This window comes from Gloeocapsopsis sp. IPPAS B-1203 (assembly GCF_002749975.1).
Taxonomy (GTDB): Bacteria; Cyanobacteriota; Cyanobacteriia; order Cyanobacteriales; family Chroococcidiopsidaceae; genus Gloeocapsopsis.
Genome location: NZ_PEIG01000006.1, coordinates 288357 through 398834 on the forward strand (window position 1 = coordinate 288357; position 110478 = coordinate 398834).

General features: G+C 41.7%; 109 protein-coding genes, 3 tRNA genes and 3 pseudogenes (1 of these 115 cut by a window edge). 57 read left to right on the forward strand and 58 right to left on the reverse strand.

Annotation, left to right across the window (positions count from 1 at the left end; all coding sequences use genetic code 11):
* Positions 1-814, reverse strand: partial view of an ATP-binding protein gene (locus CSQ79_RS13140; RefSeq protein ID WP_099701623.1) — the 5' portion only. 1454 nt of this gene lie to the left of the window's left edge; 814 of the gene's 2268 nt are visible here — the first part of the coding sequence; its start codon is at positions 812-814; the stop codon falls past the left edge of the window.
* Positions 815-1325: 511 nt separating this feature from the next.
* On the opposite strand from CSQ79_RS13140, the gene CSQ79_RS13145 reads away from it, so the two are divergent.
* Together CSQ79_RS13145 and CSQ79_RS13150 are read left to right on the forward strand one after the other, a co-directional pair.
* A complete protein-coding gene (locus tag CSQ79_RS13145; protein WP_099701624.1) occupies positions 1326-2771 on the forward strand; it encodes a cytochrome ubiquinol oxidase subunit I in 1446 nt (481 codons plus the stop codon).
* A 191-nt stretch (positions 2772-2962) separates the two neighbouring features.
* Positions 2963-3976 (forward strand): cytochrome d ubiquinol oxidase subunit II, encoded by a 1014-nt coding sequence (locus tag CSQ79_RS13150; protein WP_099701625.1) that lies wholly within the window; start codon positions 2963-2965, stop codon positions 3974-3976.
* Positions 3977-4207: 231 nt separating this feature from the next.
* Here the strand turns inward: CSQ79_RS13150 and CSQ79_RS13155 are convergent, their stop codons facing one another.
* Positions 4208-4639, reverse strand: coding sequence for a nucleoside deaminase (locus tag CSQ79_RS13155; protein ID WP_099701626.1), 432 nt, complete (start codon positions 4637-4639; stop codon positions 4208-4210).
* Between the two features lie 15 nt (positions 4640-4654).
* Between CSQ79_RS13155 and CSQ79_RS13160 the strand changes: the two genes are divergently transcribed.
* Positions 4655-5572 carry a nucleoside hydrolase gene (locus CSQ79_RS13160; protein ID WP_099701627.1) on the forward strand — a complete coding sequence of 306 codons (918 nt, stop codon included), beginning with the start codon at positions 4655-4657 and terminating at the stop codon, positions 5570-5572.
* 98 nt (positions 5573-5670) lie between these two features.
* Here CSQ79_RS13160 and CSQ79_RS13165 read toward each other — a convergent pair whose 3' ends face one another.
* Entirely contained in the window at positions 5671-6228 is a 558-nt protein-coding gene (locus tag CSQ79_RS13165) for an NUDIX hydrolase (RefSeq protein WP_099701628.1), read from the reverse strand.
* Between the two features lie 209 nt (positions 6229-6437).
* Between CSQ79_RS13165 and CSQ79_RS13170 the strand changes: the two genes are divergently transcribed.
* Positions 6438-7481 carry a dipeptide epimerase gene (locus CSQ79_RS13170; RefSeq protein WP_099701629.1) on the forward strand — a complete coding sequence of 348 codons (1044 nt, stop codon included), beginning with the start codon at positions 6438-6440 and terminating at the stop codon, positions 7479-7481.
* Positions 7471-8520 (forward strand): N-acetyltransferase DgcN family protein, encoded by a 1050-nt coding sequence (locus CSQ79_RS13175; protein WP_099701630.1) that lies wholly within the window; start codon positions 7471-7473, stop codon positions 8518-8520. Before CSQ79_RS13170 ends, CSQ79_RS13175 begins: the two co-directional genes overlap by 11 nt.
* 205 nt (positions 8521-8725) lie before the next feature.
* On the opposite strand, the gene CSQ79_RS27760 is transcribed toward CSQ79_RS13175, so the two are convergent.
* Both CSQ79_RS27760 and CSQ79_RS13180 read right to left on the reverse strand, forming a co-directional pair.
* Positions 8726-8890: a hypothetical protein gene (locus tag CSQ79_RS27760; RefSeq protein ID WP_289501101.1), complete on the reverse strand. Its 165-nt coding sequence runs from the start codon at positions 8888-8890 to the stop codon at positions 8726-8728.
* 181 nt (positions 8891-9071) lie between these two features.
* Entirely contained in the window at positions 9072-9788 is a 717-nt protein-coding gene (locus tag CSQ79_RS13180) for a Crp/Fnr family transcriptional regulator (RefSeq protein ID WP_099701631.1), read from the reverse strand.
* Positions 9789-10311: 523 nt separating this feature from the next.
* Between CSQ79_RS13180 and CSQ79_RS13185 the strand changes: the two genes are divergently transcribed.
* The 8 genes from CSQ79_RS13185 (at position 10312) to CSQ79_RS13215 (ending at position 16843) form a co-directional block, all read left to right on the forward strand.
* Positions 10312-11874 (forward strand): M48 family metallopeptidase, encoded by a 1563-nt coding sequence (locus CSQ79_RS13185; RefSeq protein ID WP_099701632.1) that lies wholly within the window; start codon positions 10312-10314, stop codon positions 11872-11874.
* A gap of 155 nt (positions 11875-12029) precedes the next feature.
* Positions 12030-12827: a COP23 domain-containing protein gene (locus tag CSQ79_RS13190; protein ID WP_099701633.1), complete on the forward strand. Its 798-nt coding sequence runs from the start codon at positions 12030-12032 to the stop codon at positions 12825-12827.
* Positions 12828-12876: 49 nt separating this feature from the next.
* Positions 12877-13374: a DUF427 domain-containing protein gene (locus CSQ79_RS13195; protein ID WP_099701634.1), complete on the forward strand. Its 498-nt coding sequence runs from the start codon at positions 12877-12879 to the stop codon at positions 13372-13374.
* Positions 13375-14026: 652 nt separating this feature from the next.
* Positions 14027-14503 (forward strand): DUF3598 family protein, encoded by a 477-nt coding sequence (locus CSQ79_RS13200; RefSeq protein ID WP_099701635.1) that lies wholly within the window; start codon positions 14027-14029, stop codon positions 14501-14503.
* A gap of 12 nt (positions 14504-14515) precedes the next feature.
* Positions 14516-14635 (forward strand): SDR family oxidoreductase, encoded by a 120-nt coding sequence (locus tag CSQ79_RS27060; protein WP_143755453.1) that lies wholly within the window; start codon positions 14516-14518, stop codon positions 14633-14635.
* Positions 14636-14717: 82 nt separating this feature from the next.
* A complete protein-coding gene (locus CSQ79_RS13205; RefSeq protein ID WP_099701636.1) occupies positions 14718-15113 on the forward strand; it encodes a nuclear transport factor 2 family protein in 396 nt (131 codons plus the stop codon).
* A gap of 125 nt (positions 15114-15238) precedes the next feature.
* Positions 15239-16069, forward strand: coding sequence for a 4-hydroxy-tetrahydrodipicolinate reductase (dapB, locus tag CSQ79_RS13210; protein ID WP_099701637.1), 831 nt, complete (start codon positions 15239-15241; stop codon positions 16067-16069).
* 57 nt (positions 16070-16126) lie between these two features.
* On the forward strand, positions 16127-16843 hold the full coding sequence (locus tag CSQ79_RS13215) for a DUF8619 family protein (RefSeq protein ID WP_099701638.1): 717 nt from the start codon (positions 16127-16129) through the stop codon (positions 16841-16843).
* A gap of 26 nt (positions 16844-16869) precedes the next feature.
* Here CSQ79_RS13215 and CSQ79_RS13220 read toward each other — a convergent pair whose 3' ends face one another.
* The 5 genes from CSQ79_RS13220 to CSQ79_RS13240 all read right to left on the reverse strand — a co-directional run bounded on the left by CSQ79_RS13220 (position 16870) and on the right by CSQ79_RS13240 (position 20126).
* Entirely contained in the window at positions 16870-17676 is an 807-nt protein-coding gene (locus CSQ79_RS13220) for a TPM domain-containing protein (protein ID WP_099701639.1), read from the reverse strand.
* 265 nt (positions 17677-17941) lie between these two features.
* On the reverse strand, positions 17942-18541 hold the full coding sequence (locus CSQ79_RS13225) for a rhomboid family intramembrane serine protease (RefSeq protein WP_099701640.1): 600 nt from the start codon (positions 18539-18541) through the stop codon (positions 17942-17944).
* Positions 18542-18683: 142 nt separating this feature from the next.
* On the reverse strand, positions 18684-19265 hold the full coding sequence (locus CSQ79_RS28905; protein WP_099701641.1) for a hypothetical protein: 582 nt from the start codon (positions 19263-19265) through the stop codon (positions 18684-18686).
* Between the two features lie 15 nt (positions 19266-19280).
* Positions 19281-19631, reverse strand: coding sequence for a YtxH domain-containing protein (locus CSQ79_RS13235; RefSeq protein ID WP_099701642.1), 351 nt, complete (start codon positions 19629-19631; stop codon positions 19281-19283).
* A 156-nt stretch (positions 19632-19787) separates the two neighbouring features.
* The gene (locus tag CSQ79_RS13240) at positions 19788-20126 is read right to left on the reverse strand and encodes a hypothetical protein (protein WP_099701643.1); all 339 of its coding nucleotides are present in this window, start codon (positions 20124-20126) and stop codon (positions 19788-19790) included.
* A gap of 176 nt (positions 20127-20302) precedes the next feature.
* On the opposite strand from CSQ79_RS13240, the gene CSQ79_RS13245 reads away from it, so the two are divergent.
* Positions 20303-21727: a hypothetical protein gene (locus CSQ79_RS13245; protein WP_099701644.1), complete on the forward strand. Its 1425-nt coding sequence runs from the start codon at positions 20303-20305 to the stop codon at positions 21725-21727.
* A 195-nt stretch (positions 21728-21922) separates the two neighbouring features.
* Here CSQ79_RS13245 and CSQ79_RS13250 read toward each other — a convergent pair whose 3' ends face one another.
* The 5 genes and pseudogenes from CSQ79_RS13250 to CSQ79_RS13270 all read right to left on the reverse strand — a co-directional run bounded on the left by CSQ79_RS13250 (position 21923) and on the right by CSQ79_RS13270 (position 26935).
* Positions 21923-22807 carry a manganese catalase gene (locus CSQ79_RS13250; protein ID WP_099701645.1) on the reverse strand — a complete coding sequence of 295 codons (885 nt, stop codon included), beginning with the start codon at positions 22805-22807 and terminating at the stop codon, positions 21923-21925.
* Between the two features lie 595 nt (positions 22808-23402).
* Complete coding sequence (locus tag CSQ79_RS13255; RefSeq protein ID WP_099701646.1) at positions 23403-23744, reverse strand: cupin domain-containing protein; 342 nt, start codon at positions 23742-23744, stop codon at positions 23403-23405.
* 34 nt (positions 23745-23778) lie between these two features.
* On the reverse strand, positions 23779-24948 hold the full coding sequence (locus CSQ79_RS13260) for a zinc-dependent alcohol dehydrogenase (RefSeq protein WP_099701647.1): 1170 nt from the start codon (positions 24946-24948) through the stop codon (positions 23779-23781).
* A 40-nt stretch (positions 24949-24988) separates the two neighbouring features.
* Positions 24989-25692 (reverse strand): annotated as a pseudogene (locus tag CSQ79_RS13265) (SRPBCC family protein).
* Positions 25693-25834: 142 nt separating this feature from the next.
* Positions 25835-26935, reverse strand: a complete 1101-nt coding sequence (locus CSQ79_RS13270; RefSeq protein WP_289501104.1) for a DJ-1/PfpI/YhbO family deglycase/protease — start codon at positions 26933-26935, stop codon at positions 25835-25837.
* 454 nt (positions 26936-27389) lie between these two features.
* On the opposite strand from CSQ79_RS13270, the gene CSQ79_RS13275 reads away from it, so the two are divergent.
* Complete coding sequence (locus CSQ79_RS13275; RefSeq protein ID WP_099701648.1) at positions 27390-27800, forward strand: DUF6335 family protein; 411 nt, start codon at positions 27390-27392, stop codon at positions 27798-27800.
* A 110-nt stretch (positions 27801-27910) separates the two neighbouring features.
* On the opposite strand, the gene CSQ79_RS13280 is transcribed toward CSQ79_RS13275, so the two are convergent.
* Positions 27911-28786 carry an SDR family NAD(P)-dependent oxidoreductase gene (locus CSQ79_RS13280; protein ID WP_099701649.1) on the reverse strand — a complete coding sequence of 292 codons (876 nt, stop codon included), beginning with the start codon at positions 28784-28786 and terminating at the stop codon, positions 27911-27913.
* Positions 28787-28988: 202 nt separating this feature from the next.
* Here CSQ79_RS13280 and CSQ79_RS13285 point away from each other — a divergent pair, with 202 nt between their 5' ends.
* The 5 genes from CSQ79_RS13285 to rdgB all read left to right on the forward strand — a co-directional run bounded on the left by CSQ79_RS13285 (position 28989) and on the right by rdgB (position 33843).
* On the forward strand, positions 28989-29474 hold the full coding sequence (locus tag CSQ79_RS13285) for an orange carotenoid protein N-terminal domain-containing protein (protein ID WP_099701650.1): 486 nt from the start codon (positions 28989-28991) through the stop codon (positions 29472-29474).
* A gap of 149 nt (positions 29475-29623) precedes the next feature.
* Entirely contained in the window at positions 29624-30127 is a 504-nt protein-coding gene (locus CSQ79_RS13290) for an orange carotenoid protein N-terminal domain-containing protein (protein WP_099701651.1), read from the forward strand.
* A gap of 293 nt (positions 30128-30420) precedes the next feature.
* Entirely contained in the window at positions 30421-31713 is a 1293-nt protein-coding gene (locus tag CSQ79_RS13295; protein ID WP_099701652.1) for a phospholipase D-like domain-containing protein, read from the forward strand.
* 97 nt (positions 31714-31810) lie between these two features.
* Complete coding sequence (locus tag CSQ79_RS13300; protein WP_099701653.1) at positions 31811-33247, forward strand: phosphoglucomutase/phosphomannomutase family protein; 1437 nt, start codon at positions 31811-31813, stop codon at positions 33245-33247.
* 11 nt (positions 33248-33258) lie between these two features.
* Positions 33259-33843, forward strand: coding sequence for an RdgB/HAM1 family non-canonical purine NTP pyrophosphatase (gene rdgB / locus CSQ79_RS13305; RefSeq protein WP_099701654.1), 585 nt, complete (start codon positions 33259-33261; stop codon positions 33841-33843).
* Positions 33844-33981: 138 nt separating this feature from the next.
* Here the strand turns inward: rdgB and CSQ79_RS13310 are convergent, their stop codons facing one another.
* From CSQ79_RS13310 to crtW, 4 genes are all read right to left on the reverse strand, one after another.
* Positions 33982-34320, reverse strand: coding sequence for a P-II family nitrogen regulator (locus CSQ79_RS13310; RefSeq protein WP_009632395.1), 339 nt, complete (start codon positions 34318-34320; stop codon positions 33982-33984).
* Between the two features lie 271 nt (positions 34321-34591).
* Positions 34592-35143 (reverse strand): hypothetical protein, encoded by a 552-nt coding sequence (locus CSQ79_RS13315; protein WP_099701655.1) that lies wholly within the window; start codon positions 35141-35143, stop codon positions 34592-34594.
* 124 nt (positions 35144-35267) lie between these two features.
* Entirely contained in the window at positions 35268-36080 is an 813-nt protein-coding gene (thiD, locus tag CSQ79_RS13320) for a bifunctional hydroxymethylpyrimidine kinase/phosphomethylpyrimidine kinase (protein ID WP_099701656.1), read from the reverse strand.
* 44 nt (positions 36081-36124) lie between these two features.
* Positions 36125-36898, reverse strand: a complete 774-nt coding sequence (gene crtW / locus CSQ79_RS13325; protein WP_099701657.1) for a beta-carotene ketolase CrtW — start codon at positions 36896-36898, stop codon at positions 36125-36127.
* Positions 36899-37690: 792 nt separating this feature from the next.
* On the opposite strand from crtW, the gene CSQ79_RS13330 reads away from it, so the two are divergent.
* Positions 37691-38506, forward strand: coding sequence for an SDR family NAD(P)-dependent oxidoreductase (locus tag CSQ79_RS13330; RefSeq protein WP_099701658.1), 816 nt, complete (start codon positions 37691-37693; stop codon positions 38504-38506).
* A 9-nt stretch (positions 38507-38515) separates the two neighbouring features.
* Here CSQ79_RS13330 and CSQ79_RS13335 read toward each other — a convergent pair whose 3' ends face one another.
* Together CSQ79_RS13335 and CSQ79_RS27775 are read right to left on the reverse strand one after the other, a co-directional pair.
* Positions 38516-38926, reverse strand: coding sequence for an ArsR/SmtB family transcription factor (locus CSQ79_RS13335; RefSeq protein ID WP_099701659.1), 411 nt, complete (start codon positions 38924-38926; stop codon positions 38516-38518).
* A gap of 30 nt (positions 38927-38956) precedes the next feature.
* Positions 38957-39100: a hypothetical protein gene (locus CSQ79_RS27775; protein WP_289501105.1), complete on the reverse strand. Its 144-nt coding sequence runs from the start codon at positions 39098-39100 to the stop codon at positions 38957-38959.
* A gap of 75 nt (positions 39101-39175) precedes the next feature.
* On the opposite strand from CSQ79_RS27775, the gene CSQ79_RS13340 reads away from it, so the two are divergent.
* Both CSQ79_RS13340 and CSQ79_RS13345 read left to right on the forward strand, forming a co-directional pair.
* A complete protein-coding gene (locus CSQ79_RS13340) occupies positions 39176-40042 on the forward strand; it encodes a metal ABC transporter permease (protein ID WP_099701660.1) in 867 nt (288 codons plus the stop codon).
* A 66-nt stretch (positions 40043-40108) separates the two neighbouring features.
* A tRNA-Phe gene (locus tag CSQ79_RS13345) sits at positions 40109-40181 on the forward strand.
* A 390-nt stretch (positions 40182-40571) separates the two neighbouring features.
* On the opposite strand, the gene CSQ79_RS13350 is transcribed toward CSQ79_RS13345, so the two are convergent.
* Positions 40572-40997, reverse strand: a complete 426-nt coding sequence (locus CSQ79_RS13350) for an acyl-CoA thioesterase (RefSeq protein WP_099701661.1) — start codon at positions 40995-40997, stop codon at positions 40572-40574.
* A gap of 180 nt (positions 40998-41177) precedes the next feature.
* On the opposite strand from CSQ79_RS13350, the gene CSQ79_RS13355 reads away from it, so the two are divergent.
* Positions 41178-41732 carry a DUF2062 domain-containing protein gene (locus CSQ79_RS13355; RefSeq protein ID WP_289501106.1) on the forward strand — a complete coding sequence of 185 codons (555 nt, stop codon included), beginning with the start codon at positions 41178-41180 and terminating at the stop codon, positions 41730-41732.
* A 282-nt stretch (positions 41733-42014) separates the two neighbouring features.
* Here CSQ79_RS13355 and CSQ79_RS13360 read toward each other — a convergent pair whose 3' ends face one another.
* Positions 42015-42659 (reverse strand): SGNH/GDSL hydrolase family protein, encoded by a 645-nt coding sequence (locus tag CSQ79_RS13360; RefSeq protein WP_099701663.1) that lies wholly within the window; start codon positions 42657-42659, stop codon positions 42015-42017.
* A 348-nt stretch (positions 42660-43007) separates the two neighbouring features.
* Here CSQ79_RS13360 and CSQ79_RS13365 point away from each other — a divergent pair, with 348 nt between their 5' ends.
* Complete coding sequence (locus tag CSQ79_RS13365) at positions 43008-43820, forward strand: hypothetical protein (RefSeq protein WP_099701664.1); 813 nt, start codon at positions 43008-43010, stop codon at positions 43818-43820.
* Positions 43821-43951: 131 nt separating this feature from the next.
* Here CSQ79_RS13365 and CSQ79_RS13370 read toward each other — a convergent pair whose 3' ends face one another.
* From CSQ79_RS13370 to CSQ79_RS13390, 5 genes and pseudogenes are all read right to left on the reverse strand, one after another.
* The gene (locus tag CSQ79_RS13370; protein WP_289501107.1) at positions 43952-45313 is read right to left on the reverse strand and encodes an ABC transporter substrate-binding protein; all 1362 of its coding nucleotides are present in this window, start codon (positions 45311-45313) and stop codon (positions 43952-43954) included.
* Positions 45314-45453: 140 nt separating this feature from the next.
* Positions 45454-45545: transfer RNA gene (locus tag CSQ79_RS13375), tRNA-Ser, on the reverse strand.
* 94 nt (positions 45546-45639) lie between these two features.
* A complete protein-coding gene (gene crtB, locus CSQ79_RS13380; protein ID WP_099701665.1) occupies positions 45640-46572 on the reverse strand; it encodes a 15-cis-phytoene synthase CrtB in 933 nt (310 codons plus the stop codon).
* The gene (gene pds / locus CSQ79_RS13385) at positions 46556-47992 is read right to left on the reverse strand and encodes a 15-cis-phytoene desaturase (RefSeq protein ID WP_099701666.1); all 1437 of its coding nucleotides are present in this window, start codon (positions 47990-47992) and stop codon (positions 46556-46558) included. Before pds ends, crtB begins: the two co-directional genes overlap by 17 nt.
* Before the next feature lie 244 nt (positions 47993-48236).
* Positions 48237-49156 (reverse strand): annotated as a pseudogene (locus tag CSQ79_RS13390) (Rpn family recombination-promoting nuclease/putative transposase).
* Between the two features lie 133 nt (positions 49157-49289).
* On the opposite strand from CSQ79_RS13390, the gene dnaK reads away from it, so the two are divergent.
* The 7 genes from dnaK (at position 49290) to CSQ79_RS13430 (ending at position 58083) form a co-directional block, all read left to right on the forward strand.
* Positions 49290-51305: a molecular chaperone DnaK gene (dnaK, locus tag CSQ79_RS13395; RefSeq protein WP_099701667.1), complete on the forward strand. Its 2016-nt coding sequence runs from the start codon at positions 49290-49292 to the stop codon at positions 51303-51305.
* Between the two features lie 94 nt (positions 51306-51399).
* Positions 51400-52383 carry a DnaJ C-terminal domain-containing protein gene (locus CSQ79_RS13400; RefSeq protein WP_099701668.1) on the forward strand — a complete coding sequence of 328 codons (984 nt, stop codon included), beginning with the start codon at positions 51400-51402 and terminating at the stop codon, positions 52381-52383.
* 404 nt (positions 52384-52787) lie between these two features.
* Positions 52788-53861: an iron ABC transporter substrate-binding protein gene (locus CSQ79_RS13405; protein ID WP_099701669.1), complete on the forward strand. Its 1074-nt coding sequence runs from the start codon at positions 52788-52790 to the stop codon at positions 53859-53861.
* 731 nt (positions 53862-54592) lie between these two features.
* Entirely contained in the window at positions 54593-55069 is a 477-nt protein-coding gene (sufU, locus tag CSQ79_RS13415; protein WP_099701740.1) for a Fe-S cluster assembly sulfur transfer protein SufU, read from the forward strand.
* Positions 55070-55140: 71 nt separating this feature from the next.
* Positions 55141-55659 (forward strand): Ycf51 family protein, encoded by a 519-nt coding sequence (locus tag CSQ79_RS13420; RefSeq protein ID WP_099701670.1) that lies wholly within the window; start codon positions 55141-55143, stop codon positions 55657-55659.
* A gap of 22 nt (positions 55660-55681) precedes the next feature.
* Positions 55682-56845 (forward strand): iron-containing alcohol dehydrogenase family protein, encoded by a 1164-nt coding sequence (locus tag CSQ79_RS13425; protein ID WP_099701671.1) that lies wholly within the window; start codon positions 55682-55684, stop codon positions 56843-56845.
* The gene (locus tag CSQ79_RS13430; RefSeq protein ID WP_289501109.1) at positions 56842-58083 is read left to right on the forward strand and encodes an aspartate aminotransferase; all 1242 of its coding nucleotides are present in this window, start codon (positions 56842-56844) and stop codon (positions 58081-58083) included. The genes CSQ79_RS13425 and CSQ79_RS13430 overlap by 4 nt, the downstream gene beginning before the upstream one ends.
* A 44-nt stretch (positions 58084-58127) precedes the next feature.
* Here CSQ79_RS13430 and CSQ79_RS13435 read toward each other — a convergent pair whose 3' ends face one another.
* A complete protein-coding gene (locus CSQ79_RS13435) occupies positions 58128-59060 on the reverse strand; it encodes a serine hydrolase (protein ID WP_099701672.1) in 933 nt (310 codons plus the stop codon).
* 86 nt (positions 59061-59146) lie between these two features.
* Between CSQ79_RS13435 and CSQ79_RS13440 the strand changes: the two genes are divergently transcribed.
* The 3 genes and pseudogenes from CSQ79_RS13440 (at position 59147) to CSQ79_RS13450 (ending at position 62242) form a co-directional block, all read left to right on the forward strand.
* Entirely contained in the window at positions 59147-59872 is a 726-nt protein-coding gene (locus CSQ79_RS13440) for a C40 family peptidase (RefSeq protein WP_099701673.1), read from the forward strand.
* A complete protein-coding gene (locus CSQ79_RS13445; RefSeq protein ID WP_099701674.1) occupies positions 59873-60883 on the forward strand; it encodes a glycosyltransferase family 2 protein in 1011 nt (336 codons plus the stop codon). It begins immediately after the preceding gene.
* A 136-nt stretch (positions 60884-61019) separates the two neighbouring features.
* Positions 61020-62242: pseudogene (locus tag CSQ79_RS13450) on the forward strand (MFS transporter).
* Positions 62243-62246: 4 nt separating this feature from the next.
* Here the strand turns inward: CSQ79_RS13450 and CSQ79_RS13455 are convergent.
* Positions 62247-62320 (reverse strand) — tRNA-Arg (locus tag CSQ79_RS13455).
* A 57-nt stretch (positions 62321-62377) separates the two neighbouring features.
* On the opposite strand from CSQ79_RS13455, the gene moaC reads away from it, so the two are divergent.
* Positions 62378-62875, forward strand: a complete 498-nt coding sequence (moaC, locus tag CSQ79_RS13460; RefSeq protein ID WP_099701675.1) for a cyclic pyranopterin monophosphate synthase MoaC — start codon at positions 62378-62380, stop codon at positions 62873-62875.
* Between the two features lie 77 nt (positions 62876-62952).
* On the opposite strand, the gene CSQ79_RS13465 is transcribed toward moaC, so the two are convergent.
* From CSQ79_RS13465 to CSQ79_RS13475, 3 genes are all read right to left on the reverse strand, one after another.
* Positions 62953-63699: a glucose 1-dehydrogenase gene (locus CSQ79_RS13465; protein WP_099701676.1), complete on the reverse strand. Its 747-nt coding sequence runs from the start codon at positions 63697-63699 to the stop codon at positions 62953-62955.
* Between the two features lie 101 nt (positions 63700-63800).
* On the reverse strand, positions 63801-64292 hold the full coding sequence (locus tag CSQ79_RS13470) for a DUF29 domain-containing protein (protein ID WP_099701677.1): 492 nt from the start codon (positions 64290-64292) through the stop codon (positions 63801-63803).
* A gap of 15 nt (positions 64293-64307) precedes the next feature.
* Complete coding sequence (locus CSQ79_RS13475) at positions 64308-65162, reverse strand: AraC family transcriptional regulator (protein WP_099701678.1); 855 nt, start codon at positions 65160-65162, stop codon at positions 64308-64310.
* Positions 65163-65467: 305 nt separating this feature from the next.
* Here CSQ79_RS13475 and CSQ79_RS13480 point away from each other — a divergent pair, with 305 nt between their 5' ends.
* From CSQ79_RS13480 to CSQ79_RS13490, 3 genes are all read left to right on the forward strand, one after another.
* A complete protein-coding gene (locus tag CSQ79_RS13480) occupies positions 65468-66160 on the forward strand; it encodes a hypothetical protein (protein ID WP_143755454.1) in 693 nt (230 codons plus the stop codon).
* Positions 66161-66274: 114 nt separating this feature from the next.
* A complete protein-coding gene (locus CSQ79_RS13485) occupies positions 66275-66538 on the forward strand; it encodes a 2TM domain-containing protein (RefSeq protein ID WP_099701680.1) in 264 nt (87 codons plus the stop codon).
* Between the two features lie 68 nt (positions 66539-66606).
* Entirely contained in the window at positions 66607-66915 is a 309-nt protein-coding gene (locus tag CSQ79_RS13490) for a DUF3181 family protein (RefSeq protein WP_099701681.1), read from the forward strand.
* A 2-nt stretch (positions 66916-66917) separates the two neighbouring features.
* Here CSQ79_RS13490 and murJ read toward each other — a convergent pair whose 3' ends face one another.
* From murJ to CSQ79_RS13510, 4 genes are all read right to left on the reverse strand, one after another.
* Positions 66918-68510, reverse strand: a complete 1593-nt coding sequence (gene murJ, locus CSQ79_RS13495; protein WP_099701682.1) for a murein biosynthesis integral membrane protein MurJ — start codon at positions 68508-68510, stop codon at positions 66918-66920.
* Positions 68511-68620: 110 nt separating this feature from the next.
* Positions 68621-68860, reverse strand: a complete 240-nt coding sequence (locus tag CSQ79_RS13500) for a type II toxin-antitoxin system HicA family toxin (RefSeq protein WP_099701683.1) — start codon at positions 68858-68860, stop codon at positions 68621-68623.
* Positions 68853-69119 carry a type II toxin-antitoxin system HicB family antitoxin gene (locus tag CSQ79_RS13505; RefSeq protein ID WP_099701684.1) on the reverse strand — a complete coding sequence of 89 codons (267 nt, stop codon included), beginning with the start codon at positions 69117-69119 and terminating at the stop codon, positions 68853-68855. Before CSQ79_RS13505 ends, CSQ79_RS13500 begins: the two co-directional genes overlap by 8 nt.
* Positions 69120-69206: 87 nt before the next feature.
* Positions 69207-69881 (reverse strand): LysE family transporter, encoded by a 675-nt coding sequence (locus CSQ79_RS13510; protein ID WP_099701685.1) that lies wholly within the window; start codon positions 69879-69881, stop codon positions 69207-69209.
* A 344-nt stretch (positions 69882-70225) separates the two neighbouring features.
* Here CSQ79_RS13510 and CSQ79_RS27780 point away from each other — a divergent pair, with 344 nt between their 5' ends.
* Genes CSQ79_RS27780 through CSQ79_RS13520 form a run of 3 tightly spaced genes read left to right on the forward strand, consistent with a single transcriptional unit; the run spans position 70226 to position 72978 of the window.
* Positions 70226-70399: a hypothetical protein gene (locus tag CSQ79_RS27780; protein WP_289501112.1), complete on the forward strand. Its 174-nt coding sequence runs from the start codon at positions 70226-70228 to the stop codon at positions 70397-70399.
* Positions 70396-72465, forward strand: a complete 2070-nt coding sequence (locus CSQ79_RS13515; protein ID WP_099701686.1) for an AAA family ATPase — start codon at positions 70396-70398, stop codon at positions 72463-72465. Before CSQ79_RS27780 ends, CSQ79_RS13515 begins: the two co-directional genes overlap by 4 nt.
* A gap of 42 nt (positions 72466-72507) precedes the next feature.
* A complete protein-coding gene (locus CSQ79_RS13520) occupies positions 72508-72978 on the forward strand; it encodes a DNA phosphorothioation-associated protein 4 (protein ID WP_099701687.1) in 471 nt (156 codons plus the stop codon).
* Between the two features lie 186 nt (positions 72979-73164).
* Here the strand turns inward: CSQ79_RS13520 and CSQ79_RS13525 are convergent, their stop codons facing one another.
* Positions 73165-74733, reverse strand: a complete 1569-nt coding sequence (locus tag CSQ79_RS13525) for a DGQHR domain-containing protein (protein ID WP_099701688.1) — start codon at positions 74731-74733, stop codon at positions 73165-73167.
* Between the two features lie 179 nt (positions 74734-74912).
* On the opposite strand from CSQ79_RS13525, the gene dndC reads away from it, so the two are divergent.
* Positions 74913-76487, forward strand: coding sequence for a DNA phosphorothioation system sulfurtransferase DndC (gene dndC, locus CSQ79_RS13530; RefSeq protein ID WP_099701689.1), 1575 nt, complete (start codon positions 74913-74915; stop codon positions 76485-76487).
* A gap of 84 nt (positions 76488-76571) precedes the next feature.
* Here dndC and CSQ79_RS27065 read toward each other — a convergent pair whose 3' ends face one another.
* Positions 76572-77054, reverse strand: a complete 483-nt coding sequence (locus tag CSQ79_RS27065; protein ID WP_289501113.1) for a superantigen-like protein SSL4 — start codon at positions 77052-77054, stop codon at positions 76572-76574.
* 291 nt (positions 77055-77345) lie between these two features.
* The gene (locus CSQ79_RS13540) at positions 77346-77897 is read right to left on the reverse strand and encodes a L,D-transpeptidase (RefSeq protein ID WP_099701690.1); all 552 of its coding nucleotides are present in this window, start codon (positions 77895-77897) and stop codon (positions 77346-77348) included.
* A 368-nt stretch (positions 77898-78265) separates the two neighbouring features.
* Between CSQ79_RS13540 and dndD the strand changes: the two genes are divergently transcribed.
* From dndD to CSQ79_RS13555, 3 genes are all read left to right on the forward strand, one after another.
* Positions 78266-80239, forward strand: coding sequence for a DNA sulfur modification protein DndD (gene dndD, locus CSQ79_RS13545; protein WP_099701691.1), 1974 nt, complete (start codon positions 78266-78268; stop codon positions 80237-80239).
* Positions 80240-80482: 243 nt separating this feature from the next.
* Complete coding sequence (dndE, locus tag CSQ79_RS13550) at positions 80483-80869, forward strand: DNA sulfur modification protein DndE (RefSeq protein WP_099701741.1); 387 nt, start codon at positions 80483-80485, stop codon at positions 80867-80869.
* Between the two features lie 87 nt (positions 80870-80956).
* Positions 80957-82459 (forward strand): DNA phosphorothioation-associated putative methyltransferase, encoded by a 1503-nt coding sequence (locus CSQ79_RS13555; RefSeq protein WP_099701692.1) that lies wholly within the window; start codon positions 80957-80959, stop codon positions 82457-82459.
* Positions 82460-82495: 36 nt separating this feature from the next.
* Here the strand turns inward: CSQ79_RS13555 and CSQ79_RS13560 are convergent, their stop codons facing one another.
* Positions 82496-83077: a Uma2 family endonuclease gene (locus CSQ79_RS13560; protein ID WP_099701693.1), complete on the reverse strand. Its 582-nt coding sequence runs from the start codon at positions 83075-83077 to the stop codon at positions 82496-82498.
* Positions 83078-83313: 236 nt separating this feature from the next.
* On the opposite strand from CSQ79_RS13560, the gene CSQ79_RS13565 reads away from it, so the two are divergent.
* The 4 genes from CSQ79_RS13565 to CSQ79_RS13580 all read left to right on the forward strand — a co-directional run bounded on the left by CSQ79_RS13565 (position 83314) and on the right by CSQ79_RS13580 (position 86394).
* A complete protein-coding gene (locus CSQ79_RS13565; protein WP_099701742.1) occupies positions 83314-84537 on the forward strand; it encodes an AmpG family muropeptide MFS transporter in 1224 nt (407 codons plus the stop codon).
* A gap of 111 nt (positions 84538-84648) precedes the next feature.
* A complete protein-coding gene (locus CSQ79_RS13570) occupies positions 84649-84867 on the forward strand; it encodes a DUF8624 family small hydrophobic protein (protein ID WP_099701694.1) in 219 nt (72 codons plus the stop codon).
* Positions 84860-85360, forward strand: coding sequence for a GNAT family N-acetyltransferase (locus CSQ79_RS13575; protein WP_099701695.1), 501 nt, complete (start codon positions 84860-84862; stop codon positions 85358-85360). The genes CSQ79_RS13570 and CSQ79_RS13575 overlap by 8 nt, the downstream gene beginning before the upstream one ends.
* Positions 85361-85632: 272 nt before the next feature.
* Positions 85633-86394, forward strand: a complete 762-nt coding sequence (locus CSQ79_RS13580; protein ID WP_099701696.1) for a HEAT repeat domain-containing protein — start codon at positions 85633-85635, stop codon at positions 86392-86394.
* Between the two features lie 33 nt (positions 86395-86427).
* Here CSQ79_RS13580 and CSQ79_RS13585 read toward each other — a convergent pair whose 3' ends face one another.
* From CSQ79_RS13585 to CSQ79_RS13595, 3 genes are all read right to left on the reverse strand, one after another.
* Positions 86428-86877 carry a nitrate reductase associated protein gene (locus tag CSQ79_RS13585; protein ID WP_099701743.1) on the reverse strand — a complete coding sequence of 150 codons (450 nt, stop codon included), beginning with the start codon at positions 86875-86877 and terminating at the stop codon, positions 86428-86430.
* A gap of 178 nt (positions 86878-87055) precedes the next feature.
* On the reverse strand, positions 87056-87523 hold the full coding sequence (locus CSQ79_RS13590; protein ID WP_099701697.1) for a phosphate-starvation-inducible PsiE family protein: 468 nt from the start codon (positions 87521-87523) through the stop codon (positions 87056-87058).
* 71 nt (positions 87524-87594) lie between these two features.
* Positions 87595-88926 (reverse strand): chloride channel protein, encoded by a 1332-nt coding sequence (locus CSQ79_RS13595; protein ID WP_099701698.1) that lies wholly within the window; start codon positions 88924-88926, stop codon positions 87595-87597.
* A gap of 303 nt (positions 88927-89229) precedes the next feature.
* Here CSQ79_RS13595 and CSQ79_RS13600 point away from each other — a divergent pair, with 303 nt between their 5' ends.
* Positions 89230-89772 (forward strand): hypothetical protein, encoded by a 543-nt coding sequence (locus tag CSQ79_RS13600; RefSeq protein WP_099701744.1) that lies wholly within the window; start codon positions 89230-89232, stop codon positions 89770-89772.
* Positions 89773-89776: 4 nt separating this feature from the next.
* Here the strand turns inward: CSQ79_RS13600 and CSQ79_RS13605 are convergent, their stop codons facing one another.
* Positions 89777-90298 (reverse strand): DUF29 family protein, encoded by a 522-nt coding sequence (locus CSQ79_RS13605; RefSeq protein ID WP_099701699.1) that lies wholly within the window; start codon positions 90296-90298, stop codon positions 89777-89779.
* A gap of 474 nt (positions 90299-90772) precedes the next feature.
* Between CSQ79_RS13605 and CSQ79_RS13610 the strand changes: the two genes are divergently transcribed.
* From CSQ79_RS13610 to CSQ79_RS13620, 3 genes are all read left to right on the forward strand, one after another.
* Complete coding sequence (locus CSQ79_RS13610; protein ID WP_289501115.1) at positions 90773-91141, forward strand: helix-turn-helix domain-containing protein; 369 nt, start codon at positions 90773-90775, stop codon at positions 91139-91141.
* A gap of 16 nt (positions 91142-91157) precedes the next feature.
* The gene (locus CSQ79_RS13615; protein WP_099701700.1) at positions 91158-91577 is read left to right on the forward strand and encodes a putative toxin-antitoxin system toxin component, PIN family; all 420 of its coding nucleotides are present in this window, start codon (positions 91158-91160) and stop codon (positions 91575-91577) included.
* A gap of 90 nt (positions 91578-91667) precedes the next feature.
* A complete protein-coding gene (locus tag CSQ79_RS13620) occupies positions 91668-92411 on the forward strand; it encodes an ABC transporter ATP-binding protein (RefSeq protein WP_099701701.1) in 744 nt (247 codons plus the stop codon).
* Here CSQ79_RS13620 and CSQ79_RS13625 read toward each other — a convergent pair.
* A complete protein-coding gene (locus CSQ79_RS13625) occupies positions 92408-92626 on the reverse strand; it encodes a hypothetical protein (protein WP_099701702.1) in 219 nt (72 codons plus the stop codon). The two genes, CSQ79_RS13620 and CSQ79_RS13625, sit on opposite strands and share 4 nt — an antisense overlap.
* 153 nt (positions 92627-92779) lie before the next feature.
* Between CSQ79_RS13625 and CSQ79_RS13630 the strand changes: the two genes are divergently transcribed.
* Entirely contained in the window at positions 92780-94117 is a 1338-nt protein-coding gene (locus CSQ79_RS13630; protein WP_099701703.1) for a deoxyguanosinetriphosphate triphosphohydrolase, read from the forward strand.
* Positions 94118-94224: 107 nt separating this feature from the next.
* On the opposite strand, the gene CSQ79_RS13635 is transcribed toward CSQ79_RS13630, so the two are convergent.
* Complete coding sequence (locus CSQ79_RS13635; protein WP_099701704.1) at positions 94225-95112, reverse strand: tetratricopeptide repeat protein; 888 nt, start codon at positions 95110-95112, stop codon at positions 94225-94227.
* A 160-nt stretch (positions 95113-95272) separates the two neighbouring features.
* Positions 95273-96469: a 1-deoxy-D-xylulose-5-phosphate reductoisomerase gene (dxr, locus tag CSQ79_RS13640; RefSeq protein ID WP_099701705.1), complete on the reverse strand. Its 1197-nt coding sequence runs from the start codon at positions 96467-96469 to the stop codon at positions 95273-95275.
* A gap of 566 nt (positions 96470-97035) precedes the next feature.
* On the opposite strand from dxr, the gene CSQ79_RS13650 reads away from it, so the two are divergent.
* Both CSQ79_RS13650 and CSQ79_RS13655 read left to right on the forward strand, forming a co-directional pair.
* Positions 97036-97269 carry a Nif11-like leader peptide family natural product precursor gene (locus CSQ79_RS13650; RefSeq protein ID WP_099701707.1) on the forward strand — a complete coding sequence of 78 codons (234 nt, stop codon included), beginning with the start codon at positions 97036-97038 and terminating at the stop codon, positions 97267-97269.
* A gap of 520 nt (positions 97270-97789) precedes the next feature.
* Positions 97790-99934 (forward strand): cytochrome-c peroxidase, encoded by a 2145-nt coding sequence (locus CSQ79_RS13655; RefSeq protein ID WP_289501117.1) that lies wholly within the window; start codon positions 97790-97792, stop codon positions 99932-99934.
* 69 nt (positions 99935-100003) lie between these two features.
* Here CSQ79_RS13655 and CSQ79_RS13660 read toward each other — a convergent pair whose 3' ends face one another.
* The 9 genes from CSQ79_RS13660 to der form a co-directional block, all read right to left on the reverse strand.
* The gene (locus CSQ79_RS13660) at positions 100004-102682 is read right to left on the reverse strand and encodes a DEAD/DEAH box helicase (protein ID WP_099701709.1); all 2679 of its coding nucleotides are present in this window, start codon (positions 102680-102682) and stop codon (positions 100004-100006) included.
* A gap of 82 nt (positions 102683-102764) precedes the next feature.
* Positions 102765-103574, reverse strand: a complete 810-nt coding sequence (proC, locus tag CSQ79_RS13665) for a pyrroline-5-carboxylate reductase (protein WP_099701710.1) — start codon at positions 103572-103574, stop codon at positions 102765-102767.
* A gap of 214 nt (positions 103575-103788) precedes the next feature.
* A complete protein-coding gene (locus CSQ79_RS13670) occupies positions 103789-104382 on the reverse strand; it encodes a cell division protein SepF (protein ID WP_099701711.1) in 594 nt (197 codons plus the stop codon).
* A gap of 387 nt (positions 104383-104769) precedes the next feature.
* Positions 104770-105471 carry a YggS family pyridoxal phosphate-dependent enzyme gene (locus CSQ79_RS13675; RefSeq protein WP_099701712.1) on the reverse strand — a complete coding sequence of 234 codons (702 nt, stop codon included), beginning with the start codon at positions 105469-105471 and terminating at the stop codon, positions 104770-104772.
* Positions 105468-105737 (reverse strand): transcriptional coactivator PipX, encoded by a 270-nt coding sequence (gene pipX / locus CSQ79_RS13680; protein WP_099701713.1) that lies wholly within the window; start codon positions 105735-105737, stop codon positions 105468-105470. The genes CSQ79_RS13675 and pipX overlap by 4 nt, the downstream gene beginning before the upstream one ends.
* 113 nt (positions 105738-105850) lie before the next feature.
* Positions 105851-106240 (reverse strand): holo-ACP synthase, encoded by a 390-nt coding sequence (gene acpS, locus CSQ79_RS13685; protein ID WP_099701714.1) that lies wholly within the window; start codon positions 106238-106240, stop codon positions 105851-105853.
* A gap of 180 nt (positions 106241-106420) precedes the next feature.
* Entirely contained in the window at positions 106421-107902 is a 1482-nt protein-coding gene (locus CSQ79_RS13690) for an anthranilate synthase component I (RefSeq protein WP_099701715.1), read from the reverse strand.
* Entirely contained in the window at positions 107903-108784 is an 882-nt protein-coding gene (locus CSQ79_RS13695; protein ID WP_099701716.1) for an energy-coupling factor transporter transmembrane component T family protein, read from the reverse strand.
* Between the two features lie 129 nt (positions 108785-108913).
* Positions 108914-110272 carry a ribosome biogenesis GTPase Der gene (gene der, locus CSQ79_RS13700; RefSeq protein WP_099701717.1) on the reverse strand — a complete coding sequence of 453 codons (1359 nt, stop codon included), beginning with the start codon at positions 110270-110272 and terminating at the stop codon, positions 108914-108916.
* Positions 110273-110478 lie beyond the last annotated feature (206 nt).

A 110478-nucleotide genomic window follows, 5' to 3' on the forward strand; every position in this document is an offset into this window, starting at 1 on the left:
AAGCAGTAACCCCCATGTTCTTCAAGTACTCTAAATGGCAAGGGGAAACACTTCTTAAGATTGCATAACTAAGATCGAGAGGTTTATTTGTAATAGAGTTATGCGAAGGAATTAATTGTTTAGGTTGAGCCTCAATATCAGGAATTAGTCGCAGGCGATTGAGTGTATAAAGTTTTTTAGCTTGCTCAGGAATATCAGACGCTGGATAATGTAAACCTAAATAAGCAGTTAACTCTTCTCGTTTTTGTTCAGCAACAACTTTACCAGCTTGTTTACCATCAAACTGATAAATCATAACTCGATCAAAACCTGTTAGTTTTTGGATTTCTTGGGTGATATTTTGACATAATTCAGATAGATTAGGTGCATTTTGCATTTTGGCGATCGCACCTTTGACAAAATGATAAAATCGAATAAAATCTCTTTCTTCTTGAGTTATTTTAGGCTCTAATTCAAGAATGAGTATGCCATCGCAGCGATGAAGTATTCCGTCGAAATCTTTAATCTTGGTACTCTTATTTAAAGAGAGTTTGATCGGGTTAACACTTTCAAAATCTTTGAGTAAACATCCTTCTATAAAAAGAATTTCTTGGGGAGTGAGTAATTCCTTTAAGCTTTTATGGAGTATCTCTTGTGGCTGAAAACCAAGTAGTTCAAATGTGTTATTGCTAACTTGAATAATTTCTAACTGAGGTTCTTTTAATGCAAAAAGGATACCGTGTGGCTGAATTGCTCCAGAAAGATGAAGAAATTCTTTATCATATGCCGTTAAATCGATTGGTTGGACTATGATATTGTCTTTACTTTGACTCATACGCTTTCCTTGAATCCAAAATGCGTTGCTTTAATTTAAAGCGCCTTGGTAACAGCGATAAATAACGGCTAATACCTTCACTATGCCTCAACTGAAAGCTGACACTTCAGATAGGTTTATGGTATTTGATACGCTTGACTTAAAATTTAACTATTTTTTAATCATTGCATCTGCTCGTATGATAATCATTTCAAAAAATTAAGTCTTTTATAAAATTAGTAATAATTTCAATATTACGACTAAAAGGTATCCCAAGCCACGCCAACACAAGTTATTTTCATCCTTTTACTAAAAAGGATGCTCTATGAGCGAATTCTCGAATGCGATCGCCTTAGAATTTGCACTGTCAAAAGACGACTTGCCAGACTTGTTATGAGCAATTAATTATGTATTTTTAAGGCTATTTGAGCATTTATTCCTATTAAAATAGCTTAAAATTTCCTTATAAAACTCAAGCAAAATTTGCATTCCGCGTGTAAGGTTTAAATTAGTTAATAGTCAGGAGCAAAGTATGGAATTGCTATCCAATACTGTAGCGCTGTCACGAATGCAATTTGCCCTCACGGCAATATTTCATATGCTATGGCCTGTACTGACAACAGGTATGGGAATATATTTAGTCATTGTTGAAGGCGTATGGCTAAAAACTCGTAATCCTGACTACTACCACCACGCCCGCTTTTGGGCAAAGTTTTATGTACTGAATTTTGGTATTGGTGTAGCCACTGGTATCCCAATGGAATTTCAGTTTGGTACAAATTGGGCACCTTTTTCCGAAGCTGTTGGTAACTTTTTTGGTAGTGTGATCGGATTTGAAGCTTCCTGGGCATTCATGCTAGAGGCAGCATTTTTAGGCATTATGCTATTCGGCTGGGAGCGCGTCAATCCCATTATTCACTTTACTTCAACAATTCTTGTTGCTGTCGGCGCTAATTTATCGACATTATGGATTTTGACTGCCAACTCTTGGATGCAAACGCCTGCAGGTGGAGAAATGGTAGATGGTAAATTTATTGTTCACGATTACTTTCAAGCTATTTTGAACCCCTTTATGGTGAATAGCGTGTTGCATATGTTCTTTGCGACGCTAGAAACTTCGCTGTTTGTCATTGGTGGAATTAGTGCTTGGTACATTTTCAACAACCGTCAAAGCGCATTCTTCTCCAAGTCATTGAAAATTGCCTTAGCAGCTGCGATCGCTGTTGCTCCCTTGCAAATTTACATTGGACACTTAAGCGGCGAACAAGTTTATCATTACCAACCCTCAAAACTGGCTGCAATGGAAGCCCAATGGCATACTACACCCGCAGGACAACCCGCAGATTGGAGTTTAATTGCGTTTCCCAACGACAAAGCTGAAAAAAATGACTGGGAAATTACTGTTCCCAATGCATTAGGCTACATTCTCGAATTCAAGAAAAACCTTTCTGAACCGGTACGCGGTTTAAGCGAGTGGAAACCCGAAGATCGTCCGCATTTAGTCGGTTTAATCTACTACGCCTTCCGTACCATGATTGCGATCGGCTTTTTCTTTGCTGGATTGATGCTATTTAGCACTTTGCAGTGGTTACGCGGTAAGCTATCACCAGAAAATATCAGCCAGCAAAAGTTATTAATGCTCGGTTGGATTTTTGCTGCACCTTTAGGGTACATTGCAGTAGAATCTGGTTGGATCGTCCGCTGTGTAGGTCGTCAACCTTGGACATTGTATGGACAAATTCGTACAGTTGACGCTGCTTCTCATCTGCCTGCAAGTAATGTCTTAGTCTCGCTCATCGCCTTTGCTAGTGTCTACACAATTCTATTTATTGCAGCAATGTACTTCGGTAGTCGTATAATTCGCCGAGGACCAAACTTAGAATTACCTATACCCAGCCTAGAGATTAGCAAACCTGCAATCAATACAACTCCTGGTGAATTTGTTCCTGATGAACGTCCGGTTGAAGCAGAACAATAACTAAGAGAGTTTTGAGTTTTGAGTTTTGAGTTTTGAATTGAGTAATTTTCTCATCTCTTTTGAAATCATAACTTATACCAAATCCAGTGGCTAGTGATTAGTGGTTAGTGAAAGATTGACTAGCAACTAGCAACTAGCAACTCATTACTAACATTCGCACACGAGATGAACACTTACATAAAGGTAATTTTATGGAAACACTAGAGTATTTTTTACCTCAGGTGTGGTTTGCAATTCTAGCTTTGTTTCTCTTCCTCTATGTGATGCTAGATGGATTTGATTTGGGAGTTGGAATTTTATCGCTAACCTCGTCAGATGAAGAACGTCGAGGATTGTTGATGACTAGCTTAAGTAACATTTGGGATGCTAATGAAACATGGTTAGTACTCATGGGCGGTGGATTATTTGGCGCATTTCCTCTCGCTTATGGAACAATTCTCAGCGCACTTTATATCCCAATTCTCACAATGGTATTCGGGTTTATTTTTCGCGGAGTAGCATTTGAATTTCGCGAGTTATCAAACCGTAAGTTCTTTTGGAATATCGCCTTTGGTGCGGGTAGTTTTACAGCAGCATTAGGACAAGGTTTTGCACTTGGTAGCGTATTAAAAGGCATCAAAGTTGACGAAACTGGACACTTTATTGGTAGTACTTGGGATTGGTTTAGTTGGCAATCAGTACTAGTTGCATTAACTTTGATTCAAGGATATGTTTTGATAGGTTCAACGTATCTTGTTTGGAAAACTGAAGGTGCATTGCAAGAAACCCACTACAAAACAGCAAAACTTGCTGCTTGGACAACATTAATTGGTGCAGTATTAATTACAATTACTACCCCCATATTCTATGTAAGTGCGAGAAGTCGTTTGTTCGATCGACCATTAGTTTATATTTTTGCTGTCATTCCTTTAATAGGAGTGTGGTTAATTTGGCAATTGCTACAAAGTTTGAATCGTAAAGAAGAGCGTGCGCCTTTTGTTTGGACAATTTTACTCTTTTTGCTCACATTTATTGGGCTAGCATTAGTTGTATTTCCCTACATTATTCCAACCCGAATTACTATTTATGAAGCTGCCGCAGATCCCAGTTCATTAGTCATCATGATTATCTTCATTGGTTTTCTAATTCCTGTGATGTTGTTCTACAACCTATATCAATACGTTGTATTTCGCGGCAAAGTGACAGGTGGATCGTATGGGGAATAGAATAGAGTGACTAGTGGCTAGTGATTAGTTTTGAGTTTTGGAAAGCAAAGAAAGGGGCTGGAGGCAATTATTTTAAGTTTTGTTAGCGTAGCGGTGCCTTAGCACGTTTTAAATTTTGAATTGTGAATTAGAAGAATTTTCTTAACTCATAACTCATATCTCAGCACTCATAACTATCACTCGCTCCGGACTTCGTCCCGCTGCGAAGAAATCGCTCCTCGCTCCTCACCCCTATTTTCCGATATCCTCATTCCATAACTCAGGGTTTTTTTGAATAAATTCTTGCATCAAATTTTTACACTCATCTAAATCTAGATCGATGACTTCTACGCCGTGAGACTCCATAAATTCTTTGGCACCAGAAAAGGTTACAGATTCCCCAGCAATAACTTTTTTAATACCAAATTGGACAACTGCACCGGCACATAGATAGCAAGGCATTAAGGTAGAATACAGCGTTGTACCCTGATAAGTGCCAATTCTGCCAGCATTACGCAAACAATCGATTTCTGCATGAGTCACAGGATCGGCGTCTTGAACGCGCTTATTGTGTCCTTTACCAAGAACTTCTCCATCTTTGACTAGTACAGAACCGATGGGGATACCACCTTCATCTCGCCCTTGTTTTGCTTGGGCGATCGCGGCCGTCATAAACTCGTCCATAAATTCTCCCTTACTATGACCAAACAACTTGTCCTCATGGATCACGATGGTGGTGTTGATGATTATCTCGCAACCATGCTACTTATGACGATGGATAGCATACAACCTTTAGGCATAGTCGTGACTCCCGCCGATTGTTACGCCCAACCTGCTGTAAGTGCTACGCGCAAAATTCTAGATTTGATGGGGCGTGAGATTCCTGTTGCAGAAAGTACCGTACGTGGTATTAATCCTTTTCCAAGACTTTACCGCCGCGATTCTTTCATCGTGGATCATCTGCCGATTCTCAATCAAAGTGAAATCCGTACGCCTTTGGTTTCTGAATCAGGACAAGAATTTATGATACGGGTGTTACTTGATGCGCCTGAGCCTGTGACACTCATGGTAACAGGTCCACTAACAACCCTTGCAGTTGCTTTAGATACCGCACCGGAAATTGAGACGAAAATTGCCAAAATCGTCTGGATGGGTGGGGCGCTGAATGTTCCAGGAAATGTTGAAAAAAGCTTTGAAGCTGGACAAGATGGATCTGCTGAGTGGAATGTATACTGGGACCCAATTTCAGCAGCGCGAGTCTGGAAAACTGCAATTGAAATTGTCATGTGTCCTTTAGATTTAACAAATACTGTCCCTGTTACTTCAGAAATTGTCTATCAAATGGGCAAACAGCGCCAGTACCCACTCTCTGATTTAGCGGGACAATGTTATGCCTTGGTGATTCCGCAAGATTACTATTTCTGGGATGTCTTAGCAACTGCATATCTAGCGCATCCAGAGTTTTATGAACTACGAGAATGGGAAACAGAAATTATGACAACTGGTGCGAGTCAAGGGCGCACGAAGATAACTGCTGGTGGGCGTAAAGTTTGGGCAATGGATCGAGTTGATAAATCTCGTTTTTATTCTTATATTTTGCAACAGTGGCGACGATAAATGAAGATAGGATTAAGATGATTGAACCATATTAGCGCAGCCTTCCCGTAGGATAGACACAAAAAGCACAAAAAGAAGAAGTATTGAAGTTTTATAAATTATAAAATAGATTGCTGTAAGTAGTTTAATCCTTTAAAAAGAGCAGATACGGTTCCGGCAACGTTGATTTCTCCTGCTGCAATTTTTTCTATTACTTTTGAGATGGGAAGGAGTATAATTTCTATATCTTCTGTAATATCTAATTGTTGTTGAACCACTTTTTTAACATCTTGAGCGACAAATAAATAAATTTTGTTTGAGTCTTTAACAGGATTATCATAGAGAACTCCTAGCGGTATTGCTGTTTGGGCTATGTATCCAGTTTCTTCTCTTAATTCTCGTAATGCAGCATCTTGCGGATCTTCAATCTCAAAATTAAATGTACCTGCAGGGAGTTCTAATAAAATCTCACCTGCCCCATGCCGATATTGCCGCACAAAAACAATTTCTTGATTACTGGTAACTGGTAAGATTAAAGCAACGTCAAGCCTAAGATTAACAAAATAATCATCAACTATCTTACCATTAGGCAATTTAACTTCATCTTGACGAACTTTACACCATTGATTATTAATTACCATTTGAGAGCTTAAAATTTTCCATTTCCTTAAATGCATACATCACTAAAGGTTAAAATAACATTCAAAACTTTAACACATACACTAATACTAAATAATAAATCCTCTCTTCCTCTTGACTCTGTGTTCCCTGTGTCTGGAGTGGTAGCCTGCGGCATGCCCTTCGGGTTCGCAGTCGCTTCAAGTCGGCACCGCCCAACGCGCTGCTCACCGCTCCGCGTCTACATTTAAAAAATAATCTCCCCGCCATGCGAATTGAAATCAAAACTTTTACAGTAAATAAACGCTTTCCACTAACAATTAGTCGCGGCACAACTGCCCAGACAACAAATGTGTGGGTCAAGTTAGAACAAGATGGTATTGTTAGTTGGGGAGAAGCATCGCCGTTTTCATTAGGGAATTATCGGCAATCTACAGCAATTCTGACAGCAGCATTGCAGCAAGTTGCACCAATGTTAGAAGTATACAGCCCTCTACAACGACAGCAAATTGAAGGTGTATTAAATACTCAACTACCTTCAGCAGCAAAAGCCGCAGTAGATGTGGCGTTACATGACTGGCTTGGCAAGTACGTGGGTTTACCACTGTGGCAAATCTGGGGATTAGATTGCTCGCGCATTGTTCCTACTTCTGTCACAATTGGTATTAATACCCCTGAAAATGCTAAAGCAAGAGTACGCGCTTGGCTACAATTTGCTGATGTGCGTGTCATTAAAGTGAAGTTGGGTAATCCCGCTGGAATTAATGCAGATCGCGAGATGTTTTTAGCAGTTCAAAAAGAAGCAACGACACAGGATATATTTGTTGATGCAAATGGTGGATGGAATTTAGAAGATGCGATTGAGATGTGCAAGTGGTTAGCTGAATTAGGTATTAAGTATGTTGAACAACCTTTGGCACAAGGAGAAGAAAATAAACTAGCAGAACTTAAGAAGCGATCGCCTCTCCCCATATTTGTTGACGAAAGCTGTCACACTAGTCGCGATATTCCTCAACTCGCACCATTAATTGATGGCATTAATATCAAACTAATGAAAGCTGGGGGTTTAACCGAAGCAATGCGTATGGTACATACTGCCCGCGCTTATGGGTTACAAGTAATGTTCGGTTGCTATTCTGATAGTACGCTAGCAAATACTGCCGCCGCGCAACTTTCCCCACTAGCAGATTATCTAGATTTAGATAGCCATATGAATTTAATCGACGATCCGTTCATAGGTGCAACGCTACAAGCAGGGCGAATTATTCCAAATAATAAACCAGGATTAGGAGTAGAATGCAGTGCAGCTTGAAGATCGTCAACGAATTGCAATTCTTCTGCATGAAGGAATTCGAGGTAATGGTAATGGCAAAACAGGGTTAGCACTGTTACGCTATAGCGAAGTCCCAGTTGTTGCCGTAATTGATAAAGACTGTGCAGGAGAATCCTTAGTTGCATTAACAGAAATACCTCTTGATGTTCCTATAGTTGCATCGGTAGCTGATGCATTAATTTATACACCAGATGTCCTGACGATTGGAATTGCACCTTCAGGAGGCGTGTTACCGCAAGCATGGTTGCAGGAAATTCAATGTGCAGTTGCTGCAGGATTATCGGTAGTTAATGGATTGCACACACCACTGGCAACAATACCAGAGTTGCGATCGCACCTACGCGAAGGACAATGGATCTGGGATGTACGCCAAGAACCAGCTAATTTAGGAATCGCAAGTGCTAAAGCGCGATCGCTATCATGTCGCCGTGTATTAACTGTTGGTACAGATATGGCTGTCGGGAAAATGTCTGCAAGTCTAGAACTCAACGCCGCAGCAAAAAAACAAGGATTGCGTTCTAAATTCCTCGCAACAGGACAAGCAGGAATTATGATCTCTGGTGATGGTATCCCTTTAGATGCGGTGCGTGTAGATTTCGCCGCCGGTGCTGTTGAACAACTCGTTTTACGCTACGGTGCAGATTACGATATTTTATTCATTGAAGGACAAGGTTCAATCTTACATCCTGGTTCGACTGCAACTTTACCTCTGATTCGCGGAACGCAACCAACGCATTTAATTTTAGTCCATCGTGCCGGACAAACTCATATTCGCAACCATTCACATGTCCCAATTCCACCATTATCTGAAGTCGTGAAACTCTACGAAAACCTTGCAACAGCAGGAGGTGCTTTTGCACCTGTTAAAGTTATCGGAATCGCCCTCAATACTGCGCATCTAGATGAATTAGCAGCAAAGCAAGCGATCTCCCAAATTCAAGCCGAAACAAATTTACCCTGCACAGATGCTGTCCGTTTTAATCCAAAAGCACTATTAAACGCAGTATACCAAAACTAAAACTTTTTATTGAATTATGCGTATAAGACAACTCGTGGTTGCTGCGAGAAAGCTTGTATTAATCTTATGTTTTTTCACTAAAAATACTTAGCTTTCTTATCACTTGCAGTAGATAAAACTTTTTATTCGTTACCTTTGAGACAACATACTGTAGAACAAGGCTATAAATCTATAGTATCAAGAAATACATAAAGATCCCGCATATTTAGAAAACAGCTTGATATTCCTTTTTCTTCATATTCTTGAGAATTTCAATCACCAACTGTCGTTGTTTTGGCGTCAACTTTCTCAAACTATCTCCCCACAGTTGTTCAATAGCTTTTTGGTGAGCATCATTATTGTTGTTCGCATTGTCTTTTGAGTTATTCATGTCAATATCTTCTTGTCTGGAAGATGAACTGCATAGATAGTGTTGATCTAGATATACAAAACCTAAAACAACTGACTTAATAAGAAAAACCTTACTTTAACTAAGAATAAACAAAGTAGTAAGAGTTTATCTGTACGGTTCCGAACATATAAAATAACTAGTGTGAAATAGCCTGAGTAAGCTAGTCATCCTTAGTGCCAAGTAAACGCTGAAATTCTGCTTTAATGACCTGATAACACTCACATGCCGTCAATTCCAGTGTTTCTCGATTTGTGATGTTGATTTTGCCACGACTGTAGCGAATCATTCCGGCTTTACTCAGAGTACTTGCAGCTACCGTAACACCACTGCGGCGCGTACCTAGCATTTGGGCAAGAAATTCTTGTGTCAAAGGTAATTCTTCTGACTCGACGCGATCGCTTACCGTCAATAGCCAGCGCGAAAGCCTTTCTTCTAGTGTGTGTAAACGATTACAAGCAGCAGATTGTCCAAGTTGAGTATAAATCGCCTGTGTATAACGCAGTAAGAGTTTTTGTAAAGCACCACCTCGATAAAACTCCTCTTTTAACACCTCAGCTTTTAGTTTCAGGACGTTACCTGGAATTTGCACCACTGTTTGGTGAACTGCTGTATCATCCCCCCAACATACAGGGATACCTGCTATCCCTTCTTTACCAATCACTCCTACTTCAATCGTCGATCCATCTTGCATGATAGAGACAACAGAAACCATAGCTGTTGTCGGAAAGTACACATCAAAAATGACTTCTCCAGTATTATGCAATACCCTTTGAAAGGGCAGTGAAAGATTTTCTAGATAGGGAGCAAGACGCTGATAATCTTCAGCAGGTAAAGCCGCAAGCAACTTGTTGCCTTGCCGATTCAAATTTTCGCTCATTTATCCTAAAAACTTCCTAAGTATAAAGTAGTGTTGTGTCACTAAAAACACTATAGATTGCTACCTGAAGACTAAGAATCTATCCTTTAACGCTAGGATAACTTTACTACTCGAAAACAATTTTACGAGTTTTTACTATGAAAGCAGAAAAACATCCGATCAGATTAAATCACTAAAACGCAATATCAAATCTTAAGTATTTCTTTGTTTTTTTTGAGAACGAAAAACCTTCAACCTTATTAAGGCTAGAAATATCCAGCTACTGCCATGTAATTGAATTTTTGAGTTATAAATATTGATCTTTAATCAATGACAAAATATTCAATTTGCAAATATTATTAATAAAATTAGGTCAGATGACACATGGCTAATAGTGAATAGTTAATTGTTGCTTCACTGACCATTAACCAATAACAGCCCTCAAATGACACTTCTTTTCACTCACTTACCTAACTCATCGCTATATCTAGAAAAAATTGCCTAAACTGAGAATAAATTCAACCAGCGATCGAGCCTTCCTATCATGAAACTTCCCTGGAACTCACTGTTGCTAAGCTTGAACTTGGTGATATTTTCTGCTGGAACATCAATTGTCCTTGCTGAACCTTCAGTTAGCGATCCTCCTAATGCGATCGTAGTACCCATAGAAGGAGAAACAGAAACGCAACCCGCATCTACACAAGAAATTGTTGATAAAATTAACAGCGCTTCAACTTTAAGTTCGGAAGAAATAGCGCGTCAACAAAAGTTGATTGAAGCCGATCGCTTGTATTTAGGAGGACAATTCGCAGCAGCTGAAAAAATCTATCGGGAAGTCAAAGCACCATTTCCCACAGTATCAACTGAAATTGTACAACGTCCGCCAGCAATTATCAATCCCGCTCAACTTCCACCCGCAGGTAAAGTTTATTGGCGAGAAGCAGAAGCAGCCTTCCAACATAAAGTTGCTAGTAGAATGATGGTACCACTGCGGTTGTTGGTGGAACAATATCCAGAATTTATTCCTGGTCATCTGCGACTCGCCCAAGCATTACAAAAATTTGACCATAACTCTGAAGCGATCGCCGTTTTAGAACGTGCTGTCACACTTTATCCCGAACAATCTGAATTAGTGAAAGCTAAAGTAGCATTACTTGCCGAATCCAAACAATGGATGGAAGCGTCCCTCGCAGCGCGTCAATTTGCTTTACTCAGAAGTTTAAACGCAGAACACGCTAACGAATTTACCCAACTTGCAGACACGCACCTCGAACGCTATCAAAAGCACTTGCGTAGCGAGTTGAGAGGAAATATGATTGCCAATGTCCTCACTGGTGCATTAGGTTACGCACTTACAGGTAATCTTTTTGGTCCTTTTTCGGCAGTGCAAACAACCGCAATGTTGCTTCGTGGCGAATCAGCTGTTGGTGAATCTGTCGCCAACCAAGCGCGGGAACAGCTAGAAATCGTGACTGATAAAACAGTTGTAGATTATGTTAATGAAATTGGACAAAGACTCGCGCAAGTTGCTGGTAGAAAAGATTTTCAATACGAATTTTATATAGTTTTAGATAAAGACTTAAACGCTTTTGCGCTACCAGGCGGTAAGGTATTTGTCAATGCTGGAGCAATTACAAGCACTAACTCTGAAGCAGAATTAGCAGGGTTGCTGGCGCATGAATTAGCCCACGCCGTTTTATCACATGGTTTTCAGTTAGTTGCTGGAGGGAACCTTGTTGCTAACGTGACGCGATTTTTCCCTTATGGTGGGACTGTCGCAAATCTTGTTGCACTCAACTACAGCCGCGAAATGGAACAGGAAGCCGACATGTTAGGTACACGACTTCTCGCTTCGACTGGCTATGCTGCCGATGGCTTACGCAACTTAATGGTAACACTAAAACAAGAAGAAACACGCACAGCTTTTAGTTGGTTATCTTCACATCCACCTACAAGCGATCGCATTGGCTATCTCGAATCAATTATTCAGCGCCACGGTTACAACCGCTACGCTTACGAGGGAGTTGCCAGACACACTCAGATCAAACAAAGAGTAGAAAAATTGCTACAACAGAAACAATCCGAACCTAAAAAGCATCAACGATAAGTAAATAGGGAATGGGGTAGTTGAGTAGTAGAGCATGAGGGAAAAATAGCAATTAAATCTCTTCATCTCTCCCACACTCCTACTCTACAACACTCCCACACTCCTACTCTCCCACTATTCATCCCTAATCCTTCTTTTACATCGAGGAGTCGTTTATGTCACCACAGTTGCAATTTGCTTGGCGAGGTATTGGTTTATCTGTCGGGGTAGCAACACTGTTACTTGGTAATAGCGTTATAGCTGCGCCACAATATAACTGGATTGCGCAGGTCAATCCTACCGTACCACCTGTTGTTGTTGATACAGAACCATTACCACCAGTGCCAGGAACAACACCACCTAATGGTTCCACAGTTCCCAGCGTCACAACTGCTACGCGGTTTACTTGTCAATTGAATAACGGTCAGTATACAGTCATGTATCAGCCCGAAAGCCAGCCAAGCCGCTTTTTCCCCTGGGCTACTCCAACAGCTTTAGGTGGTGGTTGGAGCGAACAACGACGTTGTGAAGAAATTAGTCGTCGCTTAGAAGCATATCGCCCAGATGGTTTACTAGAACTCACAACAGGCGTAGAAAATAATTATAATACTGTTTGCGTGATCACGCAGCGCAACAATTCATCTTGTCGCATTGTCTTTACCGTACCTCCAGGGCAAGACCCAATCTTAACTCGCGATCGCGTCTTTGAAAACCTCACAGTTGCTGATAGCGGTCAACAGACAACTGGAGTTTATACCTATACAAATCGTGGTAATGAACTCGATCGGCTATTTAACTTAGGACGTTCTGTTATTGGCGGTAACAATCGACGTTCTTCACGAAGCATTAACTTAAGACCTTTCCTCGATCGCGCTGACGGTGGTAACGGAACTCAACTCAGCGGTGGTGTTCCTGCACGTAATAATACACAATCGCAACCAGGTACTAGAAGACTTAACCCCAGCAACTTTTAGCTGCTAAAGTATAGCTAATTGCCAATAGAAGAATCGCCAAGAGCTAAATATGGTTAATCGCGATCGCATTCAACCAGAACCAGGACAAGAATCAGTGTGGGATTATCCTCGTCCGCCACGTTTAGAAGACGTTAATAAGCATATTCAGGTTGTTTTCAACGAAATTGCGATCGCTGATACCCATCATGCCAAACGAGTACTAGAAACAAGTCATCCACCTGTTTATTACATCCCGCCTAGTGATATCAAAATGGAGTACCTTATTCGTACTCCTCAATCGAGTTTTTGTGAGTGGAAAGGACTTGCAGGCTATTACACAGTTGCAGTAAGTGACAAACAAGTTCCAAATGCTGCTTGGTTTTACCCCGATCCTACTCCTACTTTTGCTGCAATTAAAGACTATGTCGCTTTCTATCCACATTTGATGGCTGCTTGTTACGTCAATGGTGAGAAAGTGCAACCACAACCAGGAAACTTCTACGGCGGTTGGATCACCAGTGATATTGTTGGTCCATTCAAAGGTAGTCCTGGAACCTGGGGATGGTAGTTCTTTGCTGTAAAAACTCAAGCAACCAATTAAGCTGAAGTGAAAAAATACCGCCTGAAAAACAGCAAGATCCGATCAATCAACACGGAAAAATAATGACCCTACAAAGCAAAATTGTTGAAGTTGAAGAAGCTAGAAAAGTGGTAGGGGAGTTTAGAAGCGTTGTTGAAGATTTTGAAGCGAGAGGATTAACCATAGAAGTTTAGAGCGAATAAATTTAAAAATTAGTTGAGCCGACAAGATGATGCTAATATCAGGAAAATCACACGAAAACAAGCAGATATACTGATATGTATTAATAAATATAGAGATTCTAGAATAGAGAATATACGTAATAAGTTAAAGCAAAATTTACTAAATTTAAAATATAGTGTTAGTAACATAGAAAAGGAAATTCAAACTTGAATAATGTATTGATTTTCCTCAGTAATATTAGTAGCGTAATTAATCATTTGGCTAACATTTTAAATTGATGTTACCAGGTTAGTATCAAAAATTATCATCAAGTTGGTGATAGTATTGTCTTAGTATAAACATGAGTATCTTAATACTTCTACAACACTTCCTCTGTTATCAAACTACAGAATCAACTACAAGCATTGCAGTGTAATAACGATTGTGATTGCAATTTAGCTACTTGTATAGGAATTGTATGAATACAACAGAACCAGGCGATCGCGAACACCTAGAGAATTTTAAAATATTCTCCAAGCACGTTGGTGTATGGGAAGGCATTTGGGTGCGCTTAGATGCAAACGCTAAAGAAATTGAGCAATTTACAGGTGTTGTGAAGAAAAAGATAGTTGATAATCAATGGGTGCAAACTAATACGTATCAGTTTGCTGATGGTAGAAGTGTCACTCAAAATTTTGTGGGTGTTGTAGCTGGCAAAGGTGCGATAAAAATCGAAAGTTCCGAACCTCCGTTTTGTAACTACACCACACTAGCTGAGGAATATGGCACCAACCTGATTATTTTTCGGATCTGGGATAAAGCAACTGGCGTGCTACTTGGCGTTGAAACGATTAATCTCATCGATGACAATACTTGTATCCGCACTAGTCAAGGATTTACTACTGAAGGAAAATTCAGGGGTGGGACGATGATTACTGAACGTAGAATTGGCTAATTAGCATCTGGAATGCTGCAACTTAATGATGTGGCTGCTTTGGTAGCTTTTCTTTGTTCTGAAGAAATTAGATGGATCGCGGATCAAAACATTTATGTTGATGGGGGACTGGGAATTTTATCGACTGAGTGAGAATTCCAAGTCAGAGTCAGCGATCGCATAACATTTGATATTTGCATAAGCAACCGTTGCAATTGTTTTAATGGAGAACAAGATGGCAGAAGGGTCAAACAATACCCTAAAAGTTGCCTATCAAGCATTTGAGTATTTTAGTCACGGATTGGCAACAGGGGAGTGGAATCAGCTGATCGATATGCTTAGCGATGACTTCACCTTTTGGTTTCCAGTAGGACCTTATCATGGCTTAAATGTGGGAAAAGAACGGGCGATCGCCTTCTTTCAATACGTCTCTGAGACATTCAGTAGTGGATTGTTTCTCACCTTAGACCGAGTGACTAGCAATCAGATGACAGTGGTTTTTGAGTTCCGAGATGAGGGACTCATGTGGGGGGAACCTTATAAAAATCGAGTCGCGGTTTCCTTCGATGTGCGTAGCGATCGCATTTGTGGCTACCGAGAGTATTTTGGTAGTGATGGTAAATCTAACTAAGGCAAGCTCGAAACCCTTGTGGTGGACATCTAACTAAGGCTAGGTGCATTGAAAGTTCACAATTGAAAATCCAACGCACAGCTTCGATTGATCTAAAATGCGGTTGATGAGTCCAAAGTGAGCGCATGGTAAACCAAGGTTTGATTCCAGTAGTTGTGAATGGTGCTGCTGGTAAAATGGGTCGTGAAGTCATTAAAGCAGTCTCTCAAGCAAGTGACATGACCTTACTGGGTGCAGTTGACCGCAACCCTGAATACAATGGCAAAGATGCGGGAGAAGTTGCAGGTTTAAGCGAACCGCTAGAAATCCCAATTACCGATCAATTAGAACCTACATTAGTCCTAGCAACTCAAGAAAGACAATTGGGTGTGATGGTAGATTTCACGCATCCGAGTACTGTTTATGACAACATTCGCGCAGCGATCGCCTATGGGATTCGCCCAGTTGTAGGAACGACAGGATTAAGCGTTGCCCAAATTCAAGACTTAGCCGAATTTGCAGATAAAGCGAGTACAGGTTGTTTACTGGTTCCCAATTTCTCAATTGGTATGGTACTACTCCAAGAAGCCGCCGTTAGAGCCTCGCAGTACTTTGACCATGTAGAAATCATCGAACTACATCACAATCAAAAAGCAGACGCCCCTAGTGGAACCGCAATTCAAACAGCTCAGATGCTTGCAGAAATGGGCAAAACATATAACCCTCCCACGGTAGAAGAAACTGAAAAGCTCCCTGGAGCAAGAGGCAGTGTTGCTGATGAAGGTATTAGAATTCATAGTGTCCGCCTTCCTGGACTCATTGCTCACCAAGAAGTGATTTTTGGCGCACCAGGACAAATCTATACTTTACGCCACGATACCAGCGATCGCGCTTGTTATATGCCTGGAGTCCTGCTTGCCATTCGTAAAGTCCTACAACTCAAATCCCTAGTCTATGGCTTAGAAAAGCTATTGTAATCATGGGGGAATAATGGACTTAGTCCCTCACCCCTCACCCCTCACCCCTCACTCCTCATGTTAGTTCCACTCACGCGCCAAAAATTTGAACAATTGATTCCCCGTATTGCGACTGGCGATCAGTACAAATATGCTTGGGGCAAGTTTCCTGATTTCTTAAAGCGACTGCTGATTTCGGTCGTCAGTGTCGTTGCGATTTGGATTGTGCGACTCATTATTGGTGAAGGATTTGGCATAATTCTCTTTCCGGTAGGCGCGATCGCCGGACTTTATTGGTTGTGGGGACCTGTTTTATGGGCAAGTTTGCGTAATGTAGAATACCGTAAATATCCTTACAGTGGTTTCTTACGCGGGCGAATATTAGATGTCTATATTACTGAGGAATTAATTGGTACTGAAGAAACTGTTAATAATAAAGGCGAATTGGTCATTGTCGAAAACCGCGAACGGCGGCTCAATATAGAAGTTGGTGATGAAACAGACTTTTTTACTGAAATTCAAGTACCGTTACGCCGCAACCACCAAGATGTTGTTCCCAACCAAATTGCTGAAATGATTGTGCTTTCTACTCGACCAGATTTAAGTAGCATTGCCAAAGTAACAGATATTTATATTCCAAGTCGTAATATCTGGGTAAGCGATTACCCTTACTTACAAAAAAACAACTTTATTGAAGTCAGTCGCCGTTTGCGTGAGAGTAGAGAACCGCGATCGCGTCAAGCCCCACGGAGAAGAACCCGTCCTTCCTATCCGCAAGATGTTGAGGAATGGTAAAGAAGCCCGTTGCTGATCTAAGTATTTTATGTTTCCGACGCCGAAGAACGATTGAGTACTGGTGATAAATAAGCTACCAAAGCACCAATTAGGAAACCTGCAATGTTACGCACTAAAGGAAGCCACTCGGAAGTCCGTGTCACAACAGGTCCAATCCCAAACGCAATAAATAGGATTCCCCATAGCGGCGAGAAAATTAAAGCCCATTGCCAAGCAAAAACTTGCCCAGGACGCCGAGGTTGAGCCGCAAAGCCACATATTACCCCACCAAGAACCGAGGTAATGAGTGTCAAAATCCATTGTTCGCGTGGTAATCCAGGAACAACGCGACAGCCACCTTGTCGTAAACAAGCTTCAACTGACTCGATAGATTGAATAATTGATTGATCTTCTCCCTCTTCGCGAACAAAATACAAATTACCAAAGCGGGTTTGCAACTCTACCCAAAATGTCCGAGGTAATAGCTGGTAAACGGCATCACCGACATTAAAGTTGAGAATATTTCCCCCACGAGAATCGGCAACAACTAAAATACTTTTTTCATCTAAATTCCAAAAATCTTTGACTGCTGCGCCTGGTGTCCGATCATACTGTGTGAGAACGCGGAGTTTCCAACCAGTTTCTGCTTCAAATTGTTCAAGTTCTTGCGCTAATCGCTCTTCTTGAACGCTCGTGAGCGATCGGGCTAAGTCTATAATTGGCGTTGGCTGATCGGGAAGTAACTCTGGATTGTTATACGCGAGTGCTACAGGAGAGGGTAATAACCAGGCTGCACCAGCTAAAAAAATTGTAAATACGCTTACCAGTAATCGTCGCCAAATAGAACACTGCATGGACAATTCTATATAAATCTCAAATTTGGACAAAAACCAAATGGTTTTATTGTAAAGAGTAAAAGATGATACTTCTTTACATTTTGTAACTTTACTCTAATTTAGCTGACAATTGCCCATAAACTCAATCCCCCATGAAGAGAATCTCGGGTTTGGCTCAGAAGTAGCTACTTTGTTAAGAAAGCAGAGGAAGCTTCAGGAGCAGAGGAGGAATAGTGTTTTCTATATAACTCAAAACTCAAAACTCAAAACTCAAAACTCAAAACTAATTACTAGCCCCTTCACCTGGTTGTAATCGCATTAAGAATAAAATCAGTGCTACACCGACTAAAGCTCCACCAAGATGGGCAATGTGGTCAACGCCATCTTGAATACCTGTTTGGCGTAACTCAAATATGACGCGCTCGATCACAAATTGACCGAGAATGAGAACTTCTAGAATTTTGCGCCAATGCCAGCGGAGTTTGATGAGAACGCTTACGGCAAATAAGCCAAAAACTGCTCCTGAAGCACCTAACGAGTAAACGGCTCCACCGTGGAAGAAAAAACTCATCAGACTGCCGCCTAATCCACAAATAATGTAGGAACTGACGATTCCCAAAATGCCTTCTTCTTCCTCAACAATCCTGCCAAAAATATAGAGAAAAAATAGATTGCCTGAGATATGTGCCCAGTTTGCATGACAGAACATTGAAGTGAAAAACTGATACCAAGCTGGAGAGGCGTGATTGAGATAGAGATTTTGGATAAAAGGAATACCTAGAACGCGATCAGCAATAAACACAACCAAGTTGATAATAATTAGCGTAAAAACACCGTTGTAGTTTTGTTTAGGGTTAGTTATTAGTGGCTGGTTTTTGAGCATTCTTTAAAATAGGGGTCAGGAAGTTCCAGTACCATCATTGTTGACATAATGCAATGTGCAGTTTAGGAAGTCTGGGAGTTTTGTATCCATTTTAAAGTTGGGGTTATTTTTGTACCTATCTCCTAATCCCTCATTCCTTCAATTATTCCTCTTCTGTTTCGACATCATCATTATTATCATGCCAATTTGAGGTATCGTAGCGTACCTGACTCGATTCTATATTTGTTGTGTAACTGCGATATTGCTCAAGGAATGCTGCATTGTTTTCTTCAGGTAATTCTTCTGGATAAGGAACATTACTGATGCGATCGCGCTGTCTGGAACGCTGTTCTGCTAAAAAGCGATCGCTACTCCGACGAGTACCGCGTGTAAAAGTTCTCCAAGCGACTTTCACCCCAGTGAAAACGCTGCGCGTACCAACTTCAACTTTCTGTGCCTGTTTCACAGCATTATCAATGCTTTGATCGACTTGCTTAGCGACATTACTCGCTCTTTGTACACCTTGGCTGACATCATCAGTTAAATCGCTAATCTCTAACCCTGTTAAGCGAATTGCTTCTAATGTAGGTGGTAAGTCTCGCCGTAGTGTATCAAACAATTTTTCTGCACTGCGAGCAGCCCGCGCCAACTCCTGTAATGCTGGCAAGGCTGCCACCAATACTGCGGTCAAACTCACAGCCACTAAAAGAATCGATAGTCCAAGCCAAAATAAAGGGTCAATCACAAGTATCAAGAGCGATTATAGGCGGTCTAAAAGCGGTGGTTGATCGGAGGAAGCTTCAATTTTATTCGAGCGCATAGGTGTTTGACGCTCTTGCTGACTTGCTTCAATGCCTGCAGCTAAAGCCTCCCGCAATCGTTCTAGTGTGTCATCCCAGTTGCGCAATGCTGTTTCTGATAGGCGATCTGCTTGTATCTGTACACTTGTGGATAAATCTTCTGCTAATTCTGGTAAAGCATCAGCAGATTTTTTCAGCAAAGTACGTGTTTCTCGTCCAGCACGCGGTGCCATTAGCAAGCCTGTTAGAGTACCAATGGCAGCCCCTAGCAACATACCGCCAACAAAAACCCCAGAACGGTTGTTAGACATAACTGTATCTATCTCCTTACACTCATTTTATGTAAGTTTTATCGGCTTGCACGATAACTCGTGCACATTTACTGCACAAAAAGTACTACTACACTCTTTCTTGTCTACTTTTACAACAAGTAAAACTATTTTGAATTCTAACTTTTGAACTGAGAATCACCTATATTTTGCCAGAGCTTTTCTAAAAAAACCTGTCTGACGCAATAACACGATGCGCTGCCAAGTCTGTAAGACAACTGCTAATAAATTGAAAAATTGTTTGATTCGTAGTTGTTTGACCTCTTGTGGTGTATCTGGCTGTCGTGTTTGGCGAATTGCTGTTTTTCCGACAGCGATCGCGTCTGGTGTCCTCTGCAAAGCTGCACGAGTCACGCGCTCATACACCAACAAAATATCTGCTATCCGCGCCAACTTAAGCCGTAGTTGCCATATTTGCCAAGCAACACACAGAAGAACTAGCGTTAGTCCTAGATTTATGAAAACAACTGTTACCATCGCTGCTTGGCTAGCTCCCAATTTGACTTTATGATGAGCTGATTAAATTTAGTTCTAGGGTATTGAGCAGTATCAAGCTTAAGCTAGATGAGCATGACTTACCTTACTATGTTAATTTCCGATCTGGCAATGCCTTAGCTGATCTTTAAAATTTATACCTTTTAGTTTAGATAACTATGTCTTTTGCTCAACAAACATCCTCTCCAAACAAGCCAAATCACCGCTATCGAGGACTCGAAAGATTTTTTGCAATTCTTGCCCTAGTTAATTTTTGTTTAGTGCTATTTGACTATAGTTATATACCTTGGCGAGACTTTTACTTTCATGCTGCTCCTGCCTTCACTCAACAATACGATCTCTTTAAAGGCATTGAGCCACATCGAGAGACTGAGCGCTATCTTGCTAAGGTTAATGAGTTAGAGCAACAAGTTGAGCAAACGAGCTTACAGACACAGGAAACTGAAAATTTGCTGCAAGAGTTACAGTTCTTGAGCAATGAAATGATTGAAGACAATCCTTTTGCCGAAGCTAATAAAACAGGATCGCTGGCTAAAATCAAAAATCAGGTCCGCGATCGCATGAACAAAGAATCTGCTCATCAAGCTTTTGATTTGTTTTGGAGTACAACTCATTTATCTCAACAAAACTTCCAGCAAGAACTTGCTTTTTTTGACGAACAAATAAAACCATTACTTAAAACAAATTATTATCGCGATATTAGCACTAATGGTAAATTCATTGATAAGTTTTGGCTAATTGATTTACCCTTCATCATCCTGTTTGGTTGTGAGTTCATTGTTCGTACTTATTCTATTAGCCGCAGACGTCCAGACTTAAATTGGTTGCAAACTATATTGCGGCGATGGTTTGATATTTTTCTGTTACTTCCTTTTTGGCGCTGGCTAAGAATTGTTCCTTTAACAGTTCATTTATATCAGTCTGAACTTGTTAATTTAGAGCCACTGCGCGAGCAGCTTAACCACGATGTTGTCATTAATTTTGCCGAAGAGATGACTGAAGTTGTTGGAATTCGGATCATTGATCAAGCTCAGGAGGCAGTGAATCGAGGTGATGTAGCAAATTGGATATTAAATCCAGATTCCCGCCGTCCTTACATCAATATTAATAATACGAACGAAGTACAGGCGATCGCTACCCGTTTGTTAGACCTCAGCATTCATCAAGTTTTGCCTAAAATGCAACCTGATATTGAAGCTCTCGTTCATCATATGGTTGTCAATACTCTCAATCAATCCCCAATCTACCAACAAATAAAAAACGTTCCTGGTGTCAGTCGTCTCCCTAACCAATTAACAGAGAAACTCGCTACAGAAGTATCTCAAGCTACATACCGTACTATGACTAAATTTCTCCAAGATCCTGTAGTTATGCAATTGTCCAATCAATTAGTAGAAAACTTTATTCAAGCTTTGCAAGTAGAAGTGCAAAAACAGCAAAATATTCAAGAAATTCAAGCATTAGTTGTCGATCTTCTAGAGGAGATCAAGATTAATTATGTTAAAGGTCTTGAGAAAGAAGGAGTAGAAGGATTATGGGAAGAGTCTTATCAGTTGCGTAGAATTGCCGCTAACGAACAGTAGTTTTTAGTAGGTATATGTGAATATACAAAGCTTTTGAATGGTTTTTGAATGCTCTAATTTATCGGCTACTAGTAGTTAATTATATCCAGAAGCTATTAGCAATTCTACCTGGATATTCATAGCTCAAATATAAATGTTATGGAGAAGAAAATAGTTGTTATATTCGCTATTTTCCTCTCTCAACTTATGTATTAACTATGCTAAACCAGCATTACCAGGAACTTGGCTAGTTTTGCTTGTACCATGCAAACGGGGATCGGGTTGTGGTGGATTGGGTTCAGGTCCAATTGGTTGTGGATTTGCGATATATTCAAATTCACCTTTTCCATCTGGTGTAGGACCTTTAGCCCAACGCCCTTCAGCACTTTGCGTACCTTCCGAGTGATTCCAGAACTGATAGGCATACTCGTTCTTGCCATATTCGTGGGCGACACTGGGAGCAACTGTTGCCTCTAGTCCTTCACTTTGTAGATCTTCAATTGCCGCTAACCACTGGTTTTGATGCATCGTATCGCGGGCAATCATAAAACTGAGGTGGTCTTTCACTCCAGGGTCGTCTGTCATCTCATACAACCGTACAGCCTGCATCAGACCTTGAGACTCTGCATGGAGATTAGAACGAAAGTCTGCAAGTAAGTTACCACTGGCAACAATAAAGCGACCATTCCAAGGAAAACCAACGCTGTCGGCTGGCATTGCACCTAATCCAGATACGATCGCATGTTGTGGGTTCATAGCGGCTGCCATGATCTCATCTCGGGGATTACTACCACCCATAACTGCACCCACGATCCGGTCTGCGGCTCCTTCTTCCTGAAGTTTCAGCGGTGCCTTATCTAGTAAACACGCAATCATTGTAGCTAGCATCTCAACGTGACCGATTTCCTCAGTACCAATGTCTAGCAACATATCTCGATACTTAGCAGGTCCTCGGCAGTTCCAACCTTGGAATAAGTACTGCATCATGACGGTCATTTCTCCAAATGAACCGCCGATCAGCTCCTGCATTTTCATTGCATATACAGGATCTGGTTTCTCTGGCGGAGTGAAGTATTGCAACCGCTTTTGATGATAAAACATCTAATTCTCCTTAATAAAATTTTTGCTCATAGCCATATAAGACAGCAATCAAGGTGCCGCACTTAGAGACATCTAAATTAGACAATTGATATTTTTGTACTACCTTTAAGTATCTATCTAAAAAACTTTCTTTCATCACCCATTGGAAAGACAAAATCCCATCCAATTTGTATAGGTATATATGCATCTTTTAACTAATGTTGTTAACTAGAATACTGCGTCACAATATATTTTGCTAATACTCACTTATTTGAGCAATTAGAGTCTTGTAAAATTCTAAAAAATTATTAGCAAAAAAAGATATCTTTCTATTAAACGCTGAATATAAAAGCTTTTAGCTTATTTTCTTAATAACTATTAAACTATATTAAAGCGATAAATTAATGATTTATCAACAAAGTTTATATGAGAATTAAATCAATAACTCTAAAATTAGAAGGATTAAAATATTGTTTAGAAAAACGAATAGCATCGTTGATTTAAAAAATGCAAATAAATTCGCTGCTATACAAACATTCACCTACGTGGAACTTGCTAAAAAAGCCGCTACTTTCTGAGTAACGGCTCAACAAATACTGCAAATATTTATGCAACTTTAAGATTCGTCGCGTCCATGTACTTGAGCAGGTGGACTTGTTGCCTCAATTGCCGTAAAAGCCTCGAGTATTTTGTATGTATGAGATGCACCTTTGGGGACAACCCAAGAATCTCCAGGTTCGAGCAAAAGCTTTTGACCTTCTAGGTGTAATTCTGCGCGTCCTTGAATTACATAGCCGACAGTTTCATAATCGCGCGTTGCTTCAGGTTTTGGTTCGTCTGGTTGTTCGTTTTCCCAGAGTCGCATTGACACAGTTTTACCAGAAGCAAGGTACTTCTGACCCATCTCACCGTGTGGTGAATGTTGGGAACTGACTTTCATTACAGTAGTGTCACTCATGCTAGCTTTCCTCCCAAAAGTATGCAATCTCGTTTTAAGGCTTGAGTACGACCTTAATACAATTATCTTTCTTATGCTTGAAGGTTTCATAACCTTTGGGTGCATCTTCTAGCTTCATGCGATGCGTAATCACAAAAGACGGATCGATATCGCCATTTTGGATGTGTTCAAGCAATGGCTTTAAATAACGATGGACGTGTGTTTGTCCCATCTTCATCGTTAAACCTTTATTCATCGCAGCACCCATAGGCATCTTGTCGATGAAGCCACCATAAACGCCAGGAATTGATACCGTACCACCCTTACGACAGGCAACAATCACTTGTCTTAGCGCAGTTGGTCGATCAGTTTCTAATCGCAATGCTTGCTTTGCTTCATCATAGAATCCTTCTAAACCTGTCCCGTGGGCTTCCATACCGACAGCATCCATACAAGCATCAGGTCCGCGCCCACCTGTCATTTCTTTGAGGGCTTCCCCGACATCGACTTCTTCATAGTTGAGAACTTCTGCCTTACCCTGTTCTTTTGCCATTTGTAGGCGTTCAGGAACTCGATCAATGGCAATGACGCGGTCTGCACCTAACATATATGCACTTCTAATCGCAAACTGTCCTACAGGTCCACATCCCCAAATCGCTACAGTATCACCTGGCTTGATGTCGCAATTTTCTGCCGCCATGTATCCTGTCGGAAAAATATCTGTGAGAAACAGTACTTGGTCATCAGTAAGTCCTTCAGGGATCTTGAATAAACCAACATCTGCAAAAGGAACGCGGGCATATTCAGCTTGACCGCCAGCATAACCTCCTAGCATATGGGAGTAGCCAAAAAGACCTGAGGGCGAGTGTCCCATCAGTTTTTCGGCAATCCAAGCATTAGGGTTAGAGTTATCGCATAACGACCATAAATCGCGGTTACAGAAAAAGCAGTTACCACAAGATATAGTGAAGGGAACGACAACGCGATCGCCTTTTTGCACATTTTTAACTGCACTACCCAGTTCGACAACCTCTCCCATAAATTCATGACCAAGGATGTCGCCTTTTTTCATCGTTGGGACATACCCGTCATAAAGGTGTAGATCAGAACCACAAATTGCTGTTGATGTAATTTTAATAATGGCATCGCGCGGATTCAGGATCTTGGGATCTGGTACATTTTTCACCTCAACCTTGTTAGTACCTTCCCAGCAAACTGCTTTCATGAAATATATTTCTCCTTATATCAATTAACTTTTGGTCTTTCTATTCCCTTCCGGAAGGTTGACCTTCTGTTGTCGCAATCTCGCCCGCTTCCATCAATTGTTTGAAACGACGGAGATCGTCACCAATTTGCTGTTCGGGTTCTTCACCAAAAAGTTTTGCTACTGCTGATGCGATCGCTCCACCTGGAGGGTTATATTCCAAGACAACTTTAACTTCTGTACCGCGATTCTCTGGTGCAGGTTTAAAGCGGACAAAACCAGAATTCTCAATATCAGCGTCTTCTGCAGAAGCCCAAGCGATTAATTCGTTTTCTTTCTCTTGAATAATTTCTGCATCCCACTCAACACTAGTATCTAAAGGTGCTTTGGCAACCCAATGCGATTTTTTACTATCGATTACCGTTACCGACTCTAGATGCTTCATGAATGTAGGTAATTTAGCAAAATCGTGCCAGTAGCTATAGAGTTCTGCAGCAGGTTTGTTAATTGTGACTGTTTTTTCAACTTTAATCGGTTGATTCAATCCGATTGCTTCTTGGGCTTGCTTCAAAGTGCTTTGTTTTTTGCCCCTTGATAAAGTAAACCACCACCTGCAACTGCCATGAGCACGCCGCGTAGCGATCGCTGCCTTAAACCCATTAATACCATTGCACCGCCACCAATCAGCGATGTCCAACGCTCTTTATCGCCTGCTTCTATTGATTCTGACTGTTCGCTTGATTTATCTTGTGGAGTTAATTCCATAGCAACTTAATCAATTTAGACTTATATGTACAAACTTTCAGATGAAAGTCATAAGAAAAGAACAAAGTTAGTTGAATCTCTCTTTTTACTGCTACATAGAGTTGAGTTTTGAGTAAAAAACAAAACTCAACTCTCAAATCTTTTACTGAGCAGCGATCGCAGGTCCTGTTGTCGGCTTACCTGGCTTGACTTCATTTCCTACTCGCGCCCGATACAGTTTTACTAAATGCTGTTCCTGCTGCATCAAGTCTTGAACGATATCTTGGATCAAGGCTGTAGTTACGGGATCTGTGGTACTTACCATTAAGGTAGAAAGATCGTTGATACCTGTTTGCAAGTCACCTAATGCACTACGGATTTGATAAATATCATCGCTACCGTGAAGTGCAGCTTTGACTTTAGCGTACTTATCCGCAATATTTGCGCTCAATGACGGCTTTTCACCCAAAGCAGCTAAACGTGCTTCTAACTTTTGAATGTGCTGCAACTTACTTTGCATCATTTGTTGAAAGAGCGATCGCACTTCACCATCAGATTCTTTTTCTGCATAGTGTTCTAATGCTTCTTGAGCATATCGCTCACCTGCTAAAGCAGTATTTAAGGCTTGAACAACTTCGCTCTTTTTCGAGCCACCCCATGCATCTGCTAATTTCCACCACTCTGCGTTATTGTCAGTTTCGTTTGGCAATGCAGCTTCTTTGCCACCGTAACCTAAACGGCTCAAAATCGCTGTCGTAAAGATTGCTAAGTCTCCAGGTTGACGCGAGGTAATGAGATTACCATCAACTGCTAATGGTTCATCTACATAATTTGCACCAGCGTTGATCATGTCCTTGCGCACTGCAATAAAGCCAGTAGCTGTTTTACCTTTAAGCAAATCACCTTCAATTAAAAGTTGTGGTCCGTGACAAACTGCAGCGATAAGTTTTCCTTGTTCCATTGCTTCTTGAACAAAGCGTACAGTATTCGGATTGCGACGCATTCTATCAGGAGCCATTCCGCCTGGAACAATGATTGCATCAAACTGGGAAGCCATAGCTTCTGTTGTTGTTCCATCAGCTTCTTTGGCAAGCTTACCTTGTTTGCCTTTGTACTTTTCGTTTGTGCGCGAACCTAGAATGGTGACATCGAATCCTGCTTGCTTCAACGCATTGTATGGCACTTGAAATTCAACATCTTCAACTCCATTTTCGATGAGTATAGCGACTTTTTTACTATTGTAAGAATTATTAGAAATTGTCATTTGACCTCCTGAACTAATGTGATTTGTACTCAATTTGCTTTGAAAATGGTGTAATATCTTCTGCTCTGAATAACTTTTTTTAGCTACGTTGGTGCTGTATGCTGCTAAGTTTTGCAGTAGTCGTGACTTGCACTGCCTAAAGGACTACCTTTGCATAATTTAAACTGAGGACCTTGAATCGATAAATATCCTTTTTCGTTTGAATCTCCATTCAAGATTTGCGCTCTCACGTAGCTTTACTTCAGTGTGTTTTGAACAACGTAGCTTCGCACCAGTTCCTTTCTCTAGGTTATGTAGCTTGCTTTAACTTCTCTTCACTCCAAAGGGATATATTTTGGCGAGCGCGGGGGATACTACCTAAGAAATAGATTGCCAAGGGTGCAAAAGCGTTATTCTGAAAAGATAGGCGTCAATTTTTATTAGGTTTTACAGCAATTTATCAGGACGAAAGATTATGGCTGAAAAAATAAATAAAGCTGATAAAGATACCCATGAATTTATAGACGAAGTAGAGCAAGAAAGTACTGCATCTTATGGCACAGGAGTACACACACCACCTGGCGTAAATTCTGGCAGAAAGACAGTGCGCGATCGCCTGAATGATTACAACGATGTCAGCCCAGAGTTATCAGGAGGCGACTTAGATGCAGCCTGGGATCAAGCTGATGTTGCTGGTGAAGAAGCGGTAGGAGGAACTGCACCGACTCCTGATCAAAATGTTGTTGATGAAATAGGATCAGCAGTAGGGCTAGATATGGCAGAAGAAGAATATGTTCATACTACCGAAGTACTAAATGTCCGTGACGATCGCCGTTGGGAGTTAGATCCGCAATCTTCTGAAGATTATCAAGAACACAGTGATTAAGTCAATTGGTAATTGGTAATCGGTAATGGGTCATTGGGTTAGAAAAGTTTTGAGTTTAAATATTTTTCTCAATTCAACGCTCGCCCAGTCACCCATCTTGCACAGTAGTGCTACTTAATTGCTTGAGTGTCTTTATTATCTAATCCTTCTTGCTCGTGTTCTAAACGTAATTCTCCCTGAGGTTCTGATCGGAACCACATAGGAGTATCTGAACCAACAGCACCTTTAGCGACAGTAACGCCGCCATCAACTAACCACAATGCACCTGTGACGTAGCTTGCTTCAGAAGACGCAATAAACGCATAAACATTTGCCACTTCTTCAGGTGTACCGCGTCGCGCCATGGGTGTTCCCTGAATCAGCATTTTCTCCATTTTGCTATCCATTGGTCCTTTTTCTTTGCGCGTCCATGCTGTATCAATTGCACCAGGACAAACACAATTAGCACGGATACAATATTTTGCTTGCTCAACTGCAACGCCTTTCATAAAAGAATGCATCCAGCCTTTAGTACCACCGTACGGGGTGTTTTGGGCAATGCCATTAAAACCAGCTTCTGAGCCAGCAGAAACGATATTACCACGGGATTTTTGCAAGTGCGGTAGAGCATACTTAGTCATCAAGAATGCAGAACGAATGTTCATCCGCACGGTGTCATCAAAAACGTCAACTGGGTAGTCTTGCGTTTCTGCTGTAGCTAGAAATACACCTGCATTATTAATGAGGATATCTAATTGCCCATAAGCAGTAATCGCAGTTTGAACGCAGTTTTGAGCGTGGAATTCTTGAGAAACGTCACCAGCATAGGGAACTGCTTCACCACCGTACTTTTTAATGGCATCGACAACATCCTGAATCGGATCGTCGGGTAAGCTGTTGACGATGACTTTTGCTCCTTCTTTGGCAAATTTATGAGCGATCGCCTCTCCAATTCCTGTCGCTGCTCCTGTCACAATGGCAACTTTTCCTTCTAGACGTCGATCCATGTTGTCACCTCCTGATTGTTTTGCGATCGCAAGTCGTGCAGATATTTATTTCAATTTGTCCACCATAAAGTTGATATACATCTGTCTTGGGTGGGGTTCATCAAAATCATGACCTTTGATACCTTTCGGTTAGGCAGTTTTCTAAATTCTGTGAAGAAGACTGAACTTGCAATTTACTTGAGCAATTTGAGCCGAGGTTTTTATGGCAACTACTAATGATGAGACAGTAACCCAAGTCGTCAAAGCTTTTCAAAGCTTGGGTGTAGATGAGCAATTAGCTTTATTCTGGTTTATTTACAAAGAAATGGGTGACTCAATTACACCAGCTGCTCCTCAAGCTAGCACCGTTTCACCTGATATTGCAGAAGGGCTTTTCAATCAGATCAAAGAAAAGTCTCACGAAGAACAGCTACAGTTTCAGCGTGACTTGATTAATAATGCCGATACTGAATACACCCGCATGTATGGCTCAATGAGTGATACCACTAAGCTATTAGTTTGGTATCGTTTAGCTCAAGGAATGGACAGTGGTACAATCATTCCTATGCCACCCAATTATGAACTTTCCTCAGAAGCAAAAAAAGTTCTTGAGCAGGTGAAAGGACTTGAATTTGAGCAGCAAATTACAACAATGCGTGACTATGTATCACCGATGGGCGCAGAACCCAAGGCTGGGGCAGAAGTATAAGCTTAATAGCATTGAAGTGATTGATCAGATTGAGCGCAGTTGTCAAATGTCAATCTAATGTATTCTCAGCCATCAAGCATCACAATTGCGTTGCGATGCGTTTTTCTTGTTCGAGAACGTCAGACAAAATAAACAAATACGAGGGTGCAATGACTTCTACGAACATGGATAGTGTTAATAAATCTGTAGCAGCTTTCAAGCAATTAGATATTGACGATCGCTTAGCTGCCTTAGCCTTAATTTATCAAGAAGTAGCTAGTGCAGTACCAGCGAACGCCTTACAAGCATCACCCCAAGTAAGTGGGTTAGTTGCAAAAATTCAGAAACTATCTCAACAAAGACAGGTTGATGCGTTGCGAGATCTCTTACCTGCAACAAGAAACGATCAAAACGAGACAACTCTCGATCCAAATCCTAGTAAAGCATTAACTGAACTCATTTCTGGTGGCAATACTGTTCCTACAAGTGAGTATGGCTCAATGCCAACTGAGTCAAAATTAGCATTTTGGTATCAAATAGCACAGAAACTAGGTAATGGTGTTGTAGGAATCCCCAGTGATTATCATCCTTCAGCGCAAGTAACTGAATTGTTAAGCTCGCTCAAATCGCTAGACACTGATCAGAAAGTGAGTTTTTTAACACAAGCACTTTAAGTTGCATGTGTTGACTCAGCACTAGCGTTATCAGTGAAATATTCGTAATGGAAGTAGATGGCAATTCACAATTGCACTACTTCCTTTTTTATATGTAAGTCTTGTTGTACTGATTCTAAAAACAGTTGCAATTCCCCTGTACATCCGTGCTCACTTCGTTGTAGCAACTCTCAGCTAAAAAAAATGTAACTCATGCTGCTCTGAGGGAGATACTGTTATTAGTACAAATTCGCACTAGTAAGCATCACAATGATGAAATCTGCTACTACCCCAGGGGAGTTGATACATTACACATGGTAGATTTTTATACTGTACTACGCTGGTTAGCTGTGTTGTTCTTAGTGATTGCTAGTGTAGTGATATTTATTATGTACTTTCGGGGAACGTTTCGCGATCGCATCGAGTACAAAATCAAAAATGTCCCTGCACCAGGCGATCCGCGTTTTCCGTTAGCACTTGCTAGTCTCTCAAATTCGGTAACAACTAGCGGACGGTTAACAGGTTTCTGGATAGAAGCTGAAGCGATCAATGCGGCTAGAATCGCTGCAATTCACAGCGCTGAGCATACAATCCATTTTGAAACTTTTTTCATGACTCCAGGGCGTCGTGTCAATGACTTAGCCGACGCACTGATCGAACGAGCACAAGCTGGTGTTGAAGTTGAAATTGTTGTCGATCAATATGGTGCAAAAGAATTATCGCGGCGCTATTGGCAAAGATTACGTTCTGCAGGAATTAATATTCATTTCTATAATGATTTCAACTGGAAAGCTCCTGTTGATTACTTTGCTCGTACTCACCGTAAATTGTTACTCATTGATGGCAAGGTATGTTTAATTGGTGGTGCAGGAATTTCTGATTACTGGGATGGATTAGACAATATCAAAGATACTGGTCCTTGGTACGATTTTGAAATGCGTTGGGAAGGTGAAGTTGTTGCTGTACTTGAAGGAGTATTTATGCAGCATTGGACTTATGTGCGTGGTACTGCGGACTTAGATCCGCGTGTTTTTCATCCTTCACCCAACAATGATGCAATTGTTTTAGTTACAGCAGGCGACGATCCTTCCTATCGCGCCTCTAGTGTCAGAGCATTATTTCAAGTTAGTATCTCTTCAGCAAAACGGCGGATTTGGATTGCTAGTCCTTATTTTTTACCCGACAAAAACTTGCAACGAGAGCTTATTATTGCAAAAAATAATGGAATTGATGTGTGTGTTCTCACTAACGGCAGTCAGTGTGATAAAAAATTTGTTTATTATGCCTCGTGTGAACTGTATGGCGATTTGCTCAAAGCTGGCGTACAAATTTATGAATATCAGCCTAGTATGATGCACGCCAAAGCCTTGCTGCTAGATAACTACTGGGTAAGTAGTGGTAGTGCTAATTTTGATCCGCGCAGTTTCTTCCATAATGACGAGCTTGATATATCCTCTGCAGATGAGCAGCTAGTGCCCAATATTGAGCAGATGTTTCTTAAAGGATTTGCTAAAAGTAAAAAGCTCGATCAAACTCAGTGGCGTAAGCGTTCTATTTGGCAACGAGTTCTAGGTAGAGTTGTCTTGTTCTTTCAGTCTCAACTCTAGCGATGTTGAGGGAAGGTGTAATTTTTTCTTAATGTTAAACTTTCAATGTTAAATTCGATCCAATAATCAATAATGCAAATACAGTAGGACACACTCGATGCCAGTTGCTGGAAACGCAATCAAATTCGGAACAGACGGTTGGCGAGGAATTATTGGTGATGAATTCACCTTTGACAATCTCTCGCGAGTTGCGCCGCTTGCGGCGAAAGTCTTATCGCAAACCTATGGCGATACTACAAGTAGTAATACTGTGATTGTAGGTTATGACCGTCGTTTTATGGCAGAAGTGTTTGCTCAAAGAGCTGCACAAGCCGTTACTGAGGCTGGTTTTGATGTTTTGCTTTCAAAAAATTACGCTCCTACTCCAGCTTTTAGCTTAGCGGCAAAACAACATGATGCGTTAGGTGCATTAGTCATTACGGCAAGTCATAATCCTGGTAGCTATTTAGGATTAAAAGTCAAGGGTGCTTTTGGTGGTTCGGTTCCTCCAGAAGTGACACAAAAAATTGAAACATTGCTGAGTGAAGCATCACATACTCAGACAAAAAGTGGTAAATTATCGTACTTTAATCCCTGGGAAAATTACTGTGAAGCACTGCGAGCTAAAATAGACATCGAACAAATTCGCGCTTGTATAACTCAAGGCAAACTTACAGTATTCGCTGACGTCATGCATGGTGCTGCATCTGGGGGACTGTCACAGTTACTAGAAGTTTCTGTACAAGAAATTAATAGCGATCGCGATCCTCTATTCGGTGGAGGTGCGCCAGAACCTTTACCACGCTACTTATCACGTCTATTTCGTTTGATGCGATCTCATCGCAGAACTACTAAAGCAGCTTTGGCTGTTGGCTTAGTTTTTGATGGCGATGCCGATCGCATTGCTGCAGTCGATGGACAAGGTAATTTTTTAAGTTCACAAGTGCTGATCCCAATCTTAATCGAACATTTAGCTGTCAAGCGCGGATTGAGGGGCGAAATTGTCAAAACAGTAAGTGGTTCCGATTTAATTCCCAAAGTTGCCGCATTACATCAGTTATCAGTCCACGAGACTCCTGTCGGGTACAAATATATTGCCGATCGCATGTTAGAAGCTCAAGTGTTATTGGGTGGTGAGGAATCAGGCGGAATTGGTTATGGAACGCATATCCCTGAACGCGATGCTTTATTATCGGCGTTGTATGTTTTAGAAGCGATCGCAACATCGAACATGGATCTTAGCGATCTCTATCGAGACTTACAACAGCAAACCGAATTTACTTCCGCCTACGATCGCATTGATTTACCCCTAGCAAGTATGGAAGTGCGATCGCGTCTCTTAAATCAGTTACAAAGTCAACCACTGACAGAGATTGCTGGACAAACTGTCATAGATTGCCTCAGCATTGATGGTTATAAATTCCGTTTAGCAGATAGCAGTTGGCTGATGATTCGTTTTAGTGGTACTGAGCCAGTTTTACGCCTATATTGTGAAGCGCCTACAATGCAGCAAGTTCAGCAAACTTTGGCTTGGGCGCATCAGTGGGCGTCGTAAGCAAAAATAATATGAAGAAACACGATCCAAAATTACTTGTGGTTGCGACAAGCAATCCTGGTAAACTGCGAGAAATGCAACTGTTTTTAATTGACTCTGGTTGGGAATTAACTCTCAAACCTGATGATTTAGATGTTGAGGAGACAGGTGAAACTTTCAGTGAAAATGCTTGTCTTAAAGCATCTGTTGTTGCAAAATTAACGGGTAAATGGGCGATCGCGGATGATTCTGGTTTAGCAGTTGATGCCCTCAATGGTGCTCCTGGCGTATACTCTGCACGTTATGGTAAAACTGACACCGATCGCATTCAGCGAGTTTTACGAGAACTACAAGACACATCAAATCGCCAAGCACAGTTTGTTTGTGCAATTGCGATCGCTCGTCCTGATGGAGAAATTGCTCTGCAAACTCAAGGAATTTGTCGAGGTGAAATTCTCTTAGCGCCTCGTGGAAATAAAGGTTTTGGTTACGATCCCATTTTCTACGTACCAACTCACCAAATGACTTTTGCCCAAATGCCTCCAGAACTCAAGCAGCAAGTCAGCCATCGCGGTCAAGCCTTTAAAGCTTTACTTCCCCAACTGACACAACTTTGAGCTGAACTTGCAATATTATACAGCAGAGGAGCAGAGGAGTTATGAGTGTTGAGTTATGAGTTAAGACTCTTCTGCAATTCAAAACTCGCGCACTAGTCACTAGCCACTTGCTCCTCGCCCCACGCTCCTCGCCCCTCATTACACAGCTTCTAGATTCTTTTCTCCAGTACGAATCCGAATCACTTGCTCTACAGGGGAAATAAAGATTTTGCCATCTCCAATTTCACCTGTTCGGGCAGCAGCAATGACTTTGTCTACCACCATATCAACTTGACTATCTTCAACAACAATCTCAACTTTGAGTTTTTGAAGAAATTCTACAGTGTACTCAGAACCACGATAGCGTTCTGTTTGTCCTTTTTGGCGCCCAAAACCACGAACTTCCGAAACGGTCATACCGACGATCCCAGCATTGACCAAAGCGATCTTTACTTCATCGAGTTTGAAGGGTCGGATAATTGCTTCAACCTTTTTCAATTTTCTGCACTCCTTATTTTAAGTTCTTTTAGCATCAAAATAAACGCTACCACCACATAAGCTCTCAAACAAAGTCAATTATAGGACGATGTTACATTCAGTCAATCTATTCTTTAGCATCTACGGTATATCTAGCTTCAATACCCACAACTTTCCTATGAGACATGAACTTTTAAATAGCATTCAATAGTCTTGGTATTTAGTAACAAATAATACATTCAGCGAGCAACTGACGACTGCTTAACGTTGTTTTGTTTCTTTTAGTCAGATGCTAACGATTAGATCGCAATGGTCCCACAATTAAATAGCCTGCACCGAACGCTGATATGATAATAAGTAGAATAGCGATCGCTAAACCCCAACCATTGACTTCTGATGCACTAGCAGATACACGGCGGCGATATCTACTGTCTTCTTGTTCGGTGTGTAAACGCGGTGTACTAGATTGCTTTAGTGGTAGATCAATAACAGGCGTTTTGATTGTCTTTTTGCGGCGATGCATTGCCCGCGCTGAGGAAGGTTGATTAGTCTGGTGAGATCTACGATGGTACGGTACAGTACTATCAACAATTTGCTGCAGTCTAATCACAGACTGTACGGCTTTTTCAATTTCTTGTCGCAGTTGATGGTTTTGCTTGGCTAATGCATAGTTTTCTGCATTGAGCAATTTAAGCTTGGCTTGTGATGCTTGTAGTTGTGCAGCAAGTTCCTTATATACCGAAATCGGTACTGAAGGAGAGTAATAATGCGTTCCAGAAGAGGAATTATGGCTGGATGTTGTAGTTGATCGCATCGATGGCTGGGCATAAAGAACGAACTTCATCAGTTTAGCCAGATCTGTATTAATCAGCTATCAGATTTAGCCATCCTGTAAGGTTATGCACAAGAATAGTCGATTTTGCACTTCTTTTCTAGCTACTTAGACAAAAGTAAAATAATTGGCTTCGCTATGATTTGGCTAACAAAGGAAAAAAATGTCCTATGGGTCCTTGTCCCTTACCAATATCTAAAGCATATTGCAAGGCAGTAGTGACATACTCTTTAGCTCGACGTACAGCAGTCAATACATCACAATCTAGCGCTAAATTAGCGGCGATCGCCGCTGCTAAAGTACAACCAGTACCGTGTGTATTGTCTGTATCTACCTGTGTTGTTGTCAGAGTCTCCCAACGTTGTCCATCAAACCAAACATCGACACCGCGCAAATTACCACTCATTGCGCCACCTTTAATTAAAACTGCTTTAGCGCCAAGTCGATAAATTTGCCCAGCAGCAGCCCGCATATCGTCTATATTATGAATTTCTAAACTGCTGAGTAGTTGTGCTTCGTACTTATTTGGTGTGACAACAGTCGCTAAGGGAATCAAGAGTTCTCGTAAACTCGCAACTGCTGTGTCATCAATCAGTTGTGCGCCTGTACGCGATACCATAACAGGATCGACAACTACATTCTGAATATCTAACTGTTTTATCTGCTGTGCAACAACAGCAATGATTTCTTGATTCAGCAACATTCCTGTCTTAGCCGCTTGAACACCAATATCTTCAACTACTGCTTGGATCTGCGCCATAACAGCCGCTGCTGGTAAAGCATCAACACGCTTGACTCCTAATGTGTTCTGTGCCGTTACACAGGTTATTGCACTCGTGCCGTGAACGCAATGAAAAGCAAAAGTGCGTAAGTCTGCTTGAATTCCTGCACCACCACCACTATCTGAGCCAGCAATAGTTAAAGCAACAGGTATGCTTGATTTAGTCACAGCCGTAGTTTGAATTATGTCCTAGCAAGTATTATAAATAGCAATTAATTTTTGAGTGCTGCTCTTTGACGTTGATACACTCCTGGCAACATCCACCAAGGTACATTAGGGTACTCGTGATGCTCTTGGTGATAACCAAAATGGTAACAGGTAATAAATGACCAAAAGATAGGTAATGGGTTACTCTGAGCATTGTGAATGTTTTTATAACCCCCTATTGGCTCTTTGTGTGGCAGGAAAGTACCAAAATAAAATAGCTGTACTGAGCTTAAAATTGATGGCAATATCCAAAATAATGTTAAGTTTTTCTCAGGTAAATGAACGACATAGCTAGCCAAATAAAAGATGCTAATTAACCCTAATAATCTCCACCAGCTCCAGTATTTTTTCATAAACTGAAAGTACCAGCCTAAGAAGCTTGTTTGTTTGCCATTATGAAAATCTGGATCTAACTCCGTGGCAGGGTTTTGATGATGCTGCCAGTGAGTTTTTAGGAGTTTTTTGTATGAGAAAAGAGCGTATAATCCTACGGCTAGCCCCCCAACAAAGTTATTGATTTTCATATTTTTAGGGAAAACTACACCGTGCATTGCGTCATGCGCAGTAATAAATAGTCCTGTATATAAGAATGTTTGTACAAGTATCAATGGTAATAACTGAATGATAGGAGTACTTGAGATATCTATAGAGATTAAGTAGCTTAGACAAGCTGCCCAACAGCATATGACTAGAGTCGCAATCAATAAGCAACGCAATGCATACTTGTTTGCTGTATTCTGTGTAAAAAAGTTTGGCTGTATAGCAGCAGATTGAATCATTTTATGTGTTGTAAACAGTATTTTTTGATGAATATCAAATATTCAAGTTTGAGAGATAAATGGTGTGTTTATTAAATCTAAAACAGTAGAGCCAGTTGTAGAAGTGAAGCTACTGTTGAACATCGACCGCATAAAAGGCTTGTGTACTCTTTTCTTGCTAACTTCGTTTTGTAGATTTTACCTATGGAATATCAAATTAATAGGTTCATTATCATATTTTTACGAGCAGCATTTTTCTTGCTTAATCTAAGACAATTCACTATTGTTGAAGCTTTGAAAGTGATGCACTAATTACAATTTTTTAAGCAAAATTTTCTTCTGTATCTAATGCAACTAAGCACAACTAACTAAAGCTTTCCAGGATATAACCTATAAGCTTTGTTGCCTGCTATTGATATGGTAAAAGATACCTCAATTATGGCTGTTTGTCTCTTAAGCGTCCTTGTTACAGTAACTTTACATTTCTTATCATAGCATCAAAGAAAGCTTTGAAGTCTTTCTTTGGTAATAAAAAAAGCTAAATCAAAAAATGACTTGTATCGTAAAAATAGTTTCCTACACTAGCTCAAGATTTTTGTCAAGAATCAAAAACAACAAGAATTGTCAGAGTGTTGAGGAAGCGATCGCTTGCACTTTTACTAACAACAAATAACGCAAAAACTTAAGTTATTACCTGAGTGAGTGAACAAAATAACGTGCAATGAGATAGATAATTCTATCAACAGAGAGAGGTACTCTGACAACAGAATCTAACTAATAGATATGTGAGTACAGCATCAAAATTGCACAATTATGGCTGCTACAGTTTTAATTACAGGTGCCTCGCAAGGTATCGGTAAAGCAACGGCACTATTGTTTGCTCGCAAAGGCTATGATTTAGTATTAGCGGCAAGACAACCAGAACCGCTACAAGCAACAGCAGAAGAAATTCAAAAACTTGGTCGTCAGGCGATCGCAATTCCTACTGATGTCCGAGATCCAAATCAGGTAAAATCACTTGCCAGTAAAGCAATCGAGCATTACAGTACAATTGAAGTACTAGTTAATAATGCCGGAATTTATATTTCTGGTCCTGTAGAAGAATTTTCCCTAGAAGACTGGCATCAAACCATTGATACTAACCTATGGGGATACATTCACACAATTCATGCACTACTGCCCCACTTCCTCGCCCAAAGATCTGGCAAAATTATCAATATCAGTTCTATTGGTGGCAAAGTCCCGATTCCCTATCTTGTCCCTTACACGACAAGCAAGTATGCCATCACAGGGTTAACTGAAGCCTTGCATTCTGAACTCAAACCAAAGGGAATTCACGTTGGTGGCATCTATCCTAGTATTATTAAAAGCAACTTTGTCGAACGCGCAATACTTCGAGGTAAAGATCAACAAGATGCACAAGCGCGTCTTGATCAACTTAACCAAGTGCTGAATACTCCAGTGATAGAAAAACCGGAAGATGTTGCTGAAGCTGTTTGGGAAGCAGTCAAACATCAGCGAGAAGAAGTTTTAGTTGGTTCTGCTAATCTTTCAAAAGCTGCATATGGACTATTTCCTGGATTGATGCAGTCAGTTTTCCGGAGAGGGCTAAAGCAACAGAAAGACTAGTGTTAACAATTATTCGCCAATCTCATCGAGATGTTCAGCGACAGAGTGGTAAAGATTGAGTACGTGACTATCTTGAAGGTTGTAGAAAACGTTGCGTCCCTGCTTGCGGTAGCTGACTAGGCGCATTGTTCTTAAAGTGCGTAATTGATGTGAAACTGCTGACTCACTCATATCTAGAGTTGCAGCTAAGTCACAGACACAAAGTTCTTTTTCTGCCAGAAGTGAGAGAATTCGCAATCGGTTGGGATCTCCTAGTAAACTAAAAAACTCTGCCATGCGTTGAGCTTTTTCAGTGTTGAGGCTTTTGAGTTGCAAGTGGTGTACGCTATCTACATCAACAGGATGTGGTGGATTGCATTTAAGTCCTTCCTCCTGGGTAGAAGTTGTTAAACCAGAATTAGTAATACTAGTTGGTGACATTTGGCAATCAAGTATTTGGTCTGAACTATTCTAAGTATAGCTTGGGCTACTAATAAGACTTTTTTCAACTAATACATCAAAGTTAGCTGTTATTTTGTCGTCTGAATAGTTGCGATCGCCCAAAAAGTAAAATATTGATTCCCGAAATCTGGCGATCGCAACTCTGGTAAACAAATTGTCTAACTGAGGTTTAAACTTTATAGTTTAGTTGACTTCATACTTACGCGCTCTTTTTGAGAATCTAACAAAATGGATTGGTTCTTTTACGGGATACAACAACTAGCCTTTGTAGGAAATAATGATTTATGGAATTTACTGCAATTTCCATTTATGCAGCGTGCGATCGCTGGTAGTTTATTAATGGGGTTACTCGGTGGTTTACTTGGTAGTTTCGTAACTCTGCGACAATTGTCTTTTTTTAGTCATGCTGTAGGTCATGCTGCTTTAGTCGGTGTGACTTTAGGGGTAATATTACAATTGAATCCTACTTGGATGTTATTGCCTTTTACCTTAGTGTTTGGCTTGGTTGTCCTATACTTGATCGATCAAACCGACTTGGCAAGTGATAGTGTTTTAAGTATTGTCTTATCCGGTGCTCTGGCGATTGGTGTCATTCTTAGTAGCTTAATCCAGGGATATCGCGGTAACTTGATGTCAGTGTTGTTCGGCGATATTTTAGCCATTGGGACAACCGACTTGGTATTAACACTGCTAGTACTTGTCGGTAGCAGTACTTTTTTACTGCTGACACTACGACAACAAATCCTTTTGACTCTTAACCCTGCAGTTGCTCAAGTTCAAGGTATTCCAGTTCAATTGTATCGTTATGCTTTTGTTGTGCTGCTTTCTTTTGCTGTTGCAGTTGCGATTAAAGCTGTTGGTGTTTTGCTAGTTAACGCTTTTCTCGTCATTCCCGCAGCGACGGCTAAACTGACAAGCGATCGCTTTATGCGGTTTCTTGTGACTTCTGTATTGTTTGGTGCCATCAGTAGCATTGTAGGTATGCTTGTATCAGGGATCTTTAATTTTGCTTCAGGTCCCAGCATTGTGATCGTGCAATTTTTCCTCTTTGTCAGCATTTTCTGTTGGACAAAGTTATCCCTCAAAGTTGCCTAATTCTCAAAATGTACTTGCCAACACAATACGAATTTGCTACATTAGTTAAGCGCAAAAAGTCAACCTGCCGGGATAGCTCAGTTGGTAGAGCAGAGGACTGAAAATCCTCGTGTCACCAGTTCAAGTCTGGTTCCTGGCATTCGTCTAGATGAGTGTTTCCACGCTCCACCCTCATCTAGAGATCAGATATTCATCTAATTGAATAAAATTAAGCGCAGCTTAAGCTTCACTGCAAATGCTCAGTGTAGGGTCATCATAGATATTTTCTGATGCAAACTGCTCAAAGCATCGCAGTTGCGTCATTCCACAATCAGCTAGTCCAAATTTAGTCCAGATGAATTTTGAGCGACAACTTAATCAAGCTAACGGCAGACTCAAAGCTGCTAATGTCGGCGTTGCGCTCGAAGCGCGAGGTATATGGCTGTGTTTCCGTGCTAATACCTGCTAAGAATGTCTGGTTTAAACAACAAAATTGAGTAACCAACACAATAGATTGCTAGTAGTGTTGAGTCTTCAATCTTAAGGTAATTTAAATTTGATCGTACTCTAAATATTTTTGCTGGAGTTCTGCGGGTACGGGAACCGGACGCCTTGTCGTTAAGTCAATAAAACAACCTGTTTGTTCAGCTGTAGCCATAACAATACCATCTATAGCTATTTCAGCATTAACAAACCACTTGAATGCTTTTAGCTTACTAATCCACATTGTACCCATAGGCTTATCTGTCATAGTAATCGATTTTTTATAATCAATTTTAGTTTGGATTAGTAATGGAGCTATACCATTTTGTAATTGATCTGCAATAGATAAATGATTAACCAAAATTTCGCAGCGTAAATCTTCTAACCACCGAATAAATACAATATTACTAACAATCCCTGCAAAGTCTATATCGTAAGTTCTAACAACCAACGACAAAGAAGTCTCAAAGGGTAAAAGCTTTTCTTGATTCATAACTTAATATGTTAAATGCAATACAATTTCTTCGCTATATATCAGTATTTCCTGACGAGCAAGTTATGGCTTTTTAGCTTAAGCTTATTTGTAGGTGATGCGATCGCTATTTCAAACTATATATTTATTCTGCAAAAACTTAAATCAGTAAATAGATACCAAAAATAGAGCTACATCTATGTGAAGAAGTCTAGATGGCACTGGATACGACAAGTTCGCAGTTTTTCTTGGCGCATACTACATGTCAGAGGAACTCCGCAATACATTGCACGAGGTTTAGCTGCTGGCGTATTTGCTGGATTATTTCCCTTATTTGGGCTGCAAACCATCGTGGGAGTAGCATTAGCAACTTTACTAAAGGGTCATAAGCTAATGGCAGCAGCAGGTACCTGGATCAGTAACCCGCTGACTTATGTGCCTATTTTGCTGTTTAATTTTCAGATTGGACGTTGGCTGCTCAATTTTGATTTGACATTTACTACTGAAGCAATAGCAGATTGGCAGACATTTGTAGAGGTAGGGACTGAGTTTATAGTTGCACTGTTTACTGGCTGCTTTGTTGTTGGGTTACTCTGTGCGATCGCTTGTTATTTTGTTTCCATACCTCTAATCCGCTATTTACGTCGTTATACAATCAACCAACAGCTGAGAAAAAAAATACGTCACGAGCAGTTATCCTTTGGTGCTAAAAGGCTTTCCCTAAAAAAAACTAATCAAAAGCACGTAGATAAATAAATGAATTTAATAGCTATAATAAATTCATTTTATTAGTTACCAAGTAAAATTATTTTAATTCTATCAAGTAGAGTAGATTGACTATATTAAATTGTAAGTATAGCAATTCTAAATCATGTGTGAGAATCTCTCTCCTTCTCTTTTCTTTATGTACTACCCTGCGGGAAGGCTGCGCCAATGTGGTATGTATCTTGTCTGTTCATTAATTGAGATATATTTAATACATATAGCAAACTTCTATTACTTTTATTACTGTAATTAATCAAGAACGAGGTCTTTAAATTAACTCGATATCGGTTCATTCTGAAAAATCTCTCTGACTACACCAGTCACTACTTCACCTAGTTTTAGATGTTCATTTGCATCCAAATGAATTCCATCTATACTACTTGAATTGATATATTTTGCTGCATCTAAAAAAGCACATTTGGAGCTTTGAGCAACTGCTTCGTAAAGTCTACCAAACTCTTTTGACTTAGTTTCAGCTCCTCTGAATGTTTTACCATAATCTCCTAGTTCCCTTATTGATGGTGGTGCTATTAATAACACTGTTGGGGCAGTACCATTAGCTCCTGTTTTACTGCGTTGAACAATTTTCACTAAAACTCCAGCACTTTTAGCAATATTCAATGCAGAAGCTGCAAAACGATGTTTCAAATCGTTAGTACCTAGCATAATAATGACTAGATCAATTGGCTTATGCGAGCTTAAGCAAGGAATCAAATACTCTTTACTACTGGTGTAACGCTCAAACATATCTTTGCGGAGAGTGGTTCGTCCGCATAATCCTTCTTCAATCAAATGATATTCGTTACCTAATTGACATTGTAAAACCCCAGTCCATCTGATATGACGAGGAAAACGTTGCTGTGTAATAGGGTTCCATCCCCAAGTATTCGAGTCACCAAAACACAAAATAGTTTTCATCTAATTGGTTAAGATTTAGCACGTTTTTGCTATTAGTTCATTTTTAAGTATTGTGATGCCCATGAATTGAACACATATAAATTGCAACCTGCTAGACATAAGACATCAACATTAAATTCTATGATTCGTCTATTTTTATACAAAAAATACGTGTATGTTATTGCTCAAACATACAATCTTAGCAAATAAAGCCCTTGATTTCTCTTACTACTCACAGTCTTAAAAATCTGTCAAGTTAGGAGATCCTAATTGCTGTTTCCTCTGCTAAATGTTAGATATTGGCAAAAGTCAGCCAAAAACATACAAAGTTTCTCATTAAATATATCTAAAGGTGGTTGAGGAGTGACTATGAAAACAACTCATGCTCAGCGCGATCCTTCCCAATTGAGAGCAATTTCTTTAGTACCATTGCTAGCAGGTATGGCTATAGTTGGAAGTGGTTTCGCTGTCTGCAATGCCGAGACGGTTGATGCGAACACTACTGCTGTTGAACCTGTTGCACATAAAGCATCTGTAGACCAGTCTAAATCTAGCAATAGTTTAGTAGAGAGAATCCAAAGTCAACAAACACGAACGTTGGCTACCCTAAAATCAGGAAATGTACCTGCTCCTGGAACAACTGTGACTTCATCTGCTCCTCTAACAGAGTCACCAGTTGCATCTCAGACAACAGAAAGCACGTCTTTAGAAGATTCCAAGGTTGCTCAAATCCTTATTGATCCTGGTCAACCAACAATTGGCGGCTCTAGCTATATAGGTGTTGCTGGTAACATTGGTTTGAGTGATAATGGCAGCACTGCCCTAGGCGGTGGTAATTTTGCAATCATTAGCAAAATTGGTTTAACAAACACTCTATCAACACGTCCTTCTGTTGTGCTAGGGGACAATGCAGTTATTTTAGTTCCTGTTACTTACGACTTCTCGTTTCAGTCTGTAGATGCTTTTACAGATCCATTGCCGATCGCTCCTTACGTAGGCGGAGGTGTAGCAATTTCTACAGGTGAAGATAGCACTTTTGGAGCTGTGTTAACAGGTGGCATAGACGTTCCTATTACCTCTCAACTCACAGCAACAGCGGCGCTTAATGTGGCGTTTGTTGATAACACCGATCTTGGACTCTTAATTGGAGTTGGTTATAACTTCGGCGGATTGGGCTTTTAAGTAGAAAAGAGCAGAAGGGCAGAGGGTAGGCGGGTAGTAGAGTAGGTGGGTAGTTGGGTAAGAGAGAAAAATAGTAATTAGATCTCTTTCACACTCTCACTCTCCCACTCTCCTACTCATTTGCCTTTAACTTACTTCGGGTTAACTTTGTCTGTGACTGCTAATTTTCCATCGTCATTGACCGTCCAAACATCATAAACGCCGACGACATCACCATTTTGATCGACATCGACATTACCACTCGCACCTTGGTAGTTAATGTCTTGACCTTCACGGAGTAATCTTAACCCTTCACAAACGTCACTAACTTCGGTTCCAGGTGCATTTGCCACTTCACGAATTTTGCTTGCAATTCCTTCACCTGTGTTGGCTTGAGCTGATTGCGCTGCGAGAACGAGGAGTGCAGTAGCATCCCAAGCTTGAGGAACATACTCTCCAGGAGGTCCACCTTCTTTTGATTGCCATAGCTGCGTAAGCGCTTGTAAAGCTTGACCGTCAGCACCTGGCACTGTGCCGATCGCTCCCGATACAATATATTTGCCATCACTCGATTTACCTACTTTTGTGGGGAAGCCCGCCGACTTCACACCATCAGTCAGCATAACTTGTACTCCCTGACTAACGCCCTGCTGATAAGCTGATTTGAGGAGTAAACTACCCGTTTCTTCATAAAGTACTGCAACTACAGCATCAGGATCGCCATTAAAAGCTGCCGCAGCTTCAGTTTCAAAGGTTGTTGCTTTGGGATCGTAGCGCGTCGGGTTTGCTTCATTCACAACAGTTCCGCCGAGTTGCTTAAAAGCTTGAACAAATGCGCGTTCAAAACCAACGCCATAGTCGTTATTAATTACTACAGTGGCAACTCGCTTAAATCCTCTTTGGTTTGCCAGTTGGGCTAAGGCTAGCGCTTGGTAGGTATCCGGTGGAGCAGTACGTGCCCAATAGCCTTGAAACTCGCCTTTACCCGCTCGTTCTGTAAATACCGGACTAGTACTACCAGGAGAAATTAACATAACTTTGTTGCGTACTGCAATCGGAACAGCAGCACTCGAAACACTACTAGCGAAAGATCCCACGACACCAGCAACGCGATCAACTTCGGCGAGTTTTGTCATTGCTGCTGCACCAGCACGCGGATCAGTTTGATCGTCTTGTGCAATGAGTGTCACGGGCTTGCCATTAACTCCACCACATGCATTAACAGTTTCGACGACTAAAGGGACAGAATCTACCATCTGCTGTCCAATTGCAGCTAAGTCTCCAGTAGATGGTAATAACGAGCCAATCTTGAGTCCGTCATTACTGCTAGTTGCAGTTGTGGTTGTCGCTGCTGGAGAAGCGCTATTTGCTCCTGGATTATTCGCAGGAGGAGTATTTTCACAAGCAGCTAACAAAAAACCAGCACCCAAGGCAGTCAAGGTAATCGATAAGGTACCAGGCTTTATTTGCCATTGAGGTCGATATAGACTTCTCACAGCATCAATTCTTTTCATCTGCTCACTCCTGTGCTTATGCAGTTGTATCTTCTATACGATTTAGGGAATGAGCTTGATTGTACGGCAACCATTGAAATAATTAGAGTGAGAAATTGTTAAGTCTTCACTCAAAATTCGCAGTTTGATGACTTAAATAACGGAGAGGGAGGGATTCGAACCCTCGGTACAGCCTTACGTACTGTACAACGGATTAGCAATCCGCCGCTTTCGACCACTCAGCCACCTCTCCAGGGTCACGAAACAATATACTATCACACTTAAAGGCAACAAGCAAAAGCTAGAAGTCGATTTTAAGATATATTTTCCTAAGTGCTAGCTCTTAACTAAAGTGCCTGCGATCGCAACCACGCAATCGGTAATGTACGTAATTTTCGCACCTGCGTGACATAAGCACGTTGGCGGAACACGTCGTAGTCATTGCGTTCAATAACACTTAAGATTTGACTGTAATGCATTAGGGCTGCCCATACTGGAAGACGTGCATCAGGTGATAAGTAGCTCACACCTGTTTCTGCTGTGGTATAAATCTGTCGCGTCCGCTCAATTTGGAAGCGCATCAGTTCTCGCCAGCGATCATCTACCACACCTTGAAATAGCTCTTGTTCAGAGTAATTGAAACGTTTGAGATCTTCTAGAGGTAGATAGATACGTCCCCGACGGGCATCCTCGCCAACATCACGCAGAATGTTTGTGAGTTGTTTGGCAATTCCTAAAGCGATCGCTTCTGGAGTCGGATCGTGCGGTGTTTGATTTTGCTGCCATGCGGCTGTCGTCTTTACGGGTTCGATACCCATGACAGCAGTTGACATTAAACCTACAGTTCCCGCCACTCGGTAACAATAAAGATTTAACTGCTCAAACGTCTCATAACGACTTCGATACAAATCCATCCGTTGTCCAGCAATCATGTCCCGAAACGGTTGAATGTCCAAATCAGGAAACTGCTGGATGGTATCGACTAAAGCAACATCCATGTCATCAACAGGATGTCCCGCAAACACGGATTCTAGTTGCTGCTCCCATAGTTCCAAGGTTTCAGGAGTTGTCATAGCAGCAGCCGGACCATCGACTAATTCGTCAGTTCGGCGACACCAGGCATAGATTGCCCAAATAGCACGACGTTTTTCCTCGCTCATCAGTAGTGTGGCGAGATAAAAGGTCTTGGCATACTTTGCCATGATCTGACGGCAAAGTTGGTATGCATCCTCCACAGATGCGAGCTTTTTCATGCACAGAGAATCAGGCAGTTGCAGCATTCGTTGCAGGCTGGATGTTTTGCATTTGCAGGCTATGAGAATTTGCCGACTGATGGGCTGCATTAATTGCCTGCGCTGTCAGCTTACCAGAAAGTACGGCACCTTCCATGCTACCTAGATATGGTTGCATGGTGTAACTCCCGCTGAGATAAAAATTATTGATGGGAGTTTGCTGGGTAGGACGGTAATTTTGACGCCCTGGTATCGCTGTGTAAACTGACCGTGGTGTCTTAACTACGTGGTATTTCAGCAGTTTTGCCGGATTGTCTCCACCAAAGTGTGCCGGAAAAAGATTTTCTAACTCTGCCAACGTTGCTTGTAAAATTTCTTCATCAGACTTCTTAATCCAATCTTTGGCAGGAGCAAGAACTAATTCCAACATCGAGCGGTTAGGATCGGCATACCCGCGACAGGTATTACTCATATCCGCATAAACGCTTAAAAGTGGCGATCGCGAAAATAGCAATTGGTCAATATCGGTCAACTTGCGGTCAAACCACAGTTGCAAGTTTACAACTGGTACTCCTTCAAGTCCTTCCAAAAGTTGGAAATACTCGTTTTGCTTCCAGATTTCTGGTAATAAGACTTTAACAACATCGACAGACATCGCTGAGACATAAGCATCTGCCGTTATCACAAATTCCGCCCCATTTAGCCCGCGCATTAAGTAACCTTTGACGCTGCCATCAGCATTAAGCAAAATTTCTTTCAAGGGCGTATTTGTATGCACTTCTCCGCCACGTTCAGTAATGTAATCTACCAGTGGTTGACACAGACGTTCAGGAGGCGAACCATCAAGAAACGCCATTTTTGAGCCATCTTTTTGTTGGAGAAAGCGGCTTAAAGCTGTTAACAATACGACAGCTGATATTTCATCTGGATTGATAAAATTTAACGATTTGGATGCAGCGATAAAAATATCTTGTTGTACCTCATCGCTGACGCCTTGCTGCTTCAACCATTCAGAAAAAGTGTATTGATCTGTTGCTTCCACATACTTTTGCCCTCGCAGCATCGCCGGAACCAAACCTTTTGCTAACTCAATTTTTTCACTCCAAGTCAGCATGTCGTTGTTACGCAAAATTGCCACAATGCCATTCAAGGGTGCGGGTAAGTTAGGAAAATCAAACCTGCTGTATGTACCTGGTTTTTCAGGTTGATTGAAGATCATCGTGTGTTCTTTCCACTGCAAACGATCTTCAATGCCTAGTTCTTTAAACAACTGCAACATATTGGGATATGCCCCAAAGAAAACGTGCAGCCCAGTTTCGTACCAGTCGCCATCGTTGTCTTGCCAAGCTGCAACCAAACCCCCCAATACATCTCGGCTTTCCAAAACAATGGGAGTGTGACCAGCGTCTGTGAGATATTTCGCGCAGGAAAGTCCTGCTAAACCTGCTCCAGCGATCGCTACTCGCATCTCTTTTGTGTTTGACCTTCAGTGTTTTGATGTTTACTCGGTCTCATTATACTTTGCATTCCTTTACATTTGTAGCCGCCAAGTGAGACGTAAGAGATTGGTACGCTGAGGTAATGTCATCAGAAATACGATGAAATAAAGGCTCAAACTAGGATTGATACGTTTCCAAAAGCAACTTTTTTGGTTGAATTTACACAAAAAATGTTTACATTGAAGTGCGATCGCATCTCGTGTAATGGTTTGCTCAAGCACTTTCGCGCTCCAACCAAGTAACCAAATCAACACGATCTGAAAAATCCAACAAAGCTTCACCCAAATTTTCTAACTGCTCAATCGATAAATTGCGAATTCTTGCTGCGATTTCTGGCGCTATAGTTCCCAAACGACGGTTAAGCTGACGCATAATCAACGATACTTCTCCTTCTTGTCGCCCCTGCTCAATTCCTCGTTCCATCCAACTGGTGACAATTTCCATAACTATTTGCTGCTCAACTGGTTCAATCCTACCAAGCTCAACCAGAAACCTCTGTTCTTCTGCTGCATTCAAACGTAGGTGTAAGTATCAATAAAGCCAGAAATCAATTTTGTCTTTGCTGGATTGAGCCTTAATGTTGCTAACAAGCGTAAACATTCTGCTTTCACTCTAGGGCGTTCTTCTGGAGTAATGTTCATTTTTGCCATCAGTGCGCTAGCTACCGGATTTGGCTGAGCGAGAAAATCCCGCCAGTTGAGGCGATTAAGCTGAATGACTCGAAAGTTGAAGCATAAGACCTCAAGGTCAGGAAAAATAACTTGATGGTAGCTTGGTTCTAGACGTTGGGGTGCATGATAAGAAAACAAGGCAATAGGGTAAACTGGTAAAGCAAATTTCTCGTATAACCGAGCAAAATAGCGGAACATTCGTCTACCAAAATTGCTTTGTGCTGTAGCTTGATTTTTGACATGGATGAGAAAATATGATTCTTGAGCGCGAAACTGCACTTTGGCAATCAAATCAGCTTCATATTGTTCTCCTTCTGTAACATCCGTAAAAACTTCTTTGTCTAGGAAAGTGAGCAATTCAGGTTCTATATAGGTAACAACTTCTGGTAAAAATAAAGCTAAAAACTCAAAGAAGAAAGTTGGTAGCAGCTCTTTGAATAGGCGGTCGTGGTCAATCTTCATTAAAGTGTTCTACACCTTTTGCTTGAGCAAAACGCGATCGCTGCCTTATGTATCCCTCGCTAGCAAGATACAATTGATTCAGCAAAGGTTCTCAACAATAATTTATTAAAACGCGCGAGGAGAACATTCACGCATGGGTAAAGTAGTCGGCATAGACCTTGGTACAACCAACTCAGTGGTAGCTGTCATGGAGGGTGGCAAGCCGGTGGTGATTGCCAATGCCGAAGGAATGCGGACTACGCCCTCGGTGGTAAGCTTCAGCAAAGACGGAGAGCGAGTTGTTGGCGAAATGGCACGGCGACAAACCGTTCTTAACCCCCAAAATACCTTCTACGCTGTTAAACGCTTTATTGGTCGCAAATATGGCGAACTTAGCCCAGAATCAAAACGAGTGCCCTACACTGTGCGCAGAGACGAAGCAGGTAACGTCAAAATTAAGTGTCCGCGTCTAGAGAAAGATTTTGCACCAGAAGAAATTAGTGCAATGGTGCTGCGTAAACTTGTAGAAGATGCTAGCCGATACTTGGGCGAACCAATAACTGGAGCAGTTCTTACGGTACCAGCATACTTTAATGATTCTCAACGGCAAGCCACACGCGATGCGGGACGAATTGCAGGGTTGGAAGTATTGCGGATATTGAATGAACCGACCGCTGCATCTTTAGCCTATGGTTTAGACAAGCAAGAAAACCAAACGATTCTGGTCTTTGACTTAGGTGGTGGCACATTTGACGTGTCAGTGTTAGAAGTCGGTGATGGTGTATTTGAGGTGAAAGCTACGAGTGGCGATACTCAACTTGGTGGCAATGATTTTGATAAAAAAATTGTTGATTGGCTAGCAGATCAGTTTTTAGAAACAGAGGAAGTCGATTTGAGGCGCGATCGCCAAGCCCTGCAACGCCTTACAGAAGCCGCAGAAAAAGCCAAAATTGAACTTTCTGGCGTAACGGTCACTGACATCAATTTACCCTTCATCACGGCAACAGCAGATGGACCTAAACACCTAGAAACACGCCTAACGCGGACGCAATTTGAAGGGCTGTGTACTGACTTGGTGGCGCGACTGCGTACACCCGTAAAACGCGCACTAACAGATGCCAATCTTCGACCTACAGACATTGAAGAAGTCGTTCTTGTTGGTGGCGGTACGCGCATGCCAATGGTACAGCAACTCGTCCGCGCCATGATTGGTCTAGAACCGAACCAAAATGTCAACCCTGATGAAGTTGTTGCAGTCGGTGCAGCAATTCAAGCTGGAATTCTGGGCGGAGAAGTTAAAGATATTCTGCTGTTGGATGTGACGCCATTGTCGTTGGGGTTAGAAACAAGTAACGGCGTGATGAAGAAACTTATTCCCCGCAATACGACAATTCCAGTGCGGCGGTCTGACATTTTTTCCACGGCAAGTAATAACCAAACTTTAGTGGAAATCCATGTCGTTCAAGGCGAGCGCGAAATGGCAGGTGATAATAAATCCTTGGGCAGGTTTAAACTCACGGGTATTTCTCCTGCACCGCGAGGTGTGCCGCAAATTCAAGTCGCATTTGACATTGATGCCAATGGTATTTTGTTAGTAACAGCCCTTGACCGAACGACAGGTCGCGAACAGAGTGTGACGATTCAAGGCGCTTCTACCCTAAGCGAAGCAGAAGTCCGGCGAATGATTCAAGAAGCAGAACAATATGCCCAATCTGACCGCAAACGGAAAGAAAAGGTAGAAAAGCGCACTCGTGCTGAGGCTTTGATTTTACAAGCAGAAAGACAGCTTAAAGAAATTGGCTTGGACTTTGGGATGCAGTTCGCACGAAGTCGCAGACAACGCATTGAAGCAATTAGTCGAGAATTGCGCGAATATCTTGCTAAGGAAAACGATCGCGGAATTGATCAAGCTTACGCTGATCTCCAAGATGCCTTGTATGAACTCAACCGCGAAGTTCGACAATATTTTAGTGAGGACGAAGATGATGATTTGTTTGGCTCAATTCGTCGTATCTTCACTGGCGAAGATGACTGGGAACCACCAAGGCGAGAGACGCGTTCCCCTTACTCCCCTTACTATAATGACAGACCAACCTATAATGACAGGTCCAGTAGACCGCGTCCGTCTTATCAAGATAACTGGGATGAAAACGATGACAACTGGCTGTAACTCACTCGACTGTGACTGCTTGCGGCGATTAAACTAGTTTGAACTGACAACTTTGAAAGCTGATAGCTGAGGGCTGATAGCTGATCGCTAAACTATGCAAAACGTGCAAAACTTTCGGGACTATTACGAAATTTTAGGAGTACCTAGAGACGCAACTAGTGAGGAGATAAAGAAGGTCTTTCGACGGTTAGCGCGACAATATCATCCTGACTTAAACCCAGGGAATAAAGAAGCCGAGGAGAAGTTTAAAGATATCAACGAGGCTTACGAAATTCTCTCTGACCAAACGAAAAGAGCGCAATACGACGAATACAGTAGTCACTGGAAAAAAGGGTTCTGGAGTAAGCAGACTGCTAGAGCAAAATCTTGGAGCGATCGCCGTAGTAGTACAGATGATGTTGATTATGGTCAATTTTCTGATTTTAATACCTTTATTGACCAAGTACTAGGACGTCGCAAAGAAAGAAACGGCAAGAATTCTCCTCCACCTCCAAGTAGTCCACCTCGCGATCCTTTTCGTCCAGGAACAACGCGAACTGCTTACACTATTTCTTCACGTTCAAGTCGTCGCGATGTTGAAGCGAAGTTGACTTTACCCTTAGAAAAAGCTTATCAGGGTGGAATTGAGCGAATTCGCTTAGAGGATGGGCGATCGCTGGAAATTAATATGCCTTCTGGAATGGTTACAGGTCAAACAATTCGCCTGCGAGAGCAAGGTCTTGGTGGCGGTGACTTATACCTGAAAATCACTGTGTCTCCTCACCATTTCTTTAAGTTAGAAGGCAACGATATTGCGATTCAAGTACCTGTTACTCCCAGTGAAGCAGCATTAGGAATTCCTGTGGAAGTACCAACTTTAGACGGTAGAGTAAAAATGAATATTCCTCCAGGAGTAAAGTCAGGTCAAAGATTGCGTTTGGCAAATAAAGGCTACCCCGATGAAGAAGGTCAACGCGGTGACCAATTAGTAGAAATTCAAATCGTCGTTCCCAAAAATTTGAGTTCTCAAGAAAGAGAACTCTATGAAAAACTGCACAAAGCCACAGCTTACAACCCTCGTACTGATTTACCTATGTAATTAGGGTTAACGGGTGTAGGAAACATGAGCTAAAAGAGGAATGTTCCTGGATACGTGCTATGCTGCTGTCTCAAATAAGATATGCATAGCTAGTGAGCTGTTGGATATCAGAAAAAAAGACTCTTTAAAATCTTCGTTACTGCTCAAGCTAATACAAAAGCAGCTTTTTGCCAACCTTTACTTTAATGCAAGCTGTTATTAATAACTTGTCATATAATTAAGCGTATTAATTATCAATAGTCAAAAGGTAAAAATTTACACTTAAGCCGATACATTTAGAAGAGAAATATTCGGCTAACAAGATTATTGTCATGCACGTGTCATTTTCTTTAAGGATTATTTTAAATAAATTTAGTGAATAATTAAGATCAGGTTGCAAGCGTTATTGAGATAAGGAGGCAATAGTGAGACGTCGTAAGTTTGTATATTTGGTAGGACTAGCAACTGCAAGCGGAGGGATGGCGATCGCATGCGCAGATAACCAAACGACTACCACCACAACATCACCAGCCACATCACCTGCAACAACAGCTTCACCTGCAGGTCCTCTTGAGAACGAGTTGGTCATCTACTCTGGTCGCAATGAAGAATTAATTGGTCAACTCATCGAACAATTTAGACAAGAAACTGGCGCGAATGTTCAAGTTCGTTATGGAGACACCGCAGAACTCGCCGCAACAATTTTAGAAGAAGGGAATAATAGTCCAACCGATGTTTTCTTTGGGCAAGATGCAGGGGCATTAGGTGCACTGCAACAAGAAGGTAGAACTGCGCAAATGCCAGAAAGTCTGTTAAATCAAGTTAACAGCCGTTATCGTTCGCCCGAAGGACAATGGATTGGTATTACAGGGAGAGTACGGACAGTTGATTACAATACTAATTTGGTGCAACCAGGGGAACTACCACAATCAATCTTTGGCTTCACTGAACCTAATTGGAAAGGTCGAATTGGTTGGGCGCCGACTAATGGGTCATTTCAGGCTTTCGTCACGGCTCTACGCGTCTCTCAGGGAGAAGAACAAGCAAGAAAATGGTTAGAAGGTATTCGCGCTAATGAACCTAGAACTTTTTCAAACAATACTGCTATTTTAGAAGGCTTAACGCGTGGAGAAGTAGCTGTAGGATTTGTGAATCACTACTACTTAGAACGAATCAAGCAAGAAAACCCCCAAGTTCCAGTAGAACATCACTTTACAAACGATGTTGGTTCTTTAGTTAATGTTGCTGGTGTGGCAATTCTTAATTCAGCGAGGCATCCTAATATTGCTCAGCGATTTGTAGAATACTTGTTGAGTTCTGATGCACAAAACTATTTTGCTACCGAAACTAGAGAGTATCCTTTAGCTTCAGGAGTCACACCGCAAGGAGAACTCGTGTCACTCAACCAAATTGAAAGTCAAACTCCCGAAATTGACTTGAGTAACTTGAGAGACTTGGAAGGAACATTGCAACTGTTGCAGCAAACACAAGTCGTTTAAAACAGGTTAGAGGTCAGGGATCGGAAAACAATTCCAATCTTTGATCTCTTCTGCGGTAAATTAAAACGAAGTTACCAAAAAATGCGATCGCGACTTTTCAAGATGATTAACGCTAGCGAAATTGTTAAATACAAACCTCAGTAATCATTTGCCGATCCACAAGTAAAAACTATAGTTTTAGAACAAGAAATCATCAACCCTGTTGCTTTAGTTAAGCTGAATGACAACACCCAAACAGTGGCTAAGTATTATATTTCATGAGCTTTAGTTTATCTTGACATTGATGCAACCGTGCGAATTGGCACGAGTTTTGATAATGCCGAAGTCCTACAAGCAGCGATTTAAAGTGCAGCTATTAGACCTTTTGCATGAATCACAAATGCCTTCCTTCCGATTTTCTTCGGGGCTACTTAAATAAAGATTTAACAGTAAGTCCACCTCCGCGGACTTCGTTTGTATAGCGGCGAGTGCGATCGCGAGTGGAGAACTCCAACCGATTCTACGAAGCTACACGCCTCAGGCGGGATTACCGATCGCCGTTGTATTTCCCCAAAAACGATATCTATCAGCTAAAGTCCGCACTTTTGTTGAATTTATGACAGAATTGACCACCGCTTTGAAACGAGTTGGAATTGTAGACTAAGGCAAAAAACATAGATTAACCCATAACACCTGTTGCAGACTGATAGGATCGATATGGAAAATAAAAACGCTTAATGACAACAGCAATTATGGCATTGAGTAATGTACGCGCTCTGTATCAACAGGTCATTTTAGAACACTATAAAAAACCACGGCACAAAGGTAAAACAAATCCTGTGCATCGTCAGCAACGCGGGCACAATCCTTCATGTGGAGATACGATTGAACTTACACTTAAGCTAAACGACGCTGGTGACACAATTGAAGATGTGAAATTTGAAGGCGAAGGTTGTGCGATCGCAATGGCGTCAGCTGATTTAATGGCAGATGTGTTGCGTGGTAAGCAAGTTACTGAAGCATTATCAATGGTGCAGCGCTTTCAAAATATGATGAAAGGCGAAGATGAGTTTCCCAAAGAACTCCGTAAACTTAACGTCATGCAAGGCGTTTCGCAATTTCCTGTACGGATTAAATGTGCAAACCTCACTTGGCACACCTTGAAAGCTGCATTAGAATCGACTCACGATATTGCTCATACTGGGTTTGTCAGTAACGAAGGCACGTAAATTATGATACGTTTGCAGGATTTAGCTAATTGCTAAAAGCTAATCGCTTTATATTACACCTCACCAACGTCATGATCACAACATCTGAATTTTTTCAACTCACGCAATGGGCAGGGATCGCGACACTGATTGTCGCAGTGTTAGCGATCGCCGGTTTTCTCTTTAAATGGGGTGTGCGGTTTCAGTTGGTGGGAGTCACAGGTTTTATGGCAGTACTGACAGGAGGTTTGTTTGCCCTCAGTTTAGTCCCCATTATGCGCACAGTCGTTCCTGGTGCGGTACGGTTTTCGGTAATATATGACAATGGGGCAACACAAGCAGTCATTGCTGTACCGCCAACAATTACCGAGACAGAACTCGATGCGACGTTAAGACAAGCAGCTAGCGACTTATTTTCATATGGTCGCTTAGGTCGGGAGCAAGATCAACTAAATATCCGCGCGCGGACAATTATTCATCCTGAATTGGGAGTTTCTCAACCACTATATTTGGGAAATGTTAAGCGATCGCTACGAAATCGCGAAGACGAGCAAATCCAGATCGAAATTTTTGCCGATAAATTCGCAAAATTACCTAAATCTTCAGCATAATTCTAAGATAAACTAAGCTTCGATGAATCAAAAGACTCAAACTGCTACTAACGTCCTGACGCTTGCTGTTGCACCCGCACGAGTGTTGCGGGGAGTGCAGATTTTGTCGCAATCAGGAGAAGAAATCGCCGCTTTGGGCAAACGTCCGTTACTTGTGGGAGGCGATCGCACGCTTGCTGTTACCTTACCCGTTCTACAACCTGTATTAGAACAACAGCAATTACAAATAGAAACAGCTAATTATGGTTCCGATTCAAGTGAAGCAACTTTAGTATCTCTAAAACAAGCCGTAGCCGCGCATCAAGCCGATCTAATCATTGGTGCGGGAGGTGGTAAAGCCCTCGATACAGCAAAACTGCTTGCACATCATTGCAATTTACCTGTAGTTACTATTCCAACATCTGCAGCAACGTGTGCTGCTTGGACAGCACTTTCTAACATTTATACTGACGATGGCGGCTTTCTTTACGACGTTAGCTTGTCGCGGTGTCCTGACTTGGTGCTACTCGATTATGACTTAATTCAGACTGCACCCCAACGTACCTTAGTTGCAGGCATTGGTGACGCATTAGCAAAGTGGTACGAAGCTTCTGTCAGTAGTGCCCATTCGGAAGATACTTTAACTATCGCTGCTGTACAACAAGCACGAGTATTACGCGATATTCTCTTTCAAAAATCTGTTGCCGCACTGCAAGCACCAGGAAGCGCGGTATGGCGTGAAGTTGTCGATGCAACCGTATTACTTGCTGGCGTGATTGGGGGACTTGGTGGCGCGCAATGTCGGACTGTTGCTGCTCATGCTGTACATAATGGGTTAACGCATCTACATATCCACCACAGTATTCATGGTGAAAAAGTTGCCTATGGCATTTTGGTACAACTACGGTTAGAAGAAATGCTGCAAGGCAATCAACTCGCGGCTACCGCACGGCAACAATTACTCAAATTTTATGACGAAATTGGTTTACCAAAAACGTTGCATGAATTGGACATGGGGAGTATTACAATAGAAGACCTGCAAAGGTGTGTTGAAATAGCCTGCGATCCAAAGTCGGACATTCACCGACTACCGTTTAAAGTTGCAACCGAACAACTGATGGCGGCAATGGTTTCAACGACAGCACCTATTAGTAGTAACTCCCTCAATCCTCCAGCGAGGATGATTCCCGAAGAGGTAACTGAATGAGCTTGAATTGGATTCCAGCCGATCGCATCCAAAAATTACCCCCGTATGTGTTTGCCCGCTTAGACGAACTCAAAGCTAAAGCGCGGGAACAAGGGTTGGATTTAATTGATTTGGGCATGGGAAACCCTGATGGTGCGACACCACAACCTGTCGTAGAAGCCGCGATCGCCGCCTTGCAAAACTCAAAAAATCACGGTTATCCTCCATTTGAAGGAACAGCGAGTTTTCGGCGGGCAATTACCGATTGGTATCATCGTCGTTATGCAGTAAAACTCGATCCTGATAGTGAAGCACTACCATTACTCGGTTCCAAAGAAGGATTAGGACACTTAGCGATCGCCTATATTAATCCTGGCGATGTTGTTTTAGTGCCTTCTCCTGCGTATCCGGCACACTTTCGCGCCCCTGTGATTGCAGGTGGTGACGTTTATAGCTTAAATTTGTCACCCGAAAACGATTGGCTCATCGATTTAGCAAAAATTCCCGAAGACGTTGCTCAAAAAGCCAAAATTCTATATTTCAATTATCCTAGTAATCCTACGGGAGCGACTGCACCCAGAGAATTTTTTACGGAAATTGTCGCCTTCGCGCGTAAATACGAAATCTTACTAGTCCACGATTTGTGCTACGCCGAACTTGCCTTTGATGGTTATCAACCGACTAGCTTACTAGAAATTCCAGGTGCGAAAGACATCGGCGTCGAATTTCATACACTTTCTAAAACATACAACATGGCAGGCTGGCGCGTCGGCTTTGTTGTCGGAAATCGCCACATTATTCAAGGGTTACGCACGCTCAAAACTAATTTAGATTACGGTATCTTCGCCGCACTGCAAACCGCCGCCGAAACTGCACTACAACTCCCCGATGTCTACTTACACGAAGTCCAACAACGCTACCAACAACGCCGCGATTTCTTGATTCAAGGATTAGCTGAACTCGGCTGGAATATCCCCAAAACAAAAGCAACAATGTATCTATGGGTACCTTGTCCCAAAGACACAACATCAACAAACTTCGCACTAGATGTTTTACAGCAAACTGGCGTTGTCGTCACCCCAGGAAACGCCTTTGGTGCTGCGGGTGAGGGCTACGTGCGGATTAGTTTAATAGCAGAGTGCGATCGCCTCCAAGAAGTATTGAATCGCTTCAAACAAGCGGGAATTTGCTGTACGGAAGGGGTCAGGGGTCAGGGGACGCTTGCGCAGACCTACGGTTCAGAGGTCGGGGTAGGATAAAGATTCTCTCTATACCTGTGTCCTCTGCGCCGAAGTTCGGTTCGTTACAAATCTCCCACCTCCCGCACAACCTGCTGGGAAACGAACGGCAAAAGCTGCTGATTCTGACAGTGCGCCCTACCCTCCACAAACACCACCAAAAGAAAAGGCTGCTTTCCAGGAATCTCAACATAAGCTGCATCATTGCGTACTTGAGTTGTCCATCCCGCCTTCGACCACAACTGTGCATTATCCGGCAAACCCGCGCCCAAAAAACCTGTTACTTGATTTTCTTCCACATCCGTCGCCAAATCTTTGAGATCGCGTTGCAGCAAAGCCATCATCGCCTGCGATCGCTCACTCGATACCGCCACGCCCCCAATAATACTATGCAATAACCGCGCTGTTGCATTCGTCGTTAGCATATTGCGATTTTGCATCATCTCGCCTAAATACATTCTCTCGCGCCCGTAGGGACCTTCACACCAAGTTTTTTGATTCACATTAATCTTTTCAATTTCTTCCCAACCCAACGACTGAAAGTAGCGGTTGACAATATTACGCTGCGATTTCCACGTTTCAAACGGACCTGGTGGCAATTCGGGACCACTTGTCGTCCCACTCAAAACATCTACAACCAAGCTTGTAGCATCATTACTCGAATCGACAATCATATCGCGCATCGCGCGTTCCAACTCACTCGAAGTCTGCACCATGCCATTTTCTAACCATTCGTGGATCGCGACGAGATAGAATAACTTGACAACACTTGCAGGATAAATCGGTTCATCACCACGATAACTACATCCTCGCACTTGGTAATTCCAAAAAGCATTAGGACTTAAAGCCCCACCAGTGTTTACCGGAACTGGAGAGTCGTAGACAATCCATGTCAAAGCTAAAGAATTTTGAGGCAATTGCGGAAATTCTGCCCAGGTTGCTTGTAAAATGCGATCGCCGATATTTTTTAGTTGTTTGTCTTGTAAGAAAAAAGTCATAAGTAGCAATTAGCAATTAGCGATTAGCTTTTAAGATGGGGAATTAGATTACTAGATTATAGGAAGTAGGTCAGAAAGCAACAAAAATGACCGTAAAAGAGTTTCAAATAACTGAATATGAGTGTCAAACGGATCTGAATATTTATGATTCTCCACAGTGCGATCGCTTGGCGACGCAAGCAGCTACAGGGCGGCATTTGCAGATAATCTCGATTGAGGATGCGGCGATTGCGGTGTGTTTGTGTGAAGATAATTATCCTGGCTGGCTGTTGCGATCAGATCTTGGAAAATTGCAAGTTGCAACTCAGGCGTATCAAGCTAACTTGGTGACAGAAGCAGAAATTAGAAAGTTAATTCCGCAAGTCATTGCATTTACTCACGCGGCAATGCAGCAACCAAATTATTACCTTTGGGGTGGTACCGTAGGACCTAATTACGATTGTTCTGGTTTGATGCAGGCAGCGTTTACTTCGGTGGGTGTATGGTTGCCTAGAGATGCGTATCAGCAAGAAGGATTTACGCAAGCAATTACGGTAGAGGAAATGCTACCTGGAGATCTCGTGTTTTTTGGGATTGAGAGGGCGACTCATGTCGGGCTTTATTTGGGGGATGGTTGTTATCTTCATAGTTCTGGGGAGAAGATGGGGCGCAATGGAATTGGCATTGATCGGTTGTCGGAACAAGGGGATGAGGTAAGTCGGTCGTATTATCAGCAGTGGAGGGGTGCGGGAAGGGTTGTGGAAAGTTATGAACCTCTTGTAGGTGAGCAGAGGGGCAGAGGGGATTTGAGGAGCTTCAGGAGCAGGAAATAGATGAAAAGTATTGTTGTGGCGGGGAGTGCTGGGCAAGATGGATTTTTGGTGGAGAATTGCCCTGATGTTTCGGTGGTAGTGCCAGTTTATAACGAGGTGGAGAGTTTGCCGCATTTAGTTGATGCGATCGCATCAACTTTAAGCAAGTCGCAGTACAGTTATGAGATTATTTGTGTTGATGATGGTTCGCGGGATGGTTCGGCTGACTGGTTGAAGCAGCAATGCTTGCTGCGCCCTGATTTGCGGGCAGTGTTGTTGCGGCGCAATTATGGGCAAACGGCGGCGATGGCGGCGGGGTTTAATTACGCTTTGGGTCAGGCAATTGTTACTTTGGATGGTGACTTGCAGAATGATCCGGCAGATATCCCACTGCTGCTTGCTAAGTTGGAGGAAGGATATGACTTGGTGAGTGGTTGGCGTCACAAACGACAAGATGCAGCTTTGACGCGGTTGTTGCCTTCTAAGATTGCCAATTGGTTGATTGGGCGGGTAACTGGGGTGCAGTTACATGATTATGGTTGTTCTTTAAAGGCATATAATGCAGAACTTGTCAAGGATATGCATTTGTATGGGGAGTTACACCGCTTTCTGCCAGCGTTGGCTTTTATTGAGGGGGCGCGAATCACTGAATTACCAGTACGTCATCATGCACGGCGGTTTGGTAAAAGCAAGTATGGCTTGTGGCGCACCTTTCGGGTTTTGATGGATTTACTCACCATCTGGTTTATGAAAACGTTCCTGACGCGCCCGATGCACGTATTTGGTTTGTTTGGGCTGGCTTCAATGCTGTTGGGAACGGCGATCGGTCTGTATTTAACGTTTTTGAAACTGGGTTTGGGGCAGAGTATTGGGAATCGTCCGCTGTTGATTTTGGCAGTTGTGCTGTTTATCGCTGGGGTACAGCTATTTAGTTTTGGGTTGTTAGCAGAGTTGCTGATGCGTACTTATCATGAATCTCAAGGGCGACCTATCTATCGCGTGCGAGAGGTTGTAGGAAAAAATATTAAGTAAAGTAACAATGATATGTGGGTAATAGGTAATGGGTAACGGGGAATGGGTAATAGCATTCTTTACTAATGACCAATTACCAGTTACCAGTCTACAAATAAAACCCACAGACTTAATAACCTTACTCATTAGCTGAACTTTGAACGTTTTTCAGACGCTTGACCCTCAACCGCGCCGTAACTTACAGATCCTCTTTATTGCGGGTTTGTTATTTTGGTCTAGTTTGGCTTCGTTGTTGCCGACGCTACCACTTTATATCAACGATCTCGGTGGGACGCCGCAGCAAATTGGCGTTGTGATGGGAAGTTTTGCGATTGGGCTATTAATTTGCGTCCCTGGCTAGCACAATTGGCAGATCTCCGCAGTCGCAAACTTGTGTTGATCATTGCCCTGAGTACGGTTGCTTTAGCCCCCTTAGGCTACTTAATGGTGAAATCTTTATGGCTGTTAATGGTGATTCGCGCATTTCATGGAATTAGTATTGCAGCTTATTCGAGCGGCTACACTACCTTAGTTGCAGATATCGCCCCTGCAAAAAGTCGCGGGGAAATTATCGGTTACATGAGTCTAGTGAATCCGATTGGTATGGCGTTGGGACCTGCTTTAGGTGGTTATTTGCAAGCTAGCATTGGTTACACGGCTTTATTTTCGTTATCTGCTGGCTTGGGAGTGTTGGGAATATTATTTGCATCGCAAGTCTCTAACCCAGCTGCTAATTTGCTGAAATGCCAAGTGACTGACAACCGTTTTTGGCAACTGCTAGGTAGTCCTCGAATTCGGACTTTAGCACTGATCTTGCTGTTGGTTGGGTTAGCGTTTGGCACTTTGAGTACATTTGTGCCGTTGTATATCAAATCTGTTGGTGTAGATTTTAACGTAGGTTTGTTTTACACTGCAGCGGCGATCGCTAGTTTTATTATCCGCATTCCTACAGGGAGGGCAAGCGATCGCTATGGACGCGGTTTATTTGTTACTCTCAGCTTAATTTTTTACACCGTCTCGATGTTGCTGTTGTGGCTTGCTAATAGCGCTACTGCATTTTTAAGTGCTGGCTTTGTGGAAGGATTGGGAGCTGGTATCTTAATTCCAATGGTGGCTACAGTCGTTGCTGATCGCACGCTACCTCAAGAACGCGGACGCATGTTTGGTTTATGTATGGTGGGGTTTGATGTCGGAATTGCGATTGCAGGACCTGTTTTAGGGGCGATCGCGCAATACATCGGTTATCGCCATCTTTTCGGCTTCGCGGCTGGTTTGACTACGCTTGCGATCGTCGTTTTTCTCACTCAATCGAGTAAAGATATGGCGCATTCTCTACGCTTTGCACTTGGTAAAGGTAGAGATGTTTATGCATTAAGGTAAAAAACGGGCGAGGAGGGATTCGAACCCCCGACACCGTGGTCCGTAGCCACGTGCTCTAGTCCACTGAGCTACACGCCCTGAAAAAAGCTGTTCGCTTTATTCTTGCGAGTATCTATACTATCACGAAAAAGTGAAATGGAACAAATTTCTCAAAATTCCTCTAATTTGACGCACTTGGATAACCAAGGACAAGCCCAAATGGTTGATGTCTCGCACAAAACGTCAACTGTGCGCCAAGCTGTCGCGGCGGCGAGTGTGCGAATGTCTAGCGAAACTTTTGCCACAATTCAAGCAGGAAACGCCCCTAAAGGTGATGTTTTGGGGACTGCAAGACTTGCAGGAATTATGGCGGCTAAACAAACATCAAATTTAATTCCGTTGTGTCACCCTCTACCCTTACACAAAGTAGAAGTGCAGATTGAGCCTGATTCGCAGTTACCTGGTTATCAAATTACTGCGTTAGTCAAAACCAAAGCCGAAACGGGTGTTGAAATGGAAGCGTTAACAGCAGTTTCAGTTGCGGCGCTGACTTTGTACGACATGGCAAAGGCTTTAGAAAAGTCAATCTCGATTGAATTAATTCATTTAGTTAGTAAATCTGGTGGTAAATCGGGAGATTATCAAAGTGAGTAGTACAAGCTCTAACTGAAACAACAGTAGAGCTTACGCTTGAGGAGTTCAAAATCTACACTAGATGGCACAGACAAAGCTTATTGTACTGCTGTATATCCACCATCAATGACAAGGTTGTGTCCAGTAATGAACGAAGCTGCATCAGAACATAACCAAACTGCTGCTTCTGCAATATCGTTAGGTTCGCCAATTCGTTGTAGTGGAATACCAGATGCTACTTGCTCAAGCATACTTGGCGGTGCGTCTGCCCATAATTCTGTTTTTACAGCACCAGGACTTATCGTATTAACACGAATTTGCTCAGCATATTCTGCTGCGGCTGCACGCGAAAGCGAAATTACACCACCTTTAGCGGCTCCGTATGCAGAGTAATTGGCGACACCAACTAGCGCCCCTTGTGAGGAAACATTAACAATCGCTCCAGTTCCTGATTTCATCATTGCGGGAATCTCGTATTTCATGCATAGCCAAATTGACTTGAGGTTGACAGCTATTTCTGCTTCCCAGTCTTCTTCAGCCATTTCGATTAAAGGAATCGCTTTACCAGAACCTGCATTATTGAAGGCAAAGTCAAGGCGACTGTATGTCTCGATCGTGGTATTAACTAGGGCTTCTACTTCTTGCGCTTGCGTTACATCTGTTTTGACAAAAAGTCCTTCACCACCTGCTTGTTGAATTTGCTTGATTGTGTCTTCACCTTCTAAAGTGCGCCGCGCTGCAACAACTACTTTTGCACCTGCTTTAGCAAAGGCGATCGCTGTTGCTTTACCAATACCAGAACTCCCACCAGTTACGATCGCAACTTTTTCTTTCATAGAAATCATGCGGTTTCCTCACTGAAATTCATACAGTTGTTCTTAATTTACGCAATCGGATAGTGAAGTTCATGAGCGATACTTGCGCCGTTTTATCAAAATCTTGCGGTTTATTCAGAATATGGTTCGCCAGGGAAAAAGCGATCGCTCAAAATGTCCTCTAGTGTATAAGTACACTCAGCAGGAAAAGTTTTGTTAGGTAGATTGGTTTCTCCTACAGCTAAATCTTTGCCATTTTGGTAGGCTATTAATACTGCTTCCTGAAGATAGGACTTTAAGCTAGGGTTTTCTTGCAAAAGCTGTTGAATTTCACGGCGCTGCACTCGAATTGTACTTAACCAACTACGACTGCGCCGTTGAGGTTGATATTCCACGGTTGATAAAGGGGACGGGCAACCCGTCCCCAACAACCTCCACTTGAGTAAATGTCCGATTAAAATACTCAATCGGTTTCGCAGTTCCTGGCGTTGTTGTTTTCCCAAAGACTCAATTTCCTCAATTAAATTTGGCAAGTCGAGTTCGTGCCATTGGCGATCGCGGAGTAACTTTGCTTGTTCTTGAGTCCAGGCGTAGAAATCAATTGCATAGAGATTATTGATCATTGGAGTAGTAATTGGTTATAAACAGTCGCGATATTGTTTTGGCGTGAATCCAGTGAGTTTGCGAAATTGTGCGGTGAAGTGACTTTGGTTATAGAAGCCAACACGATAGGCTACTTCTGCGATCGCCAGCCGCGTTACAGATAACATAATCTTGGCGCGTTCAATACGTCTTTGTGTTAGATAACGATGGGGTGATTCTCCGGTTGCAGTTTTAAAGGCGCGGGCAAAATGAAATTGACTAATATGAACAACAGCCGCCATATCAGCAATTGTGATATCTTCTGCTAAGTTTTCTGCAATAAAATCTTTAACTTGCTTGAGTTTGATTGTATCTAGTAGTTTATTTCCTGATTGAGGTTTTACCCGCACGCGATTGTAGTTGCGTAGTAGATGAACCATCAATAGATTTCTGAGTGACTCAGTGTAAATTTTTCCAGCTAACCCTTCATTGAGGATTTCCGCTTTGAGTAATTGCGCTACGTGAAGAATCGTTGTATCAGGAAAAATGACGCGGTGTTCAATTTCAACAGGAGTGGATACACTATTTTCTGCTGCTATTTGGTTGAGTAAATTTTGGTCAAGTGTGATGTTGATGTATTCACTAATATGTTCTCGATAGTGCCAAACAAAATCATGTTCACAATAGAGAAACACACTGCCTGGTGGTAAAGCTGTAGTTTGACTCGCAGTACCATCAACTGACCAAGTGACGCGATCGTGTGGTACAAACGCAACACTAATTGTGTTCTTAGGCATGGCAAAATCAAATTCACCAATCGCATTCATACAACTATGTTCAACTGCAATGCCTTCCCATTGTTGAGTAAGCGTTGATAAAGAAGGTAAGTTATGAATTGGTAGCGATCGCATCCTATTTCTCCCAGCAAACTACCCTAAACAATTATTCATTGAAATACACTTTATTTCACTAAGTTTGTTATATAATATATTTTTTGCCACAAAATTTTATTTAAAATAATTTTATAGATTGATACATATAAATTCTTTATAAAATTGCTTTTCTTTGTGTTCTTTATGATCTGTTTAATAAAGTGACAATTACAATACAATTACTATTTTATTACTTTCACTTAACCCTTTAAAAGACAAGAGTGCACGGTGCCTAGATTGTAGCTAGAATAATGACAAGATGTGCATCAATTTTGGCTACGCAAATGAACAAGATATCTAGTAGCAAAATATCTTATCTGACTAAGCAAATATTCCTACTAAGCCTTGCAGTAGCTAATGTTTCTATCATTGGCATTGTACCTAGTCGAATAGCACAAGCAGCTCAGGAAATTCCCGTTGTTAGTTCCTCAGCGCTAGGGCAAAATATGGATGTTCCTTGGTCGCGCCCTGTGAAAATTAACGATCCATTCGAGGGAAGTTATCTAGGAGTTTTTGATCGCAACTACTTTTACCGCAGATTTCTCAATAACAACGTCAGATTTGAAATTTTAAGTCTTTGGAGACCCAACTCAGTTCGTTTCTTGTTAGCTTCTAGAGAGCGAAATTGTGCGTATTCGACAAGATTTTCGTATAACCGCTTGTTAACACGCCGTGTTATTGCTTATCGCGGACGAAAATATTTATATACAGGATTTCCTTATACTAGTTTCCCCGTTTCAAGATGCGCGATCGCAAGTAATACTCAAAATGCTGTGAAGCTTTTTATCCGAACTGGCGAACAAGTCTATCAACTTGATGGCAGAAACAGTACATTTGCAATTAATCCCGATGTCGCAAACGCCTTAAGATCGACTCCGATTGAGAATGTGCAGATTAGGTTAGTGACAGAAAGCGGCGAAACAATTGATAGTGAAATTGGTAGGGGAACTGTTGAAGCTTGGAGAGATATTTATTAGTGATACCGTTCTACAAGACAGCTTTAGCATAACCCCATCTCAATTAGCAAAAACTCGTGGGAAAATCCTAGAATGAGTTAATATCTCACTCATACACTTATAGATTAACGATTTATGCCTCCTCGTTGGCCGCGTAAACCTGATCGCCGAGATCCAGCCTATCGTCGTTTGGACGATCGTATGAATTTTGCGATGCACGTCGCAGTCTTTGCTGTGACAAATTCTGGGCTGTGGTTCTTCTACAATCTCAAGTCTATTACTTGGACTTGGCTTCCTTTGTTAACGGCAAGTTGGTTACTGGTGTTGCTAGTACATTTAGTTTATATTTCGGCGATCGCTGATTATTCAGAACCAGGAAATCCCTCAAAATCTACTTAAAGGTAGATGAAAATTAATTGTTAATTAGAAATTGTGGCAGTGACAGCTTGCAAGTTGAGTTAAAGATTATGGCTAACCAAAGTACGACAGAAATTCTCGAAGCGCTAGCATCTGAAATTGGCGAAAATGTTTATATTGATGTTGCTAAATGGCATCTTTACCTTTCTGATGCAAAGTTGCACAAGGTTTTAGCAGAAAAATTCTATCCGCTACTTTCCGCTAATTCTGTTAATGAAGACGAAGTTTTAGCAATTTTAAAAGATATGCCAATTAAGATTGGTGGCGGGAGAAGCGAAATTCCTTTAATCGATTTATTACCCATGCAATGTCAAGTTAACTTAATCGATATTGTCGAGAAATATCAAAGTCGATTTTAATATTATCTCGCAAAGCGTTGGCGCAGGCGTGATATTACCAGATCAACTTCGGGTAACTTCATTTGTAAGGCGATCGCTGCGAACACTCCAAGTCCAAATAAACCAGACATGCTAAGTTGCAACAACTGAACAATTAAACCTTCACTACCGAGTAGGCGTTGAGAAGCCCAAAGCGTCGCCCAACTGGCAGTTCCAGCAACAAAACTACTAGCGGTTAAACCCAATATAGGTATACTCCACTGACGTAGCGGCAAACCATTAAGCCGACGGTTGAGAATGAGGAGGAACATAATCGTGGAAGCAAAATTCACTCCTACTGTTGCTAGCGTAATTCCTGGAGCACCAAAAGGCTTCACGAGGATATAATCAAGCCCCACATTAAGAATGATATTGAGCAAACTAACGCGAAACGGAGTCGTGCCATCACCTAACGCATAAAATACTCTGACGAGGACATCACGCGCTAAGTAGACAAACATACCAATCCCATAAGCCATAAGTACTGACGCAACTAACTGCGAACCGGCTTGCCCAAAAGCGCCACGTTCGTAAATTACACGGACAATCGGAACTGCTAAAGCAACAAACAACGCGCCCAATGGTAGCATTGTCACTGCTGTAATAAGTAAACCTTGACGAATACGCAGTTTGAGATTTACCCAGTCTTCCGGTGCAGCTAATTGCGAAAGCATTGGGAGTAAGGGCAACAAAATCATGTTGGAAATAATGCCTAAGGGCGTTTGCACGAGTAAACCAGCGTAGCTAAATGCTGCTGCTGCACCTGCAATTCCTGAAGCAAAAAAGAGATCGGTATAGAGATTGATCTGCATCATTCCTGATGAAAACGTTGCAGGACCCATAATATTAATGACTTCGCGGACTCCAGGAGAGCGAAAATCAAATCTCAAGCGCAGAGTACCTAAGCCTAACCGCCACTGTGTAATAAGTTGGGCAAGCCATTGTAAAATTGCACCAGCAAGAGTTCCCCAAGCTAAAACTTGTCCGCCTAGTAAAGCGTACCGTGGTAAAACAATATCATCTCCCAGTTGAAAGGCTAAGATTCCCAGTCCAATAATGATTGTGATGCTAGAAAGTACTGGACTAATCGAAAGTAGCCAATATTGATTTGCTGTATTTAAAGTACCAAAGCCTATACCTACTAACCCCGCGAGTAATGCCATTGGTGCCATAATTTGCAGTTGCACAGTAGCGATCGCCTGCGTTTGTGAACTGAGTTGTGGACCTAGTAAGCTAATAAAAAAATCGGCAAAGACGACTAGAATGATAGTAATAAAAATAAGTAATCCACTCACCAGTGTGGTTGTTGTTTCGACTAACTGCGCAGATTCTTGTTTGCTACGTTTGGATAAAACACTGACTATGGCACTATGAATCGGTCCATTGACACCACCGAGTAGCACCCAGAAGAAGCTAGGAACAACGTAAGCATAGCTATAAGCATTCGCCACCACACCAACACCAAACGCCGCTGCGATCGCTTGTTGGCGCACGAGGGCTACGAGTTTACTCAGCAAAGTTGCAACTGCAACGATTCCAGCAATTCCAGCTAACGAACGAGAAGGTTTTTCAGACACAAAGCATTACTACTATCTCAACCTCATAACATTTAACCGCGAATTGCGATTTTAGTGATTGAGCTTCGGCAATTGGCTGCAATGATTTTTTGTTCTGTGCTGTGCGATCGCTATTTCAACAAATCCTCAATTTCTTCATCTGTCAATCCGAACTGCCTAAAAATTCGCAATACATAAGCAGGAGACATTTCTTTTGCTCCCATATCAATTGGGACTACTCGTGTTTTACCTTCAACAACACGGGTATAAAGACTATGATCTCCTTTACCCTCTCGGTAAAATATGCAACCTGCCTTCTCTAAAAGTTTAATTAATTGCTTTGGCTTGAGGGAGGGAATATTTTTAGGCATAAACTGCCCTAAACTCGTAAACTTCTGATCCTGGCTCCTTCGACTCTACAGTCAAAAACTCATGCAATTCCTTTATCGGAACAGGAGCGCAATAAACATCAGTTCTAGACTCGTAAATATCTTGAAAAGACTCAATTGCCTCTTTTAATTTTTCGATGGCGCTATCCTGCGTTTCTCCTTGACTGACAATCCCATTTTCTAAACATAAGGCAACCCAATAACCGGCACTTTGTCGCAGAATAACGGTGTAAAAATCCATGTTACTGGCTTTGTTGAAATAACCTTGTGTTGTTAATTTTAGTCTAGGGCTGTAATTTTGCTCGTTACCCACATAGCATAAGCTTAATCAAGGTTCGCTGTGAATTGCTGGAGGCTGCACGGAATCTTGAGGGGCTACATATGAACTCCAGAGATTGCGTAGCGAAGAAAAGGCAAGAAGTAAAAAGGCAATGGCACAAGCTCGGTAAGTTAACCGCGTCCAATCTCTTTGAGATCTTTGGAATACTTGAGTAACAAGTCCAGCACAAACGAATGACCAAAGAAAGGACGCAACCATAAAGCCAGTGAAAAAGATTAAATTGTGACTAACTGTAGGATCGCTTACTCCGATAGCACCCATTGCACTACCTAAAGCTGCCCAGTACGCTATATTTTGTGGATTTGTGATTGATAGCAAAATACCAGAACGCAAAGCTTTTTTACTATAAGTGTTTGTCGGAGCGAGCTTGATACTGAATTCTTTATTTGCCTCTTGCCACGCATCCCCAGCTAGCCAAAGTAGATAGAGTACGCCAGCAAGCCCAATTGGTAGACGTAATAAGTCCCATTGCAAAAGTAATCCAACGCCTGTCAAACCCAGTACAGCCCAAAGCGCATCTCCTACAAGCGAACCAATTTGAACAGCTAACGCACCTTTGAAACCACCTCTGATTCCCTGTCGAATAGTCTCTGCAAAAACTGCTCCAGGTGCAGCATTGAAGATGAATCCTAAAAACAGTGCAGTAAAGAAAAGTGCAAACATTAAGTTTCCTCTATTGCAGTCACTTCATTAAGTGTGCAGTGAAATTGAAGATAAGAATAGGGATAATTGTTATTGCTTATTTTGACAATCTAGAGTATATTTAAGATAATGGAAATATTTGTCTATTTTTAAAATTTGGTTAGATTTTTATTATGAAGAAAATCATCAACTAACTTAGATATTACCAGAAAGCAGCCCCAAAAATAAAGCGATTTTTTACTAAATTTATCAAAAATAAATAATTCAAAGCTGTGCTAAAGAAACAAAGTAAAAGTATCTTGATAGATGCGATCGCTTCAAATTACTGAGGTAAAATGTAGCATAGTAACTACGTAAAAACCCAGATGAATCTGCAAGATGACATTAGCGATGTGCAAGAGCCAATTCTCACCGCGCCAGCAGAAGTCAGGCAAATTATTGAACAGGTGTGGAAGTTAGAAAAGAGCAGACTTGATAAAAAAAGTAACAGCCATATCAACGATGATATTTTGCGGATTGTCAAGGAAGCGGTGCGATGAAGTTAACTTCAATTCGGCTGTGTAACTTTCGTTCGTTTTATAGCAAAACACCGGAAATTGTCCTTGCAGGTGGAACAAATCGCAATACGACAATCGTTCACGGTAACAATGGTGCAGGGAAAACGAGTTTCTTAAATGCATTTACGTGGGTACTATACGAGAAGTTTAGTGCGGCGTTTGCTTCTGCTGAACAACTTGTCAATAAACGGGCGATCGCCGAAGCAAATATCGGAGAAGTCATCGAATGCTGGGTAGAAATATTTTGGGAACATGATAACAAACGCTACCGCGTTAAACGCGAGTGTCGCGTGTATAAAAACGACACCAACTTTGATGCGGGTAAAACCCAGTTATTTATGCAAATAGCTGGCGATGATGGGCGGTGGTATCATTCACCACAACATCCAGAAGACGTGATCAATCAGATTCTACCGTCAAGCTTACATCAGTATTTCTTTTTCGATGGCGAACGAATCGAACAAATTGTGCGATCGGATAAGAAAGCAGAAATTGCTGAAGCAACCAAAATCTTTTTAGGCGTGAAAGTCATTGATAACTCAATCAAGCATTTAAGTGAAGCCAAAAAAACGCTAGAAAATGAATTAAAAGTGATTGGTGATGCCCAAACCAAACAACTTTTGAGAGAACGGCAAAAGATAGAAATTGAGATTGAACAAATTACACAGCGCCAAAGTGAGATTACTCAAGAGTTAGAATATCAAAACACTTTTAAAAAAGAAACAAGTCACCGTCTACGCGAACTTGCTGCGGCGCAAGAACTACAGGAAAGACGGCAAAATTTAGAAAACCAGAAAACAACAAATCAAGAAGAACTACGAAAAAGTAAAGAAACTCTCAAGAAAACTATTTCTACACGCGGTTACAGTGTACTACTACCGTCAACGACAAATCAATTTCGAGAAATTATTGCAGCATTAAAGCAGCGCGGCGAGTTAACCGCCAGAATTTCGCAAGAATTTGTGCAAGAAATACTGCGCGATCGCCGTTGTATTTGTGGTACACAACTAGACGATGGAAGTGATGTGCATCAAAACGTCAGCAACTTGTTAAATCAAGCTGGTTCTTCTGCTGTCCAAGAAACTGTTATTCGGACAATCGCCCAAGTTGACGAAATTGACAAACAAGCAACTGCTTTTTGGGAAGATGTCGATCGCGAACAATTACGTATTAATCAATTAAGAGAAAGTATATCACAAATCGAAGCTGAGTTAGATAATATTCAAGAACGTTTGCGTAAAGATCCCAGCGAAGAAATTCGCAATTTGCAACTTCGATTGGATGATATTGATAGAAAAATAGCTGAATTAAACATTGAACGCGGTGAAAAGAATCAGCGTGTTGATAGTTTAAAAACTGAAGCTGCTGAATTAGATAAGCAAATTGCCAAACAAAAATTTAATGAGGAAAGACAAGCATTAGCACAAAGACGGATTGCTGCAACTTTAGATGCAATTGAACGATTAAACGAAGTTAAACAACGCCAAGAGAAGCAGTTTCGTTTGCAATTAGAAAAACGAATTCAAGAAATATTTAATGAAATTTCTATCACGCCCTATATTCCTAAAATTAGTAAAAAATACGAACTCACATTAATAGAAAATACTTCTGGTGTAGAAGCACCCGTTGCGGCTTCTACAGGTGAAAATCAAATACTGAGCTTATCATTTATTGGTAGCATCATCGACAAAGTGCGCGAGTGGAGTGAAAGAAAAATGTTGATGGTAGCTGATGGTAGCACATTTCCCATAGTGATGGACTCGCCGTTTGGAAGTTTAGATGAAACTTATCGGCGACAAATTGCCAAGATTATTCCCCAATTAGCTAATCAGTTGATTGTATTAGTGAGTAATACCCAGTGGCGCGGAGAAGTAGAAGCAGAAATGACTTCAAGAATCGGTAGGGAATATGTTCTAACTTACTATTCTTCTAAACCAGATTGCGAAGAGGATGCGATTGAAATTGTAGGACAAGAGTATCCTTTAGTTAGACAAAGTCCTAATGAGTTTGAGTATACTGAAATTCTTGAGGTAAATCGCAACGGTTGAAGGTAAACACAGTGCTACAAATTATTAAAAAGCTTTAAGAAAATGGTAGAAACTGGCAGAATTAGAGTAGCAAAAGACAAAGCTGACTTAGTTAAATCTTTAATTTCAACTGACGGTGCAACAGGTCCTTTTCAAACCTTTGCAGATGCGATCGCCTTTGCTGCTGCTTTGGGTGCAAAGCACAATAGACGAGTACCTTTAGGAGAAATTTCAAAAAGAGAACCTTCTCCTATTAGATTAGAGTACTTTGCATCAATGGGACATGACTGCGTAATTAAGTTATTAGCAATTACGGAAACAAAAGACATTAAAATTCTATCGCTTACTGAGGAATCCGAAGCTAAACGTAACCTTATCTTTGAAGAATATGCCAATGGCGGACTAGAAATACTGCAAAATGAGTTACGTGGAGCAGTAGACTATTCTGAGCGAATTTTATTAATGCTTTGTCCTGAACGCGAACAGCAAGAACAGCAAAATGAAGAGTTTGATTTAAGTAAATTTCTATCTTGAACTAATCAGTAAAATAATATCATCTCCGGTTAAATAACCTTGCTTTGTAGTTAGTGACTAGTGACTAGCTACCATTTTTGGTAACACTAATCAACCGGAATTGCTATCATTGTTTGCTGCAGAAACTTCGTATTTATTGTTAATGAATTAAATCTATATAGTTCAAAATCACTCTCAATGTATGAATTACAACATAGGTGGTAATCCTATTGCTTTTGGTTCCACAAGCTGACCATCAAAGCCGATCGCCTGTTTTTCAATAGTTCTTGCATCTGCTACAGCCTTACGGAGTTCGGCGCGTTCCATTGGTTCTTGGATTCCGCCGAGAATGTAAATGAGTAGCTTTGCTGCTAAATCGCGCCCTGCAACTTGTACGCGCTTTTTGTTTGGGTCGTATAAGATACCGTACCAAAGCGATCGCGGATATTCCATGCTACTAAAACCACCTTCTAAGTCAAACTTGTGGAGTTTCTTAAAGATGTCTTTGAGTGAGAAACCTTTTTTGAAGACTAAAATTCCTAAAGCTTGCGCTAAAGCAACTTGTCCAACAGGGCGAAAAAGCATATTTCCTTCACCGCCATCCTTCTCGAAACTAAAGCGTCGGAGTAACGGTGTTTCTTCCGCTTCGAGTACCCGATAACTTGGTAGAGTCGCTAAATAATCAAATAACTGCTGAAATTCTACGATTCCCGCCTCTAGTTCTCGATCGTTTGGGCGTATCGGAATCAAACCTTTATCTAATGGTTTCCAGTGTAAGAACTTTTGTCCGAGATATCGCTCTGACATCTCTTTAAGTGCTTGCAGTGTTGTTAAAACCGTAGATTTAGTAGCAACTGTAGCGCTATTCCAATTAACGCGCGGCTTTCGCGTGCTTCTTTGTTCTAGAAGTGGATGCGTCGTCGCAATTTTTCTCGCCACGATCGCAAATCCATCATCCTCATTCAACTGCGCTAATTGACCTTTCGTCAAAGGTACAGCCATTAAGTTGACATGAACAAAAATTGATCTTACCCGTCGTCGTGCTTGTTCGCGAGTTTCACCTTTCTCGACTGCACAGATAAACTCAATTCCTATTTTTTCTTGAGGTAAACTTTCTAAATAATCAACATTTACGTGATAATGCTCGATCAAGTCATTTAAAGTAATGACACTACCATCAGGAGTCTTGTCTTTGCGATAACGCTGAAGTTGATGCGTCTCAAGTAATTCCATCAACCCTTGTACTCCCATCAAGCGGTGTTGACCATCAAGTGCATAAATTGTAGCTTCAGGTGCAATATTGAGTAACCCAATACCTTCACGGTCTAAAGGCGTAAAATCGATAGTAGACTTTGTAGCGCATCCTTCACTATCCCATTCTGTTGCTTTAGGATTATCTACCCACGGTTGATGAATGACAACAAGCACTGGTGGAAACTTATGATTTTTCCATGCTGCTAAGTATTGTACCAGAGGTATTTGCCGCGACCAATCAAGCGGGCGTTGTTGAATTTCTGCGATTGTATCCGCATCGACTTCTACATTATCTGTTGCAGGATTATGCTTAGGCTGAAGCAGCGGTAAACATGATGCAAAGCGCACTTGTTGCGCAAACCACTCCAAGGTAACAGAGCCTAAGTAAGCTTGAGTACCACCCATCGTTGTTGTTTGCACGAGAATTCGAGCTTCTAAATATGGTGCTAACAACGAAGCCAATTCCTCTGGTTTGTTGTCCTTGCGATATTTACCAGTAGTATCAGCTACTCTCTTATTCATAAATTTCTCAACTGAAGTTCTTACAAAGCTTAAGCTGTTAAGAAATTGAGCGCTAAAAGTTTTTAAAAACCTTTAAACTTGACAATACAGGGTTGCCCTTCACAAGAGTCGTTATATAGATGCGTAGTTTCGACTTGTGTAACCACACAACGGCATAAGTTTCAGAAGAGAAGGATAAAATGTCTACAGCACAACAGCAACACAACCAAGGCGAGCAGGCACGTACTGTAGCAGATTTAGTTGCAGATATTCAAGCTCTTACCACTGAAATTCAAGAACTATACTGTTTAGACGAAATACCTTGGTGTGTAGGCTACAGTGGCGGAAAAGATAGCACCGCAACTTTGCAACTTGTGTGGAATGCGATCGCATCGCTCCCACCCGAAAAGCGTACTAAAACAATCCACGTCATCACGACGGATACATTAGTAGAAAATCCGATTGTTTCTGCTTGGGTGCGTAACTCGCTCCAACAGATGAAGCTTGAGGCTGAAGCGCAAAAATTACCATTTCAACCGCATCTCTTACAGCCAGAGGCTAAGGAAACATTTTGGGTAGGTTTAATCGGTAAAGGTTATCCAGCACCTAGAGGAAAATTTCGCTGGTGTACCGAGCGTCTTAAGATTAATCCATCAAACCGTTTTATTCGTGATGTGATCAGAACAAACGGTGAAACCATTCTTGTTTTAGGTACTCGCAAAGCTGAAAGCACAAAGCGTGCAAACAGAATGAAGAAGATGGAAGCTAAGCGGGTCAGAGATCGCCTCAGCCCAAACATGAATTTACCAAACTCGTTAGTTTATAGCCCCATCGAAGACTGGCGCAACGATGAAGTATGGCTTTATCTGATGCAGTGGGAGAATCCTTGGCGATATAGCAACAAAGATTTATTCTCAATGTATCGCGGTGCTACGGCTGATAATGAATGTCCCTTAGTGGTTGATACATCGACTCCTAGTTGTGGAAGTTCTCGTTTTGGTTGCTGGGTTTGCACACTGGTTAGCCAAGATAAATCACTAACAGCCATGATCCAGAATGATGATGAGAAAGAATGGATGCAACCACTACTTGATTTCCGTATGGAATTAGATGCAGAAGAAAATCGTGAAAGACGCGATTTTAGGCGGAGGAATGGTAACGTACAACTTTACGAACGCAACCTAGATGGCGATATCTCTGTTGAACCAATTCCAGGTCCTTATGTTAAAGAAGCAAGAGAATATTGGCTTAGAAGACTCCTGACAATTCAAACACAAATTCAACGTACCGCGCCAGCAGAAATGCGCGAGCTTACCCTAATCACTCTAGAAGAGTTAAGCGAAATCCGCCGTATCTGGTTAGAAGAAAATCACGAGTTTGACGACAGTTTACCGCGAATTTATCAAGAAGTTACAGGCGAACCTTTTCGCGATCCACGCCCAGGAAGCGATCGCACTTTGCTCGGTAGCGACGAATGGGCTGTACTCGAAGAAATCTGTGATGATGACGCAATGCATCTCGAATTAATGGCAAAGTTACTCGATACCGAACGACAATATCGCACCATGGCGCGTCGTAATGGCATTTTTGAGGCGTTAGAAAAGTGCTTTGAAACAAGTTCGCGTTCCAAAGAAGAAGCGATCGCTAATGCACATTACAAAAGAGACTTGAAAAATGCTGCTGAGCAAGGCAACGTTGAAACTGTCAAGCAGTTAACATGGGCAAGCCTAAAGTTTCAAGCTACATCCATAGATGACAATAGCTTAAGTGATTAGAATCACTGCCCATTTTAATGAGTTTGATACAGTTCAGATAGGGCTGAACTGTATTCGACTGCTAAAAAAGTTGTTAGCTGCTATTTACCAAAGAGCGCGAACACCCTCACCCGCAGGTTGCTCCACTCCAGTAGTGTCGTCGTTATCGTTGTCCGTGTCTGTAGGTGCTCCGACTCCTGGTGTAGTAGTATCTTCTGGTGTGGTAGTTGCATCCGGTGTCGTTGTCGCAGGAGCTGTGGGATCGGTTGGCGTACCTAATCCTGGGGTAGTTGCATCTGGTGTTGTTCCAGGAGCTGTGGGATCGGTTGGTTGTCCTAATCCTGGGGTAGTTGCATCTGGTGTTGTTCCAGGAGCTGTAGGATCAGTTGGTTGTCCTACTCCTGGCGCAGTCGGATCAGTTGGTTGTCCTACTCCTGGGGTAGTTTGAGCAAGGATTTGATTAGAGCTACCAAGTTTGGCGTTGGAATTAATTTGCGTTAAAGCTGGAAGAGTCACAAGAGTCGCAGCACCAGCAAATCCCAATAGACTTGTCAGCTTGAGAAGCATTTGGCGTTTCCGTGCTTGCATTAATTTCTCCTCAAAATACACACTAAGAACAAGACGAACTAAAAGGTAAATATCAGTTTCGTCTATAGTTGGTTCCTGAATGTCAAACCAGGAATTTTTACTCAGTTTAGAGATGTGTGCTGGAGATTTTCTCTTCCTTGAGTCGTAGTTTGTTCTTTTGATACGTTTTGTTTATCAATGCTAACCCGCGTGTAGCTATGTTAATGTTTGACCTGCAAATCTTTATTTGAATACTCAGTGCTAGTATTTTTTTATACAGCACAGGCGAGCGCGATTTGTGTCATTTTTGAGTTATTCCACAACTGTGACAGGAGTTCCTAGACTGACTTGACTAAACAACTCTTCGACGTCTTTGTTGTACATCCGAATACAGCCATGCGAAGCTGCTGTACCTACTGTTTCAGCATTAGGAGTACCATGAAAACCAATTGAATTTCTGCCATCACTCCAGAAGCCAATCCAATACGAACCTAGTGGATTTTCGGGGTGTCCTCCTGGAACTGTCTCATCTGTCAACGGACTAATCCAAGTAGGATTTTTTAACATTTGACCTACGCGAAAATTACCAGTCGGAGTTTCCCAACCAGGACGCCCTACTGCGATCGGATAACTTTTTATCACTGTCTCTCCCTGATACAGAGTGACTTTGCGACTGTTTAGCTGAATCTTTAATCTCAAAGGCTCAGCGACTTTGTTAGGTGTATTGTTAGCAGGAGCTTGAGGCATAACCGATTGTGTCACAACCGGTGGCGATTCTGATAAATTTTGCTGATGAGCAAACTGGTGAGCGATTACATTGGCAGCTACTACTACGCCAGCTAGGGCAAACAATTGCTTGATCATCTGTAAAATCTAGCGTATGGGTAAAGAATACTATTTTACATACAAAGCTGTAAAGCATCCTTCCGAAGTCAGAAAATATAAAATTTATCCAATCAACTATTTGCTAAAATTACTTTTGCTCATTGCTTAGAAAATAATAACTTCATATTTTTTATTTATTATATAGTCACTTTATTTGAGTTATGAAAATCTTTTTTAAAGAACTAAAGAGAGATGAAAAAGATCGCTGTATTGTCTGGAGTTTTTTCCATTACATCAATAACATGAAGTAGAGATAATGAATAGAAATGTTTGTAAATAATCCTAAAAGTTTATTCTAAAAATTAAGTATTTATAGCATTTGTAATTGTTTAGCATAGATAAACACAGTGATATTTCTTGAACTCGTACTACAAAATTTTGGTCCTTATCTAGGGCGACAAGTGATTAATTTACGCCCTCAAGCAAACGAAGATTGCCCGATTATTTTATTGGGTGGCATGAATGGTGGAGGAAAAACCACACTTATGGATGCGATTCGTCTTGCTTTGTATGGTCATCGTGCTCAATGTTCTACGCGTGGTAACTTAAGTTATTCTGACTTTTTAACACAATCGGTAAACCGATATACTTCTATGGGCGAACCAACTTCGATTGAGTTAGCGTTTGAGAATATTTTAGATAATGTACAAGTCGAGTTTCGGATTAAACGAAGTTGGACTAAAAACCCTCGTAATGGTAAAGATACTTTAGGTATTTTAGTTGATGATTGGCCTGATAATGCTCTGGCTCAAATTTGGGATGAACGGATCGAAGATTTACTACCTTTAGGAATTTCAAACCTATTTTTGTTTGATGGCGAACAAGTTCGAGAATTAGCAGAACAAGAGGCTCCTACCCCAATTGTAGTTGAAGCAATTCGTTCGTTACTTGGTTTAGAATTAGCTGAACGTTTAGCAACAGACATAGAAATTTTAGTTAATCGTCGGCGTAAAATTATTGCAGATAGTCAAGCACTCGTAACTCTAGAAGATATTGAGCAAAAACTGAGTCATCAGCAAAAAGAATATCAAAGTGCAAAAGCATATTTAGCAACAATTCAAGATCAATTAACTTACGCTCAAAAACACCAGCAAGAAACTTCAGATAAGTTCGTTTTAGAAGGTGGTAAGATTGCGGCTGAACGCAGTCAACTAGAAATTCAGCTACGTTACGAGCAGGAAGCAGTTACACAAAAGCGTGATGTGCTTACGGAATTAGCTAGTGGTACTTTACCTCTAAATTTGATTTCACCTTTATTGATTCAAGCTCATAATCAAGCACAACAAGAAGATCAACAACAACAAGCGCAGATTACTATAAATATCTTATCTGAGCAAGAACAAAAGTTTTTGAAATATGTTGCTGCTTTAAAATTAGAGCAGGAGCAAATAGAAAAAATTAAATTGTTTTTTTACCAAGAAAATGAGGATTTAAAACAAAATATTTGCTTAGAAGAATTATGGTTACTAGCGGAGCAAGAAAGTGTTTATCAACTCCAGGAAATACTCAATAATTTACCAATTTTACAAACTTTAGCAGAAAAGCAACTGAATGAATTAAAAAAACAAGAAGATAATTTAACAGCAATAGAAAGACGAATAGCTGTAGCACCAGCACCAGAAGTTTACGAACAACTAGGAGATGCAGTTAAATTAGCTCAAATTGAACTTGCTAATGCGAAAGCCGCTTATGAGACAGCAAGAAAGCGTTGTGATGAGTTGGCAATAGATATAGAAAAGACGAAAAAAGAGTTAGCGCAATATAGCGAAGAAAATATTGATAGAAAAAATGACGAACATATAATTACTGCATCAACTAAAGTACAGGCAACACTAAAACTATTTCGAGAAAAACTTACATTACGTAAACTAAATCAATTAGAATCGGTAATTACAGAATGTTTTTTATACTTGCTGCATAAGTCAGATTTAGTTCATCGCGTTGCAATCGATTTGGATACTTTTAGTCTTTCACTTTATGATTTTCAAGGGCAATTAGTACCAAAACATCGCCTTTCCGCAGGAGAAAAGCAATTACTTGCGATCGCCTTATTATGGGGACTCGCACGAGTTTCAAGGCGTAACCTCCCTATTGCTATTGATACACCACTAGGGCGGCTTGATTCTTCGCACCGCAATAACTTAGTCGAACGCTACTTTCCTTCAGCTAGTCACCAAGTTATGCTATTTTCCACAGACACTGAAATTGGTAAAAATGAAGTTGAACAACTCCGCAGTAACAATGCGATCGCCCGCGAATATCTTCTAAAGTACGATCCAGTAAAACGCTGTACCACAATCGAGCCAGGTTATTTTTGGTAACTAGTGATGAGTGACTAGTGGTGAGTAGCTAGTGAGAGTGTGGGAGAGTAGGAGTGTGGAAGTGTGGGAGTAGAGGTAATAGAGTTTTGAGTTTTGTTAGCGTAGCGGTGCGTTAGCACGTTTTGAATTATGAGTTATGAGAAGACTTTGATGGCATTCTTAACTCAACACTCAACATTCTTAATGAGTAACTCTCTTAGTCTCCCTACTACCCGCCTACCCAACTACCCAATCACTCCTCGTATGGAACCACCACTTGAGCGCATTCATCTATCACAAACTGCAAAAGAGCAGTTAATCAAACTCAAACGAACTACTAAGATAGACCAATGGAATATCTTGTGTCGCTGGGCATTTTGTCGATCGCTTGCGGAACCTACAAATCCCTCCCCTGTTCCAATTCCTGCTGATAGTAACGTAGAAATGACGTGGCGCGTGTTTGGTGGAGAACTATCAGATGTGCTGGCGATCGCATTAAAACAGCGCTGCTATAACGATGGTTTGGGTACTGACAAAGAAACGCTAGCAACACAGTTTCGCCTCCACTTACATCGCGGGATTGCTTATCTTGCTGGCGATCCGAATATTAAGAAGATTGAGGATTTAATTAAATTAGCGATCAAAAATTAAAATTGGTAACTGGTAATCGGTAATAACTAATTGCTATTTGTCTTGAGTCTTACTGAATAATTAAGATTAACAATACTAAAGCCAATTATGACAGAAGCTCTAGAAATTGAACGTCATAGAGCCGCGATCGCGCGTACTGATTTATCACGTCCGGTGCGATTAGCCATAGAATGGGCAATCATAAACAACGATACCACGATCTTTGACTACGGTTGCGGCTATGGTGGTGATGTCGAACGCTTAGCGGCGCGGAATTACACCTGTGCAGGCTGGGACCCTTACTACCGTCCTAATACGCCGCATACTTCGGCAGATATTGTTAATTTGGGCTATGTTCTCAACGTCATTGAAGATCCCGAAGAACGCCGCGCAGCGCTGTGTCAAGCTTGGAACTTGACACAAAAAGTTTTAATTGTCGCTGCCCAAGTTTTGATTCATGACCGCAGCAATGCCAAAATAGCTTATGGCGATGGGATTGTAACTCGACGCAATACGTTTCAGAAATATTACGAGCAAGAAGAATTAAAATTATACATTGATGAAGTCTTGCAAGTTGATGCTGTCCCTGTCGCATTAGGAATTTACTTCGTCTTTCGCGATGAAACTGAAAAAGAAAGCTTTCGGGCTTTGCGTTTTCGTTCGCGGAGTTTAACACCGCGCGTCCGTACTCCAAGTAAACGCTTTGAAGATTATCAAGAACTCCTAACGCCACTGATTGATTTTGTTACCGAACGGGGTAGATTACCTGTTAAGGGTGAACTAGCGGAAACTTCGCGTCTTGGCGGTTCCCGTCACGATGCGAAAGTTTCCAAGACAGGTGCGCAAACCGAAATTCTACTCGAATTTGGGACTTTTCGCCGTGCCTATAATGTGATTTTGCAAGCGACTGATGAAGCTGAGTGGGATGCGATCGCCTATCGTCGTTCGTTGGATATTTTGGTGTATCTTGCCTTAACGCAGTTTGGTAAACGTCCTAGCTTCAATCAACTCGCCTCAGAACTCCGTCAAGATATCAAAGCCTTTTTCGGTACGTATCAAGAAGCTTGCCAAGTTGCCGATAAAATGCTGTTTAGCTTAGGAAAACCTGGTGTTGTTGCCCAAACCTGCAAACAAAGTAAAATTGGCAAACACTTACCAACAGCGCTGTACGTCCATGTTTCGGCGTTACCCGAACTCGATCCTTTACTGCGTATTTATGAAGGTTGCGCTAGCCGCACGATTGGACGTATGGATAACGCAACATTAGTTAAATTTTACACTGATAAACCTAAAATATCGTATCTTTTTTATCCAAATTTTGACACTGAGGCTCATCCTGCATTACATACAAGTATGCAAATTGACTTACAGAACCTTGGTGTGGTTTATCGCGAATATGACAATGTGGCGAACCCGCCAATTCTGCATCGCAAAGAAACTTTTGTGACACCAAGTTATCCGCTGTACGAACGGTTTGCTAAATTGACACGGCGCGAAGAGAAATTAGGGTTACTCAAGAATACGCGCACCATTGGAACGCGCGACGGTTGGCAAAAATGGTTAGAGGAAAACGGTGTGGAGATTAAAGGCGATCGCATCGTTTCTAAATGATGTATGGAGTTTACTCGTTAACAGCTAAAACGCTAATCACTCCTCAAATCGTTCGACTTGTAGGGTAAACCCTGGTAGCACATCTTCACCCGACAGTTGCGTAGGCAGCGATCGCGTTTCTTTAACTTGTCCTAATCGATAAATTTCTACTTGTTGATCTTGGGGATTAAATAGCCAACCTAGGCGTACACCGCTATCAAGGTATTCTTGCATCTTAGCCTGAAGCATTTCCAGTGAATCTGTTGGAGAACGCAATTCTAATACAAAATCTGGTGCAATTGGCGGAAATTTTTGCCGTTGTTGTGGCGTGAGTGCTTGCCAGCGAGACAACTCGATCCATGCTGCGTCAGGAGAGCGATCGCCGCCACTAGGTAGCTTAAAAATTGTTGAAGAACTAAAAACTTTTCCAAGTTGCGTTTGACGATTCCAAATTGCCAAATCAGTACCAAGTTCGAGTTCGCGGTTGCCACTGTTGCCGCCCACAGGTGGCATGATAATTAAACCTCCATCGGCATTGCGTTCGACTCGAATCTCTGGATTCGAGATGCATAATTGATAAAACTGTTCATCAGTCAAATGAACTGATTGCAGGTTCAGAGTAAGAGGCAGAGTGAGCATAGAAGTCATCTTGCTGATCTGCAACTATTTGCGGTAAAGTCGTGTATTTGAATTTAGCATATCGCGTCTGTACTTGAGATTAAGGACTTTTTGTGCAGAGAAGCAATTTCATTCCAAATAGTGAAATTAGTTAAACTACTTGCGATAACATTTGTTCTCAATCCAAAATCCGAAGTTTATAGAAGGTGGAAAGAGTGGCTTATCGATCGCTGCTGCAAGTCTTTCAAAGCCGCAAGATGGTGGCTTTACTGTTACTGGGGGTTTCATCGGGTTTGCCGTTGTTACTCACAAGTAAAACACTGCAAGCTTGGATGACTGTCGAAGGAGTCGATTTAACATCGATTGGGTTGTTTAGTTTAGTAACTTTACCGTATTCTCTCAAATTTCTCTGGGCACCCATATTAGATCGCTTTGCCTTACCTTTTCTAGGGCGACGGCGCGGATGGTTAATTGTATTGCAAATTGGATTGATTTTAGCGATCGCATTTATGGGGTTTCAACAACCCGCACAAGCATTACAACTACTAGCAATCAATGCCTTATTTGTGGCTTTTTTTAGTGCAACGCAAGATATTGCTGGTGATGCTTACCGCGCAGATGTGCTAGCAGAAAAAGAAATGGGTGCGGGTGCAGCGGTTTTTGTTCTCGGTTATCGCGTTGCGTTACTCATTACAGGTTCTTTAGCCCTCATTTTGGCAGATCGTATTTCATGGACGAGTGTTTACCTGATCATGGCATCAGTGATGATTATCGGTCTCATTGGTACCTTGATTGCACCTGAACCACAAGGACATGTTCAACTACCTGCCTCATTATCTGATGCTGTACTATTACCTTTTGGTGAATTTTTTCAACGTTTAGGCACACTGACAGGATTCTTTATCTTGTGTTTCATTGTTCTGTATAAATTCGGTGATGCTTTAGTCAACAATATGTCTACACCCTTTTTATTACAAATAGGGTTCACGCAAACTGACATTGGTGCGATTCAAGGAGGGATGGGGTTAATTGCCACAATTGTTGGAGCACTTGCAGGAGGTGCAATTTTAAGTAAAATCGGCATTAATCGCTCATTGTGGGTTTTTGGGGGCTTGCAAGCTATTAGTAACCTGGCGTATTTGATGCAAGCGCAACTAGGAAGAAATTATCCATTTATGGTGCTAACGATTAATATTGAGAACTTTTGTGCAGGCTTAGGTACTGCTGCTTTTGTTGCTTTCTTGATGAGTCTGTGTAACCAAAGATTCTCAGCAACGCAATATGCATTGCTCTCTAGCCTAATGGCTGTCAGTCGTGATATTCTCGTTGCTCCCGCTGGTGCCTTAGCACAAGCAACCGGATGGTCTTTCTTCTTTATGATTAGTATTGTTGCTGCCATACCAGGATTGTTACTACTTCCCGTCTTTGCACCGTGGAACCCAAAACCTATAGCTATACCTAAACCAGGCGCAGGAGACTAACTCAATAATTCAGTTGTAGGATGGAAGAAGAAACATATAATGACTAACTGCGACAAAAGTCACCACTACGCGGAGTTACGAATTATAAATAGGGTTAACTCAATTTGAAATATGAAGATCTTACGTGAATATATTGCTCCAGTCATTGCAGTAATAGGATTTTTGATTGCCCTTGCCGCAGTTAGCGCCCGTATTTTTTTACCCAGCGACATGGCTGCACCTGCACCAATTGAGGAACCGACAGCGATACCTAAACAAGCACAGTTATTGACAATTGATAGTACAGTCGCCCAAAATCCCCTGCAACACATCCCAACTTCCAGTGTCTGAACTTATACCTGGATATACAATTCGTACTGGCGGTGTCGATCGGGCGTTGTTACTAAAATTCATGCAACGTACCTACAAGGAACTTTTTCCCGAACAGGATTTCTCACACCTAGCCCGCACTGTTGAACAATACTACTCAAAAGAAACCCCCTTATGGTGGGTAGATTTGGCAAATCAACAAGAAAATTACCCCTCACCCCTCACTCCTCGCCCCTCGCCCCTCACAGTGGCGTGTCTTTGGGCGGGAAATGCTATCGATCAAGTTCAAGGCGATCGCTATACGCACATTTTTCTGCTTTACGTCGAACCTGAACATCGACGCAGAGGAATTGCTACTGCTTTGATGCACTATGCTGAAAACTGGGCAAAAAAAAGAGGCGATCGCCAAATTGGTTTACAAGTCTTTCAAAACAACCAATCAGCATTGAATCTTTACAACCAGATAGGCTACCAATCTACATCAATTTGGATGGTTAAAACGCTTGCTCCTTGAATATTCATAGCCGCGTAAAATAAGTAAGGCGGTTTTCACTGCAATTCGTAATCTTTCGGATTGATCAAGGATGAGTCAGAGCACTTAGTCATAAGTAGCACTTTTCTACTGACGATTAAGGCTATTGGCTTTGGTTCAATTGCTAAATGCTAACTGCTAAGAGCTAACAGCTTTTTGATTACCGTTTACCATCAGTAAGAAACCCTGCGCTTAACAACTATACACACTAAATACCCTGTTAGATTGGCGGTAGGATACGATACTGTATCAGTATGTACGATGAAGATGACATAAACAGTGTGCTCGACCAGGAGATTGAGCTAGATAGTCCTTTAGACCATCTAGAATCCTTTACTGCTGAGTCAGAGACGCCAACACCTGATCCAGAAGCAATGCTGGCGCTATTAGATCATCCGCAAACACAGCAACGGATGTTAGCGGCGCGTGCTTTTTCAGATATAGAAGATCGCCGCGCTATTCCGCATTTGATTCGCTTACTGCAAGATCCTTGCCCGTTGGTGCGAGTCAGTGCAGCCTATGGTATTGGGCGTAACCCCAGCCCTGATGCTGTTGAACCACTCATTGCCCAACTCAACCGCGATTGGAATGGTTATGTGCGTAAAGGTGTTGTTTGGGCTTTGGGAAATTGCCGCGATCGCCGTACTTTAGTACCTCTTGCGGATGCTTTACGAACGGATATTTCTGCGGTTAGGCTGTGGGCAGCAAGTGCTTTAGCCCAAATGCCACAAGTAGGTTACGATGCTGTTGTTGGCGCAATGCCGCCTTTAATTGAGGCACTGGTACAAGATCCTGTAGCTGCTGTTCGCAGTAATTGTGCATGGGCGATCGGACAACTCTGCCGTGAATTGCCTTCTAATGTTGTCTATGCAACCGCAGTTGATGCTTTGATTCAAGCTTTTGCTGAAGACGAAGATTTAGGAGTGCGGGAAGACGCTAAAGCTTCTTTATTAGGAGTGGGCGATCCGCGCGGACTACAACTCATTGAAACACTAGAACAAGAGGGATGGTTTTAATGAGGGGCAAAGCACTACTTTGCCATGTACTAATTAGACTAAGTGAAATTCTTGTAGTGCGGGAATAAAGTTTTTGTTTTCGTGACTAGGGCGACTAAGTTTAATTAGGGCAAAACGCTGCAAAGGAGTTAGCGATCGCCATTGTTGCAATGTAATTGTTACACCAATTTCTTGGGCTTTTAGTTGTAAGTCGCTAGGTATCGCTGTATCGTTTAACCATGCTGGATGCGATTCTATGGGAAGTTCCCCTGCGGTAACACCTGTATGCTGCTTGACTAACTGCTGTAAAAACTCTCGGTAAGCAGCTATTTCTTCATTGCTACAAGGTTTTTCGACTAGCGCTTGACGTTCAGCCGCACTAAATTGAGTCCAATGTGATAACTTTAATTTCACACCACACGTATCTAATTTGTAGCGTACTTGCATCGGAATACATCGCAAACTCTCGACAAAATCAGCCTCAAATTGAAAAAAATCATTCACAGTCATTGATTAATTAAAGTTGGATTAATTGCAGCTATGAAGATCTCGCTTTTATACTAAGCTATAAGCTATCTTTTTACTGTGATATTGTAAATAAAGTTTATTCTAACCCAATTACCTATTACCTATTACCATGCTACCGTATATCATGGCTGACCTAAAATTTCTCTAAACCTAGTTAATGTGGTAGCCGAGGTTTGGCATTACGGATGATCCAATAGCTAATTGATAAACCTAAAATAGCGAGCGCCAGACCAATTAAATCAATTCCTCCAGTTTTTTGGAGGTCAAGAATAATAAATTTTCTAGCAACAGCGATTAATGAAGTGACAATCACTAATTCAACTTGAATAACGTGCTTTCGCAAGTATGCTGTAATATTTTCTAAAAGTTCTAAAGCAATTAAAATATTTAAAAACAAACCAAATACTTCAAACAAAGTTTTTGTGAAAAAGCCTACAGGTGCCCTAAAAATATCTTGAATCAAAATCACAAACAGATCGTAAACAGCAACAAGAATAACAATTACCATTAATATAGATAGCAACTTAGATACTAGTGTTTCAATACCACTAATTACTTGCAAGAAGTTGCTGTCGCTTAATCCTACTGTGATGCGCCGTGAGAACTTTCTTAACCAAGACATCTTGAGAGAACAGATAAAAGCATATGCACAGAGAATACTTGATTAGGAGACCTAAAACAATACTGTGCCAATTACTCTACAGCAGTGATGTCTAAGTAGCGCGATCGCTGTGTTTGAATTAATGATAACTCTGTTGTTAACAGAAAACTCACAAAACTCGCAATGACAATCACAGGTAACATTGCGGTATCAGATAACACGCTAAGAATCACACTCGTACTAATTGGTGTTTTAGTCACTGCAACATTTACAGCAGCCATCAGACAAACCATACCAATCGTTGGGTGAATCTGGGGAAATGCTAGAGCGATCGCCAATCCAATTGCTGCACCAATATAAAACAAAGGAAAAATAAACCCGCCGCGAAAACCAGAATGAATAGTACAACTGATTGCTAACATTTTCGCTGCGGCGATCGCCAGTAACATTGTTACGCCAAAAGTTGCCCCTGTTTCAACAATTGTTTCTATTTCTTTTTCACCAAAAAACAGTGTTTGGGGCAAAAAATAAGCAATTATCCCAATTGACAAACCACCCAAAGTAGCAAGGAGAATTCTACGATGCGCGATATACTCACTCAAATGACCGATAACACGAAATAGCAAAACGAATATAAAAGCAATAAAAGCACCAATTCCACCAAGTAATGCACCTTCAGCCAAATTTATTAATGAAAGTTTGGGAATTGCTGTAAAGTGATATATACCACCGATTGTTAACCCAGTATTGAGGCGAAAAACACAAAAGCTCAAAATTGCCGAAAGTACCGCCGGAATCAGTGCTTCATAATATTCTAAACCGCGACGATGGGGAATTTCTAACGCAAATAATGCTCCCCCCAAAGGCGCACCAAAAAAAGCACCTAATGCTGCACTCATTCCACAAAAAGTCATGACGCGAATACTTCTCGCTGTTAGTTTGAGTTTTTGTCCTAGCCAACCGCCAAAGCTACCATTAACTTGAACCAAAGGTGCTTCAGGACCTGCACTACCACCAAATGCGATAGAAAATAAAGAGGCAATAATCATCGCTGGTGTTTGATGAATTGTAATGTGTCCTGGATCGTGTACTTTGTCAACAACAAATGCCACTTCACCAGGAAGTCCCATAAAGTACAAAGTCAAACCAACAAGCAAGCCACCAACAGTAGTCGCAATCCAAACATAGTTCTTGGCTAAAAACTCACTAGCAAAGTTTGATTTCAGAAATTCGGGAATACTTTGCCAGACAACATCTATACTGACTTCTAACGTATAGTAATAGACTGTTGCTACTAACCCACCAGCAATACCGATAATAGCTGCAAGCAAAATAAGTTGCTGATAACTAAGTTCATCATGGCTACGGCTTGCTGTATCAGAATTATTTGCGATCGCACTTTGGCTAGAAGCAGATGATGACATAAAATACTTTAAATATAAAACTCAATATTCATGCTCTCAGACAAAAGCTTGAGCATCGGGTACAAAATTTTTATTCTTTTTTATAAACCTATTTGGTATCCAGTAGAATTTTTGTAGATATTGTTACCAAAAACGATCGCCTTAAATTTTTTTGCAGTTAAGTTTAAGAGAAGTAATTGTACTTAAATGCCTTTAAATCAATCGAATGATGGGGTAATCAGCAAGAGAAAAGTGATAATACATTAATAAATAAATGCAAATTCTATGAGTGATTAAATTGTGTCTGTGAATGTGCCTACTGAAATGGATGCTACCTTTCGCATCTCACCAATCATTCGGATTACGCTATTGAGTTTGTACGTTGCTTTGACAGTACCCTTGCCTTTTTTGTCACAAGTTACTGCTGCGCCTGTTCCCCCAACCTTACTGTGGATAGGAATCGGTATTGGGGCGATCGCACTCTACGCCGCATTATGTGAAAGAGTCATCGTAGACGAACAACAAATTCAAGTCACGTATCCGAGTTGGGTTCCTCAGTTTTTTCGTAAAGGTTGGGTGTTACCTTGGTCTGAAGTCAAAGACTTAAAACCACGTACAACAGGTCAAGGTGGCTTAGTATACTATTTTTTAAGTCAAGAAGGTAAAGGATACTTGTTACCAATGCGAGTAGCAGGTTTTACTAGATTAGTAGACTACGTACAAGCAAAGACAGGAATTGATACAACTGATGTTAAACCTTTAGCACAGCCTTGGATGTATTTAATTTTACTTGGGTTTACAATACTGCTGTTGTTGGTAGATATTTGGACAATTATTGCTGCGATCGCGCAAGGTAATTTAAGCTGATAGTTTATAACTGTTTACCTTGCTGCCAATCTTGTCCACCGATTAATAGAGTGAGTTCTTCGTTGATAATTGCGGGTAACTCTTTAACTGAGTAAGTATAAGTCAAATTTAGTAAGTTTTGAGCCGTTAATAAAATTGGGCTGCGATCAACCATTTTTGCCAGTTGAAACGGAGTGTAAGCCCCATTGTGTACCTCTACACTCGCGTCGCTAATCGCAATCTCTAGTGCTTCTTCTAGCCTTGGTTCCCATTCATCTTTCCTAACATAATAAGAAGTGTTGTTATCTTGGAGATTCAGCTTTTTAATTTCTATAATTGAGCCTCGAATAGAAGCAGCCCAAGAATTAGTCAAACGCTGCTCAATTTGATTTTTTATTAAATGAATCAGCATCCTGATTAAAAACGATTCAATCGCTCGTAGAATAGCTTTTCTATTCATACCATCTAATTCATCTACAAGCGCTAAAGCATCTACATAGCGTTGTTCCAGGATGCTGGCTTTTAAATCTGCTAGTTCTTGAAACATTAAATTCGCCTAAACACAAGTTATGACTTTTGTATATTTTAATGCTAGTATATAACGCTTCTAAATAGTTTGTGTATCTAACAACGTACTGGAAGAGTGGTTAATGGCAACAAACAAGTTTTCTATTCTTCTGTGAACAAAGATTCTATTAGTCATATCTAATCAAATTTCCGTACTTCAGTAATGACGGTACAAAATGCGATCGCCGCTCTCATAGAGAATATTGAATGATTACCTGAGATCTTGCACCCTGCACTATAAAGTGCGGGCTAACAGCCATCTGATGAATCAGACTGAATTAGTCTTTCAGCCTACTTTGAGTGGGCTTGAGCTATGAGCGTGGGAATTAATTCTCAGATTGGCTGTCGGGTTAACTGAGAATGGTGCAAGATCTCACAAAAGCTTCTTTGGGCTTATAAGGTATAGTTGATACCCTATAATTCTAGATAAGTTGACTTAGTTGGAGAAGTAGCAGTGATCAAAGTTAAACCTCAATTGGCGTTACTTCGTGCCATGCATGGCAAGATTAGTCAATCGGAATTATCTCGACAAACTGGCATCACGCAAAAGCAATTAAGTGCTTTAGAAGCAGGCAAAACGAAGGGAATCACCTTCGATATACTCATTAAGTTGTGTACGTTTTTCTCCTGTACTCCTAACGATTTGTTGAAGTTGGAAGCGGATTCGCCAACAGTAGAGGAACTGAAAAAAGCTGACGAAATCATTGCTCGTGGATTAAAGCGGGCTATGGAAGCGCAGCCGCGTCACTTTTCGGATATTTGGGCAGAGTTTGATGCGGTTCGATCAAGAATTGCCAATAATGCCTCAGTTTCTGATGAGTAGAAGACTGTGGTAGTACGTGACTAAAGTTGTTTTAGATACGTCTGTTTTCATTGCCGCGCTTTTAAGTAAAAGCCGAAACAGCACCCCTGTTTTGGTTCTTGATAAATGGCGCGATCGCTGTTTTACATTAATTATGGCTCCGCAGTTACTACGCGAGTTAGTAGTACAACTCATGCGCAAACAAGTTTCCCAAGCAGATATTGAAGATTTAGTCAGATTAATTGCAGAAATTGCACTTCATATTCCAGGAACTTATGCAGCAACTCGTTTAGATGATATCGATCCAGACGACAATATGTTTTTAGCAGCCGCTTATGAAGCAAAAGCTGATTATTTAGTCAGTTTGGATCGTCAGCACTTGCTACCCCTCAAGTACTACCACGGTACGCAAATCGTCACCCCAGCCCTATTCATTCGCGTACTTGACCATATATAACTAGTAATGAAATCTGATTTATAAAGTTCCATAAGTTTCATCCAGGGCATGATGAAATAATGGTATCTATTGTTAAGGTATAAATTGCGAGTGCCAACACAACTACAATTACAACAGGTCAGTTTATCAGCTTCAATTGGTTCACAGAATTTATTGCAAAATATTTCTTTTGAGATTGCGAAGGGCGATCGCATTGCAATTGTAGGTCCATCCGGTGCCGGAAAAACGTCTTTATTGCGACTATTAAACCGTTTAAGTGAACCCTCTACTGGTGTGATTTTGTTTGACAATCAAGATTATCGCCAAATTCCCGTACTTCAACTACGCCAAGAAATTGTGCTTGTACCGCAAGAGTCTAAGTTGTTGGGAATGACAGTACAAGATGCGATCGCCTATCCCCTGGTTTTACGCAAACTACCAAAACAACAAATTCAACAACGTGTCTCTTACTGGCTAGAAACACTACACATTCCTGTAGAGTGGTTAGAGCGCAATGAATTACAACTTTCTGTAGGACAACGACAACTAGTCGCGATCGCACGAGCTTTAGTTACTCAGCCGAAAATACTATTATTAGATGAACCAACATCTGCTTTAGATGCTGGCAGAGCTTCACACTTAGTAGAAGTACTAACCGATTTAGCCACAACTCACCAAACAACAATTTTAATGGTAAATCATCAGTTAGATATTGCAGAGTTATTGTGTACGCGAGTTCTGCATTTTCAACAAGGTAGATTAATTCAAAATGAACCCGCTTCCAGCATAAACTGGCACAAACTTAGAGAAAGCTTAATTCAAGCCGAAGCCAAAGCAGTAGCAGAGTGGGGTTAGTTTCCTGGCAATAAATTTCTGATAATTTGGGGAAGTTCCACAATTTGCTGCCAAAGTTGTTGTGGCTGAACGCCTAAGCCTATTTGTAAGATTAAAACAATTGCTGCAACTGTAAGAGCTGTACTAAGCGTTGTCTTGACTACTCTAATTAATGCAGTAAAGACTAACCAAGCCACAATCAAAGCTGCAATGAAAATAATTAAATCTATAGGCACAATCTTTGCCTCAAAAAGTTTAGACTTTATTTGATTTATTCTATTTTAGTTTTAGATAATTAAACTACGTAAAACTGGCAACATAGTTAAAGATAATCTCTACAATTCTATTCTCATTACACAATTGCTTGGGTAAATATCATGAACTCATCCATGCATTGGCAAAAACTATTATCTCGTAGTCGGTTATTGGCGGATTTAAACCTAGGCGATCCTGGACGTACGCCTTTTGAAAAAGACTTTGATAAAATCATTTTCTCTTCTTATTTTAGAAGATTGAAAGATAAAACACAAGTTTTTTCTCTTGTAGATAATGACTATATTCGCAGTCGATTAAGTCATAGTTTAGAAGCTTCATGTGTAGGTAGAACTCTGGGGACACTTGTCGGTCAAGAAATCGTTAAACGACACTCTCGTGAATTACAAGATTATACTGCTAGAGATTTTGGTGATATTATCGCTGCAGCTTGTTTAGCTCATGATATTGGCAATCCTCCTTTTGGACATGCAGGGGAAGATGCAATTCAGGAGTGGTTTAAATCTCCTAATGCTGCGGCAGTTTTATCATTACTAACTCCTGGACAACAAGCAGATTTTAAATATTTTGAAGGCAATGCTCAAGGCTTTAGAATTCTGACAAAATTAGACAAACCACAGCACCGCCAAGGCTTACAATTTACTTGTGCAACTTTAGCAACATTTACGAAATATCCGCGAGAAGCTGGAATTAATAGTAACTCTTTTAATAAATACAATAGTAATTCTGACAATAAAAGTACTAAAAAACATGGTTTTTTTCAAGAAGAAAAAGACATTTTTACTCAAATTGCTGAAGAAGTAGGTTTAATCCGCCGTCAAGAGAATTTAGCTTGGTGGTGTAGACATCCATTAGTGTTTCTGGTCGAAGCAGCAGATGATATCTGTTACCATATTGTAGATTTAGAAGATGGCTTTTCGATGGGTTACATTGACTATACAGAGGCTAAAATGTGGCTCAGTGAAATTTTAATAGGAGAAAAAATAGATCATTTAGACGATAACAAAGAACATATTAAGTATTTACGAGCTAAAGCAATTCATAAATTAATTACAGAAGTCAAACAAGTGTTTCTTGATAATGAAGAGCAAATATTATCTGGTGTTTTTGATAGTCCATTAACTTCACAGATAGATTCAGGTTCCAAATTAAAGGAAATCATAGATCTCACGCGCGAAAATGTGTATGAAGCCTGCGAAGTTGTTGAAGTAAAAGTTGCAGGATATGAAGTACTTGGTGGTTTATTAGAAGAGTTTGTTAATGCTGTTACTAATAATAGTTTATCGAAAAGCTATTTAACTAAAAAACTCTTACCTAATTTTAAGGATACTGATGAAGACCTTTATCGAAAGATTTTGCAAGTAACAGATTATATTTCTGGAATGACAGATTCATACGCAGTTTCTCTATTCAAGAAAATTAAAGGAATTTCTTTACCACGTGGTGGAAGGTAGCTATACTAATTCGTAATTTGTAATTGATGAGTTTATGTATAGCCGTAGGTTTGAACTTACTAGGTAGGTTTTGCGTTACTCAAAACTCCCAGTCTCCTTATCTCTGCTTATTCTTGTAGTTCTCTAATCCGTTCTTGAGCATCTTGATAGTATTCTGGCTTTTTTTGTTCTTGATAGAGGTTAGCGGCTTGCTGAAAATCTTGTAGTGCTTGCTGATTATTGCCTATAGCACTGTAAGAAAGTGCCCGATTGTAGTAGGCTTCAGCATAGCTAGAGTTAAGTTGTAAAGCTTGATTGAAATCTACGATCGCCATTTGGTGATCTGCCATATTGTAATAGGCAATACCCCGATTGAAATGGGCATCGGCATCTTGAGGATTCAACTGCAATACTCGATTGTAGTCTGCGATCGCACCTTGATTATCACCACCACGCCGCCGCACATTACCTCGATTGTAGTAGATTCCAGGTCGCTCAGGCTCAAGCTCAATTGCCTGGTTAAAATCAGTCATAGCACTGAGTTCGTCTCCCATTGCAAAACGCAGAATACCGCGACTGTTGTAGGCTGAAGCAAACTTGGGATTCAGTTCAATTGCACGATCATAGTCGGCGATCGCGGCTTTGTTGTTTCCTAGTCTGTCGTAAGCAAGACCGCGATTGTAGTATGTGGTAGCATTGTCTGGAGCAAGTTTGATTGCTTGATTGTAATCGGCGATCGCACCTTGACGATCTCCTAAGTCATCGCGGGCATTACCTCGGTTTTCATAAGCAGCTGCGTTGTTAGGATCGAGACGAATCACTTCTGTAAAACTGGCGATCGCGCCTTTAAAATCGCCTTGATTGTATCTGTTTACACCTTCATCGTATTGTTCTTGAAGGTTACTTGCAGGACTTGCAGGAGTAGCTTGTGGTGTTTGAGCACTGACAATAGCAGGCGTACTACCAAGAACATGAACAATGCTTAAGATAGTAACAGTAGTTAAAATACGGTTCATAGCGTTACGTGATTATTGGACTAGACGCTGAGTTTTTGTGTCAACTTACACTTTTAACTTGTTCAACTAATCCTAGTGATAACTTACCAATGTGGTAACTTGGTATGTAACTATTACGTAGCTAGATGCCGAATTGTTTCCACAATACTTTAAAACTTAACTATTTGAGTTGACTATATATCTTACTGTTATCTGACTCCTCACAAGCGTTAATAACTTCTTGCCTTGCCCAGCGATCGGCACTCACAATGTCTTCTAGGGATGGATTTATCTGATGATCAGATGCGTGGCGATCGCATACCCGTTCAATACACCGAGGAATATCTAAAAAGCGAATCTTCTCTTCTAAAAACAACGCCACAGCTTGTTCGTTTGCGGCATTAAGAACCGCAGGCATCGAACCACCTGCTTTACCCGCTGCATAGGCAAGTTGCATACAAGGATACTTTTTGTGATCGGGTGCTCTAAAAGTTAAATCGCCAGCTTTCACTAGATCCAACTGTTCCCAGTTGGTATAGATACGTTCAGGATACGATAAAGCATACAACAATGGTAAGCGCATATCAGCCCAACCCAACTGTGCTAACACAGAAGTATCTTGCAGTTCAATGAGTGAGTGAATGATACTTTGAGGATGGATGACAATCTCGATGCGATCGTAGTCAAGAGCAAAAAGATAATGCGCCTCGATGACTTCTAGTCCTTTATTCATCAACGTAGCTGAATCTATTGTAATTTTTTTACCCATTGACCAATTGGGATGTTTCAAGGCGTCTGTAACTTGGACGTCTACTAACTTTTCTACAGGTAAATCGCGGAAAGCACCACCAGAAGCTGTGAGTAAAATGCGCCGCAAACCTCCGTTTGGTACACCTTGGAGGCATTGAAAAATTGCCGAATGCTCTGAATCTGCTGGTAGTAACTTCACATTGTATTTTTCAATCAAAGGAAGCACAACAGGCGCGCCAGCAATCAACGTTTCTTTATTAGCTAAAGCAATATCTTTACCTGCTTCAATCGCTGCAATTGTTGGTAGTAAACCAGCACAACCAACAATACCCGTAACAACCGTTTCGGCATTGCCATAACGCGCAACTTCCACCACTCCAGCTTCACCCGCCAGTAAAATAGGTTGTGGATCGAGATCTGCGATCGCCTCTTTGAGTTGGGGTAATTTATCTTCAGCGCAAATCGCGGCGATACTTGGTTGAAACTGTCGAATTTGAGCAGCAAGCATTTCTACATTGCGCCCAGCCGCTAAACCCACAATCTGAAATTGATCGGGGTACTGAGCCACAATATCGAGGGTTTGCGTACCGATAGAGCCGGTAGAGCCAAGAAGAGTAATCGCTTTCACAACAATTTAAGAATCAGCAGTATCTCCAATATAAGATTCTAAGGGGACAAGATGATGTAGACACAACGCGATGATACCTTGATACCTCAAATCGCAAGCTGTAACAGTGTTGTAAATAAACAATAAATTGGGTTTGGGTGGCGATTGCCAAATTTTTTCGTTCTGCTTATTTGAGTTAGTTCTGTCGGTATTCAACACATGCATCAAGTTTGCTGTTGATATTGCATTAAACTTCTTGCAAAGTACTTAAACTGTCATGTTGAGCCAAGCGAAACATCTCGCGAGATTCTGCGCTATATGGCATTCGGCTGAGAATGACATTCATAATTTTTTGACTTTTGCAATTCTATCATTCAGAAGCAGAAATGTTGCGATCGCGCTTACCATCGATTCTCAATACCATTAAATAAAATATTTGCAAGTTACCTAGATTACAGTTTATTTAATTTCTGTCAAGAATTCTGTAAATTTGCCTGTAAGAGATCTATACTTAGAAGTAGCTGCAGCAGCGCCAACATGACATTAGCGTGCGGTTGGACGAAATCACATAAAGGAGATTTATTCTCATGGCACAAGAAACCGCTGCCCGATTTTTTAAAGCTGTACAACAAGATCACGCCTTACAAGAGAAACTCAAAGCAACATCAGATCCCGAAGCCTTTATCAAGATTGCAGCACAGCGAGGCTATAATTTCAGTCTGCAAGACTTAGATCAAGCAATCAGCAAGTTGTCTCCAGAAGAAGTTGCCGCAGTTATTAACCCAGGTGTTTCCCCTCGACGACATATAGTTCCAAGATAAGCCTACGTGAGAAATTGAGCTGTGAGGTTTCGAGTGCGTCGATCCTAAATTGTGCAAGTTTTAAGATTAGAAGCTACATCTGCAAATTACAAATTAAAATGCGTTACTAATCCCATCCGTGATAGGAGTGGGATTTTATTTTTGCTCTTTCTATAGTCAGAAGCACTTAAATGATTCTTGAATTTAATAATGCGCTAGCTAATGACAATGAACAATGAGCAATCCCAAGGAAATGTTCATAACTCAAATAGAAATAATACGGACCTTCTTGCTTCGCAGATTGGATTAACTTAATGCAATCTACATAATTGAATAACTTTGCTTTACTAAATCTTCAAAATAACTGTATTTAATGCAAATTGGATGAGTTTTGTATGAGTTATGTATGGGTTTTATGTAGAAGAGATATTTCTCAGTGAAAATGACTAGAATTATTTTTGTGATTTATATTCTTTGAATATAAAGAAAATCAAAAAAATTGTAACAAACAAGGTTTTGTAAATAATTTAGGGCGGAGAGTGTGAATCGAAAATTAAGTATTTTTTCTCACAAAGCCAATAGAGAAGGACGCCATAGTTCTCAGTTGCTGATAATAGTATCAGGCTTAAAAACACTTAAAAATCAGTTCTCAGTAAGAAAAGTATTTAGTTATGTTGCAGTAGCATTAATGGTTGCGATCGCAGTACTCGCAGGACACACAGTATCTGCGCAATTAGTTCCTGACGGACCTTCGCAGCCGTTAACATCCCTCAAGACTGTACCAATTCCTGAACCAGCAAACTTAGGAGAATTTGTCAGCGATCGCGCCGCAGCTATCCGCTTAGGCAAAGCATTATTCTGGGATATGCAAATTGGCAGTGATGGTATTCAAGCATGTGCAACTTGCCACTTTCATGCTGGAACTGATACCAGAGCCAAAAATCAACTAAGTCCAGGATTACTACGTGTTAATGCTGATGGTAGTCCCAATCCCGATCAAACTTTTAGTGTAGGAAGTGGACCTAACTATACGCTCAAACCTGGAGACTTCCCCTTTCACAAGCTTACCGATCCTAACAATCGTTCTTCAGCAGTGCTAGCAGACAGTAATGATGTTGCAGGTTCGCAAGGCGTACCGCTAACTAAGTTCAACAATACGACTCCTGGTAATGCAGAGGATGACGTTACGGTACAACCCGACACCGTATTTCATGTCAATGGCACCAACGTTCGCCAGGTAACAGAGCGCAACACGCCTAGCACAGTTAACGCGGTATTCAACTTCCGTAACTTTTGGGATGGTAGAGCACAAGATGAATTTAATGGTGTTAATCCATTCGGTTCGCGAGATCCTGATGCGCGAGTTATCAAGGCATCTACACCAGCAGTACTGCCAAAAGAAGTCAAAATCAGTCTAAACAATGCCTCATTAGCTTCGCAAGCAGTAGGACCACCGCTAAGTTCGGTTGAAGAATCTGCAACAGGTCGGATCTTCCCTGATATTGGCAACAAACTCGGTCGAGTTAAACGTCGGTTACTTCCTAGAGAGACAGGTAAGAAATTACGTGCGTTGCGACCACTCGGCAAGCAGCTAGTTGCGGCTGACGATAGCGTACTTGGTGGTTTCAGTCGAGGAAGATTACCTGGGTTAAAAACAAACTACACGGCAATGATTAAGGCAGCATTTAAGCCTGAATGGTGGAGATCGGCTTATCTGATCAATGTTGATCCCAACACTGGAAACCGTAGTTTTGTGCGTAGAAAAGCTAACCAAATCGCAGATGCAGATGGAATTGTCGATCCTGATCAATTACCAAATCAGCAATATACGCTCTTAGACTACAACTTCTCGCTGTTCATGGGACTGGCAATTCAAATGTACGAGTCTACGCTCGTCTCAAATAATGCACCAATTGACCGATACCTTGAAGGCAATACAGGTGCTTTAACAACTGCACAAGTACGTGGTAAAGAGCTATTTGAAGGTAGGGCTAAATGCATTAACTGTCATGGTGGTGCAGAATTTACCAATGCATCTGTGAGAAATGTACGCAAAGAAAGACTCGAACTCATGGAAATGGGTAGCGGACAACCTGCAGTTTATGACAATGGTTTCTATAACATTGGCGTACGACCAACGCAAGAAGACTTAGGAGTAGGAGGAAAAGACCCCTCTGGCAATCCACTGTCTGAAACACGGCTGGCACAGCAAGGGAAATTTAACGCCTTGTTGGGCGAAAATCCTAATATCACAGTTGATGCAGGCGATCGCGTAGCAGTAGATGGTGCTTTCAAAACTCCAGGACTACGCAATATCGAACTCACCGCGCCTTACTTCCATAACGGCGGGCAATTAACCCTACGTCAAGTGATCGATTTTTACAATCGCGGTGGAGATTTCCACGAGCAGAATATCAACAACTTAGATCCAGATATCGAAAATCTGAACTTAAGTGAACAAGATAAAAATGACTTAGTAGAATTTCTCAAAGCCCTAACTGATGAACGCGTGCGTTCTGATAAAGCGCCCTTCGATCACCCACAACTGCTTATTCCTAACGGACATCCAGGAGATACTACATCTGTTACCAATAATGGTAAAGGTCACGCCACTGATGGCACGCTGTTGGAACTTCCCGCAGTAGGTCGTAATGGCGGTCGTGTGAGAGCCAATTTCTTGTCTTGAACTAAAGCTATTAGCTGTTAGCAATGAGCAATTAGCAATTAGCGCTAATTGCTTTTTTATTATGTCTTGCTACTCCACAATTTCATTGACAGGAAAGCGATCTAATAGTTGCATTGCCCGATATGCATTGCGCTGTAAAGCTTCTGATAAATAAGGAATGTGAGGTATTTGCGAAAGTAGATCTAAGGTTCGACGCAACAACCGCACGACATCGCCCTCATCCAAACTTGTATTTGCACAAAGTTCTAACCACTCTACTCCCAACGCCCACTGTTCAACTAATGCCACCAAATCATATTCCAACCAAATTGGAAATGCTACATTGTAACGGCGTTGCAATTGAAACAACTGACGGCGAGTAGAACGCAATCCGGCAAGTGCTTCTTCAACTTCAGAAGATAAAACATAGCGTACCCAACTATCTGGGCGAGTATTTTCGGTGACGAGTGCTGCTACGGCTGCTGCAAGGTGGTGTGGATCGAGTTGATCGAATTCACCACTGACTAAAGCAAGTCCTAACCATAATTCATTATCACCGCGAATCGCTGCTGCGACTTGTCCTAAATGCGTTGGCACTAACTCATTCAAGCAACCAAACCGCTGCAAAATTTCAATCAGATGTAAAAATTCTTCCCAGTGGTGCTGAGATAATTGACCTAACTCTTCTTGCCGTTCGGCAATTTCTGCTTGCAACTGCAAACTCTTGTTGCGACGCTTGAGAATCGTTGCTGGGGTGTCAGATTTGTGCAAAGGATGGGCTTGTAGTTGAGCTTCTAAAGCAGCAACTTTTGCTTGCTGTGCCAAAACTTCGGGGGCAATATTGAGTTCTGCTGTCTCAGGAATTGCGAGTGCGATCGCCGCAGTTTCTTGATTTCCCCGACGCGATTGTCCTGGCTTCAATGGCATTTCGACTGGTGGTAACAGATCGCTCGCAATTTCCAATCGCGGTAACTCTGCATAGAGATCGACAACATCGCTAGTCATCACCACATACCAGCGATTATCCTGTCCCAAACAAATTAAATACGGTGCTTGACCCGAACCTGGTGACTTGGCAACTAAAACAGCCGGAATTGGTGTTGCAGTTGGTACGTGTTTTCCGCGAAGACTCAATAATGTTCCTGACACGGCAAAGCTTAATGTTAAACCCAATTGCTCTACCCGTGCTTCTTGGGCTTGCTCGTGAAGTGTCTTTAAAAGTTGACGTTCTACTTTAATGCGTTGGCGTAATTTCTCATACTTGGCAAGCTGTTCCATATCTATAGACTGCAACTGTGCCTCAATTTGAGCGACTTGCCCTTGCAGATGTGCCAAAGATTCGTAGTGCGGTTGCAAATATAGCGTTGCTAAATACTGCCCAAAGCTGCGTTCTACAAGTTCTTTGGCTTCCTCTAAAGTATGAGTTTGCAATAAGTTCAACACCATACCGTAGCTTGGCGTAAACTGGCTCACAAGTGGATCTGGTTGCGCTGTAGCAAGATAGGCAGCTTCTTTCGCACCTTCAAACGGTGTTTGTAATGTGACAACATGACCAAGTTTATCCATCCCGCGACGTCCAGCACGCCCTGCCATTTGGAGAAATTCAGAAGGATTCAGTAGTCGGTGTCCGCGATCTGTGCGTTTGGAAAGTGTCGAAATAACAGTTGTTCGTGCAGGCATATTAATTCCTGCTGCTAGCGTTTCGGTTGCAAAAACAACTTTAATAAGTCCCTGTTGAAACAGTTCTTCGACTAGCCCTTTCCAAGTTGGTAATATCCCAGCATGGTGTGCCGCAATCCCGCGATAAAGAGGTTCAATTTGTCCAGCGCGTCCGGCTTCGGGGTTCCGTGCTAGAAATTCATCAATTTGTTGCTGTAGTTGTGCGGCTTCTGCTGAGTTGACAAGCGATAAATTTCCGATATTTGCGACAGCTTGGTCACATCCCCGACGGCTGAAGATAAAATAAATTGCCGGTAGCATATCCTTTGCTGCTAATCGCGAAATGGTAAATTCTAAACTAGGGGCTTCAAGACGCGCTCCATTGCGGCGTCCACCTTTGGCATAAGCATTACTACTTCCTGGCTTAGGCTTCAAACGTGGATTGATTTTAGATTTGTTATTGTCAAGCAGTGGAAATAATCCTTTAGGATTGCAAAAGTAAAATTCTAAAGGAACTGGGCGAAATTCTGAGTAAATAAGTTCAGTAGGACCGTGAACTTGATTGATCCAATCTGTGAGCTGTTGACTATTGGCAATTGTTGCTGACAGTGCAACTAATTGGACTTCTGAGGGGCAATAAATAATTGATTCTTCCCAAACAGTACCCCGCTGGCGATCGTTCATGTAATGACATTCATCCAGCACAACGGCTTCAACATCAACTAAAGAAGTTCCTACTTCACCTATAGGTGTTCCGTAAAGCATGTTACGGAAGATTTCGGTCGTCATCACCAAAATCGGTGCGTCGCGGTTAATTGAGGCATCTCCTGTGAGTAGCCCTACCATGTCAGCACCAAAGCGATCGCGAAAGTCACGCAGTTTTTGATTAGAAAGTGCTTTGAGGGGTGTAGTATAAAAAACTCGTTTGCCTCGGCTTAATGCCCGATAAATCGCGTATTCTCCAATTAATGTTTTTCCTGAACCTGTCGGCGCACACACCACAACCGAGTGACCAGCATTTAATGCTCGAATTGCCGCCAACTGGAAATCATCGAGTTCAAACGGAAATATCTCTTTTAAATTTAGTTCAGAAAACAGTTGCAAATTCACTCAATTGAGGTTAGTTAACTTGAAGACAAGCAGCTTGATTACCTTAAATTATAGACTTTAAAATGATTTCCTAATTTTTTGTCTAATCTCTAGTTCCCAACTCCTGCGATCGCACTGCTGCGGCTTTGACTGCGGCAATTAATCCGGCGCGGAATCCAGCACGTTCTAACTCGGTGACGCCGGCGATTGTTGTTCCACCTGGACTTGTGACTCGATCTTTAAGTTCGGCAGGGTGCATTTGAGTTTCTTGCAACAATTGTACTGTCCCACGCACAGTTTGCAGAGCGAGTTGAGTGGCGATCGCTCTTGGTAAGCCTGCTGCAACACCACCATCAGATAGTGCTTCTATTAATAATGCAACATAGGCAGGTCCTGAGCCTGACAACCCTGTCACCGCATCCATTAATGTTTCGGGAACTTCTACGACTTCTCCCACCGCAGTAAATAGCTGCTGGGCAATTTGCTTGTCGCGATCGCCTGCTTGCGCACCCAAAGAAATCGCTGTCATTCCAGCGCCGACTGTTGCTGGAGTATTAGGCATCGCTCTAATAATTGGAACTTGAGGAAAAGCCTTTTCTAATTGCGATAGAGACACTCCTGCTAAGATAGAAATAACAAGTGGTGTAGATTTTGTGAGTGGAGATACCAATTCAGCCGCCACTGCTGTAAATACTTGCGGTTTGATTGCTAAAAGCAGTACCGAAGCTTGAGTGACAACATAGTTGTCATCTGTAACTGAAACTCCGTATTGATTTGCTAAATAGTCGCGTCGTGCTGGTGATTTCTCGCCAACGATAATCTCTGTTGGTTGATATATTTTCTGAGAAACCAAGCGGGATAATAGCGCTTCTCCCATTACCCCGCCGCCAATAATCCCAAACTTAACAGACAATTGAACAATCCTTGTGTCTAGAACAGTACTAGCAACAAATGAAGCGTGTAATTAGCTATCAGCTAAACCACATGAATCTAGATGCTGCATAGCAATGGAGCGAGATGATTAAGACCTTATAGAGGCTTAGAACCATAATTACAAATAATTTTGACTTTTGACCTCTGAACCGTAGGTCTGCGCGAAGCGCGTCCCCTGACTCCTGCTATATGCCTTAACTAGACTGCGCAATTCGAGTAGAATCTGCTGACCAGGCTTGGCTGTGAACTGTTGTGCGTTCTGTCCGCACCTGAGTTTGAGGAACTTCTTGTACGACTCCTGACTGAGTTGTTACTTGTACGCAAATAGGAGTGAACAGAAAAATACTGTCGCCAACACGTTCTTGATGACCATCGATTGCGTAAGTTCCACCAGCGACAAAATCAACAGCACGTTGAGCCAGATCGGGGTCCATCATTGTGAGGTTGAGCACAACAGATTTACGCTCGCGCAAGGCTTGAATTGCCTGTGGCATTTCTTCAAACGAGCGGGGTTCCATCACAACAACTTCATACGTCCGATTTCCAGCCTCATGCATTCCAATTACATTATTCATCGAAGCTGCTCCTACTTCGGAATTAGGTTCTAAGGTAATTCTTTCGCGTACGCGCCGCCGTTGGCGTAAATCTTCTTCTATTGGCTGTGAATGTTCAGGTGGATAAGTATGGCGATAGCCATCCTCTTCGACAACTTCATAAATATCGTTGTCTTCTGCATATGGATCGTTCAAACCAACAAAGTCTTTGATTGTCTTGATAAATTTGCTCACTGTTGCACTCTCCCTGTCTATTCACACATATTAGTTAACTGGGAAAACATATTTTAATCAAGTAGGAATGCGATCGCATGATAGGCTGCGCTATTTCATACTTTTTTTCTCAAGCCATACTCCTGCATGAGGTTTGATTTAGGGGCTTTTCTGCTGGCAGGTTTCCTTGAAAATACAAAGTCACCTCAATTGAGAAAAGCGCTTTGACAACATTGGAGACCTTCAAGTTTGACAAGCTTTAAACCGATAGGTATCAAAAACTCAACTTGTAGCCTTCAATATCAAAATTACACAATGCTCTGGTTCATACTATCTTTTTTCTCTGTACTTCAACCGAGATATTACTGAATTTTTCGGAGTTTTCAGTTAGAAATGAATGTTGTATCCTTACCAGTTGTTTTCTGATGCTGTCGCCTGTGGCGGTGTTGGTCTTTCGCCGAACAGAATACGACCTAGTCTCACCATTGTGGCGCCAGCTTGCACTGCTAGGGAATAGTCGTGAGACATTCCCATAGAAAGCTGCTGCATGTGCAGGTTAGACCAATGTTGCTCTTGAATGTTACTCGCAAGATCGCGAGTTTGGTTGAAAAAATTAAGAATTTCTACATCATTTAATCCCAGCGGTGGAATTGTCATCAAACCTTGAAGATCTAAGCGATCGCATTGGTTAAGTGCTGGTAGGTCGTTAAGGAGTTCTGGTACAGTCCAGCCTGTTTTATTTGGATCGCTTTGCAATTTCACCTGAAGGCAAATTTTGGGCTTGCATGACGCCTGTGTTGCCAGTTGATTTAAACGTTGTGCCAACTTTAAGCTATCAACCGAATGAATCCACTCAAACAGTTCTAAAGCTTTTTTAGCTTTGTTTGTTTGTAACCGCCCAATCATGTGCCAGGTGATATCCGTTAAGTCATGTAATTGTGCCTGCTTACTTGCAGCTTCTTGAACGCGGCTTTCACCAAAATCGCGCACTCCAGCAGTATAAGCTTCACGCATCGCTGCAACAGAAACTTGTTTAGTGACAGCAATCAAACGGACTGTATCTGGCAGTTCTTTACGGATTAGAGCGATCCGTTCAGCAATCGAACTCATTGGAAGGTACGTTGCAAAATTGTTTGTAGCTGTTCGTACTCTTGTGTTTGTCCAGTACGGCGTAGCATGCGTAAGCGATTTTCTAGTAATAAACGTGCTTCAGAGCGACCAATCGGCTCAAACTTCATTCCTGATGTAGCAATAGTTACCAAAAAAAAGAGCCTCTGCGCATAGAGAGTAGTAAACAGTTCCTGGTGTTCCTCAACAAAACAGACTCTGTACAGTAGACCGAAATTTGGATGATTTATGTAATGTTCTGTGTTCATTCCCTCTTAATTAAAGAAGACTTAGCTGTGTTGAGACTACCAGATTAATAACGCCGATGATATCTTGATTTGGGACAGCCATTCTAGCTATTGGCTGTAAATTGAGTTGAAGATCAACAAAACAAAATTGCTGTGGCGATCGCATAGTCGCGATCGTGACTTAAACTCAATTGCCAAGACAAATCTTTGTTCCAAGTTGCAACTAATGCTGCGGCTCTCCCGTGTAAGTATACTGCAGGTGCTCCACTTGTTTGACGCTGAATTTCAATTTCGGTGTAACCGATACCCCGCCATCCTGTTACAAGTGCCTTTGCTACAGCTTCTTTTGCTGCCCAACGTCCAGCAAGTTGATGAATTGAAGGGCGAGTGTGTGAGTCTAGAGCATATCCACAATCGTATTGTTCTATTGGTGTATACACGCGGTGTAAAAAGCGATCGCCAAAGCGCTCAAATGCTGCTTGAATGCGTGGAATATAAACAATATCGGTTCCTAGTCGAATCATTACAAGTTAAGGGTAAAAAAAGCAGAGGAGACGAGAGTTATGAGTGTTGAGCTTAGAGAGTTATGAATGCTGAGTTATGAGTTTAAGAGAGTTGAGAAAATTCTTCAATTCAAACTTCAAAACTCAAAACTAATCACTAGCCAAAGCGCCATTCTTTCCCTCACTCCTCGACGCCACTTGCTACAACGGGGACACCCCCAAGGGTGCAGTGGCTCCCCCACGCTCCTCGCTCCTAGTTTTATCTAATGCTGCAAGTTGTGCCTGGGCTTTATGTAACGATTCGTGCCATTCTCTTTCTGGATCGCTATCAGCAACGATACCAGCGCCAACTTGACCCCAAATTTGAGTAGCTAGGGTGTTTGAAGGCACAGGAGCTGCCAGCAGCGTACGAATTAAAATATTCAAGTCCATATTACCGCGCCAATCGAGATAACCGCAGGAACCATAAAATAAGCTACGCCGAACGGGTTCTAATTCTTCGATAATTTCCATGCAGCGCAGTTTTGGGCAACCAGTAATTGTGCCACCAGGGAACATTGCACGAATTAAATCAATTGCACTGTGATTTGCATTCAATGTGCCTTTAACATTGCTGACAAGGTGCATAACATGACTGTAACGCTCTATTACGAGTAACTCATCAACCGCAACTGAACCCCAGGTACATACTCGCCCTAAGTCATTGCGTTCAAGATCGACGAGCATAATGTGTTCAGCTCTTTCTTTAGTGTTTGAAAGTAACTCTTGGGCAAGTTGGCGATCTTGTTCGGGTGTCACACCACGCGATCGCGTTCCGGCTATTGGTCTTGTTGTGGCTTGTTGTCCGACAAGTTGTACTAATCTTTCTGGTGAGCAACTTGCGATTTCTCCCCAAGGCGATCGCCAGTAACTTGCAAATGGCGATGGGTTAATTTTCTGTAATGTTTGATAAATCTCCCAGCCTGATGCAGTTGTTTGAGTTTCAAACCGCAGCGAAAGATTTGCCTGAAAGATATCTCCTGCTTGGATGTAGTTTTTAGCACGCCAAACTGCGTGTTCGTACTCAGCTTGGGAAGTCAGGAAGATAAGTGGGGCAGAGGAGCCGCTTTTTTCGTGCGGGGGTTTCCCCCGTTGAGCAAACTGGGGTGGGCAGAAGGGCAGAGGGGCAGGAGGTGCAGGGGGAGATGCTAGATTGCTTTGCAGTTTGTCTAATTGCTGAGGATCGGAGGCGGCTAAGTGAAGAATTTGCTGCCAGTGATCGAGAACTGCGAAGCACTCTGGTTCGTACCAAAACGCGACTGGAAAAGGTAATGAATCTTGTTTGAGAGTTGGTAGTTTTTCTAGTTCCCAGGCGAAATCGTATCCCAACCAACCGAGCCAACCACCAGTAAAGGGCAAAGTCGATTGAGGAGGTGATACAACTTGTTTATTGGCAGCACTAAGGAGCCGTTGACGGAGACATTGTAAAATTTCGCCTACTGCTGGAGTCCAAAATTGCAGACAGCCATTGATTGTACGAGGAGCGCCTGCACAGATTGAGTAGCGAGTTTGGATTAATTGCTGTGGTGGAGCATAGGGGCTTTCTAATAGAGTTGCAATAAACTCATTGGCAAACAAAGCAGCAAAAATTTGCGTGCCAGTACGATTTTCGAGAGGAAGCGATCGCCAATACCACGGTTGCATTTACACTTCGTTACCCCAAACAAATCTTGCTCCCCAAAAAGCAATTAAACATATTACAGCAATCCAGTCGCAGCTTCTTAGGCGGAGATCGTGCCATTGGACGCGATGCTCGTTTGGGCTGGTAAATCCCCTAACCATCATGGCATTAGCCATTTGTTCAGCTCGCAGTAAGAGATTTTCTAGCAACCGTTCTGCTACCAGCATCCAAACTTTTACAGCACCTTTCAACCCCAGTTTTTTCCAGTTAATTGCTCGTGTACGCACTGAACGAGCTAAGTTTTGCACCTCTTCTAAAACCAAGGGAATGAACCGCAGCGCTAGTGTCAAAGTTAAAGCAATTTCTGTTACAGGAATCTTCAACCAGCGTAAAGGACGCATTAAGCTTTCAATTCCGGCAGTAATTTCTTCTGGTGCAGTTGTTAATAAAAACAAGTTGGTACTGTAAATCAGCGTGAACAAAATTGTACTCAAGCGGATTGCCAAAACCAAAGAACGACGGGTGACAGTAATTGGTCCGCGCTGAAATAGAACATACTGATAATCCGAAGGTTGGGGTATAAAACTTAATGTATTACTTGGCAAGCGAGGTTGATAATCGATACTGAGAGTGTCTGGACTAACAGCACCTAGAAGTAACACAAAAAACGCTACCGTTAATAGCCAGCCCATTTGCTGACGCCACACTCGTAAGGGAATTTTAGCGGCAAAGGTAATCAACACTAGCAATCCCACCACCATAATTCGCCAAGGAGAGTTTGCCAAGATGGGAACCAGTAAAAAGCTCAATAACCAAGCTAACTTCACCCTAGGATCGAGCCGATGCAACCAAGTTACTGGTTGTTCTAGGTAAAGCCCCATTGGTAGCGATCGCAGTAAATCCATCTTTTAGAGAGGTCAGAGGTCAGAGAGGAAAGGAGCGAGGAGCGAGGAGCGAGTATAGAAGTTTAATAAAATATTTGAGTTTGGATTTTTATCTTCCCTAACCCCTAACTCCTCACTCCTCGCCCCTGTTTACACACGAGTAGCACGATTGGCAGTATTTTCGATATCGCGGGCTTTTTTGCTACGCCATAGTAAACGAATGGGCGTTCCGCTGAAGCCTAGTTGTTGCCGAAATTGACGTTCGATGTAGCGCCGATAGTTTGTATTAAAACGCTCTGCTTCATTAACAAATAGCGCGATCGCCGGAGGTTGGGTGCTGACTTGTGTACCGTAGTAAATTTTACCTTGGCGTCCTTGACGATTAGTAGGTGGTGAATGCCATCTCACAGCTTCTTCAAGGATTTCATTAACAACAGCGGTAGAAACTCGACGTTTGTGTGCTTCGGCTGCTTTAGTGACAAGATCTAGAATTTTTTCAATTCGCTGTCCTGTTTTAGCGCTGACAAAGATCATTTCTGCCCAATCGACAAAGTGTAATCTTTCTTGCGTGTGCTTTTCGTAATCGTAAATTGTGTACGAATCTTTTTCTACAGCATCCCATTTGTTCACGACGATAACACAAGCACGTCCTTCTTCTGCAATCCGTCCTACAAGTTTTTGATCTTGTTCTGTCACTCCATCAAGTGCATCAATAACTAATAAAACAACATCAGCGCGGCGAATTGCTTTGAATGCACGATTGATGCCAAAAAATTCTGGTCCGTACTCAACGTTTTTCTTTTTACGAATACCAGCTGTGTCTATCAATCGATATATTTGTCCTTGTCGTTCGATAACGGTATCAATGGTATCGCGGGTTGTCCCTGAAATTGGGCTGACGATCGCTCTTTGAGTGCCTACAAAGGCATTTAACATACTCGACTTACCAACATTAGGACGTCCGACGATCGCAACTTTAATTTCGTCGGTTTCGGGAAGTTCTGCTACAGGTGGTATGTGAGTAATCAGTTGATCGAGTAATTCTCCTGTTCCGCTACCATGAATTCCTGAAACAGGATAAGGTTCACCAAGTCCTAGTTCCCAAAATTGGGCAGCTTGAGCTAAGCCTTGATCGGGTGATTCGCATTTATTAACCGCTATCAGTACAGGTACAGGTTGTTGTCGCAGCCACTCAGCGATCGCTTCATCAGCAGGGGTTGGTCCACTTTGTCCATCTACTACAAAAATTGCAGCGACTGCTTCTGCTAAAGCTAGACTTGCTTGTTCTCGAATTAACGGTAAAAACTCAGTATCGTCATCAAAAACGAGTCCGCCTGTGTCAACTACTACAAATTCGCGATCGCGCCAGTAGGCATTTGAATAAGTGCGATCGCGCGTGACGCCTGGTTCATCGTAGACAATCGCATCTTGTGCGCCAGCTAAACGATTGACTAGCGTTGATTTGCCCACATTCGGGCGTCCGATAATAGCAACAATGGGCAAAGACATAATCTATCTGTGGCTGCAAGCTTTAGTCTTCTATTCTAGCGATTTTCATCATGGTATGACCTTTTCTCCCTAGTAGTTTATAATTGGCGCCACTAAGTTTGCTTTCACTGCAAACTGTGCTAACAATTTGATGTGGCAATCGGTTAAGCCTGGTTCGTGGTAGATATCATTGATTGCCCGCACGCGACCTTGTTTATACAATTCCA

Bases quoted from the DNA above. Each gene is read 5' to 3' on its own strand.
- CSQ79_RS13145 (WP_099701624.1), top strand. From the start codon at position 1,326: ATGGAATTGCTATCCAATACTGTAGCGCTGTCACGAATGCAATTTGCC.
- CSQ79_RS13555 (WP_099701692.1), top strand. From the start codon at position 80,957: ATGACAGAAGCTCTAGAAATTGAACGTCATAGAGCCGCGATCGCGCGT.
- CSQ79_RS13520 (WP_099701687.1), top strand. From the start codon at position 72,508: ATGGTAGAAACTGGCAGAATTAGAGTAGCAAAAGACAAAGCTGACTTA.
- crtB (WP_099701665.1), bottom strand. From the start codon at position 46,572: ATGCTGCAACTGCCTGATTCTCTGTGCATGAAAAAGCTCGCATCTGTG.
- CSQ79_RS13245 (WP_099701644.1), top strand. From the start codon at position 20,303: ATGTCTTTTGCTCAACAAACATCCTCTCCAAACAAGCCAAATCACCGC.
- CSQ79_RS13480 (WP_143755454.1), top strand. From the start codon at position 65,468: ATGAACAAGATATCTAGTAGCAAAATATCTTATCTGACTAAGCAAATA.
- CSQ79_RS13430 (WP_289501109.1), top strand. From the start codon at position 56,842: ATGAGCTTGAATTGGATTCCAGCCGATCGCATCCAAAAATTACCCCCG.
- CSQ79_RS13630 (WP_099701703.1), top strand. From the start codon at position 92,780: ATGCATTGGCAAAAACTATTATCTCGTAGTCGGTTATTGGCGGATTTA.
- CSQ79_RS13565 (WP_099701742.1), top strand. From the start codon at position 83,314: ATGGTGGCTTTACTGTTACTGGGGGTTTCATCGGGTTTGCCGTTGTTA.
- CSQ79_RS13160 (WP_099701627.1), top strand. From the start codon at position 4,655: ATGACCAAACAACTTGTCCTCATGGATCACGATGGTGGTGTTGATGAT.
- CSQ79_RS13250 (WP_099701645.1), bottom strand. From the start codon at position 22,807: ATGTTTTATCATCAAAAGCGGTTGCAATACTTCACTCCGCCAGAGAAA.
- dnaK (WP_099701667.1), top strand. From the start codon at position 49,290: ATGGGTAAAGTAGTCGGCATAGACCTTGGTACAACCAACTCAGTGGTA.
- CSQ79_RS13205 (WP_099701636.1), top strand. From the start codon at position 14,718: ATGGCAGAAGGGTCAAACAATACCCTAAAAGTTGCCTATCAAGCATTT.
- CSQ79_RS13190 (WP_099701633.1), top strand. From the start codon at position 12,030: ATGTCACCACAGTTGCAATTTGCTTGGCGAGGTATTGGTTTATCTGTC.
- CSQ79_RS27060 (WP_143755453.1), top strand. From the start codon at position 14,516: ATGCTGCAACTTAATGATGTGGCTGCTTTGGTAGCTTTTCTTTGTTCT.
- CSQ79_RS13295 (WP_099701652.1), top strand. From the start codon at position 30,421: ATGGTAGATTTTTATACTGTACTACGCTGGTTAGCTGTGTTGTTCTTA.
- CSQ79_RS13445 (WP_099701674.1), top strand. From the start codon at position 59,873: ATGAAAAGTATTGTTGTGGCGGGGAGTGCTGGGCAAGATGGATTTTTG.
- CSQ79_RS13475 (WP_099701678.1), bottom strand. From the start codon at position 65,162: ATGCGATCGCTACCAATTCATAACTTACCTTCTTTATCAACGCTTACT.
- CSQ79_RS13155 (WP_099701626.1), bottom strand. From the start codon at position 4,639: ATGGACGAGTTTATGACGGCCGCGATCGCCCAAGCAAAACAAGGGCGA.
- acpS (WP_099701714.1), bottom strand. From the start codon at position 106,240: ATGATTCGACTAGGAACCGATATTGTTTATATTCCACGCATTCAAGCA.
- CSQ79_RS13200 (WP_099701635.1), top strand. From the start codon at position 14,027: ATGAATACAACAGAACCAGGCGATCGCGAACACCTAGAGAATTTTAAA.
- CSQ79_RS13440 (WP_099701673.1), top strand. From the start codon at position 59,147: ATGACCGTAAAAGAGTTTCAAATAACTGAATATGAGTGTCAAACGGAT.
- CSQ79_RS13525 (WP_099701688.1), bottom strand. From the start codon at position 74,733: ATGAATAAGAGAGTAGCTGATACTACTGGTAAATATCGCAAGGACAAC.
- CSQ79_RS13500 (WP_099701683.1), bottom strand. From the start codon at position 68,860: ATGCCTAAAAATATTCCCTCCCTCAAGCCAAAGCAATTAATTAAACTT.
- CSQ79_RS13420 (WP_099701670.1), top strand. From the start codon at position 55,141: ATGATCACAACATCTGAATTTTTTCAACTCACGCAATGGGCAGGGATC.
- CSQ79_RS13580 (WP_099701696.1), top strand. From the start codon at position 85,633: ATGTACGATGAAGATGACATAAACAGTGTGCTCGACCAGGAGATTGAG.
- CSQ79_RS13590 (WP_099701697.1), bottom strand. From the start codon at position 87,523: ATGTCTTGGTTAAGAAAGTTCTCACGGCGCATCACAGTAGGATTAAGC.
- moaC (WP_099701675.1), top strand. From the start codon at position 62,378: ATGGAACAAATTTCTCAAAATTCCTCTAATTTGACGCACTTGGATAAC.
- CSQ79_RS13470 (WP_099701677.1), bottom strand. From the start codon at position 64,292: ATGATCAATAATCTCTATGCAATTGATTTCTACGCCTGGACTCAAGAA.
- CSQ79_RS27780 (WP_289501112.1), top strand. From the start codon at position 70,226: ATGAATCTGCAAGATGACATTAGCGATGTGCAAGAGCCAATTCTCACC.
- CSQ79_RS13270 (WP_289501104.1), bottom strand. From the start codon at position 26,935: ATGACAATTTCTAATAATTCTTACAATAGTAAAAAAGTCGCTATACTC.
- CSQ79_RS13635 (WP_099701704.1), bottom strand. From the start codon at position 95,112: ATGAACCGTATTTTAACTACTGTTACTATCTTAAGCATTGTTCATGTT.
- CSQ79_RS13365 (WP_099701664.1), top strand. From the start codon at position 43,008: ATGAAAACAACTCATGCTCAGCGCGATCCTTCCCAATTGAGAGCAATT.
- CSQ79_RS13595 (WP_099701698.1), bottom strand. From the start codon at position 88,926: ATGTCATCATCTGCTTCTAGCCAAAGTGCGATCGCAAATAATTCTGAT.
- CSQ79_RS13360 (WP_099701663.1), bottom strand. From the start codon at position 42,659: ATGAAAACTATTTTGTGTTTTGGTGACTCGAATACTTGGGGATGGAAC.
- pipX (WP_099701713.1), bottom strand. From the start codon at position 105,737: ATGAACACAGAACATTACATAAATCATCCAAATTTCGGTCTACTGTAC.
- rdgB (WP_099701654.1), top strand. From the start codon at position 33,259: ATGAAGAAACACGATCCAAAATTACTTGTGGTTGCGACAAGCAATCCT.
- pds (WP_099701666.1), bottom strand. From the start codon at position 47,992: ATGCGAGTAGCGATCGCTGGAGCAGGTTTAGCAGGACTTTCCTGCGCG.
- CSQ79_RS13300 (WP_099701653.1), top strand. From the start codon at position 31,811: ATGCCAGTTGCTGGAAACGCAATCAAATTCGGAACAGACGGTTGGCGA.
- CSQ79_RS13425 (WP_099701671.1), top strand. From the start codon at position 55,682: ATGAATCAAAAGACTCAAACTGCTACTAACGTCCTGACGCTTGCTGTT.
- CSQ79_RS13195 (WP_099701634.1), top strand. From the start codon at position 12,877: ATGGTTAATCGCGATCGCATTCAACCAGAACCAGGACAAGAATCAGTG.
- CSQ79_RS13370 (WP_289501107.1), bottom strand. From the start codon at position 45,313: ATGAAAAGAATTGATGCTGTGAGAAGTCTATATCGACCTCAATGGCAA.
- crtW (WP_099701657.1), bottom strand. From the start codon at position 36,898: ATGATTCAATCTGCTGCTATACAGCCAAACTTTTTTACACAGAATACA.
- sufU (WP_099701740.1), top strand. From the start codon at position 54,593: ATGGCATTGAGTAATGTACGCGCTCTGTATCAACAGGTCATTTTAGAA.
- CSQ79_RS13170 (WP_099701629.1), top strand. From the start codon at position 6,438: ATGCGAATTGAAATCAAAACTTTTACAGTAAATAAACGCTTTCCACTA.
- CSQ79_RS13165 (WP_099701628.1), bottom strand. From the start codon at position 6,228: ATGCATTTAAGGAAATGGAAAATTTTAAGCTCTCAAATGGTAATTAAT.
- CSQ79_RS13605 (WP_099701699.1), bottom strand. From the start codon at position 90,298: ATGTTTCAAGAACTAGCAGATTTAAAAGCCAGCATCCTGGAACAACGC.
- CSQ79_RS13510 (WP_099701685.1), bottom strand. From the start codon at position 69,881: ATGTTTGCACTTTTCTTTACTGCACTGTTTTTAGGATTCATCTTCAAT.
- dapB (WP_099701637.1), top strand. From the start codon at position 15,239: ATGGTAAACCAAGGTTTGATTCCAGTAGTTGTGAATGGTGCTGCTGGT.
- CSQ79_RS13695 (WP_099701716.1), bottom strand. From the start codon at position 108,784: ATGGATTTACTGCGATCGCTACCAATGGGGCTTTACCTAGAACAACCA.
- CSQ79_RS13240 (WP_099701643.1), bottom strand. From the start codon at position 20,126: ATGGTAACAGTTGTTTTCATAAATCTAGGACTAACGCTAGTTCTTCTG.
- CSQ79_RS13490 (WP_099701681.1), top strand. From the start codon at position 66,607: ATGGCTAACCAAAGTACGACAGAAATTCTCGAAGCGCTAGCATCTGAA.
- CSQ79_RS13540 (WP_099701690.1), bottom strand. From the start codon at position 77,897: ATGATCAAGCAATTGTTTGCCCTAGCTGGCGTAGTAGTAGCTGCCAAT.
- CSQ79_RS13350 (WP_099701661.1), bottom strand. From the start codon at position 40,997: ATGAATCAAGAAAAGCTTTTACCCTTTGAGACTTCTTTGTCGTTGGTT.
- CSQ79_RS13260 (WP_099701647.1), bottom strand. From the start codon at position 24,948: ATGAAAGCAGTTTGCTGGGAAGGTACTAACAAGGTTGAGGTGAAAAAT.
- CSQ79_RS13515 (WP_099701686.1), top strand. From the start codon at position 70,396: ATGAAGTTAACTTCAATTCGGCTGTGTAACTTTCGTTCGTTTTATAGC.
- CSQ79_RS13675 (WP_099701712.1), bottom strand. From the start codon at position 105,471: ATGAGTTCGATTGCTGAACGGATCGCTCTAATCCGTAAAGAACTGCCA.
- CSQ79_RS13280 (WP_099701649.1), bottom strand. From the start codon at position 28,786: ATGGATCGACGTCTAGAAGGAAAAGTTGCCATTGTGACAGGAGCAGCG.
- der (WP_099701717.1), bottom strand. From the start codon at position 110,272: ATGTCTTTGCCCATTGTTGCTATTATCGGACGCCCGAATGTGGGCAAA.
- dndE (WP_099701741.1), top strand. From the start codon at position 80,483: ATGGAACCACCACTTGAGCGCATTCATCTATCACAAACTGCAAAAGAG.
- CSQ79_RS13340 (WP_099701660.1), top strand. From the start codon at position 39,176: ATGGATTGGTTCTTTTACGGGATACAACAACTAGCCTTTGTAGGAAAT.
- CSQ79_RS13275 (WP_099701648.1), top strand. From the start codon at position 27,390: ATGGCTGAAAAAATAAATAAAGCTGATAAAGATACCCATGAATTTATA.
- CSQ79_RS13225 (WP_099701640.1), bottom strand. From the start codon at position 18,541: ATGCTCAAAAACCAGCCACTAATAACTAACCCTAAACAAAACTACAAC.
- CSQ79_RS13180 (WP_099701631.1), bottom strand. From the start codon at position 9,788: ATGAGCGAAAATTTGAATCGGCAAGGCAACAAGTTGCTTGCGGCTTTA.
- CSQ79_RS13255 (WP_099701646.1), bottom strand. From the start codon at position 23,744: ATGAGTGACACTACTGTAATGAAAGTCAGTTCCCAACATTCACCACAC.
- CSQ79_RS13220 (WP_099701639.1), bottom strand. From the start codon at position 17,676: ATGCAGTGTTCTATTTGGCGACGATTACTGGTAAGCGTATTTACAATT.
- CSQ79_RS13215 (WP_099701638.1), top strand. From the start codon at position 16,127: ATGTTAGTTCCACTCACGCGCCAAAAATTTGAACAATTGATTCCCCGT.
- CSQ79_RS13650 (WP_099701707.1), top strand. From the start codon at position 97,036: ATGGCACAAGAAACCGCTGCCCGATTTTTTAAAGCTGTACAACAAGAT.
- CSQ79_RS13290 (WP_099701651.1), top strand. From the start codon at position 29,624: ATGACTTCTACGAACATGGATAGTGTTAATAAATCTGTAGCAGCTTTC.
- CSQ79_RS13335 (WP_099701659.1), bottom strand. From the start codon at position 38,926: ATGTCACCAACTAGTATTACTAATTCTGGTTTAACAACTTCTACCCAG.
- CSQ79_RS13235 (WP_099701642.1), bottom strand. From the start codon at position 19,631: ATGTCTAACAACCGTTCTGGGGTTTTTGTTGGCGGTATGTTGCTAGGG.
- CSQ79_RS13330 (WP_099701658.1), top strand. From the start codon at position 37,691: ATGGCTGCTACAGTTTTAATTACAGGTGCCTCGCAAGGTATCGGTAAA.
- CSQ79_RS13465 (WP_099701676.1), bottom strand. From the start codon at position 63,699: ATGATTTCTATGAAAGAAAAAGTTGCGATCGTAACTGGTGGGAGTTCT.
- CSQ79_RS13600 (WP_099701744.1), top strand. From the start codon at position 89,230: ATGGATGCTACCTTTCGCATCTCACCAATCATTCGGATTACGCTATTG.
- CSQ79_RS27760 (WP_289501101.1), bottom strand. From the start codon at position 8,890: ATGAATAACTCAAAAGACAATGCGAACAACAATAATGATGCTCACCAA.
- CSQ79_RS13570 (WP_099701694.1), top strand. From the start codon at position 84,649: ATGAAGATCTTACGTGAATATATTGCTCCAGTCATTGCAGTAATAGGA.
- CSQ79_RS13285 (WP_099701650.1), top strand. From the start codon at position 28,989: ATGGCAACTACTAATGATGAGACAGTAACCCAAGTCGTCAAAGCTTTT.
- CSQ79_RS13485 (WP_099701680.1), top strand. From the start codon at position 66,275: ATGCCTCCTCGTTGGCCGCGTAAACCTGATCGCCGAGATCCAGCCTAT.
- CSQ79_RS13400 (WP_099701668.1), top strand. From the start codon at position 51,400: ATGCAAAACGTGCAAAACTTTCGGGACTATTACGAAATTTTAGGAGTA.
- CSQ79_RS27065 (WP_289501113.1), bottom strand. From the start codon at position 77,054: ATGCAAGCACGGAAACGCCAAATGCTTCTCAAGCTGACAAGTCTATTG.
- CSQ79_RS13505 (WP_099701684.1), bottom strand. From the start codon at position 69,119: ATGGATTTTTACACCGTTATTCTGCGACAAAGTGCCGGTTATTGGGTT.
- dndC (WP_099701689.1), top strand. From the start codon at position 74,913: ATGTCTACAGCACAACAGCAACACAACCAAGGCGAGCAGGCACGTACT.
- CSQ79_RS13690 (WP_099701715.1), bottom strand. From the start codon at position 107,902: ATGCAACCGTGGTATTGGCGATCGCTTCCTCTCGAAAATCGTACTGGC.
- CSQ79_RS13315 (WP_099701655.1), bottom strand. From the start codon at position 35,143: ATGAAGTTCGTTCTTTATGCCCAGCCATCGATGCGATCAACTACAACA.
- CSQ79_RS13150 (WP_099701625.1), top strand. From the start codon at position 2,963: ATGGAAACACTAGAGTATTTTTTACCTCAGGTGTGGTTTGCAATTCTA.
- CSQ79_RS13185 (WP_099701632.1), top strand. From the start codon at position 10,312: ATGAAACTTCCCTGGAACTCACTGTTGCTAAGCTTGAACTTGGTGATA.
- CSQ79_RS13560 (WP_099701693.1), bottom strand. From the start codon at position 83,077: ATGCTCACTCTGCCTCTTACTCTGAACCTGCAATCAGTTCATTTGACT.
- CSQ79_RS13435 (WP_099701672.1), bottom strand. From the start codon at position 59,060: ATGACTTTTTTCTTACAAGACAAACAACTAAAAAATATCGGCGATCGC.